At 50.6% G+C, this 115,343-nt stretch carries 88 protein-coding genes and 3 pseudogenes (2 of these 91 running past the window's edge); 11 read left to right on the plus strand and 80 right to left on the minus strand.

Annotated elements, in window-relative coordinates; genetic code table 11:
* The 5 genes in view from larB to WFK81_RS18520 are tightly spaced (at most 45 nt apart) and all read right to left on the minus strand, a layout consistent with a single transcriptional unit that may run on beyond the window.
* On the minus strand, positions 1-192 hold the beginning of the coding sequence (gene larB, locus WFK81_RS18500) for a nickel pincer cofactor biosynthesis protein LarB (RefSeq protein WP_336787872.1). The gene continues 567 nt to the left of window position 1, outside the view; 192 of the gene's 759 nt are visible here — the first part of the coding sequence; it begins with the start codon at positions 190-192; its stop codon lies off the left edge, out of view.
* Positions 193-221: 29 nt separating this feature from the next.
* Positions 222-1,691: a gluconokinase gene (locus tag WFK81_RS18505; protein ID WP_336787873.1), complete on the minus strand. Its 1,470-nt coding sequence runs from the start codon at positions 1,689-1,691 to the stop codon at positions 222-224.
* Between the two features lie 45 nt (positions 1,692-1,736).
* Positions 1,737-2,540, minus strand: coding sequence for an ATP-dependent sacrificial sulfur transferase LarE (larE, locus tag WFK81_RS18510; RefSeq protein ID WP_336787874.1), 804 nt, complete (start codon positions 2,538-2,540; stop codon positions 1,737-1,739).
* A gap of 14 nt (positions 2,541-2,554) precedes the next feature.
* Positions 2,555-3,328 carry an SDR family oxidoreductase gene (locus WFK81_RS18515; protein ID WP_336787875.1) on the minus strand — a complete coding sequence of 258 codons (774 nt, stop codon included), beginning with the start codon at positions 3,326-3,328 and terminating at the stop codon, positions 2,555-2,557.
* Between the two features lie 27 nt (positions 3,329-3,355).
* Positions 3,356-4,624, minus strand: a complete 1,269-nt coding sequence (locus WFK81_RS18520; protein ID WP_336787876.1) for a lactate racemase domain-containing protein — start codon at positions 4,622-4,624, stop codon at positions 3,356-3,358.
* A 125-nt stretch (positions 4,625-4,749) separates the two neighbouring features.
* Between WFK81_RS18520 and WFK81_RS18525 the strand changes: the two genes are divergently transcribed.
* Positions 4,750-5,913: an ROK family protein gene (locus tag WFK81_RS18525; RefSeq protein WP_336787877.1), complete on the plus strand. Its 1,164-nt coding sequence runs from the start codon at positions 4,750-4,752 to the stop codon at positions 5,911-5,913.
* A gap of 44 nt (positions 5,914-5,957) precedes the next feature.
* Here WFK81_RS18525 and cysI read toward each other — a convergent pair whose 3' ends face one another.
* From cysI to WFK81_RS18540, 3 genes are all read right to left on the minus strand, one after another.
* Positions 5,958-7,682, minus strand: coding sequence for an assimilatory sulfite reductase (NADPH) hemoprotein subunit (cysI, locus tag WFK81_RS18530; RefSeq protein WP_336787878.1), 1,725 nt, complete (start codon positions 7,680-7,682; stop codon positions 5,958-5,960).
* A 71-nt stretch (positions 7,683-7,753) separates the two neighbouring features.
* Positions 7,754-9,613, minus strand: coding sequence for an assimilatory sulfite reductase (NADPH) flavoprotein subunit (locus WFK81_RS18535; protein ID WP_336787879.1), 1,860 nt, complete (start codon positions 9,611-9,613; stop codon positions 7,754-7,756).
* A 402-nt stretch (positions 9,614-10,015) separates the two neighbouring features.
* Positions 10,016-10,957, minus strand: a complete 942-nt coding sequence (locus WFK81_RS18540) for a cell wall hydrolase (protein ID WP_336787880.1) — start codon at positions 10,955-10,957, stop codon at positions 10,016-10,018.
* A 356-nt stretch (positions 10,958-11,313) separates the two neighbouring features.
* Between WFK81_RS18540 and WFK81_RS18545 the strand changes: the two genes are divergently transcribed.
* Both WFK81_RS18545 and WFK81_RS18550 read left to right on the plus strand, forming a co-directional pair.
* Positions 11,314-11,964, plus strand: a complete 651-nt coding sequence (locus tag WFK81_RS18545; protein WP_336787881.1) for a transcriptional regulator — start codon at positions 11,314-11,316, stop codon at positions 11,962-11,964.
* Positions 11,915-12,139 (plus strand): hypothetical protein, encoded by a 225-nt coding sequence (locus tag WFK81_RS18550; RefSeq protein ID WP_336787882.1) that lies wholly within the window; start codon positions 11,915-11,917, stop codon positions 12,137-12,139. The genes WFK81_RS18545 and WFK81_RS18550 overlap by 50 nt, the downstream gene beginning before the upstream one ends.
* A 1,147-nt stretch (positions 12,140-13,286) precedes the next feature.
* Here the strand turns inward: WFK81_RS18550 and WFK81_RS18555 are convergent.
* From WFK81_RS18555 to WFK81_RS18635, 17 genes are all read right to left on the minus strand, one after another.
* Positions 13,287-15,341, minus strand: coding sequence for a GxGYxYP domain-containing protein (locus tag WFK81_RS18555; RefSeq protein ID WP_336787883.1), 2,055 nt, complete (start codon positions 15,339-15,341; stop codon positions 13,287-13,289).
* A gap of 331 nt (positions 15,342-15,672) precedes the next feature.
* The gene (locus tag WFK81_RS18560) at positions 15,673-17,424 is read right to left on the minus strand and encodes a glycoside hydrolase family 2 protein (protein WP_336787884.1); all 1,752 of its coding nucleotides are present in this window, start codon (positions 17,422-17,424) and stop codon (positions 15,673-15,675) included.
* A gap of 22 nt (positions 17,425-17,446) precedes the next feature.
* The gene (locus tag WFK81_RS18565; protein ID WP_336787885.1) at positions 17,447-18,346 is read right to left on the minus strand and encodes a carbohydrate ABC transporter permease; all 900 of its coding nucleotides are present in this window, start codon (positions 18,344-18,346) and stop codon (positions 17,447-17,449) included.
* Positions 18,347-18,364: 18 nt separating this feature from the next.
* Positions 18,365-19,279, minus strand: a complete 915-nt coding sequence (locus WFK81_RS18570) for an ABC transporter permease (protein WP_336787886.1) — start codon at positions 19,277-19,279, stop codon at positions 18,365-18,367.
* Positions 19,280-19,375: 96 nt separating this feature from the next.
* Positions 19,376-21,121, minus strand: a complete 1,746-nt coding sequence (locus WFK81_RS18575) for an ABC transporter substrate-binding protein (RefSeq protein ID WP_336787887.1) — start codon at positions 21,119-21,121, stop codon at positions 19,376-19,378.
* Between the two features lie 167 nt (positions 21,122-21,288).
* Positions 21,289-22,242 carry a glycoside hydrolase family 43 protein gene (locus tag WFK81_RS18580; protein ID WP_336787888.1) on the minus strand — a complete coding sequence of 318 codons (954 nt, stop codon included), beginning with the start codon at positions 22,240-22,242 and terminating at the stop codon, positions 21,289-21,291.
* Positions 22,243-22,417: 175 nt separating this feature from the next.
* A complete protein-coding gene (locus WFK81_RS18585; protein ID WP_336787889.1) occupies positions 22,418-23,257 on the minus strand; it encodes a helix-turn-helix transcriptional regulator in 840 nt (279 codons plus the stop codon).
* 130 nt (positions 23,258-23,387) lie between these two features.
* On the minus strand, positions 23,388-25,184 hold the full coding sequence (locus tag WFK81_RS18590) for a cache domain-containing sensor histidine kinase (protein ID WP_336787890.1): 1,797 nt from the start codon (positions 25,182-25,184) through the stop codon (positions 23,388-23,390).
* 30 nt (positions 25,185-25,214) lie between these two features.
* Positions 25,215-26,648 (minus strand): response regulator transcription factor, encoded by a 1,434-nt coding sequence (locus WFK81_RS18595; protein ID WP_336787891.1) that lies wholly within the window; start codon positions 26,646-26,648, stop codon positions 25,215-25,217.
* A 139-nt stretch (positions 26,649-26,787) separates the two neighbouring features.
* Positions 26,788-28,359, minus strand: a complete 1,572-nt coding sequence (locus WFK81_RS18600) for an extracellular solute-binding protein (protein ID WP_336787892.1) — start codon at positions 28,357-28,359, stop codon at positions 26,788-26,790.
* A 44-nt stretch (positions 28,360-28,403) separates the two neighbouring features.
* Positions 28,404-29,273, minus strand: a complete 870-nt coding sequence (locus WFK81_RS18605) for a carbohydrate ABC transporter permease (protein ID WP_336787893.1) — start codon at positions 29,271-29,273, stop codon at positions 28,404-28,406.
* Positions 29,274-29,287: 14 nt separating this feature from the next.
* A complete protein-coding gene (locus tag WFK81_RS18610) occupies positions 29,288-30,238 on the minus strand; it encodes an ABC transporter permease (RefSeq protein ID WP_336787894.1) in 951 nt (316 codons plus the stop codon).
* Positions 30,239-30,410: 172 nt separating this feature from the next.
* Positions 30,411-32,072: an ABC transporter substrate-binding protein gene (locus WFK81_RS18615; RefSeq protein WP_336787895.1), complete on the minus strand. Its 1,662-nt coding sequence runs from the start codon at positions 32,070-32,072 to the stop codon at positions 30,411-30,413.
* A gap of 37 nt (positions 32,073-32,109) precedes the next feature.
* Positions 32,110-33,009, minus strand: coding sequence for a carbohydrate ABC transporter permease (locus WFK81_RS18620; protein WP_336787896.1), 900 nt, complete (start codon positions 33,007-33,009; stop codon positions 32,110-32,112).
* Between the two features lie 72 nt (positions 33,010-33,081).
* Positions 33,082-34,047: an ABC transporter permease gene (locus WFK81_RS18625; protein WP_336787897.1), complete on the minus strand. Its 966-nt coding sequence runs from the start codon at positions 34,045-34,047 to the stop codon at positions 33,082-33,084.
* Positions 34,048-34,294: 247 nt separating this feature from the next.
* Positions 34,295-36,562, minus strand: coding sequence for an AraC family transcriptional regulator (locus WFK81_RS18630; RefSeq protein WP_336787898.1), 2,268 nt, complete (start codon positions 36,560-36,562; stop codon positions 34,295-34,297).
* 234 nt (positions 36,563-36,796) lie between these two features.
* Complete coding sequence (locus WFK81_RS18635; RefSeq protein WP_336787899.1) at positions 36,797-38,854, minus strand: beta-galactosidase; 2,058 nt, start codon at positions 38,852-38,854, stop codon at positions 36,797-36,799.
* A gap of 120 nt (positions 38,855-38,974) precedes the next feature.
* On the opposite strand from WFK81_RS18635, the gene WFK81_RS18640 reads away from it, so the two are divergent.
* Both WFK81_RS18640 and WFK81_RS18645 read left to right on the plus strand, forming a co-directional pair.
* Positions 38,975-39,799 (plus strand): AraC family transcriptional regulator, encoded by an 825-nt coding sequence (locus WFK81_RS18640; RefSeq protein WP_336787900.1) that lies wholly within the window; start codon positions 38,975-38,977, stop codon positions 39,797-39,799.
* Between the two features lie 18 nt (positions 39,800-39,817).
* Positions 39,818-40,687, plus strand: coding sequence for an AraC family transcriptional regulator (locus tag WFK81_RS18645; RefSeq protein WP_336787901.1), 870 nt, complete (start codon positions 39,818-39,820; stop codon positions 40,685-40,687).
* A gap of 45 nt (positions 40,688-40,732) precedes the next feature.
* Here the strand turns inward: WFK81_RS18645 and WFK81_RS18650 are convergent, their stop codons facing one another.
* The 13 genes and pseudogenes from WFK81_RS18650 to WFK81_RS18710 all read right to left on the minus strand — a co-directional run bounded on the left by WFK81_RS18650 (position 40,733) and on the right by WFK81_RS18710 (position 57,386).
* Positions 40,733-42,262, minus strand: a complete 1,530-nt coding sequence (locus tag WFK81_RS18650) for a glycoside hydrolase family 31 protein (protein ID WP_336787902.1) — start codon at positions 42,260-42,262, stop codon at positions 40,733-40,735.
* A 176-nt stretch (positions 42,263-42,438) separates the two neighbouring features.
* Positions 42,439-42,930 (minus strand): VanZ family protein, encoded by a 492-nt coding sequence (locus tag WFK81_RS18655; RefSeq protein ID WP_336787903.1) that lies wholly within the window; start codon positions 42,928-42,930, stop codon positions 42,439-42,441.
* A gap of 106 nt (positions 42,931-43,036) precedes the next feature.
* Positions 43,037-44,164: a Gfo/Idh/MocA family protein gene (locus tag WFK81_RS18660; RefSeq protein WP_336787904.1), complete on the minus strand. Its 1,128-nt coding sequence runs from the start codon at positions 44,162-44,164 to the stop codon at positions 43,037-43,039.
* A gap of 85 nt (positions 44,165-44,249) precedes the next feature.
* Entirely contained in the window at positions 44,250-45,281 is a 1,032-nt protein-coding gene (locus WFK81_RS18665; protein ID WP_336787905.1) for a LacI family DNA-binding transcriptional regulator, read from the minus strand.
* Between the two features lie 238 nt (positions 45,282-45,519).
* Positions 45,520-45,734, minus strand: a pseudogene (locus tag WFK81_RS18670) (MgtC/SapB family protein); the annotation flags it as partial.
* A gap of 35 nt (positions 45,735-45,769) precedes the next feature.
* A complete protein-coding gene (locus WFK81_RS18675) occupies positions 45,770-48,010 on the minus strand; it encodes a glycoside hydrolase family 88/105 protein (protein WP_336787906.1) in 2,241 nt (746 codons plus the stop codon).
* A complete protein-coding gene (locus WFK81_RS18680; RefSeq protein ID WP_336787907.1) occupies positions 48,007-49,773 on the minus strand; it encodes a hypothetical protein in 1,767 nt (588 codons plus the stop codon). Before WFK81_RS18680 ends, WFK81_RS18675 begins: the two co-directional genes overlap by 4 nt.
* Complete coding sequence (locus tag WFK81_RS18685; RefSeq protein WP_336787908.1) at positions 49,770-50,237, minus strand: hypothetical protein; 468 nt, start codon at positions 50,235-50,237, stop codon at positions 49,770-49,772. Before WFK81_RS18685 ends, WFK81_RS18680 begins: the two co-directional genes overlap by 4 nt.
* Positions 50,218-51,168, minus strand: coding sequence for a sugar phosphate isomerase/epimerase family protein (locus tag WFK81_RS18690; RefSeq protein WP_336787909.1), 951 nt, complete (start codon positions 51,166-51,168; stop codon positions 50,218-50,220). The genes WFK81_RS18685 and WFK81_RS18690 overlap by 20 nt, the downstream gene beginning before the upstream one ends.
* A gap of 45 nt (positions 51,169-51,213) precedes the next feature.
* Complete coding sequence (locus tag WFK81_RS18695) at positions 51,214-52,089, minus strand: carbohydrate ABC transporter permease (protein ID WP_336787910.1); 876 nt, start codon at positions 52,087-52,089, stop codon at positions 51,214-51,216.
* A 36-nt stretch (positions 52,090-52,125) separates the two neighbouring features.
* Entirely contained in the window at positions 52,126-53,028 is a 903-nt protein-coding gene (locus tag WFK81_RS18700) for an ABC transporter permease (RefSeq protein WP_336787911.1), read from the minus strand.
* Positions 53,029-53,112: 84 nt separating this feature from the next.
* A complete protein-coding gene (locus WFK81_RS18705; RefSeq protein ID WP_336787912.1) occupies positions 53,113-54,732 on the minus strand; it encodes an extracellular solute-binding protein in 1,620 nt (539 codons plus the stop codon).
* Positions 54,733-55,094: 362 nt separating this feature from the next.
* Positions 55,095-57,386, minus strand: a complete 2,292-nt coding sequence (locus WFK81_RS18710; RefSeq protein ID WP_336787913.1) for a helix-turn-helix domain-containing protein — start codon at positions 57,384-57,386, stop codon at positions 55,095-55,097.
* A gap of 362 nt (positions 57,387-57,748) precedes the next feature.
* Here WFK81_RS18710 and katG point away from each other — a divergent pair, with 362 nt between their 5' ends.
* Positions 57,749-59,935: a catalase/peroxidase HPI gene (gene katG / locus WFK81_RS18715; protein ID WP_336787914.1), complete on the plus strand. Its 2,187-nt coding sequence runs from the start codon at positions 57,749-57,751 to the stop codon at positions 59,933-59,935.
* Positions 59,936-59,987: 52 nt separating this feature from the next.
* Positions 59,988-60,764, plus strand: coding sequence for an endo alpha-1,4 polygalactosaminidase (locus WFK81_RS18720; RefSeq protein WP_336787915.1), 777 nt, complete (start codon positions 59,988-59,990; stop codon positions 60,762-60,764).
* A gap of 118 nt (positions 60,765-60,882) precedes the next feature.
* Here WFK81_RS18720 and WFK81_RS18725 read toward each other — a convergent pair whose 3' ends face one another.
* From WFK81_RS18725 to WFK81_RS18785, 13 genes are all read right to left on the minus strand, one after another.
* A complete protein-coding gene (locus WFK81_RS18725; protein ID WP_336787916.1) occupies positions 60,883-61,827 on the minus strand; it encodes an NAD-dependent epimerase/dehydratase family protein in 945 nt (314 codons plus the stop codon).
* Positions 61,828-61,833: 6 nt separating this feature from the next.
* Complete coding sequence (locus WFK81_RS18730; RefSeq protein WP_336787917.1) at positions 61,834-63,666, minus strand: HD-GYP domain-containing protein; 1,833 nt, start codon at positions 63,664-63,666, stop codon at positions 61,834-61,836.
* Positions 63,667-63,692: 26 nt separating this feature from the next.
* Positions 63,693-64,079, minus strand: a complete 387-nt coding sequence (locus WFK81_RS18735) for a DUF2304 domain-containing protein (protein ID WP_336787918.1) — start codon at positions 64,077-64,079, stop codon at positions 63,693-63,695.
* 4 nt (positions 64,080-64,083) lie between these two features.
* Complete coding sequence (locus WFK81_RS18740) at positions 64,084-64,812, minus strand: glycosyltransferase family 2 protein (RefSeq protein WP_336787919.1); 729 nt, start codon at positions 64,810-64,812, stop codon at positions 64,084-64,086.
* A 1-nt stretch (position 64,813) separates the two neighbouring features.
* Complete coding sequence (murJ, locus tag WFK81_RS18745) at positions 64,814-66,250, minus strand: murein biosynthesis integral membrane protein MurJ (protein WP_336787920.1); 1,437 nt, start codon at positions 66,248-66,250, stop codon at positions 64,814-64,816.
* Positions 66,247-67,125 (minus strand): DUF3473 domain-containing protein, encoded by an 879-nt coding sequence (locus WFK81_RS18750; RefSeq protein ID WP_336787921.1) that lies wholly within the window; start codon positions 67,123-67,125, stop codon positions 66,247-66,249. The genes murJ and WFK81_RS18750 overlap by 4 nt, the downstream gene beginning before the upstream one ends.
* 13 nt (positions 67,126-67,138) lie before the next feature.
* Complete coding sequence (locus WFK81_RS18755; RefSeq protein WP_336787922.1) at positions 67,139-68,311, minus strand: carboxylate--amine ligase; 1,173 nt, start codon at positions 68,309-68,311, stop codon at positions 67,139-67,141.
* Positions 68,308-70,302, minus strand: a complete 1,995-nt coding sequence (locus WFK81_RS18760) for a hypothetical protein (protein ID WP_336787923.1) — start codon at positions 70,300-70,302, stop codon at positions 68,308-68,310. The genes WFK81_RS18755 and WFK81_RS18760 overlap by 4 nt, the downstream gene beginning before the upstream one ends.
* 54 nt (positions 70,303-70,356) lie before the next feature.
* A complete protein-coding gene (locus WFK81_RS18765) occupies positions 70,357-71,991 on the minus strand; it encodes a hypothetical protein (RefSeq protein ID WP_336787924.1) in 1,635 nt (544 codons plus the stop codon).
* Positions 71,988-73,232, minus strand: coding sequence for a hypothetical protein (locus WFK81_RS18770; protein WP_336787925.1), 1,245 nt, complete (start codon positions 73,230-73,232; stop codon positions 71,988-71,990). Before WFK81_RS18770 ends, WFK81_RS18765 begins: the two co-directional genes overlap by 4 nt.
* The gene (locus WFK81_RS18775; protein WP_336787926.1) at positions 73,229-73,648 is read right to left on the minus strand and encodes a hypothetical protein; all 420 of its coding nucleotides are present in this window, start codon (positions 73,646-73,648) and stop codon (positions 73,229-73,231) included. Before WFK81_RS18775 ends, WFK81_RS18770 begins: the two co-directional genes overlap by 4 nt.
* Positions 73,649-73,672: 24 nt before the next feature.
* On the minus strand, positions 73,673-75,424 hold the full coding sequence (pelF, locus tag WFK81_RS18780; protein WP_336787927.1) for a GT4 family glycosyltransferase PelF: 1,752 nt from the start codon (positions 75,422-75,424) through the stop codon (positions 73,673-73,675).
* Between the two features lie 879 nt (positions 75,425-76,303).
* Positions 76,304-77,263 carry a helix-turn-helix transcriptional regulator gene (locus tag WFK81_RS18785; protein WP_336787928.1) on the minus strand — a complete coding sequence of 320 codons (960 nt, stop codon included), beginning with the start codon at positions 77,261-77,263 and terminating at the stop codon, positions 76,304-76,306.
* 140 nt (positions 77,264-77,403) lie between these two features.
* Here WFK81_RS18785 and WFK81_RS18790 point away from each other — a divergent pair, with 140 nt between their 5' ends.
* Positions 77,404-78,315: an SDR family oxidoreductase gene (locus WFK81_RS18790; protein WP_336787929.1), complete on the plus strand. Its 912-nt coding sequence runs from the start codon at positions 77,404-77,406 to the stop codon at positions 78,313-78,315.
* Positions 78,316-78,585: 270 nt separating this feature from the next.
* On the opposite strand, the gene WFK81_RS18795 is transcribed toward WFK81_RS18790, so the two are convergent.
* The 8 genes from WFK81_RS18795 to WFK81_RS18830 form a co-directional block, all read right to left on the minus strand.
* Complete coding sequence (locus tag WFK81_RS18795) at positions 78,586-79,929, minus strand: LLM class flavin-dependent oxidoreductase (RefSeq protein WP_336787930.1); 1,344 nt, start codon at positions 79,927-79,929, stop codon at positions 78,586-78,588.
* Positions 79,930-79,967: 38 nt separating this feature from the next.
* On the minus strand, positions 79,968-80,987 hold the full coding sequence (locus WFK81_RS18800; RefSeq protein WP_336787931.1) for an ABC transporter substrate-binding protein: 1,020 nt from the start codon (positions 80,985-80,987) through the stop codon (positions 79,968-79,970).
* A gap of 26 nt (positions 80,988-81,013) precedes the next feature.
* Positions 81,014-82,360, minus strand: a complete 1,347-nt coding sequence (locus WFK81_RS18805) for an LLM class flavin-dependent oxidoreductase (protein ID WP_336787932.1) — start codon at positions 82,358-82,360, stop codon at positions 81,014-81,016.
* Between the two features lie 64 nt (positions 82,361-82,424).
* A complete protein-coding gene (locus WFK81_RS18810; protein WP_336787933.1) occupies positions 82,425-83,243 on the minus strand; it encodes an ABC transporter permease in 819 nt (272 codons plus the stop codon).
* Between the two features lie 26 nt (positions 83,244-83,269).
* On the minus strand, positions 83,270-84,079 hold the full coding sequence (locus WFK81_RS18815) for an ABC transporter ATP-binding protein (protein ID WP_336787934.1): 810 nt from the start codon (positions 84,077-84,079) through the stop codon (positions 83,270-83,272).
* A 305-nt stretch (positions 84,080-84,384) separates the two neighbouring features.
* Positions 84,385-85,383, minus strand: coding sequence for a type I glyceraldehyde-3-phosphate dehydrogenase (locus tag WFK81_RS18820; RefSeq protein ID WP_336787935.1), 999 nt, complete (start codon positions 85,381-85,383; stop codon positions 84,385-84,387).
* A 65-nt stretch (positions 85,384-85,448) separates the two neighbouring features.
* Positions 85,449-86,405 carry an alpha/beta hydrolase gene (locus WFK81_RS18825; protein WP_336787936.1) on the minus strand — a complete coding sequence of 319 codons (957 nt, stop codon included), beginning with the start codon at positions 86,403-86,405 and terminating at the stop codon, positions 85,449-85,451.
* Positions 86,406-87,020: 615 nt separating this feature from the next.
* Positions 87,021-87,920 (minus strand): LysR family transcriptional regulator, encoded by a 900-nt coding sequence (locus WFK81_RS18830; RefSeq protein ID WP_336787937.1) that lies wholly within the window; start codon positions 87,918-87,920, stop codon positions 87,021-87,023.
* Positions 87,921-88,071: 151 nt separating this feature from the next.
* On the opposite strand from WFK81_RS18830, the gene gdhA reads away from it, so the two are divergent.
* The gene (gene gdhA, locus WFK81_RS18835) at positions 88,072-89,451 is read left to right on the plus strand and encodes an NADP-specific glutamate dehydrogenase (protein WP_336787938.1); all 1,380 of its coding nucleotides are present in this window, start codon (positions 88,072-88,074) and stop codon (positions 89,449-89,451) included.
* Between the two features lie 77 nt (positions 89,452-89,528).
* Here gdhA and WFK81_RS18840 read toward each other — a convergent pair whose 3' ends face one another.
* The 4 genes from WFK81_RS18840 to WFK81_RS18855 are packed head-to-tail and all read right to left on the minus strand — an operon-like array spanning position 89,529 to position 91,961.
* The gene (locus WFK81_RS18840) at positions 89,529-90,539 is read right to left on the minus strand and encodes a fatty acid desaturase (protein ID WP_336787939.1); all 1,011 of its coding nucleotides are present in this window, start codon (positions 90,537-90,539) and stop codon (positions 89,529-89,531) included.
* Between the two features lie 45 nt (positions 90,540-90,584).
* Positions 90,585-91,223 carry a hypothetical protein gene (locus WFK81_RS18845; protein WP_336787940.1) on the minus strand — a complete coding sequence of 213 codons (639 nt, stop codon included), beginning with the start codon at positions 91,221-91,223 and terminating at the stop codon, positions 90,585-90,587.
* Between the two features lie 13 nt (positions 91,224-91,236).
* The gene (locus tag WFK81_RS18850) at positions 91,237-91,635 is read right to left on the minus strand and encodes a permease prefix domain 1-containing protein (RefSeq protein WP_127496082.1); all 399 of its coding nucleotides are present in this window, start codon (positions 91,633-91,635) and stop codon (positions 91,237-91,239) included.
* Positions 91,632-91,961 (minus strand): PadR family transcriptional regulator, encoded by a 330-nt coding sequence (locus WFK81_RS18855; RefSeq protein WP_127496115.1) that lies wholly within the window; start codon positions 91,959-91,961, stop codon positions 91,632-91,634. The genes WFK81_RS18850 and WFK81_RS18855 overlap by 4 nt, the downstream gene beginning before the upstream one ends.
* Before the next feature lie 204 nt (positions 91,962-92,165).
* Between WFK81_RS18855 and WFK81_RS18860 the strand changes: the two genes are divergently transcribed.
* Together WFK81_RS18860 and WFK81_RS18865 are read left to right on the plus strand one after the other, a co-directional pair.
* Positions 92,166-92,858, plus strand: a complete 693-nt coding sequence (locus WFK81_RS18860; protein ID WP_336787941.1) for a response regulator transcription factor — start codon at positions 92,166-92,168, stop codon at positions 92,856-92,858.
* A gap of 145 nt (positions 92,859-93,003) precedes the next feature.
* Positions 93,004-95,079 (plus strand): sensor histidine kinase, encoded by a 2,076-nt coding sequence (locus WFK81_RS18865; protein WP_336787942.1) that lies wholly within the window; start codon positions 93,004-93,006, stop codon positions 95,077-95,079.
* A gap of 407 nt (positions 95,080-95,486) precedes the next feature.
* On the opposite strand, the gene WFK81_RS18870 is transcribed toward WFK81_RS18865, so the two are convergent.
* The 17 genes and pseudogenes from WFK81_RS18870 to WFK81_RS18955 all read right to left on the minus strand — a co-directional run.
* Positions 95,487-95,783 (minus strand): hypothetical protein, encoded by a 297-nt coding sequence (locus WFK81_RS18870; RefSeq protein WP_336787943.1) that lies wholly within the window; start codon positions 95,781-95,783, stop codon positions 95,487-95,489.
* A gap of 155 nt (positions 95,784-95,938) precedes the next feature.
* A complete protein-coding gene (locus WFK81_RS18875) occupies positions 95,939-97,234 on the minus strand; it encodes a VTT domain-containing protein (RefSeq protein WP_336788263.1) in 1,296 nt (431 codons plus the stop codon).
* Positions 97,235-97,273: 39 nt separating this feature from the next.
* Positions 97,274-98,268, minus strand: a pseudogene (locus WFK81_RS18885) (efflux RND transporter permease subunit).
* Between the two features lie 13 nt (positions 98,269-98,281).
* A pseudogene (locus WFK81_RS18890) lies at positions 98,282-98,413 on the minus strand (hypothetical protein); the annotation flags it as partial.
* A 322-nt stretch (positions 98,414-98,735) separates the two neighbouring features.
* Positions 98,736-99,263, minus strand: a complete 528-nt coding sequence (locus WFK81_RS18895) for a hypothetical protein (protein ID WP_336787945.1) — start codon at positions 99,261-99,263, stop codon at positions 98,736-98,738.
* Positions 99,260-99,874 carry a DedA family protein gene (locus WFK81_RS18900; RefSeq protein ID WP_336788265.1) on the minus strand — a complete coding sequence of 205 codons (615 nt, stop codon included), beginning with the start codon at positions 99,872-99,874 and terminating at the stop codon, positions 99,260-99,262. Before WFK81_RS18900 ends, WFK81_RS18895 begins: the two co-directional genes overlap by 4 nt.
* 37 nt (positions 99,875-99,911) lie before the next feature.
* Complete coding sequence (locus WFK81_RS18905; protein ID WP_336787946.1) at positions 99,912-100,745, minus strand: undecaprenyl-diphosphate phosphatase; 834 nt, start codon at positions 100,743-100,745, stop codon at positions 99,912-99,914.
* Positions 100,746-100,898: 153 nt separating this feature from the next.
* Entirely contained in the window at positions 100,899-101,588 is a 690-nt protein-coding gene (locus tag WFK81_RS18910) for a response regulator transcription factor (RefSeq protein WP_336787947.1), read from the minus strand.
* A complete protein-coding gene (locus WFK81_RS18915; protein ID WP_336787948.1) occupies positions 101,563-103,059 on the minus strand; it encodes a sensor histidine kinase in 1,497 nt (498 codons plus the stop codon). Before WFK81_RS18915 ends, WFK81_RS18910 begins: the two co-directional genes overlap by 26 nt.
* Positions 103,060-103,161: 102 nt before the next feature.
* Positions 103,162-103,788, minus strand: a complete 627-nt coding sequence (locus WFK81_RS18920) for an HAD family hydrolase (RefSeq protein ID WP_336787949.1) — start codon at positions 103,786-103,788, stop codon at positions 103,162-103,164.
* 77 nt (positions 103,789-103,865) lie between these two features.
* A complete protein-coding gene (locus tag WFK81_RS18925; RefSeq protein ID WP_336787950.1) occupies positions 103,866-104,816 on the minus strand; it encodes a LacI family DNA-binding transcriptional regulator in 951 nt (316 codons plus the stop codon).
* 128 nt (positions 104,817-104,944) lie between these two features.
* Positions 104,945-105,661 carry a 3-ketoacyl-ACP reductase gene (locus WFK81_RS18930; RefSeq protein ID WP_336787951.1) on the minus strand — a complete coding sequence of 239 codons (717 nt, stop codon included), beginning with the start codon at positions 105,659-105,661 and terminating at the stop codon, positions 104,945-104,947.
* A 527-nt stretch (positions 105,662-106,188) separates the two neighbouring features.
* A complete protein-coding gene (locus WFK81_RS18935) occupies positions 106,189-109,680 on the minus strand; it encodes an S-layer homology domain-containing protein (RefSeq protein ID WP_336787952.1) in 3,492 nt (1,163 codons plus the stop codon).
* Positions 109,681-109,876: 196 nt separating this feature from the next.
* Complete coding sequence (locus tag WFK81_RS18940) at positions 109,877-111,100, minus strand: MFS transporter (protein ID WP_336787953.1); 1,224 nt, start codon at positions 111,098-111,100, stop codon at positions 109,877-109,879.
* A 3-nt stretch (positions 111,101-111,103) separates the two neighbouring features.
* Positions 111,104-114,235: a glycoside hydrolase family 2 TIM barrel-domain containing protein gene (locus WFK81_RS18945; RefSeq protein ID WP_336787954.1), complete on the minus strand. Its 3,132-nt coding sequence runs from the start codon at positions 114,233-114,235 to the stop codon at positions 111,104-111,106.
* A gap of 34 nt (positions 114,236-114,269) precedes the next feature.
* Positions 114,270-115,079: a carbohydrate ABC transporter permease gene (locus tag WFK81_RS18950; protein WP_336787955.1), complete on the minus strand. Its 810-nt coding sequence runs from the start codon at positions 115,077-115,079 to the stop codon at positions 114,270-114,272.
* Positions 115,076-115,343 carry the end of a carbohydrate ABC transporter permease gene (locus WFK81_RS18955; protein WP_336787956.1) on the minus strand. The gene runs 722 nt beyond the window's last position, so the window shows 268 of its 990 coding nt (coding positions 723-990); the start codon falls outside the window, past its right edge — the gene reads right to left on this strand; it ends in the stop codon at positions 115,076-115,078. The genes WFK81_RS18950 and WFK81_RS18955 overlap by 4 nt, the downstream gene beginning before the upstream one ends.

Consider the following 115,343-nt stretch of genomic DNA (forward strand, 5'->3'; position numbering starts at 1 on the left):
AGCTTTCGCAATCCCGATGATTTGCTCGGCCGACTTGCCTTCCCCATATACGATTTCAGGGAAGCCCTGGCGTTTTTTCCGGTGATGGTCCACCTTCGCAAAGCCCAGATTCTCGAAGGTCGCCAGCTGACTGGCAGCATCCTCCACGCTAAGCCTGCCGTCCTGCACCTGTCTAAGCACGTCTTCAAGCATGTACTCACCTCTTAAGCCTTTTCAGATCTTTAGAACAATGCTGCAATACTGGCTGCCAATTTCTCGTAGCGATCATAGATGGCTTTATAAACCTTGCTGTTCCCGGGATTCGGATGCACGGCTTGCCCCATCGGAATATTAGACTTGATGGAAGCCAGATCCTTCTCTTCCCCGATTGCGACAAGCCCTATCCATGCGGCTCCCCAAGCTGCGCTGTGGTGGTTCTCCGAAACGTAGATCTCCGCTTCGAAAATATCCGCCATCATCTGCAGCCAGAACGGTGAACGCGCTAAACCGCCGTTGACGTAAATTTTGCGGGAAGGTCCGGCAAGCTGCTCCAAAGCCCGTCCAATCTGATACAGATTAAACGTAATGCCTTCCAGAACGGCACGGACATAATGCGCCTTCGTATGGGCAACGGTCATGCCGTAGAAATTGCCTCTTGCCCGCGGATTCCACAGCGGCGCTCTCTCCCCGTTAATATACGGAAGGAACAGCAAGCCTTCGGCTCCGGGAGCTGACTTGTCCGCCTCCGCGAGGAAACTCTCGTAGCTGCCTTGATCATTTAGAAGCTGTTTCAGCCATTGGAGCGCAATGCCGCCATTGTTCGTAGGTCCGCCGATAATATAGGAATCTTCGGTAAAAGAATAGCAGAACGTCTCGCCGCGGCTGCTGACCTTTGCCTCACGAGTGACTTGGCGGATTGCCCCGCTTGTCCCGACCGATACGGCAACCTCTCCGGGCAGCAGCGCGCCTATCCCCAGATTGGCCAGCTGGCCGTCTGCGGCACCAATCGCCACAGGCAGCTCCGGAGCGATTCCCATCTCTTCGGCAATCTCCCTGTTTATCGAACCAAGAAGGGTCGTAGGAGCAACAATTTCAGACAGCTGGCCCGCCTGAATACCGGCCAAATCCAGCATTTCCCCATCCCACTCCCGCGTATACGGGTTAAACAATCCTGTAGCCGATGCCATCGAATAGTCGATGACCCGCTTGCCAAACCAGCAATAGATCAAATATTCCTTGATCGACATGAAGTAGGCAGCATGATGATATGGCTCGTATCCGGCGTCCTTCATCCACAGCAACTTCAGGAAAGGCGACATCGGATGGATCGGCGTACCCGTTCTCTCGTAGTAACGCTGACGCTCTTCCTCTGTTAGACGATCCGCCTGATCCGTTCCTCTTCCGTCCGACCAGATCAAAGCAGGGGAAAACGGCTTGCCCTCTCCGCTTACCGGTACAAGAGAATGCATTGCCGCGGAAAACCCGAGGACGGCAACCTCATCCTTTCCGATCCCTGCTTTCTGAATCGCATTCCGAACGGCCAGAACAGCAGAGCGTTCTATCGCTGCCGCATCCTGCTGGACCCAGCCTACCTGCGGGTATTCGGAGTGAACAAGCTCCTCCGCTTCCGCAACGAGGTGGCCAACGCGGTTAAAGATACAGGCTTTGGCGCTGGTTGTGCCCAGATCAAGCCCAATCACGTAGTTTGACATTCGATAATCCTTCCTTTTTCCCCAAGTGTAAACGGCTTGCCCGAATTATAGATTAAGCGATCGATTCATGCTGCCGCTCTTGTATCCAAGCAGATCAAGGGTTACGTATTTATAACCAAAGTCTTGAAGCTGCCCCACGATTGCCTCGTGATGAGCGAGGATTAGCGGCATATCGCCAGGTTCTACTTCTATTCTAGCAATCTCGTCGTGGGTGCGCACGCGAACTTGGCGAATACGGAGCGATTTCAAGTAGGCTTCCGCTCGTTCCACCTTCAGCAGCTTCTCGTTCGTAATTTTCTCGCCATACGCAATCCTTGAGGACAAGCAAGCAAAGGAAGGTTTATCCCATGTCGGCAAATCAAAAACTTTCGACAGCTCCCGAATTTCCTGTTTATATAAATCCGCTTCCAGCAGCGGACCTCTCACGCCTCTTTCCTTGGCCGCCTGCATGCCGGGACGGTGTTCGTTCTTGTCATCCGCAATAACGCCATACACCAGATTGGCGAAAGACCGCTCTTCGAGCAGCGGGAACAAGTGATCAAACAAGCTGCTTTTGCAAAAATAACAACGGTTCTTATTGTTCTCCGCATACCCCGGAATGGCGAGCTCCGAAGTCGAGATCACTTCGTGCTGCACGCCAATTAGCTTCGCCAGCTTCTTGGCCTCTTCCAGCTCGCTCGTCGGATAGGTCTCCGAGTCGGCCGTGACGGCAAGCACATTGCCGGTTCCAAGCGTATCAACCGCCGCTTTTAACAGAAAGGTACTGTCCACCCCACCGGAGAAAGCAACCACTACCGAGCCCATCCTGCGAAGAATATCCTGCAGGGCAACATATTTTTCAGTCGGCACTTCCATTCCCCTCTCTAGATCGTCATGCTGCCGAAACCGCCGTCCACGCGGATCAAGGTTCCCGTTACGAAGCCCGATGCTTTCTCCGAAGCCAGCCATACCGCTGCGCCTTGAAGCTCCTCCGGCGTTCCGAACCGGTTCATCGGCGTATGACGCATGATGGAGGCAACGCGTTCCTCGCTTAATATTTTACGGTTCTGTTCAGCAGGGAAGAACCCCGGAATAATGGCATTCACCCGGATGCCTTGCTCGGCGAATTCGCGGGCGAGAAATTGCGTTACGCTGTTAAGACCGGCTTTGGATACCGAATAAGTAAATACTTTGGACAGCGGCGTTGTTGAAGATACGGACGAAATGTTAATAATGCTGCCCGTCCGCTGCTGCTCGATCATCCGCTTGGCGAAGATCTGGCAGGTGAGCACGATCCCTTTCAGGTTGACGTCCATAATGTCGTCGTACTCTTCCATTTCGAGCTCGAAGAATGGCGTTGCGCTGTTCTTTCCGGGAGCATTCAGCAGAATATCGCATCCGCCTCTCCATGCTTCGATCTCCGATTGCACCTTAAGCAGCGATTCCTTAGACAACACATCCGCCTGGAAAGCTTTTGCGCTGCCGCCATCACTGATAATAGCGTCTACGACGCCCTGTGCCTTTTCGAGATTCCGACCAACAATCGCAGCATGAGCGCCGTGAGCGGCAAGACCTGCTGCCATCGAAGAACCAAGCACGCTGTTGCCGCCGATTATAACCGCTGTTTTCCCCGTCAAATCAAATAAATTAGCCGTCATTTCTCTTCTCTCCCCATTCTCTCTGATCTAGAACAAGTTCCCGTCGTTATTGAATTCAAGCTCATACAAATCCTTCACGACTTCCATGCGCGGATGATGCTTCACGTATTCCAGGAGGGCTTCCGATACTTCAATCTCACCGATCTCCAGCGTGTTTTTGATCCTCACCATCTTCACCTGGTCAAAATGCAGAATATTGCAGGTCTTGATCGATGCCTGAATCGTCTCCCGGTCATTCGGAAGCGTAGTGGCAATCTTGGTTGGCGCCACAACCGTCGAAGTCAGACCGTTTGCGTACGTTTTCTCCAGATCCATCTTGTCTACGAGACGCTGCGTTGTAAAATCCGCCGTTCCAACGCCGTTCGCGTTGCCTTCCGTCTGATGCGTCAGGTCGAGCACCGCCATTTTGTTCACGTCCGGTCCGCCGTGGGCATAAGGCGTTGGATAACGGCCCGTAATGTTGGGATCCATTCCGTCGCCGCTGATGTTCTTGCCGATCTGATCAATAATAAGAACATCCAGCTGGTCGAAGAACAGCTTTGGCAGCAGCTCTTTCGATTGGGCAAGGAATTGCGGCTCCCGCTCTACGATTTCATCCGGAGTAAGCGTTTCGATGAACCGGACTTTATCGAAAGCGTTCTCGATCGACGCTACGCCAAACAACACCGGCTTCTGCTCCATAATAAGCTTTGCCATAGCCGGAACATTCTCCGCCATGTATTTGAAGCCAAGCTGGTGGCACGCCTCCGCGCCTCTTTGCTTGCCAAGACCAATGCTGATCATCTTCATGATACCGCTTTCCACATTGCCTCTAAATGCCGTATGCGGCTTCACGCGGTTAATGACCACAATGCCGTCCGCCGCGGCGGCGAATTTATCCAGATAGACGGGAAGGCCGTTCGGAAGCTCGCCAAGCTGCACAACTTCCATCGATGAGCGGATCTCGCATCCTGCCGTCTCTTCCGTTACGCCCAGATGAGCGAGCACTTCGCGTTGTCCTTCCGCCGTCGCCCCGCCATGGCTTCCCATGCTTGGCACGATGAAAGGCTTTGCTCCGGCATCCTTCAGGAACTTCACGGTAACCGCCGTAATCTCCACCAGACGGTCAAGTCCACGGCTGCCCACCGCGATTGCAATCTCCATGCCCGGTTTGACGCGGCTTGTAATTTGCTCCCGCTGAAGCTTCGGCAGCAGCTCGCTTGCGATATCCTCAATTTTTGTATCGTCGAAATTGACTTTCACCTTGGCCATGCGCGGAATCGGAATATCCTTGACCAGATCCTGCAAAATACCCATCCTGTCATCGCTCCTTTTATCGCTCCGATAATTTGTTTGTTTAATGAACAAATTAATTGTATTATTAATTTAACAAGCACTATCTCCATTGTCAATTCCGTATTTATGCTACTAGGAGGATAAAGATGATTACCGGCGACGCTTCTTATATAAAGAAAATGAATCGTTCTTTGATTCTGAAAGAGATTTTGAAGGAAGGCATGTTATCGAGAGCAGACGTCTCCAAAGTAACCGCCCTCACCCGGGCGACGGTATCGGGTCAGGTCTCGGATCTGCTTGACGAGGAATTGGTTATCGAGAAAGAAATCGAATACAGCCAGGTCGGCCGCAAACCGATTATGCTGTCCATTAACGCGGAGGCAGGTTACGCGATCGGCATCGATCTGGAATACGATCAAATTTCCTTCGCGATCTCGGATCTTCAAGGCTCTCTTGTCCTGTCCGACACCATTACACTGCAAAGCAACGCTTATGAGGATATCTTGTCCTTACTAATCGGGCAGATCAAGCATTATCAGGAGCGCTTTGCTGCCAGCCGTTACGGCATCATTGGCATTGTCATCGCCATTCACGGCCTTGTCTCAACGGATGAAGTCATTCACTATATCCCATCCTTTGACTGGCATGACGTACCGCTGAAGAGCGATCTGGAGAACGCGCTTGGGCTGCGGGTAAAGCTGGAGAACAATGCGAATCTCAGCGCTTTCGCAGAACGCGTTTTTTTCCACCACGAGACCGACGATTTGTTAAGCGTGACGCTCTATTCCGGCATCGGGATGGGCATGATGATTAATCACTCCTTCTTCCGGGGACGGGACGGTTTTGCAGGGGAGATTGGCCATATGATTGTTGTGCCTGGCGGCATTCCGTGCAATTGCGGCAATCAAGGCTGCTGGGAGAAATACGCTTCCGAGACAAGCGTGTTCCAGCTATTGCGCGCCAAAAAGCCGGGCGAGAACATTACCTACGCGCAAATCGGACGCTGGATTGAAGCGAAGGATCCGGATGTAACAGAGCTCATGGAGCAATTTATCCATTATCTGTCCATCGGACTAAATAACATGATCAATATTTACAATCCCGAGGTTGTTGTTCTGGACAGCGAATTGCTGAGGATTTATCCGGATTCCCTGCGATTTATTGAATCGAATTTAAACTCCAGAGTCAGCCACTACCGGGAAATCAAAATTTCTACCATCGGGAAAAAATCCTGCGTGCTTGGCGCATGCGCGATTGCGATCCAGAACTTCCTGCAGGTTCCCGTCTTGAATCTACCCTATAAAGGTTAACGCAAAAAAGCGGTGCAGAGTTTGTTCTCTGCACCGCTTTGCTGTTAGTCGTGGAAATTCGTTCCGTCCGTTACAGCCTTCACATAACCCGCACGGATGACAAAGTCGCCAAAATTCTCGCCTTTGTTGCGTTCAGCTGCATACCGGTTAATGATTGGCGTAAGGGTATCGATGATTTCGTCTTCGCCGATGTTTTCTTTGTACATCTTGCTGAGGCGGTCGCCCGCGAAGCCTGCACCCATGTACATGTTGTATTTGCCGGGCGATTTGCCGATAAACGAAATTTCGCCAAGCGCCGGACGCGCGCAGCCGTTCGGGCAGCCTGTCATCCGGATGTTGATCTCCTGATCCGCCAGTCCCGCGTTAGCAAGGATTGGCTCCAGACGGTCGATCAGCGACGGCAGATAACGCTCTGCTTCCGCCATGGCAAGACCGCAGGTCGGAAGGGCTACGCAGGCCAAAGCGCTGCGGCGGAGCGCCGAAAAGTTCGAGCCTTCCGCGATGCCGAATTCCTTCAGAATAGCAACGATTTTTGTCTTCTTCTGAGCCGTAACGTTAGCGATAACCAGATTCTGGTTAGCCGTTAAACGGAAATCTCCGGTATGGATCTTGGCGATTTCGCGAAGCGCCGATCTCAGCTTATTGCCTTCCGTATCGACCACACGGCCGGCTTGAACATACAAGTTCAAATTCCATTTGCCGTCTTTGCCTTTAATCCAGCCGTAACGGTCGCCCGTATGCTCGAAGCGGAATTCGCGGGCAGGCGCAAGCTCCCAGCCGAGACGTTCTTGCAGCTCGTCGATGAACCAAGGAAGGCCATGACGGTCGATCGTATATTTGAAACGAGCGTATTTGCGCACGGAACGGTTTCCGTAGTCGCGTTGGATCGTTACGACCTTTTCAGCCAAATCCAACACTTGATCAGGGGTTACGAAACCAATGACTTTAGCAAGCTGCGGGTAAGTTGCCGTATCGCCATGCGTCATGCCCATGCCGCCGCCAACGCTGACGTTAAAGCCGGCGAGCTTGCCGTCTTCGCCAATAATGGCAATAAAGCCAAGATCCTGCGAGTACACGTCTACGTCATTCGAAGGAGGTACGGCAATACCGATCTTGAACTTACGCGGCAGGTAGACCGGACCGTAAATCGGTTCAACTTCGCCTTGCTCCGCACCGTCTACAACCTTCTCGCCGTCCAGCCAGATTTCATGGTAAGCGGGCGTTTTTGGCGCCAGATGTTTGGTAAGCTGCTGCGACCAGTAGTACACTTCGCTATGAAGCTCCGATTGGTACGGGTTCGGGTTACACATGACGTTACGGCTAACGTCGCCGCAAGCGGCCAGTGTCGACAGCATTGCCGCATTGATTTCCTGAATCGTTTTCTTCAGGTTCCATTTCAATACGCCATGCAGCTGGAACGCTTGACGCGTAGTCAGCTTCAGGCTGCCTGTACCGTATTTGTCAGCCAGGCTGTCCATCAGAAGCCATTGCTCCGGAGTCGCTACACCACCCGGTGTAACGACGCGAAGCATAAATTGATAATACGGCTCGAGCTTTTGCTTCTCGCGCTCGTTGCGATAATCGCGGTCGTCCTGCATGTAGCTGCCGTGGAATTTCAGAAGTCGGTTATCCAGCTCGGGAAGGCCGCCTGTAATCCGGTTTGCCAGCGAGTCAGTCAACGAACCGCGCAAATAGTTACTTTCGAGTTTCAGATGTTCCACGTCGCTCGGCGGTCCGCCGACGGGCTCGACTTTATGGTTCTTTGCCATTGCTGTTAGCTCCTTTGCCCCATGTAATGGGTCCATACTTATCTATTTGCTATGCGCTGCCGATCGAGCGCCTAGTATACGTCGCGTTGGTAACGTCCTTGCTCTTGCAAAGCGGACAGGTAAGCTGCCGCATCCTCAGGGGATTTGCCGCCGTATTGGCCGATAATCGTCAGGAGCGCGGATTGAACGTCATGCGCCATGTGCTTCTCGTCGCCGCAGACATAAACATGAGCGCCGTTTTCCAGCCACTTGTACAGCTCGGCGCCATTTTCCAGCATGCGGTGTTGTACGTAGACCTTCTCTTCCGAATCGCGGGAGAATGCTACGTCGAGCTTCGACAATACGCCGTCTTTCAGCATGCGCTGCCAATCCGTCTGATACAGGAAGTCCGTGACGAAATGGCGATCCCCGTAGAACAGCCAGGTTTGGCCGTCAGCACCCGATTCCTCGCGCTCTTCCAGGAATGCGCGGAACGGAGCAACACCAGTACCCGGACCAACCATGATCACCGGCGTTTCCGGATTAACCGGCAGCTTGAAGTTCGGGTTCTGCTGAATAAAGATCGGCAGCTTGTCGCCAGGCTGCAGGCGTTCGGATACAAATACCGAGCATACGCCTTTGCGGTCGCGGCCATGCGCTTCATATTCCACCTTGCGGATAGTCAGATGCACTTCTTCCGGATGCGCTTCAATGCTGCTTGCGATCGAATAAAGACGCGGAGGCAGCTTGCGAAGCAAGCTTGCAACATCTGCTGCTTTCAGCGTCCAAGGCGCGTAATCACGGAGCAGGTCAAGCAGATCGCGTCCGTTCAGATACGCCTTCAGTTCTTCTTTATTTTCCGGTTTAACAAGCTCAGCCAGCTTGGCATTGCCCGAGAAAGCAACGGCTTTTTCCAGCAGCGGCTTTGTTAATACCGTAATTTCGTAATGATGGAGAAGAGCTTCACGGAGCGAGGATGTCTCGCCGGCTTTGCCGGTTACCACCTTCTCGTCCGCATTCCAATTAAGAAGCGTGATGATGTCTTCTACCAATGCCGGGTCGTTTTGCGCATACACGCCAACCGCATCGCCAGGCGCATAAGTCAAACCGGAGCCTTCGAGCGACAGTTCCAGATGGCGCGTCTCGCGGTCGGAGCCTCTGCCGTTCAGGTTCAAACTGTCCAGCACTTCGGCCATAAACGGATTCGAACGGGAGTATTCGGACTCGCCGGCTGCTGCCGGGGAAGCCGATACTGCTGCTCCTTGCGGAGCCGACGCTGCGGATGGCGCGGCGCTAACCGCGCTGCTTACTGCCGCAAGCCAGCCGGCTGCCGCATCTTCGAAATCAACGTCGCAATCCACGCGGTCAACGATACGTTCAGCGCCAAGCTCGGCGAGACGGACGTCAAAGTCTGCGCCTGTCTTGCAGAAGAATTCGTACGAGGTGTCGCCAAGAGCCAGAACGGAGAACTTCATGCCTTCCAGCTTAGGCGCACGTTTGCCATGCAGGTATTCGTAGAACGTTAACGCGTTATCCGGCGGATCTCCTTCGCCATGCGTGCTTGCGAGGATAAACAAATAGCCGACTTCTTTTAATTTGTTGGTCTTGAACTGGTTCATCGCCGACAACGTTACGTCAAAGCCTTGGGCTTTCAGCTTTTCAGCCAGACGGCCAGCAAGTCTTTGAGCGTTGCCCGTTTGCGATCCGAACAAAATCGTTGCGTCCTTAGGACCTTGCGCCACTGCAGGCACTGCAGCCAGCGCAGTCACAGGTGCGTCTGCAACGGCAGCTCCTGCGGCAACCGATGCCAGAGCCGTGTTATTACCCGCGCCGTAAAAAGCTAAATAACCGCTCAGCCATTGCATTTGGGATCCTGTTAAAGTTGGGAGCAGCTTGTTAAGCAGTTCTGCCTGCTCGCCCGTAAACGGACTATTCGTCACTTGAAGTTGCAAACAACATCCACCTCACATCAATCTATAAAATCCGACTTCGACACTCTGTTTTTACTATACTTAATACTAACGCAGCCTTTCGTTAGGTTCAATGCGTTCGTCGAAAAATGTCTATAAGATATTCTGTAATATTAATCACTTTTATTTATAAAGCTGCGAATACAGGGGTGCACGGCTTAATTTTTCCCTAATTATGGCTGCAAGATGCTTTTTCTCCTCTTCTGAAAGGCTTAAGCAGATAATTTGAGGGCAGTAACCGAATTGTTGAGAGGTTTAGAATTGATACATTTATGTGTAAAAATAATCATAGTAATTTACTTCCTCAATGGCAGCGAAAATAAAAAAATGCACCCCATTGTTATGAGATGCATCGATTATCTTTTCCCGCTATTTGTTTTCCTGCTATCTGGCGAAATTGTGTCCGCCAATTCTCGCTACAACCTCAAGGCTGTTCCAGAACGATCCTCTGGTCACGTTAGGATTGTAGAAATATACGGCGTCATAAACGTTATTTCTCCCGTTCAAGGCATCCTTTGCTGCGCGAAGCGCGCTGGCGTTCGGCTTGCTCTTGTCTAGCAGCCCGTTGTGGGCTGGCGGAAATTGCTTGCCGGAGTAGATAACATCGTGAATGGAATCCGGAAAACGGGAGTCCTTCACCCGGTTCAGGATAACATTCGCAATGGCAAGCTGTCCTTCGTAGGAGTCTCTGCCTGCTTCAATTTGGGAAATCTTCGCAAGAAGCGTTAAATCGCTTTGCGTAAAAGAGGGAGCCGGATTATCCAAGAATGAAGGGATAACGACTTTTAATTTTGTTCCGGGCTTTACCTCATCCTTGCTATTGAATCCGTTGCGCTTGAGCAAAGTTGCTGCGCTAATTCCGTATTCCTTGCTAATATCGGCAAGACCGTATTCATCGGTTACGACCGCACGATCCACATCAGTCAGCTTTGCCGTATTCGAATCGGTATCCCACGTCAGATCTGCGTGGAGCACGTCAGCCAACTGGCGGAGTGGCACATACATTCTGCCATCCTCCATGAACGGTACCGCATCCATCTTGTAACGGCTGTCGTTGAAATATACGACCGGTACGCCGTTGCCGAATACAATTTCATCATTATAGGCTGTATCTATTGTAAGTTCTTCATTATTGCTGTCCCAGCTGATCTCGGCGCCAAGCATCGCAGCAATGCGCGCTGCCGGTACATACATTCTGTTCTTTTGTGTAATAATGGAATCTGACAGCTTCGCGTTCTCGCCATTTACCCGAACCGTTGCCCCCGCTTCTGCCGCAGAAACGCTTGCAAGCGGTCCGGCACTAAGCCAGAGAAGCGCTAAAGCCATTACACAAGACATGATCTTCACAGATTTTTGCATGCTATGTATGATCATATATACCTCCTTAAATAAATGTAGGTATAAAGCCCTGAACCATTCATGCTCTGGGTAATTGTACCACATGCAAATATGAAGTTTGGATTAACATTTTCACAGAAAAGCTGAAATTCGCTGTAAATTCTTTCATTTTTCTCATAAAAGAACGATTTGTTTCTCATTAATTATTAATTTATACTATTAATAAATAATTGGTCGTGAAGCACACGCCGTTTTGATTTTCGTTTTATCTCCGTGATAAGACGATTTCGAAACGGCGTTTTTGTTTGTCTTCATGACCATTTTTAAAAAGGGATGTGATGGCAATGATTAAATTTGAACAAGCTTTTGACGAGTGGATGCAGGGCATGATTGTCAGTGAAGACAACCAGCGAAGACGCGAATTGCTGGAGAAAGGACTAGGACACGGCACGATCGAATTTCTGCGTTTGGTCTGGTTCCCGGCTGTCGGCAGCTTCAAACATCTGTATCCGGAATGGGAGGTGCAGGATTTCCATAACGGTTACCGCTATCTCGATTTGGCTTATATGCCTGGCGGAGACGCAAAAGGCGGCATCGAAATCCAAGGCTACGGGCCTCATGCGCGGGACCTGGATGTGCGGCGGTTTAAAGATCTGTGCTGGCGGCATTGTCTGTTAGCACTGGATAATTGGGTGTTTCTGCCGGTGGCTTACCTCTCCATCGTGGATGAACCAAAGCGTTGTCAGCAGCTTGTGCTTTCTTTTATAGGGAAATTCATAGCGACGGACGCACCGGAGTCGTTGGGCTGTCTTGAAGCGGAGACGATCCGATATGCCCGAAGGCTGCTGCGTCCTTTTATGCCGTCCGAGCTTGCTGCTCATCTGCGGATCTCGGACCAATACGCTCGCCGGATTCTAGCCAGACTGGTTGACCTCCGGCTCCTCATTGTCGCCAGCGGAAATCAGCGGTATCGTACCTACGCTCTACGAGTCTGATGACGGTCTGCTCACCGGCCGAATAACTGCTATTGCTACGGTTGCTACTGTTGCTACGGCTGCTACGGCTACTGCTACTGCTACCGCTACTGCTACTGCTATTGCTACTACTATTGCGGCTGCTACTGCTATTGCTACTGCTATTGCGGCTGCTACTGCAACTGGAGCAGGCTAACGAAACTACGTATCGCTATTCGCCCGATTTCAGGGCTTTTGGTAATCTAACGAAACTACAGATCGCTATTTGCTGCTTTTGTGCCTCATATAGCCTCTATCGAGCCAAATAACGATACTCAGTTTCGTTAGAATCCGAATGTAGCTGAATTCCGTCAAATAACGATACTACGTTTCGTTAGCGCGACGAGCTACGGAGAACATTCCAAGGTTCGGTTTGCGGCAGGATTGAGATGGAGCTGGTGCGATGACAAGGTCGAGGGAGGATTGTGATAGTGCGAATTTAGAATGGATCGCGTGCGATACTCAAGTAATGTGCATACCCACCAGCTGACGCGGCACCTCCCCCCTTGCAGCTAACGGCTAACGAAACTACGTATCGCTATTCGCCCGATTTCAGGGCTTTTGGAAATCTAACGAAACTACAGATCGCTATTTGCTGCTTTTGCGTCTCATATAGCCTCTATCGAGCCAAATAACGATACTCAGTTTCGTTAGAATCCGAATGGAGCTGAATTCCGGCAAATAACGATACTACGTTTCGTTAGCGCGACGAGCTACGGAGAACATTCCAAGGTTCGATTGCGGCAGGATTGAGGTGGAGCTGGTGCGATGATCGGGAACGAGCTACGGAGAACATACCAAGGTTCGATTGCGGCAGGATTGAGATGGATCTGGTGCGATGGACAAGGTCGAGGGAGGATTGTGATAGTGCGAATTTAAAATGGATCGCGTGCGATACTCAAGTAATGTGCATACCCACCAGCTGACGCGGCACCTCCCACCTTGCAGCTAACGGCTAACGAAACTACGTATCGCTATTCGCCGGATTTCAAGGCTTTTGGAAATCTAACGAAACTACAGAACGCTATTTGCTGCTTTTGCCTCTCATATAGCCTCTAATTCGCCAAATAACGATACTCAGTTTCGTTAGAATCAAAATGCGGCCGATTTCAGGCAAATAACGATACTACGTTTCGTTAGCGGACGAGCTACGGAGAACGATCCAAGGTTCGGTTGCGGCAGGATTGGAGTCGGGGCGGCTGGTGCGATGATCAGGTTCGAGTGATAGTGTGACACAATTTACGCAAACACGCGGACAACCCAAAGACCTCCGGATGCTCGGAGGTCTTTGGGTTGAATACATGTTACTTTTTCGCCGGCAGGCCGTTGGCTTCGCGGATCAGCGAGAAGTATTGGTCAGCGAGGACCACTTGGTACTCAGGACCAAGCTGAGCCGTTACGTTCGCCAGATCCGTTGGCGTCATGCCCCATGCCAGAATGCCGAGGGATACGAAGAGCGGCGATTTGCCGTCCCATTTCGCTTTGGCATCCGCGAGAGCTTTTTTCGTATCGTTGACGGAACCTACGCCTTGGATGTTGGACGTTGGAACACCGTCTACGATGTCTACCTTAGTGAAGTTATCCCAGCCGATGAAGAGGCCCGGCACATCGTATTGATCGCGGTACGCCGCATTGTTCGCTTTGCTGAGCGGCAGGTTTTCGCCATTCAGACGGTTAAGCACATACGGAATGGTCATGCCGGTTTTCTTCAAGTAGTCTTTCGTGTTGCTCAGATAATCGGTGAGAGCCTTCTCCGGCCAAGCAGCCGGGTAGAAGTAACCTGCTCCGGAAGGTCCGGCGATAATCTGATCGTTAGCCGTTGCCGTGCCATAGAAGTAGTTCAGCATGGCAGGTGCGGCATCGTAGAGCAGCGGGCTGGAGGTCCAGTTGATCGGCACCTGGCCGCGCTTAGGATCATCCCACAAATTCCGCAGTCTATGCTGGTTATATTGGAGGTTGTCGCCTTCGCTGAACGTATACGTTACGTAAATTTTGTTATCCAGCTTCACCGGCTTAGGAGCCTTTGGCTTCGAAAATTCCGGCTTCGTGCCGGAGAATACGGTCATGTTGCTGAACCAATCCGCCGCGAGCACGTATACGCCATGATTCGAAGCAACCTCAACGCCGCTGAACTCGCCTTGGAAATCGTTGCTGAACCATCCGAGGTACGGAGTTCCCGGCTTCACATCGGACATGATTTTCTCAAACAAATCCTTCTCCGCCGGATCATTGGAATCCAGCCAGAAGACCATTGCCTTGTTCGCTACCGCGTAATCACGAAGGAAACCGTATGGCTCCTTCGTCAAGGAAGAGAACGGCTGGTCGTTGGTCGCGCTCACCTTGTACTCATTCCACATCTCAACCGACATGGTCAGAGCTTTTGTGCCTGCAGGCGGCGTGAACTTGTACGTGAAATAATTGCCGCCATCCGCAAAGCGGTGGCCGCCGCTGCCCGAAGATACCTGGGAGCTTTGCGGATCATACAGGAAAGGCTTTTCCGAATCCGTGCCCGGCAAGAAGTGCGCAATCTCCACTCCGTCAGCCTTCACCGTAATTTCGTGAACGGCCGATCCCCAGCCGTCCTGCGTGAATGCATCGCCGAATTTCACGTACACATCAGGCTTTGCCAAGAACTGCGACAAGTCCAGATCATACACTTTACGGTTTTTCGCATCGCGCTCTTCCGTCTGCTCCTGCGCTACAACCTTATAAGTATCCGGCTGATTCGCAGGCGGGCGTGCCGATACTTCAGGGCTCAAACCAACCAGCATCCGGTGGGTTGTTTCCTTCCACAAGTTCTCGTACTCCCATGTATAAGCGTCTACGCGGTCTTTGAATTTGCCTTGAAGATCCTCGATTACTTTGAAGTTATACGGTGCTGCTTCCAGCTTTGCGGCCAGCTCTGGGCTTACAGCCACGCCGTCGCGAAGCCCCGCCAGCGTTGTAGCCACGTTTACGGAATCCGGTACATTAGGATCATAGATAATGATGCCTTTCACTTCTTTTTGGAACTTTTTCAAAAGGTCAAAATAATCGTCGCGCACTTTATAGTCGACGTCCAGATCGTTCAGCCATTTGAATTTGCCTTCTTCCTTGCTTTCCAGCAGGTAGATGCGGGGCTCCTTACGGTTGACGATCCCCTGCAGGGTAGACAGTAACAGCTTTACATCGCCCGGAGCATCATAGATGTCCGCAACTTCCAGCTGCTTTGGCTGCTTGAAGGTCGGAAGCTGTTGTTTATCCGGCCATGAAATGGTGGATCCTTGTGCCGCAGGCTGCGGATCGGCATACGATCCTGCCGCCGTGAAAGACAGCGTACTGACAATTGCTAGACTGATTGCCGTTAACTTTCGAATCATGTTCTCACACCTCTTATGGTTTAATTAGTGATGCTGCAAGTTCGAAAACGAAACGCTGGCTCCCCACCTCCTAGCGGTGTATCATAGCAGTTATTCATACCCAAGACATATTATATATATTGTATATGTCATTTCAATAACTTCGACAAAAATTACCAAATAAATAGTACTTTACGTCCACGTTAAGGACTTAAGAAGGAGAGTTTTACATCCTTTAAAAACAAAAAAAGGCTTCCGAAAATCCGGAAGCCTTAATCTATTAGATCTTTTTATTCTCCTTAATTACCTGTTCAGTCAGACTTGCCAAAGCTGCTTCGTCTAATTTGTTATATCAGTCTTCTATTTCCGCCTTGCGGCTGTTAATGCGGCGGATCAGCTCGGGGTCAAATTTCGGCCGTCTATCGTACGTATACAAGCCGTTTACTTCCTGTTCCACGTCGTACAGCTGCGTGTAACAGAAGCCAAACATCTTCGGATGGTCCAGCAGCGTATCCGTCAGCCCCGCATAACGGACAAGGAACGCCTCTTCCGACACCGGACGGTCGCCGTAGCCCCACGACTTCTCGTCCTTCTGATCCGGGTTCCACCAGATCCCGCCGTATTCGCTGACGAAATAAGGCTGGCCTTCATACTGCTGCCGCTTGGGGAACGTATTATATACTTCGCCGCCATCCTTCATTGGCTCGTATCTCGCCCGGAACGTCTCCGGATTCTGGTCATAATCGTGAACGTCAAATATATCGGTAACGACATGGAAGTTGCCGCTCGTATCGATAACCGGACGCGTCGGGTCCATCCGCTTCGTCACCTCATAGACGATGCGGAGCACCTCGTTATTTTGCTTTGTCCCGTCCTTATCCCAAGTCTCGTTAAACGGACACCAGCCAATAAGCGCGGGATGGTTGAAATCGCGTTCCATTCCTTCCAGCCATTCCGGCAAAAAGCCGGCCAGCCCCTCCGATGTCGTAATGTCCAGTCCCCAGTTGGCATGCTCGCCCCATACGAGGTAACCAAACTTATCCGCCCAATAGAGGAAACGGGGCTCGAATATTTTCTCATGCAGCCTTGCGCCATTAAACCCAAGCCCCATCGAGATCTCGATATCCTTGCGGAGATCCTCGTCGCTTGGAGCCGTATAGACGCCATCCGGGTAAAAGCCCTGATCCAGCACAAGCCGCTGGAACACCGATTTGCCGTTAATGCGGAAAGCCATACCGTCCAGCTTCACCGAGCGAAGCCCGAAATAAGACTGGACCGTATCAATCGTCTGCCCATCCCGAATCAGACTCAGCTCGAGATCATACAGCTCGGGACTGCCCGGCTGCCAGAGGTGAACCTCCGTCAACGGCAAAGTCAGCTTCGCCGAAGGACCGGATACGGCAATCGCCGCTTCGCCAGCCGGCGCGCCTTCATACAAGGCTTTTACAGCCAGCTTGGTACCGGCCTTAACCCCGCTTCCGCCCAGTTGCAGCTCCAGATGCGCGCATGCATTGTCCGGATCCGGGACAAGCTTCATCTTTGCCAAATAAGTCTCCGGAACCCGCTCCAGCCAAACTGTCTGCCAGATGCCCGTTGTACGGGTATAGTCGCAGCCCGAGGAGTAATACCCTCCGCACTGCTTGCCCCGAGGCTGACGGCCCGAGCGTTGATCGTCTAACGCATAGACGGTAATCACGTTGCTCCCCGCCGAGACCGCAGACGTGATATCAAAGCTGAAGGAGGAATAACCGCCGCGGTGCTTGCCCACTGCCGTACCGTTCACCCATACCTCCGCCTCGTAATCCACTGCGCCAAAGTGAAGCAGAACTCGCCCGTCGTTTGTCCAATCATCCGGAAGATTAATCTCTTTTTTGTACCAGACCGCCGCCATAAAGTCCTTGTATTCCACGCCCGAGAGCTTGCTCTCCGGGCAGAACGGCACGGTAATCGTCCCGGACAGCTCAAGGCCCGGTTCCTGGAAGCCTCGCTCCTTGCCGCTTTTGCCATGGTCGATCTCGAACTGCCACTGCCCGTTCAGGTTGATCCAATCAGGCCGAACCCACTGAGGACGCGGATATTCGGGACGGGGAATCGTAAGTTTCATAGGTTAGCAAGCTCCTTTGCAATTAGCCTTTAATTGAACCGACATAAACGCCCTTAACAAAATATTTCTGCAGGAACGGATACACCATAAGAATCGGCAACGTGGAGAAGACGATCGTGCAATACTTCACCAATTCCCGGAAAGCGGTCGCGCTGGATGCGCTGTCGATCACAACGCCGCCGGAGCTGCCCTGAGTCGTAGCCGTGGAATCGTTCGCGACCAGGATTTCCTTGAGCAACAGCTGCAGCGGAAATTGATCCCTGTCCTTCAGCAGCACCATCGCGTTAAACCAGGAGTTCCAGTTGCCCACGAGATAATAGAGGAAAATAACGGCGAGCGTCGCCTTGGACAGCGGAAGAATAACGTTCACGAGCAGCTTCAGCTGGCTTGCGCCGTCAATAATCGCCGCTTCCTCTAGCTCGGTTGGAATCGACTGGAAGCCGGTACGGAGCACGATCATATTCCAAGTATTCAGCGCCGTAGGCAGAATCATTGCCCACAGATTGTTGTACAGGCCGATATCCTTCATTAATAAGAACCACGGTATCAAGCCGCCGCCAAAAAACATCGTCACGGTAATGATGATCATGATATATTTTTTGAAATACAAATCGCGTCTGGACAGCACGAAAGCGCCCATAATCGTCATGAGCATGTTCACCAGCGTTCCAAGCCCTACATACAAGATTGTATTCTTGTAGCCGACCAATAGACTGTTATCCTTAAAAATCAGCTTGTAGCCGTCAATCGTAAGGCCAAGCGGCTTTAGCAGAACGCCTTTATGCGCAACCAGTCTCGCCGGATCGCTGACGGAAGCGAAGACGATATGGACGATCGGATACAGGCAGCACAATGTTAAAACCGTAAGCAGGACATAGATCGTGACATCAAATGCTCTGCTGCTGATCGAATGATATTTCATCGTAAAAGCCTCCCCTTTCTACCATAAGCTCACTTCGGATTTGCGGCTTGCTATTTTGTTCGTTACCCACAGCAGGGCAAAGTTGACTAACGAGCTGATAAGGCCTACGGCCGTCGAATAGCTCAAGCTCGCTTCGCGCAAGCCTCTCCGGTAGACATAGGAAGCAATAACATCGGCTCTATCATAGGTAAGCGGATTGTAGAGAAGGATAATCTTCTCATAGCTGGATGCCATAATGCCGCCTACGGCAAAGATAAACAAAATGATAATAACCGGGCTGATCTGCGGCAGCGTAATATGCCACATTTTTTTCAGTCTGCCGATCCCGTCCATATCCGCCGCTTCGTACAGCGTCGAATCGATCGAGCTCATGGCAGCGAGATAGATAATGCTGGACCAGCCGATCGTCTGCCAGATATCGGAGAACGTGTAGATCGGCCTGAAAAATTGGGAATACCCGAGCAAAGAGGTATAATCCTTGCCTGTGATGAGCTGAAGCAGCTGGGTAATAACCCCTTCATCCGCCGTAAAAATATGAATCATCCCGCAGACGACAACAAGAGAGATAAAATGCGGCATGTAAGTGATCGTCTGGACCAGCTTCTTGAACTTGCCGTCGCGTATTTCGTTAAGCAATAACGCCAATATAATCGGAGCGGTAAAGCCAAAGGCAAGGCCCCATACGTTCAGAAGCAGCGTATTTTTGACGACCCGCCAGAAATACGGACCCTCGAAGAAATCGATAAAATGCTTCAAGCCTACCCAGTCGCTGTTCGAGAAGCCCAGCAAAGGCTTAAAGTCTTTGAACGCGATTAACAGTCCCCACATCGGCCCATAACAGAAAATAACAAACCATGCGACGACAGGTACCGCCAATAAATAGACAAACCAGTTTTTTCTAACGTCCTTTTTGATGATTTGACTCGTTCTCATTCATCCACCGCCTTATTTCCCAGGTAGGGCATCGCGGCCTGCGGAATTCGCAAACAGCCATGCCCGTTTATCTCCTGTATGAACCTGAACTTGATGTTACCGCGCGTTATACCGGTCAAGCGCAGCCTGATGGATGCTGAGGAACTCGTCGAGGCCCATCTTCTTCGCTTCGCTCAGGAATTTGTCGTACGCGTCCACCGGCAGCTGGCCCTTAATAATCTTGGCAAAATATTCATTGCGCAGCGTAGACAGCTGGTTGCCAAGCTCCGCCTCGCGGGAGGCCTCTTCCGTCGTGAACGTAATCGGAGGCATCGCTACGCTTGTGTCCATATTTTCCGTCCACGTTTTCCGGATGTCGCCCGAGTAACTGCCTTCTGCCACGATCAGCGGGTTGGAGTTATGCTCGTCGCGGATATCCGGCCAGGAGTGCATGCGGTATTTGACGAGAGTAGTCGCTACCGGTTGACCGTCCGGATCTTTGTAAATATAGCTGTCCGGCTGGAAGTAAGGCTTGCCCGTCTCGTCAACCAGATGCACCTTGCCGTATTCGCCGTAGTTCAGAATTTCCCAGCCCTTCTTGCTGTAAGCAAAATCAAGCCATCTCATCGCCGCTTCCACGTCGTCAGCCTGCGTTGTAATTGCAGCGGATCGGCCTGTTCTTTTGAAGTTCTTGTAAGTAGTAGCCGCCTTGTCGCCCGCGTTCAGAACCGGGTTCAGTGCGCCAACGAAGTCAATATTGTTCTGCTGCTTCCAGTAGCTCCACATCGTATCCGGGGAATCCATCATAACGGCTGTTTTAGCCGAAATGGCGCTTGCCATCCGCTGATTGAAGTCCGCCGTCGCCCAGTCTTTGTTCAGCAGTCCCTCTTTGTTCCATTGCTGCATCGTAGCGAGGTAATCCTTCGCTTTAGGCTGCGCAGGGCCCCATTGCACCTTGCCGTCGGTATCCATAAACGTCCAATCCCATACGCCGTAAGCACCGTTGATGATGCCGGTAAAAATCTGGCCGTAAGTGGAACCGTAGTTAAGCGGCTCGCTGTAGCCCACTTCCTTCGCTTTGGTCAGGAACGTATGCCATTCGTCTATCGTATTCGGCACTTCGAGCCCCGTCTTCTCAAGCGCTTCCTTCTTGATCAGCATGCCGAACCACATCCATTCGGAATAAGGAGCGATGCCGTAGAAGCCCAGCAGCTTGCCGCTGTCCGTTACCGTCGTTTTTCTTCTGGTCTCATCGGAGTTGCGCCATTCGCTGTAGTTCGGAGCGTATTTATCCATGTAATCCGTCAAATCCAGATAAGCGCCGTCTTTAACGCCCGCTTCAAGTCCTCCAGGGTAACGTTCCGGCTCGATAATAATGTCCGGCAGCTCGCCCGAAGACATCATCAGCGTAAACGCGTCCGCTTCCTGCCCAACCGGAGGCGTAATGAAATTCACCTTGATCCCGGTTAATTTCTCAACCTGCTTCTGTACGGCCTGGTTGTTCATATCCGGAATTTGGGAATCGGCCGGCAGCCATACGTCCAGCGTGACGTCCTTTTTATAAGGATAAGCGTCATAATGGCTTGGAATTTTCTCATCGTACAGGTCGCCGAGATAAGTATCGTTTAACGTGTTGTTGACTTCATCCATTTGCTCTTGGGTTGGGGTTTTATTGCCGCGGATCGTTGGGCTGATATCCGAGAAAGCCGTCGTCTCTGCCGGCGCCTGCGAGCTGTCGGTTGTTGCAGCCGGATCTGCGGACTCCTTCGGATCATTATTGTTGTTGCTGCAGGCCGCCAACGCGGAACCGGTTAGTACGGATACAAGCAGCAGGTTAAGCAAACGTTTTTTCATCGTACCCATGTTTTTATCCCCCTTAATGTCAACGTTTTCATTTTTAAATATTGGAACTAATCATGCTAATTGACAGCGAATCCCGTATCCGCAACTATTTTTCTTCGTTTTCATTCTCAGAAAAACTATTTAGTTACAGAAATGATGTATCAATTGGCAAAAAAAATAGTTCTTGCTTATTCCCCCGATGGCACATTCAAGGCAGACGCATCCCCGTAAGGCACTCCGAAATCAGGCGTTCCGTCCGAATGCCAGCCAAACTTCTGAATACGGGTCGCACGATGCTTGGTCTCTACTCCCGGCGCAGGCAGCGCATGGAAAACAATCCAGTCCTCCTGATCATCGGGCGACTTGGTAAAGCTATTATGTCCGGTCGCGTAGACCCCGTTCTCCGCGCTCTTCCGGAATACCGGCTGCATCGTTTTCGTCCAGGAATCCGCAATCATCGGATCTGCCGAATCGTCCATGGCCAGCATCCCAAGCGAATAATCCTCGGACCAGGTCGTGCTGGCGGAATAAATCAGAAACACTTTTCCGTTGCGCTTCAGCATGACGGGGCCCTCATTAATCGCCATGCCGCCTTGCTTCTCCCATTCCAGGGTTGGAGCCGTCAGCAGGGTTTGCTCTCCGGTCAAAGTCCAAGGATTCGTCATCTTCATGATGTAAATCGCCGAACCGTAATCCGGAAAGTGGCCATATCCGGCGTATAGGAAGTACAGCTGCTCCCTCATCTCAAGAACGGTTCCGTCCAGACCGGGTACGGGAGTTTGCAACGCTCCTTTCCAGACCCACTCGCCCTCAAGCGGATCTGACTGCTCATTCTCCAGAACGCAAATACGTCGGGTATCATCCCCTCCTCCATCATTAGCGGTGTAGTAGACGTACCATTTGTTATTCAGGAAGTGAATTTCCGGCGCCCACAGATTGCTGCTGTACGGGCCTCCGGGCTCAGGTGTCCATATGGTTTGTTTGCGTCCCCCCACAAGCCCGGTCAAACTGGCCGATTGCGTCAATTCCAGACGGCTCCCCCGCGTACACATAAAGTAGTAATAACCGTCCGTATGCTTATACACCCATGGATCGGCAGCGTTTGCAACAATAGGGTTGCGGAATGTTTCAGAATGTGTCATCTACTCTCTCCTTTTCTTGCTCCTTCATTACTCCTTGCACCTCCTATTATCTAGGAGACTCCCCCTAACGAACAATTGCGAAAGCGCTTTAATTTTTGCTCAAAAAACGGAATAGCCAAATCGGTTTCGACGGTCGAAAAAAGGCCGTCTCGACGAGACGGCTTCATAAGGATCGTTATTTTATGTTTTGCTTGCGCCATTCATACGGTGTCATGCCAACCGCCTTAACAAAGAAATCATAGAACCGGCTGGAAGAGGTGAAGCCTACTTCCGAGGAAATCGATTCAATGGCCTTGTCGGTCTGCCGCAGCAGCCGCTTGGCTTCTTCCATTCTCAGATTAATCATATATTGCTTAGGCGATACGCCAATGATTTCCGTAAACTTCTTCCGCAGATTGCTCTCCGATACAAAATGCTTGGAAGCAAGCTCATGAACCGTAAGCTGGCTGTAGAACCTCGCGTGAATCTCCTTCAGCACATCCTGAATAATCGTCTGATCATTTCTGCTTCCGGCGGCATGGGCGGATACAGCCTGATATCGCTGAAACAGGACAACCGCCGTCTCAAAAGCAATTCTCGTAATATTGAAGGAATCAATGTCGATCCGTTCCTTCTTCCACTCTTTCTCCAGCTGGTTAAAGCTGATTTCCGCCCACTCCGTATCTTCGGCATCAAGCTGAATGCATTGGATTCGATTACATTCGTATCCCGCATGAAACAAGTACCTCGATTGCAGCGGAATCCGTTCATGGTTGAAATGAACGGATACCCCTCTCCAGGGTTTCGTGCATACGAAGCCGTGATGCAGCCCGGGTGGGATCAAGACCAGGCTGCCTGCGCTTACCTTTATGTTTTGTTCCGGTGAGCTGTAATAGCCTTCTCCATCCAGAACCAAAGTCAATTCATCATAATCGTGAGAATGCGAGATAAAGAGACCGTCTCCCTCTTCCATATTAAAAGTGTGCGGCTTGAAACGGTCGATGCTGATAATAAAGCCTTCCTTGCCTTGCCCCATCTTCCATCCCCCTTTAGCATTTGCATGCTGTAGCTCCTATGCTCCATTAGGAAATTATAGCAATAATTTCAAGAGATGCTCAAGGACAAGGATTAGTAGGAGGTGGACAAATAACTATCCCTTCTTGCTATTATTCTTCCAGTGCCGGGATTTTGACAATTATGGTCGTTCCGCATCCCAACCTGCTAATGATGTCTACCACGCCGTAGCTTTCTCCAAACAGCAGCTTTATCCGGTTATTGATATTCGGCAGACCGATGCTTTTCCCGGACCCTCTGTCCGAATGCTCCGTTTTCAGCTTCTCTCTTAGGTGCCTAAGCTTGTCCTCATCCATTCCTCTTCCCGAATCCGTTATCGTGAAGCATATGTCTCCATCGGCATCGAAATGGCCGCTGACCTTAAGCTCTCCTTCGGCATCCACTCTCTCAAGCCCGTGGTAAACGGCATTTTCCACAATGGGCTGCAAAATCATCTTTGGTGTTTGCAGGTTCAATAGCTTCTCGTCTATCCGCACTTCCATTGCAAATTTGTTCTCATATCGAATAGAAATAATATTCAAATAGGCCTTAATGCATTCGATTTCCTCGCTGATCCGTACCAGCTCATCCTCTTTCACGCTGTATCGGAAAATCTTGGACATACAAGAGGTAATTTGGGCGATTTCCTTGCTGCCGTATTCAAGCCCGATGCCGCTGATGCAATTTAAAGTATTATAGAGGAAATGCGGATTGATTTGGCTTTGCAGAGCAGAAAATTCCGCCTGCTTCTTGCTTAGCTCCGATTCGTATAATCGTGCTTGCGTGCTAATAACATGGCTCGACATATTCTCCATTTTGTCAATCATCCGATTGATATCGTAAGCGAGCACCCCAACTTCATTCGTCGAACGGACCTTTACCCTGAAGCCCTCCCGCTTGCCGATTTTCCTCATATCCGCTACAAGGCCCATAACCGGCCGCGTTAAGTTGTTCAAGAAGAAATAGCCCAGAATAAAGAGACTCAGAATGATTCCTATTCCGGCTATAATGCTGTTATGTTTAATGGGGTTCATGTCCGCCGTCAATTCATGAACCGGAATAATACTGACAATGCTCCATCCGTCCGCTTGTTCCAGACCTTTCTCCTGGACGATAACCTTCTCCCCGTTAATCTCCGTTTTCACTCCGCTTATCAAGCTGTCCCGGTCCGCCGACAGGATATCCTCGAAAAAAACGCCGCGGAAGCCTGCCTGGTTGGAAGCTATAACTTCGTTGCTGCTGTTCAGAATATAAAGGGCGGAATGAGGCGTAAGCTCCGTGTTTTCGATCAGCTCCTGCAGCTTTCCGATATTGACCATAATGGAACAAAAGCCGGTTCTTTGGGAAAAATGAACGCCGCCTATGGATTCGATAATAGGTGCCACATAAAAGAAATATTTATTTCCGGATTTGCCGTCTTTCAACAAATCCGTAAACCTTCCTTCTTTTAAGGCTTCGCTGTCGTTTTTGTACTTATGGATAAACGCTTTATACTGATTCAGGAAAAAGATATCGCCGGTTATCGAATCGACGCTGTAAACCTTTCTGCCTTCATTATCATTAATTACAATGCCGCTTACATAGGAATTGAAGGATCTCATGTACTCCATGAGGTCGATGACGTAATTGCCGATATCGATATCTCTCGTGTAATCGTTATTCGCCGTCGTAAATTCCTGAATTTTTCTATTATCTACTGCAATATTCGTACTGATCTTTATATCGTTGAACACCGAATCGATCTTTTGCCGCGTTTGCTCAATGATTTTGTTGCCGTAGTTAGCTGCCCTTGTCTGGGTGAGATTATAAAAGCTGAAATAGAAATAAGCCTCCATAAAGGTAAAGATGATGACGGTAAACAACACGATAAGGAAGATCTGATGCTTAAGCTTCAGTCTGCTGATCTTCAAGCTGCCCACTCCGATACGTTAATTTAAAAATCAGCATTTTCTGTACTTTGCGGGGGTTATTCCGCATTGCTTCTTGAATACTTTATTGAAATAATAATAATCCGTAATTCCGACCTTTAATGCTACTTCCTCAACGGACATTTCCGTATGCTTCAACAGCTCGCAGGCTTTGTTTATCCTGAGTTCCGTGACATATTCCGAGAAGGTTTTCCCCAAATTTTTCTTGAACAGCTGGCAGCAATACACCTGATTAAGAAAAAACTTTGCGGATAAATCCTTTAAATACAGCTTGGCTGAATAGTGATTATCGATATACTTCACCATCTGGGTGAAATAGGAGCCGATATCGCCTTCACTTTCGCATTTACGGTTCAACTGCCTGATATAGAGAAGGACATCATACAGAAAACCGCATAAGGACTCAAAGTTCTCGAAGCGCTCCTTGAGCTCGGAATGATTGAGGAAGCTCAGCTCCATGTCTTTCAGCTCCTCGTAAAAGGAAGCCAATAATACCCCGACCACCTGATTCCATAAATAAACAACCTCCCCCATTCCGGCATTATTTTTGCTGAAATCGTTTTTGAGCCTCCCCATGGCAGCTTCCAAAGCTTCGAATTGTTTCTCCTGGATAATGACAGAAATGCTATCTATAAAAGGCTTGACTGTATTCAGCTTTTGCTCGTATTCGAATAAACCCTTTTCATCCTCATTCAAAAAAACCTTCGAGGCCGCCAGATCGGATTCCTTGATCAGCTTGGCAAGATCCTTGTATCGATTCGAGATGCTGCTTATTCCCGCAGCTTTGATGTCCGATCCCGACAAACCGGCCAAATCAAGCCCCTTCAAATCCGCCAATTGACCGCTTTTTAGTATATATAACGTTTTCCTTGATCCCAGTTCTATTTCCAAGGTATGCTCGACCGCAAACTTCTTCTTACCGCAGATTCGATCGCGATTCGAATAAAGAATAAGCGCGCGATAATAGTCTTGTTCCGATAAAGGATCAAAAAAAGGAGTTAAACGGCTCAATTCATGTTCGTCCGCCGACATTAACGCCTCCAGGATAAGGTTATTACGATGGCCTCTTTTATTGGCAAAATAGACGGCCAGCTTATTAATTAAGGATTCCGCCATCTCAATATCAATGGGCTTCAAGAAATAATCCAGCGCACCGTATCTTATTGCCTCTTGCGCATAGGCAAATTCGGCGAAACCGCTTACAACCACAAAGTCGGCATGCTTGCCCTTTTCTCTCGTCATCCTCATCAGCTCAAGCCCGGAAATTTCAGGCATTCTAATGTCCGTAACGATCAGGTCGGGACTTTCCTCGCATATAAATTCAAATGCTTTATGAACGCTTGTGAACTGACCGGTTATTTCAAATCCGTGTTTGCTCCAGTCAAAGGCATTCCTTATCCCTTTAATCGCCCATGGCTCATCATCTACAATAATGACACTATACATAAGTACCTCCCGATAGGTTCTTCTCGTCATAATCGCGGAAACTCGGTAACCAGGAACGAATCGCAGCCATTCTCTTTATATGGACAAAGGCCTATGGACCCTAAAGTCCATAGGCTTGTCAGCAAGCCAACCTATTATATCACTTCTTGTTTGCCTGCATCGCTTCGTAAATTTTCATATTTTCTTCCATAACAGCTTTGCCGCCTGCCGCCATATACTCATCCACAAGCTTGTCGTATAAGCTGTCGAAGTCCGAAGGCTTGCAAACAATCAGCTTATCGGTCATTTGTTTGTTCAAATCCCCAAGCGTCTTGCCGTACTTAATGTTGGCATCATTTGGCGTATCATAGAAGAAGCTGGTGTAACCGTCCGTCGTATTGATTTTGTAGGACTGCTCTGCCTTCTCTTCTAATCCGGCATAAGAAGCGGAAAGAGCTTTAATATTCTTCTCTTGATCGCCAAGCTCAACGCCGTTTACCACCAGGGTATAGTCGAGGTTTTGAGGGCTCATTTGCATATTGTCTCCGGTCTGCGCAATCACCTGCGGGATTCCGTTAACCGTTTTGTGGTTTACGCCTTCCTCCCCGTATTGCAGGAAAAATAACACGTCGGGGTTTGCCATCCAGTTCAAGTACTTAATCGCCAGCTCCGCATTTTTACTGGACTTCGGAATAAACACATTTAAGCCATTTTCGTTGTAAATCATTTTTTTGTATTTGCCCTCATCGTTTTTAAACGTATCGATCGGAATAAAGTTAGCATCAGGCACATTGGTTTTTAACGGCTCGCTTATATTTTGTCTAAACGCGTAATCCCAGTTAGCGCTGAAAAATCCGACTTTCCCGTTCGTCACGTCAGCGTCCGCCTGCTTTGCCGTTTTGTCCAGCGCAAAATCGGGACTGATCAATTTTTCATTGTACAGCTTGTTGAGGAATTTCAGCGATTCCTTGTTTCCGGGCTTTATCCAGTTCGGAGAGGTTACAAAGTCCTTCTCCGACTGTTCGCCCCAGAAGGATTCGGCCAAATTGCCGGTGCCGTAATTCATGCCGGTCGCCGCCAATCCCCAAGGAATAACGCCGTCGACGCCTCCGGGATTTTTGTCTCGGAATGCAACAAGAGTATTATATAATTCATCTCTGTTCGTCGGAACCGGCAGCCCTAATTTATCGAGCCAATCCTTCCGAATGAAACTGCCAATCCAAGCAAGCGATGTTCGTTTTGCGGGGATCGCCATCTGTTTTCCGTTATATTGCCCATAAGCGAGAACGTTCTCGCCCAGATAATTTTTCAGATCCTTGCCGTACTTCTCAAGCAATTCTTCCAAAGGCATAATACCGTTGATCTTGGCGTACCGGGATACGGTTGGGCTGTCGTAAGTAAAGGAAATATCAGGCGCCTCGCCCGCTGCCATCATGACGTTAAGCTTATCGATCTCCTGCGATCTCGGTACCGGAACGAATTTTACGACCGCATTGTTCGGCTTGCCGAAATGTTCGTTAATATATCTCGTCCAGGTGTTGTTGTTCAGATCCGGCTGGCCTTGTATTCCTCTGTCAAACACCTCTACCGTAAGCGTAACCGGCGAGCCTGAAGGGGCTTTCGTCTCCGTAGAAGAGGATTCCTCTTTATTATTGTTATCGCCGCCGCAGCCTGCCAATCCGCCGGCTAACAACGTAAGAACGGGCAGTAAAACCAACATTTTTTTGTTCATGTTTTCAACCTCGCCTTTTCCTATAATTTAATTGAAGCATTTCTTTACCCTTTAATTGCTCCAGTCATCACGCCATCTACAAAATATTTCTGAAGTTTAGGGTAGACCAGCAAAATCGGAACGGTAGCGAACATCACGCTGGCAGCCTTTAAGGATTCAGGTACGATAAAAGCACCCGTGCTGCCTTCGCCTTGCTGCGCATCCAGCTGTTGATTGGCGGTAATGATCTGATAAAGCTTTAATTGCATCGGATACAGGTTCTTGTCCGTGATATAAAACAGCGCATCCTGGAAGCCGTTCCATCTGTCAACCGCGTAAAAGAGACTTAAGGTTGCTATAGAAGGCATGGACAACGGAAGAACAACCTTAACTAGAATGCCCCATTCGTTGCAGCCGTCGATCGCTGCCGCTTCCTCCAAGCTTTCCGGAAGAGACGAGAAGAACGTTTTCAGTATGATCATATTAAAAACGCTTAACGCGCCAGGCAAGATCAGGCTGCTCATCGTGTTCATCATGTCCAGGTTTTTCACCAGGATATAGCTCGGAATAAGTCCTCCGCTGAAATACATCGTAAATACCATAGCGGTCAACAAGAAATTTCTGCCCATCAGTCTTTTCTTCGTAAGCGGATATGCGGCGCATATGGTCAAAAACATGCAGCATGCGGTAAACAATATCGTAAGTACAATCGTATAGCCTAGAGTATAAAGCATGTCGACATCGCTTAAGATCGTTTTATAGGTTTCGAGCGTAAATTCTACCGGCCAAAGGGAAACCTTCTGCGAAATAATCGCATTATTCGAGCTTAGCGAAAGCGCTATCATATATAAGAACGGAACGAGACAGGTTATTGAGACCGCCGTGATGAATAAAATAATGAGAATGTCTACGAAATTCGTTTTTGACTTGTTCAACCCACTCACGCCCTTTACCAAATTCCTTGCTCGCCGATTTTTTTGGAAATATAGTTAGCCGACACGAGGAAGATCAGCCCTACAACCGATTGGAATAAGCCGACAGCCGTTGCCTGGGAAAAATCGCCGGACCCGATCCCGATCCGATACACATAGGTACTGATAACATCAGAGTAGTCGCTGACAAGAGAATTTCCCATGACGAATGGCCGGTCGAACCCGATGGAAACCATTCTTCCGATCTGCAGAATGAGCAGGATAATGATGGTCGGCTTGATGCCCGGCAAGGTGATATGCCAAATTTTCCGCAGCCTGCTGCATCCGTCCATATCCGCCGCTTCGTACAAATCCTTGTTTATTCCGATAATCGCGGCCAAATATAGGATAGTCCCCCAACCGGCGCTCTGCCAGATCCCAACGGCCACATACATGATCAGCCAGTTTGTTTTGTCGGAGAGAAACTCGATTTTGCCAAGACCAAGGCCGGATAATATCGTATTGGCCATGCCGCCGGACGAGAACATCAGGTACACCATGCCCCCGATAATGACCCAGGACAAAAAATGCGGCAGGTACAGAACGGTTTGCATCAGTTTTTTGAATCGCGTAAACCTGAGCTCATTTAACAAAACCGCCAGTATGATGGGGGCCGGGAACCCTGCCGCCAAATCCAGAAGGTTCAAAATAAGCGTATTTGTCAAAGCGCGGTAGAAGCTGTCTTGCTGGAAGATAAATTGGAAGACGTCCAGCCCAACCCACTCGCTGCCGCTAATGCCCTGAAAAATGTTGTAATCCTGGAATGCCATCAATACGCCGTAGATCGGCGCATATCTGAATATCGCGATATACGCCATTGGCAGCAGCAAGAGGGCATACAACAAATAATCTCTTTTGAAGTTTTGAACGATTCGGTTTTTTTTCCTTATTTCGATGCGCTTGCTATCGCTGCCTAAAACCGCTTTCAATTTTATCAATCCCTCTTTCCGTATAAAGTGAGCTCATGTAAAAAATTATACTCGCTGGGATTTTTAATAAAATGTAATTTATTAAGTGAGGTTTTGTAATATATTAAAATAACAAAAAGCACGCCATGAAAAGGCGTGCTTTTACTCTGCGGTTATATTGTTGTTTTAGAGATTACTTAAATTGGCCTGCGTCGATGGCTTTTTGCTTCTCATCCAAGATTTCCTGATAACCGGCATTCAGATAAGTCTTCTTCGCTTCTTCGTAGACTTTGTCGAACTGGTCCTCCGGCGCGAGAGCTACCTTCACATACAGTTCTTGGAATAACGAGTTCAGATCGGCTTTGTACTCGTTTACTTTCTCGAGAACTACGCTGAACAGCGCATCCGGCGTGCGGAATTCCGCTAACTTCTCAAAATTATTGAGCACATCCTCAGCCAGGTACTCGTAGCCTGGAGGCGACCAGTTTTGCAAGTAAGCTTTGCGCGTTACAGCAGGATCCGTGTACTGGACAACTTCGCTGACGAGTGCGAAATAGTCTTTATTGTTGTTCTGGGACAGTACGGAATCCCCTTTGTAATCCGGATTCTTAACGGCAAGGCCGTCCGCATCCAGCGTATAGTTCTGACCTTCAACACCGTTCTGGAGGTAGAACAGGTTCTTCGGCTGGCTCATCCATTCGAGGTACAGCCATACAGCGGCACGTTCCTCATCCGTCGATTCATAGTTGATCCCCATAATCAAGCCGAATGGCCAGTATGCACGGCCTTGCGGCTTGTTGCCTTCCGGAACTCCAGCCGTACCCGGAAGCACCGCAAATTGCGCATCCGGATTGTTCTTCAGTGTAGCGGTCAGCACGTCGGTATTGCTGGCGAGATAGAAACCGTAAGTGCCTGTTTTGCCTGCAACGAATTCCGCTTTCGTCTTCGCGTCGTCATTGCGCAGATAGAATTCTTTGTCGATCAGCCCATGATTGTACTGGTAGTTCAGGTTTTTCAGGTATTTCTCTGTTTCCTTCGTAGTCAGGTCCGCTACGCCAAGATCGGAATAAAGCGCGCGGTATTTCGGATCAATCGGCCAGTCGCGGAAGGCATAGTTAAAGGTATAGTTGTTCTGCAAGAGGGATGCGCCGGCAACGCCAAGTCCAGCCGCCTTCCATTTCTCCAGCATTTCGTTATACTTCTCAAGGGAGGTCAAATCCTCCACTTTCATTCCAACCTTTTCCACCCAGTCTTTGCGGATCAGCGTGGTAAAGTTATCGGCTGGCGGACGCTGTGCGAAGAAGAATACGTTTTTGCCGTCCACGACACCGTATTGCTTGATGGTCTCGCTCATATTTTTCCAGTAAGTAGGCGCGTAGTTGGCGATTTCATCGTAGTTCAGCTCCTGCATGACATCCTCGCCGTAGTAGGCAAGCGCTTGCGGCATATCGTAGTGAAAAATAATATCGGGAGCTTTGTGAGAAGCAAGCAGCTGCTCATAGTCCGTTACTTCGCTGTTTCTTGTGATCGGTATGAATTTGACGTCGATATTGTACTTATCGCCGAATTCCTTTTGAATCCAGCGCGTATAGTAGTTATCCGATACATTCCAGCCTTCGAAAGCGCGTTCATAAACCGGAATCTGAAGAGTAACTTTCTCCGGGAAGCCTTTCGAATAATCCGGATACTTGCCTGCCGGGCTTTCGCTTGGCGTATTGCTAGCCGTGTCGCTTGCGGAAGGAGAAGGTTCGGTAGAGCTCTTTGTATTCGAATTGTTGTTATTGGTGCAGCCAGACAAAATGCTGAATACCACAAACAAAGCCATAAACATGGATACCATATTTTTTTTGCTCATTGCTTGTTCCCCCAATCATTCATTTTCGTATTCGAGGTTATTCCTTCACGGCCCCAAGCATAACGCCTTGGACAAAATACTTCTGGATAAACGGGTACACGCAAATAATGGGAAGAGTCGCGAATACAACGCAGGATGCTTTCAGGACTTCGGGATTGCTGAGCGATACCTGAGTCGCTTCCAGCTGGAAGCTTTCGCTCGCTTGAATAACCAGGTAATACAGCTTCAGCTGCAGTGGCCGCATATCCACGTTTTGCTTGATGTAAAACAATGCGTCTTGGTACGTATTCCAGCGCCCAACCGCATAAAAGAGGGATAAGGTTGCAATGATTGGTTTGGACAGCGGCAGCACAATGCTGACAAGAATCCGGAAATGTCCGGCCCCGTCAATCCTTGCCGATTCTTCCAGACTGTCCGGTATGCTGCTCGACAGCGCCGTCTTCATGATCAGCAGGTTAAAGGCGCTGAAGGCCGGCGGCAGGATAATCGACCACATGGTATCCAGCAGCCCCAGGTTGTTAACGAGCAAATATTCGGGAATGATACCGCCGCTGAAGTACAGGGTGAAGATAAAGATAAACGTCAGCACGGTACGTCCCTTTAGTTGCTTGCGGGATAACGGATATGCGGCGCATATGGTTATAATCATTCCAATAATCGTGAACAGCACCGTTACCAGAACCGATACATACAAGGAACGCAAAATACTATGATCCGCGAAAATTTTCTTGTAGGCCTCGAATGTAAAACCCTCCGGCCAGATGAAAACTTTATTTGCGATAACAAATGCGTCTTCGCTTAAAGATTTGGATACGACATGCAGAAACGGCAGCAAACAGGCCAGCGAGGCAATGATGATAAAGAGGTGAATAAGCACATCCCAAATATCAAACCGCCTTCTGCGATGAACAGCAATCGTGCTGTTAGTTGCTTTCATGGTCACCTCTCCTATAAAGAATTGCCACGTGTCTTTGGTTTGGTGGAAATTGTTGCTTCGTAAGCATTAACTCTATAAAATTCCGTCCTCGCCAAGCTTCTTCGCAATCCGGTCCGCAGCAAGCACAAGCACAAGTCCGATGACAGCTTGGAATAATCCAAGCGCCGTTGCCCGGCTGAAGTTGCCGCTCTCAATCCCCCAACGGTACACCAATACGGGAATCGTAACCGTGTATTCCGTCGTAGCCTTGTTTTGCAGAGCAAATACGCGTTCGAACGAGCCTTCCATTACTTTGCCAAGATTCATGATGAGCAAAGTAACAATCGTCACGCGAATCGATGGCAGCGTCACGTTCCATACCTTCCTCCAGCGCCCCGCGCCGTCCACGATGGCTGCTTCGTACATTTCCGGGTTGATGCTGCTGATTGAGGCAAGGTAGATGATCGTTCCCCAGCCCATGCTCTGCCAGACGCCAATCGCCAGATAACTGACCAGCCAGTTGGTATCGTCCTGCAGGAACGGAATCCGGTCCCCGCCCATCATGGCAATGAGATTATTGATCGCGCCGTTACTCTCGCTAAGCAGCTGATAAGCAATCGCTCCGATAATAATCCAGGATAGAAAATGCGGCAGGTACAAGAGCGTCTGGTTCACCCGTTTAAACCTTACGCCTCTTACTTCGTTCAGCAGCAAGGCCAGCACAATCGGCATCGTAAAGCTGAACAACAGGTCAAGACTGTTAAGCAGGAGCGTATTGCGAACGGCGCGGCCAAAGTCATGCTTGGCGAAAATCTCCTGGAACACTTGGAAGCCTACCCAGTCGCTGCCCCAGAACCCTTTGGCAATCTTATAGTTTTTAAAGGCAAGAATGAGGCCTGACATCGGTGCATACTTGAAGGTCAGTACAAAAGCCAGCGGAATCATTAACAATGCGTAGAGCTGCCAATCCCGCCGAAAATAATACGTCATTCCGCGTCTGTTTAATCCGAGATTTTTTAAAGCGGTTTCATTTTGTTGTGAAGCGCTTTCGATTTTCACATTCTCACCCCCTCAGCTTTTAGCTCCCCCCGGCCCTTGTGCTCGCTTCAGACATCGTCCGCGGCTGACCTCATCATACCCCCGATTTTTCCAAGCGGTAAATCTTGAGTATTGATTCTCCCTGTCATTTTTGATTGCGAAGGCCTCATTTCTGCTTATTGAGCGCGGTTTTTGATCAAATCTGATAGGCATGAGCAAAAATAAAAGCTGTCCTGCAGGCGGCATGACAGCTCTCATTCTATTTCGCTTACGATGTCTTGGATCTCGACGTCTTATAGCTGCTTGGCGGCATCCCTTCATACTTGCGGAAGAACCGGTTAAAGCTTTGCACGTTATAGTAGCCTACTTCGGAAGCAATTTGTGTGATCGTCATTTTGGATTCGATAAGCAGCTGCTTTGCTTTTTCGATTCGCAATTGATTCATGTAATCAATGAGGCTTTTGCCGGTTAATTCATACACGATCTTCCGCATATAGGAATAGCTGATGCCAATCTCCTTCGCCATCTCCTCGAACACAATTTCCCTGCGGAAATGTTCCTCCAGATAACGAACAATTCGTTCGCCGTAATTCGCTTCTCCCGTACTCCGGTTCAGATGCTGAACAATTTCGGTAAAAAAATCGCGAAGATAGTTCTGCAGCTCGTCAAGCGTGTCGTTAGAAGCAATCGCCGAATAAATATTTCCCCCTCCGGAGAAAATCCGCGAGGTGCTGATGTTATTTTCCCGCAGGTGACGAATGGTAACGCCAATCAGCTGGTTGTAGATAAACAGGATATTGTCATAGGAAACGTGGGTATCGGAATGAATATCGGCCCGGATATTCTCCAGCTCGTTCAGAATGCTGTCCAGATCGGCACGTTCCAGGAAATTCACGATACGCCGCTCGCTGTTTGTCGGGTACATATATTTCTTGCCGCGGTCATCATCCGGCTTCCAATAAAAAATGCAGCCGCTCCCTTTGATCATGCGTTGTTTGATGGCATCCGTTGCCTCCGCAACCCGCTCGGGGATCGACTCGCTGATTTCGGTCTGGCCGCTGACCCCGGTCGTTACCGAATGCCCAAGCAGATCAAGCGCCGTATCCCGGATTTGAACAAGCGTTTCTTTTATTCCTTGAAGCCCGTTCTCCATCTCTTCCCGTCCGTAGTTGATCACAATTACGAAGCAGCCGTCGCCTTGATATATCCCGCGGGCATACAAGCCTTCCGGGAACAAGCTCTCGCATTTCGAGAGCAGAAGATAACGGTGGAAGCTGCGGGTCTCCGGGTTGTTCTTGCTGACGTATCTTCTGTACCGGTCGATGGAGACAACCGCAACGGTGTAATAAGGAGCAGGGAATATCTCCGTGATCTGTTTCTTTACTTCGCCGCGCAGCAACTGATGAATCGATAAGCTTCGGGTATCCTGCTCCCGCTCCTGAAGCAGCGAATGCAAGCCTTCCTCCTCTTCCTGCATCCGCCTGAACGCCGACTCCAGGAAGGCCAGCTCGTTTTTGTTCGTGCCGCCTAGATTACTGCGCTCGCGCATAGCCCGGACAAGCTTCCGGACCGGCAGGGATAACCAGCTGGCAAGCAATACGGCAAGAATTGTGCCTGCGATGATGATGATCCCCGTAATAAAAATAATGCTCTTCTGCAGGTTATACGTCTTCTTCATTAACTGATCCATGGAATAAATATTAACGTTCCACCAGCCGAGCTGCTCCGAGCGGGACCACGTATACAGCAGCCGTTCGCCGTTTAATACATGGTAGGCATAGCCTTCCCTTGTGCCGTTACTAAAGATTTGCTTGATAAAAGGCTGCTTATTGCCGTCCGTCAGCAGCAAAGACTTGTCATTATGCGAAATAATCGTGCCGTCGGATTTTAGAAGCATAAAGCCTTCCGAACCCGGCTCGGAGGATTTCAAATAGCCGGCAATCTGGCTCTCCTTCAAATTCACGACAATCGTTCCCCGCGTAGTCGTTGACAGGCGGTTTAACGGCAAAACATAAGATACAACCTGCAAGCCCGATTGCAACTGGCGGGGGTACCAGACGCCGCCGATTCCTCTCCGGCCGGCAAGCGCGTTCTCCATCCAATCTACCGGTTCGTAACGGTCCAGCGTTGTAATTCCCCGGTCGGTCGAGACTACGTAATCCGCTTCATCAAGCAGGAAATAGGTAGAGTATACGCCATCCACGCGGTGGTTCAGACTCGCCAGCTCATTTAGTATTCTTAGCGCGCTGGACACATCGCTATAGTCCGAATTCAGCGCCGAATATGTCTTGAAGCTGCGGATCCGGTCAAATATATTCGTGCCGGCCAGCTGGACCGCATCCTGCGCCAGATTGCTCAGCGCGTTCTCGTTAAGCTCCCTGTTCGCGATGAGCCCTTCAAGCGAGGTTTCCGCAATCGCGCCTTCCGAATAACCCACGATTTGCGTGCCGCTGTACCAGGTCAGAATGGCAGTCGGAATAGCCATGACACAGATCAGAATCAGCATCAGCTGAAGCATCATGGGAAATCGTTTCATCCGCCCGTCCTCCTATCGTTTCTAGTATTAGCCATGGAGTCCCTCTAAGCTGGATTTTTGTAAGCGCTTTAAATTTGTTATAAAAAAACACCGGCCAACTATCAATCTTGGATAATTATACACTATACAGAAGTTCTGGGTCTATTTCCCTATTTGGATTTTTACTATAAAAATAAGCCAGCCGCTCTTTCTACGGCTGGCTTATTATGGAACCGGGGCCCTTAAGCCCCTATTTTATTTTTGATTAAGCTTAATGATCCGCACGTCATAGCCTTTAAGCTCGGTTGTGCCGCCTTGGACGCTGGCGCCTGTAAGCAGATCAATTCCGGTTTGCTCTCCGAGCGCAACCGTAACGGCGTCCGCATTGTGATTAAGCACAAACAGGAAATCCTGGCCGTCTTTGGAGCGGATCGTAGTCTCCACGCCTTCCGGCGTGCAGGATACCAGCGGTTTGATGCCGCGGGAAGCGCAAAGCTGAGGCAGCCACTCCTGCAAGAAGGCTTCTTCGGGACTGGTTGCGAGATACCAAGCTTCGCCTTCGCCAAACTTGTTAACCGTAAGGGCTGGCATGCCGCGGTAGAAATCATCCCCGTATACGGCCTTTACTTCGGCGCCTTCCGAATGAATCAGATCGCAGAGCATGCCGCACTCGTATTCCGCCTTAGAGCCAAGCGTGTTGTCGCGCATAACAATCCGGTTGCGCTGCGGAGGAAGCAGGGCATCAATCTCTTCCGCCCAGATGCCAAGCAATTTGCGCAGCTTGCCCGGGTAACCGCCGAGCGTTACCAGGTCGGTCTCGTTTACGATACCGCTGAAATAGGTTGTAATCACCGCGCCGCCGGCAGCCGTATAGGCTTCCAGCTTCTCCGCCACTCCCTCCTTCACCATGTACATGACCGGCGCGATAACCAAGTCGTAGCCGCCGAGGTCCGCTTCTACGCTGACCACATCAGCCGCAATGCCGGCACGGTACAGCGCATCATAGAATTTATGGGCTTGATTCACGTATTTAAGCGCAATGGACGGGCCGCTGGACATTTCAATCGCCCACCAGTTTTCCCAATCGAACAGGATGGCGACCTTTGCTTTCACTCTCGCATCCAGCAAAGTTTCTCCGAGCTTCCCAAGCTCTGCGCCAAGCTCCGCGCATTCGCGGAATACGCGGGTATGCTCATGTCCGGCATGCTCGATAACCGCGCCGTGATATTTCTCGCATGCCCCGATTGAGCGGCGCAGCTGGAAGAACAGGATCGTATCCGCTCCGCGCGCAACGGCCTGATAGCTCCATAAGCGCATAACGCCCGGACGCTTAAGCGAGTTGTACGGCTGCCAGTTCTGCTGGCTTGGCGTCTGTTCCATCAGCATAAACGGCTGTCCGTCCTTCAGGCCGCGCATCAGATCATGCATCATGCCGGTATAGCTGTGCGGCGTATCAAAGCTCGGGTAGTTATCCCAAGATACAACGTCCATGTGCTTCGCCCATTTATGGTAATCCAGCTTTTTGAACGCGCCCATCAGGTTGGTTGTAACCGGAATATCCGGCGTAACCTTCTTAACCGCTTCATACTCCAGCTTGTAGCACTCGAGCAGGCTGTCTGAATGGAAACGCATGTAATCAAGCGACAGCCCTTGGAAGTTTGTCTCCGTCCGGCCGTTCGCGCCGTACCATTCCTCGCTGCGGCCGCTTGGCAGAACGATATCCTCAAAGTCGTAGAAAATATGACCCCAGAAAGCCGTATTCCAAGCTTTGTTCACTTCTTCAATCGTTCCGTAACGATTCTTCAGCCATACCCGGAATGCCGCTTCGCAATTGTCGCAGTAGCAGTTGCCCGCTCCGCCGTATTCATTGTTGATATGCCAAATGAGCAGGGCCGGATGATCTTTGTACCGCTCGGCAAGCTTCTCGGCCATACGCACCGAATACTTCCGGAATGTCGGGCTGTTCGGACAGGAATTATGGCGTCCGCCAAACTTGCGTTTGTTGCCGTTGAAATCGACTTGCAGCACATCCGGATATTTACGGGCCATCCACTCGGGATGCGCCGCCGTGCTAGTTGCCAGACAGACGCCAATGCCGTCCGCATGAAGCTTGTCCATCATCTCATCTAGCCAGCCGAAATCGTAGGTATCCTCGTCAGGCTGGTTTTTCGCCCAAGCAAATACGTTAAGCGTTGCCACATCGATTCCCGCAAGCTTGAACATTCGTAAATCCTCGTCCCAGACTTCCTTCTCCCATTGGTCCGGATTATAGTCCCCGCCGTACCAAATCTTCGGTTTTTTCGCATTTATCATCTTGTCACACCTCTTTGTATATGATAAAACTGCATTATCTTCTTCTATTGTAAGCCTTAACATTTACGTAACCCATATAAAATTAACGATTTCGCATATAAAAATATGGAGGTTCCTATGATGCGACGAGTCGTACCCGCCTTCCCCTCGGAGCCGCTGCCCCTGCAGCTCGAAACGATTGGCTTCAACCCCGATCAGGAAACCTTGGACAGACCGGAAGGCTATCCCTATTTCCACTGGCTCCAGACCTTGGAAGGCGAAGGCGAATTAACGGTTAGCGGTCAAACCTGGAAAATGAATGAGCGATCCGGCGTCCTACTTGCCCCGGGTACACCGCACCGGTACGAGGCCAGAAACGGCCGGTGGCAGACGGGTTATATTACGTTTCGCGGAGGTATGGCCGCCAGTATCGTGCAGTCCATCGGCTGGGGAAGCGCCGAACGCTTCCAATGGGAGGCCGGCAACGACCGAATGAGCGATCAACTATTCAAGATGCTGACATTCGCCGAATACGGAAACGATCCATCCGGCTGGCAGTCATCGGCCGATCTGTACCAATTCCTGACGCTCCTTCGGACCAACGCCCGCACGGACAACCGCCCGTCCATGTCCAAACGGCTGGAGCGGATTCAGGTGCTGCTTGCCTGGCTGGAGCAGCATTTCGCCAACCCGGAGATCGGATTGGCCGACATGGCGGCGCAGCTTGGAATCGGCGAGAGGCAGCTGAACGAAAGGTTCCGCGAGCTGTTTGGCCAAACCGCTTACTCGTATCTCATTCAGCTTCGGATCCGGAAAGCGAAGGAATGGCTGCCTTCCAGGCCGGATTGGACCGTGCGCCGCATCGGCGAAGCGGTAGGCTTTCGCGACGCGAGCCATTTTGTCTCCACCTTTCGCCAAAGGGAGGGCATGACGCCGGAGACTTACAGAAGGCTGTATGGACGTTAATATTTGGGAGGGATCAGCATGAACGAACAGGCATCTTTTGCATTTCGAAATGACGACCCGTCCATTCTGACGCTGGACTCTATCGGCTGGCAGAGCATTCAGAACCCCGAGTACAGCTTTACGGGCGATGAACGGCCGGACTTTGGACATGTCATTTTCCAATATACCCTAAGCGGTCAAGGCTACATCGAATACGAGCAGCAATGCATGCCGCTGCCGAAAGGAACCGGATTTCTCGTCAAGGTTCCAAGTAAACACCGGTACTTTTATAAGAGCGCAGACGAACCCTGGGAGGTTATTTGGCTTAATCTGAGCGGCGATGAGGCTAGCCGGATCTGGGATCTTGTTATCGCGCAGGAAGGACCGATTATCCGGCGAGATCCGAACTCCCCGCTCATTCACGCATTCTGGAAGCTCCTCCGGTCGATTGCCGAAGAAAAGATAACTGATAAATATCAGTTGTCCGCAAAGGTCTATGAATGGATGATCGCCTTGGTGCAGACGAGCAGGGAAGTCAGCCGGGAGATTAGCACAAGCTCCAGCAGCCTTATTCAACGAGCGAAGGATTTTATGAAGCAGCGCTATGCGCAGCCGTTAACCCTCGACCAGCTGGCCGGGCATTGCGGGGTAAACAAGTATCATTTATGCCGGTTGTTCCAGAAGTCGGACCAGACCTCGCCGCTGTCTTATTTGCAGGATCGGAGAATGGAGGCGGCTGTCGCCTTGCTAAGAACAACCGAGCTTCCCGTCCAGACGATTGGCCAGCTGTGCGGCTTCGAAAGTCCCAGCTACTTCGGCAAGGTATTTCGGGAATATATGTCGATGACTCCCAAGGATTACCGGATGAAGAAGATCGAGTTCCCTTATGACGCCATCTATTATGAATGAAAAAAGGTACAAGCTGTGATCACTCACATGCTTGTACCTTTATGGTTATTGACGACGGTACCAGGGCAGTCTGGACAGCGGCGCTTCAACCCGCGCTTCGCATGGTCCAATGACCTCGCTGCCGTCATCGCCAAGCCAGGTTCCCTCCGGAAATAAGATACTGCGCGATACCGCGCCTTTCTCCAATACCGGAGCAACCAGAATATGATCCCCGAGCAAAAACTGATCGCTCACCTGTTCGAATCCGCCCTCCGGGAATACATACGCCATATGACGCATGATCGGCTCTCCGGTCACGGCAGCATGCCGGACCAGTTCTTCAATCTCAGTCCCCATTCGGGAATGCAGCTCCGCTGCTTCGATGCAGTACTTCAAATGAGTCTCGTCAAGCACTCTCCACGGTGCCGTGGAGAACTGCATCATTGGAAACAGCGCGGAGCACTGCGCATAACGCACGAACAATTCGCCGTCCACCTTCGAATCGGGCCGGATCAGATCCTCGTATTGTCCGCCGCCAACCATGTCCGGACAATTGAAAGCATAACCGCTTAATCCTTGCGCAAGACCGTTCGGAATTAACGAAGCCAGGCCGCCCTTGTCCCAGCTGTGGTTCTTGTCGCTAAGACGCTGGACAAGCGGCTGACCCGCCAGCTTCCAGCAAGCTCGATATTCGTTAAACGAATAGTGAAGACCAAGACGGGCCCATAATTCACACTGTTCATTTGGCGATGCCGGCCGCGAGCCTACATCCGTCTTTTTATAATATTGAGGGTCGCCGGCATCCAGCTTAAACCCGTCTATCCCGTATGCTTCCGTCAGCTGATCCAAATGCTGCTTAAACCATCTCATGGCGTCTTCATTGGTGCCGTCCAGAATGGCGCTATAGCCGTTCCACCACTGCCGGATTACCGGACTTCCGTCAGCTTCCCGAAGCAAATAGCGCTGCTTGCGCAAATAACGGAATACTTCTCCATCCGGACTAATGAACGGGCACACCCACAGCATGACGCGGAAGCCAAGCGATTGCAGCCTGTCGACCATCGCTTTGGGATCGGGAAATCGTCCAGGGTGAAACGCAAGCGTACCGTAATCCTCATGCCAATTATCGTCAATCATCATAATGCCCGGCGGGAAACCGTTCGCAACAATGGCCTCGGCATAGGCAAGCACCTTGTCCTGCGTAGGATGATAGCTCATCTCCATCCAGGTGTTGTATTGAGGAACCTGAAAGAACAACAAATCCGGATAAGTGCCGGAAGGAGGAAAATAAGACCTGGAGGCATGCTGAAACGCATCCCGCAAATGCTTGCCGCCTTCCTCGACTTTAATCGTCCCCTCTATTCCTTCGATAATAAGCTCGTTCCCTTCCAAGGCAAATCGGAAAGGCTCCTCCGACCAGACGGACCTCCCCTTGCTGGAAACAAGCAGAGAATTCGCCTGATTATAACCGGCATCGCCATATAGGTCGCGCTCATAGTCCATATGGCCGAAGGGCATCCGTATACCGTCGGCAACGGCACCGCCCCACCAATATTCTTCGTTCAACAAAGGAATTTTGATTAATGCAGAATACATTTCACAGCCTCCTGTATGTAACCCAATGTATTTCTATAACTACATTGATCTTACATCCAGCCATACAGGACAACAATCTTAAACTATTGCAGCAAACTATAACGATATTGACTGTTCTGATACACGAACCCTAACTGTCGTCCCTCGTCCAAAACAAACGAAAAGCCCCGCGCAAGTTAAACTTGCGCAAGGGCTTTTTCTCTGCGTACAACAAACAGGATCCACCATCCCAGGAGTCCGCCAAAGCCATTAAGAATAAGATCATCGACGTCAAAGCTGCCCATCGCGAAAACAAGCTGCGAGCATTCCAAGGCCAGGCTTAAACCAAACGAAAGCGTGGCTGCGCCAAAAAAGGAAAGTGAGGTATGCTTCGTCCATAGACCAACAAGAATTCCGCAGGGCAGAAATATCGCAATATTGCCAAACAGATTGACCTGTTCATGAGGATCCGACAGCCCGTGAAGATTTTGCGTGATCGATTTGAACGGGGTAAAATTAGCCCGCTCCAGACCGTACCGCATATATTCCGGGTATTCTAACGTCCAATGAAGCTTTTGCCATAGAAACGCTATATTAACCGAGCTGAACTTAAACAAGATCACCTTAAGCAAAATATAAAGATAGAATAAAAAAAGTACGGATAGAATGCTGCCTTTTGTGTATTTCATCATAAATGTCCCTGCCCTTCTGCTAAGCCAATTACCGCGTTGCGTTGACTTCATCAGAATAAGACCCATTGTTTAAAAATTAAGCAGGGCAAATCTAAAGTTTTTCTTAATTATTCTCCGCCCAGCACTGGGTTTCGGTCGTAACCGTTTCGCCCGTTTGCAAGGATTGCTTCATCATAAGCGCCAGATAATGATCCTGGCAGGCTTCGGCCAGGCTATAAAAATCTTCGCCTCCGGCAGCGTATACGGCCATCTTCTCCAGGCAGGCCGCCACCGCGATTTCGTCGTCGGTCAGGCGCGCCGGCGCCGTGCCATTCTTATAGACAACCTGTTCGCCCAAGTGGAGGCTCTTCAGATAGTATCCTTCCAAATTGCCGTCCAATCCCGCCTGCTGGCGGGTCATCTGCAAATGAACCGGCGTCAAATAATCAAGCAAGTATCGGACATCGAAATTGTTGATTTCGCCGCGTTCCCCTCTCACAAGCACGCGCGGCGAGCGAATCCAGGAGAAATACTGGTCGCCCGTAAAATCGTAAACGCCGTATTTCCCGCCAAAATCAAATGACGCCATAACCTGCTCCGATTGCTTTAATCCGCTCTCTTTCGGAGGACCGGAACGGCCCGGACCTTCCATAAGCGGCGAAGCGAAAGCCGCGGCGCGAATGGCGGCGTTCTCGAAGCCAATGCCAAGATAACGGCGCATCAGGCTGATGCCGTGATAATCATGCGCTGCCGATACCTGCGCCTGCGTCACCTGGCCAAGCTTGCCGGAGCGGACGATAGCCAGCCTCCCGGCGTGATTCGGCTGAAACGCGTATTGCTCGGCTACCTGAATACGTCCTTTGCTGCCGACTTGCCGGTATAATGCGATGAGATCCTCCAGCTTCTCGGCGGGCGGCGTCTCGCATAACACCGCAACATCGCGGCCCGTCAATTCGAGGATTACGTCCGGAGCAGCCTTCCTCGGTACGCTGACGACAACAAACGCAAGCGAACCGGCATCCAGCATGGCGGCAGCCGTGCGGAACGTCGGCACTCCCCATGCTTGCTCGAATGCTCTGCCTTTCTCCTGATCGCGCACAACTACGCCTGCAACCTCAAATCGTTCGGGCAGCGCTTTAGCAATGCGCAAAAAAAACTCGCTGCGCCAGCCGCCCCCTACAATGCCAAACCGTACAATGCTCATATATCCTCCCGTTACCCCCGCGAATTTTCGAATACGTTCTTTCTTCATCCAGTATACCAGCTACGGACGGGCAGCAAAAAGCCCGCAGTCCGAAAGGTTTCCGGACTACGGACCGCTGAGACAAGCCGAACAATCAGCCTGAGTTCTTTTCGCGATAAATAGAAGCATTGTCCGGCACTGCCGCAGACTGCCGGATGGAAAGAGAAGGAGAAAGCACGATCCGTTCCGTCTCTTCTCCCGGCTGACTGATATGGCGGACAAGCAGCTGTACCGCACTCTGCCCCATCTGTTCAATCGGCTGGGCAACGGTCGTCAGCGGCGGATCGGTGACGGAGGCAAGCACCGTATCGTCAAATCCGATAATCGAGCAATCCTGCGGAATCCGCAGTCCCAGCTCCTTAGCCGCGCGGAGTGCTCCAATAGCCAGGAGATCATTGCAGCAAAAAATCGCCGTCGGGCGGTCCTTCATCTGAAGCAGCTCCCATGCCCTGTCCTTGCCATCCTTATGGCCGCAGCTGACGACAAATAACGGATCCAGCATAAGTCCCGCCGCTTCGGCGGTCTGCCTGAACCCCCGTACCCGCTCCCTGCTGCTGCTGATCGAGCCTTGTTCGGCGAGAACGGCAAGCCGGGTATGCCCAAGCGAGATCAGATGCCCGGCAGCGGCAGCACCTCCCGCATAATCGTCCACAACAACCGTCGGAACCTCAACATTAGGAAACTCCCTCGCCAGCAGGGCAACCGGAACTCCTCCCAGAAGCAGCGGGTTTAATACGGACTGCTCCTTCAAGCCGGTGCTGATAATAACGCCATCGACGTTTTTCTGCTGCAGCAAAGCGGCATAATGCTCAACCTTCTCGTCCTTGTTGTCCGTGCTGCATATAAAGACGCTGTAGCCATGCCGCTGCCCTTCATCCTCGACCGCCCTTGCGATTTCAGCGAAGAAAGGGTTAGAGATGTCCGGTACAAGCAAGCCTAATGCGTACGTTTTTTTTCCGGTGAGCGCAGATGCGATCATGCTTGGCTTATAGCCCATGCGCAGCATGATTTGCCTGATCTCTTCCCGGCGCTCCTCGCTGATCTTCCCCTTGCCGTTAATGACAAGGGATACGGTAGCAATGGATACGCCGGCTTCTTTAGCTACATCATATATGGTCGCTTTCATCATTGACGATTCTCCAATCGCACGAAACATATTTATTTCCATTATGCGCGCAAAGGAGAGCGCTTTCAACGTTTATCTGGAATATTTGGAAATTGCTTTTAGGGGCTCAAGCTTTCTACTTAGACCGACAGTTAACCAGCGCATTTCTTCATAGATCGAGGTCGTTGGGTACAGCTCTCCGGATGATAAGACAAGCCGGATTTGCATCCGGCCGTCCCCAATGTCTTTAATCGTTGTAGCTTACGATTTGCGCTGCGAGGCGCATCGGATCCATACTGGTCATTCCCGGGCGGGCAAGCGCGGATGCCGCTTCGATGGACACCTTCGTAATGAGGCAGCTGGCAACCGAGATGACCATGCTTGTCTTAATGCCAAGGGCTTATGCCGAAGCTGACGGTCTACCCCAATGAGCAGACCAAGGGCTAATGTCGCCCCAAGCTTAATCGCAAACAGCGGTAATCCCCTCCTTGTTAAGCCGCACGAACTCGTTAGACAGCTCTCCCTGAACGGTTAAGCTTGCTGACTTCAACGCCGGCAAGCATCATAATGCCAATGCCGTGATTGTCGTTAACAACGGTCCGCAGGTCGTACATATAGTAATCCGGCGAGAAGGAGTAACGCGAGCCGCTGCATACGCCGTGCACGCTGCCCGAACGGTCGATGGCATTCTCGGTCAGACCTTTCCATGCTTTTCTTGCCGCGGCAGCGTAATCGCGGTCTTCGCTATTGTTCAGCCAGCCGAAACGGATCCCACGCGAGAAGGCATAAGCGAACATCGCGGTACAAGAGGCTTCCTCATAAGCTTCCGGTTCGTTCAGCACTTGTCTCCAGAGGCCCGAGCCGCTCTGCAGGCCGGCAACTCCGGAGCACATCGTACGGAAGAAATCAAGCAGTGCCTCGCGGTCCGAATGGTTCTCCGGCAGACGCTCAAGCAGCTCGGAAAGCGAGAACAGCACCCATCCGTTCCCCCGTCCCCAAGGCACTCTCGTTGCCTGGCCGTATTTGAAATCATAGACATGCGACATGATCCGTTCTTCTTCTATAAAAAGGTAACGGCGGAACAGCAAAAACTGCCGGGCAGCCTCGTTCAGCACTTCCCGGTCTCCGGTAATAACCGCGTAACGGGTCAGGAACGGCGCGCTCATGTACAGATCATCCGCCCACATGGTGTTGTCGAAATATTCCCCTTCGCTCAGCCGGAAGAATGCTCCGTCTTCTCTCCGCTCCAGCCGCTTCAGCATAAAGTCGACGATGGAATCGGCAATGCGGCGGAACGCGTCGTCTCCTTCCTGAAGGTAGGCTTCCAGCATCGCCGATCCAAACGAGCCGCAATTATCCAGCATCTTCATCAGCACCAGCTGATGATTGACGCTCGGGAATCCGTACTCCTGCCGGTCCCATAAGGAATAATCGTACATATCCGTACAGGTGCGGATATGCGACAAGGCATAACGGGACCAGTCCTCCCGGTTCAATTCCCGCGCCGTGCGCAGCAAACCGTACATCGTAACGCCAAGCGGATAGTCCCACCGCCCGTAATTGGTAGCCGTGCCTACCGTCCACTTATTGCTCAGCATCGCATTTTCATAATAAGGACGAAGCCGGGTTTTAGGCATATCCAGCTCCCAATACGTTGTGCCCGCGGCTTGCCCGTCTAAAGAAACGGCAGGCAGAAGAGCCGACAGCCGGCCAACCGCCGAAACATCCAGCTCCTCATTTGCCGCGATTGGCCCGGCATAAATCCACTCTCCGTCATAGCCATGAATGTGTACGGGCTGCTGAAGACCCAGCGGCTTGCCGCCTGTCGAAGCTTTCAGCTCAAAGCCCCAGCCATGAGCCCCGCTTTCCGTGCGGATCAGCAGATGACCGCTGCCGGCTTCCACCTTCAGACTTTCGCGGAAAACACCCGCTCCCGCCAGACTCAGCACCTGCTTGCCGTCCAGCCATACCGAAGCCGGTCCAAACACCCGTCCTTCGAGCACTAGCGATTCTGTACCCGTCAGATATGGAAGCTTGGTCCAGCCGTAACCGGCCACTGTTGTCTCCGGAGTACCGAAGAGGCGTTCCAGGTTCGGCTGCGAAGCTTCATCCTCCTGCCATTTCGTACGGGGAAACCAGCGGATGCCGGTGTCCTCTTCCGGTAAACGTTCGCCCGGGAAACCTTTTTCCCCGTACAAAGACTTCTTCACCGGCTCGGAGAATACCCATCCCGCGCTTCCGTCCCGTCCGGCGAATGGAGCAAGCACGTTCAGAATGCGCACCTTCGCTTCGTCAGCTCCAAACCGGCAGCCAAAGCCGGCCGGAGTCCGTCTTGCTTCGATCAGAATCCGGTTCCAGCCTTGCGCCAGCAGCATCGGAACAACGACGCGGGCATCCGGCTTCATCTCCTCCACGGCGGAAGTACGGAACAGCAGCTGATCGTTCATGTATAGGCGAATGGGGCCAATCGGCTCCAGATTGCAATCAATCGAGCGTTCATTGTCGCTCCATACAAGCCCGTACACGTAAGCGTAATCGCCGGTGACCGCCTGCGGCCATCTCGAGCCAAGCTCCATGTCGTACAGACCTTCTTCATTTTGCAAAATACCCAGTTTTGAGAATGAGCGATACGCAAACGGAATTGGGGGATTTGCGCCGACATAACGGCTCGCCAGCAGCTCCAAAATGCGGTGTTCATCATCGCCAAACGCGGATCTTGCACTATCCCGAGGCTCTATATATACGGTCATTTTCCGTTCCTCCCACTCCCATTTGAAGGCGACAACCGGATATCAAAGGTCCGGTCATATGGCGTCAGCACATTCACCACAAGCGTCTGGCAGTCGGCCGGATAGGCCGCTCCCCGAATCGACTTCATCCGATGCTCGTGGGCGCCGCCGTCCAGCTCAATCCAGTCGTCGCCCGCCGTAAAGGTCACGGTGCCTTCTTTCCAAAATTCGGTTCCTGTCTCGGCAGGCGCCCGATCTCCTCCGCTAAACTCTCCGTCTTTCCCGAAGATAAAGGAAATTTGGGTCAACAGCACATCCGGCTTGTCGCAGCTTACGCGAAGTCTCCAGCCGTCCCCGGTTTCGGTCAGCTCTACCCGCACCTGATGCTGCTGCAGATGAGTGACCTCGCGCAGCTGATGCGGCAGCAGATACCATGGGCTTACCTGTTCTGACGCCGATTCAGGCAGTTTGCCGGCGGCAATCGGGCCATAATAGCCCTTTGACTCCGATCCGGACAGCATATAGCCGTTCTCGAGCTGCTCCAGCTCGTTCATCTTGATATAGCCCGGCTCAAACGAGCTGCTTACTTGCACCCCAAGCAGCTGAGCCTTTCCGTGGCGCAGAGCAAAGAAGGAATTGGTCTCCGCCATTACCGTCACGCTGGTTTGTCCCTCCCGCTGCCGGGCAACAGGCGCGCCAAATTCCGGATGTAGCCGGCTGTGATAGATCTTCCCGCCATGTCCGGCCGTCTCCATCCGGCCTAAATAATGCTTCCTGTCGAATTGCCCGTTAATGACAACCTTGTAGGACTCCGGCAAACGGCCTGCCTCAACCGAAGAGCTGCGCAGCTCCGGATTCAGCAAGAAGCCCAGCAAAGCGTTGTTGGGAATCGCGCCCGGATGGGTAGAGGACTCTGCGCCCAGCTTGGCAAGCGCGGCGAACAACGGATCCTTGTCGTATTCGGCCATCAGGCAGGATACGAACAAATAACCGGACATGTCGTATTTATGGCCAAAGTCCTGCCGGCCGGAATAATCCGTTACAACTTCCCCGTCCGGATGAATCAGGTAAGCCATCATCCGCAAATTGCGGCGAACCGGCTCCAGCAGCTCGGGATGGCCAAGCAGCTCGGCGGTATGGTACAGCATCACGTCGCTGACGCCGTTATAAATCCCGTTGCTGCGCTCGGTCCATTCGCCGTCCTCCGTACAATCGATCCCTTCCGCGAGCCATGCTTCGGCGCGGGCAATCAAAGCCTCATTGCCGGTCAAAGCGTACAGGAAGCCAAGGGCAGCCGTAAGCACCCAGCGGTGATTAGGGGTATGGCAGCCGCCGGTAAGCATCGCCGGAACCGATTGCTCCAGGAAACGCCTAATCTTTTGGCATACGGGTTCCAAAGCCTTCCATTCGTGATGGTCCAACAGCTCATACAGCTGGGCAAGCCCAACAACGGCAAACGCCGTGTCCGGCGGCGAATGCATATTCGTCCAGCCCGGGGAGATTGTGCCGTCTGCATGCTGCTGGCGGACAATAAAAGCCGCCGCAAGATCCAAGCTGGCGAGCAGCTTCTCGTCATGATAATATCGTGAATCCGAATTAACGAGCGCGCAGCCCCAAATAGCCATTACGGCTAATGTGCCGGTATGGGTAGGAAACGGAATCCCGCTGTCCGGATCCGCTACACCGCCATAAAAGCGGCTCTGACTGTCGTTTATTTGACTCTCCAAGCCTCGCGTAACCCAATCATCGTTAACGGCTACAAGCTTCTCGTACATCGTAATCATCCTTCCGAAGGCTTCTTCAAGCCGGCAAGTGTATGTCTGATCGTTGCCAATTCCGCTTCGATCCTATCCGGTATTTCCTCGTACAGCGATTTCCATGAAACAAACAGATTTTCCTGCTCCGCAAGCTCGTAAGGGACAAATTCGAAGGACGGCGTAAAGCGGTGATATCTCTGCTGATAAGCCCGGACCATTTCATTTGTCTTGTGATCGTATTGTCCCTTGGCCTTATACCATTCCGGCAGCGTCAAGCCGTCTGAGCCAGCCCCTTGCTCCGTCGCCGTTCTTGCGCTTGGCAGCAGTTCGAATAATACGGGCAGCGGCGAGAAAGCATGCTTACCCTCCCCGATGAAGAACAGAAACCCCAACCCGTGCCGGGTAAAAGGGTTCCTGTTGATCGAAATATAACCGCGGAGCGTATGCTGCCAATTGGCGGATATCCATTTGCTAGCCTCCGAATGCCGCAAGCTTCCCGAGCAGCCGGTCATGGCTAAGCTCGATTTCTTCCGGCATGCATGCCGCTTTCAGCTCGTACACCTTGACGGGAGCGGCAGCGATAATCGGGAGAAAGCGGTCAAAATAATTCATGTCGCCGCTGTGCACGTAAGGGCACCAATGATCCGACAGGCCAACCGTCTCGTGAATATGAATGCCAACGACATGATCCTTAATCGCTTCCATGTCGCGGGCGTTATCGTACAGCCCCATCCGTTCCATCATCATGCCATGACCAAAATCGTACCACAGCCCGACCCGTGCTCCCTTCAACCGGTCGAAGACCGCCTTCGCTTCCCTTAACGTCGGCATTTGATAGCAGCGCGAGCGCGTTTCGATGCCGATGGATACGTTTAAGCCTTTTGCCTCGAGCCGGTCGCATACCTCCTCGAGACTGTCTCCAATCCGGTTAAGGTAATGGCCGGCTGCCGATTCCCTGCGTTCGATCATTTCGCTCCACAGCTTGCCATAAGCTGCGGATTCGGGGCCTTCCTCGTTATAGATCTTTTTGAGCTCCTGATCGATGTTGTAATCGAACGGAACCTCTCCCGGATGGACCACAACCGCCTTCGCGCCATAACGGTTCGCGTATTTCGCAGAGCGGATCAGCAGCTCAATCGACCGCTGGCGCTTCTCTTCGTCGTCAAAGCCAAGCAGGACCGAATCGGTTCCGTAATCGGGATCCGCCACATGCGGGAACGTATTATGCACGCTCGACACCCCGATTTCTCCCCGTTCAATCATCGGTTCAATCGTTGACAGCAGCTCGCTCGTCACATTGTAGTTCAGCTCGACATAACGGAAGCCAAGCTCCCGGATTTCCTCGATCATGCCGCTGCCCGTTTGATGCCTTTTAATATTCCAGCAGGTCGAGAACGAATATTGTCCTTTGTCCTTGCCCATTTCTTTAATCCTCCAGATACACAGCGGCGATTGCCGCCTCTTTGGTTAACCCTTAACCGCGCCAAGCATAACGCCGTTAACGAAATAACGCTGCAGCCACGGATACACAATCAGGATGGGTACGGTTGCGAAAATAACGCTTGCCGCTTTCAGGCTTTCCGGCTGCAGCAATTGACGTCCGCTGGCGCCTTCCGCCGCGATTAAATCGGTGACCATGTTATTTTGAACGAGCTGATACAGCTTTAATTGGAGCGGATACATCTCCGGGCTTGTAATATACATCAGCGTATCGGTGAACCCGTTCCAACGGCCAACCGCATAGAACAGGCTTAGCGTAGCGATAACCGGCATCGACAGCGGCACGATAATGCTCACTAACGTACGGAAATAAGAGCTGCCGTCGATCTCCGCCGACTCTTCAAGCGAATCGGGAATATTTTGAATAAACGTAATCAGAATAATCAGATAAAACGGACTGATAAGTCCCGGCAGCACAAGCGCCCAAATCGAATCCAGCAGATGCAGGTTTCGAACGAGCATATATTCCGGAATAATGCCGCCGCTGAAAAACATCGTAATGATGATAATAAACATCACAACCTTGCGGCCTTTCAGCTTGGTTTTGGCCAACGGGTAAGCCGCCGCAATGGACATTAGCATACATAAAACGGTGAACAGCACGGTAAGCATAACCGTGAAGCCTAACGAACGGATCATGGACATGTCCGTCAGGACCTGCTTGTAAGCCCCCCAATTGATTTCCACCGGAATAACGCTGACCTCTCCGGACATAATAGCGCGCGCCGAGCTGAGGGAAATGGAAATTATATGAATAAACGGAGCCAGACATAGCAGCACGAAAAATAGAATGGCGATGGTATTAATCGCGTCAAATGACCGGCTGGCGTGTCGTTCTCTCATGTCTTACCGCTCCTTTCTCATTTTCGATGGTATCTATTACAGAATGCTTTGATCCGCGAGTTTCTTGGAAGTATAGTTCGCGCCAAGCACGAAGACTAATCCCACAACAGCCTGGAATAAGCCGACCACGGTAGCAATGGTATATTGTCCGGATTCAATGCCGATACGGTAGACGAACGTACTAAGCACATCCGCGTAATCACGGACCGCCGTATTGCCGATAATGAAAGGACGCTCAAAGCCAATGGCAATCATATTCCCCATATTGATAATGAGGAGAGTAACAATCGTTGGCTTCAGCGATGGAAGCGTAATGCTCCAAATTTTTCTGAGACGGCCTGCGCCATCCACATCCGCAGCTTCGAACAGCTCCCTATTGATTCCCGTAAGAGCCGCCAAATAAATAATCGTACCCCATCCGGCGCTTTGCCAGACGCCAACTGCCAAGTAAGTAATCAGCCAATCCTTCTTATCGGTCAGAAACGGAATGGCATCAAAGCCAAGCGACGTAATGATGTTGTTGATCATGCCCGACTGCGTGCCAAATACCTGGTAGACGATCCCGCCGATTATGACCCAGGAAATAAAATGCGGAATATACAGGATGGTCTGCGACAGCTTTTTAAACCAAACAGTCTTCAACTCGTAAAGCATAATGGCCAAAAACAGCGGGGCCGGGAATGATACGATCAAATCCAGAAAATTAAGCATCAAGGTATTGCGAAGCGTCTTGTAAAAATCAGGCATGGCAAACACTTCTCTAAATCCGTCAAAGCCGATCCATTCACTGCCGTTAATGCCTTGGAAAAAGTTGAAATCTTTAAACGCGATCAGAATGCCGTACATCGGACCGTATTTAAATATAAGAAAGTAACTTACCGGTAACACCAGCAGCGCATATAGCTGCCAATACCTGCGAAGATACGTGGTTCCCTTCAAAGCTATCCACTCCTGTCCACTTACGATCATGCCCGGGGACGAGGGCAAATGATAGCTGTCCCCAGGCTGCTCGGAGCTTTTTATTTATTTTTTCATTTCCGCGTAAGCTTTTGTGCGTTCATCCAAGATTGCTTGACCGCCGTTTGCCATGTAATCCTTCATCACGGAATCATAAGTGCTCTCGAATTGGTCCGGTTTAGCCATTGTTGTCTTAACGATGATTTCATTGAGCTTATCACGGAGAGCCGTGCCGTATTTCGCCTGCGCTTCAATCGGATGATCGAACAGAACAGGCTTGATTGTGTCGGATCTGGAAATGGTCAGCGCTTTGCGCGTTTCATCCTGGTAAGCCTCAGGCATACCGTATACGTAAGCCTCTACGTTCTTGTCCGCATCGCCAAGCTGCTTGCCGTTTGAGATAATCGCCATATCGCCCCAGTTGTAGATGCGGTTCTTCACATCGTCCGATGCATCGGTCTTTACAATCGGAACACCGTTCTGAAGAGTGTAATTCTCGCCTTCAACACCGTTTTGCATGTCAAACAGGTTATTCCCTGATGCCATCCAGTCAAGGTACTTTACTGCTTCCACCGCATTCTTGCTGCTCTTAGGAATCATTAAATACATGCCGATTGGCGCATATTCCGGTTTCGGATGCTTGCCTTCCGAGTTGGTATAAACATCAATTGCCGACAGCTTTGCATCGGGAATATTTTTCTGAAGCATTGCGTACGTGCCGTCCGCATAGAAAGGATTCATGTCATCCTCGCTGTAGAAACCGATTAAACCTTTTGCGGCATCTTCGCCAAGCTTCTTCTTATCCTCGTCAAGACTGAAATCGGCGCTCATAAGCCCTTCGTTGTAGAGCTTGTTCATGAATTGCAGCGCATCCTTGAAGCCTGGCAGCAGCACCGGATAATCATTGGAACCAAGCTGCTGCGTTAAGGTGTATCTCTGCTCCTCCGTCACCGGCTTGATGAACGACCAAATCAATGGTTCGAATTGGGCCGGTGCAAGCGCCATGCCAAGCGGAATCACTTTGCCGCCGGTTTGACCCGGATCTTTTTCCTTAAACGCTTTCAAGGTATTGTAAAGCTCATCTGTTGTTGTAGGAACCGGGAGATTCAGCTTATCGAGCCAATCCTGACGGATAAACGACGAATATTTGCCAAGATGCGAACGTTTCGCCGGAAGAGCAAATTGCTTGCCTTGATATTGTCCGTAAGCAAGGGTTTCCTCGCCAAGGAATTTCTTCAAGTTAGGACCGTATTGATCAAGCAGCTCGCCCAGATCCGTCAGACCGCCTTGCTGAGCATAACGATAGAACGTTCCCGAATCATACGTAAACACGATATCCGGAACATCGCTGCCGCTAGCCATGAGCACGTTCAGCTTCTGAACCTCTTCCGAGCGCGGAATCGGTACGAATTGTACATTGATGTTGTTTGGAGTACCGAATTTGTCCTGTACAAGCTTCGTCAAGTAGTTGTTCGTAATGGTAGAGCCTGCAGGAGAATTGCCCCGGTCGAATACTTCAACCTTTAATGTCGAGGCTTTGCCGCTGGAAGCTTTGTCGCCTCCGGTTGATTCATTGGCTTTCTCGCTGCCGCCGCTATTGCTGCATGCGCTGAGCAGCATCGTGCCTACGAGCGTAGCCGTTAATAGAGTGCCGGCTGTCTTTCTTCCTTTTCTGCTTTGTTTCATTCGAATCCAACCCCTCTTTCATCCCTTTTCGATTTGCTTCCTGCACCCGGAATAATGTATTGAACACGCTTACATGCATCGCTGCCGGCCCGTGCTTGGGAAGTGCCCTCAGTATGGCACGGACTGCGGAAGAGTGACAATAAACCAGTTTCGGCGATGCAAACTATTCCGCCAATGCCTTGCCCTACAAGGCTTTTGACGCTTAGAATAAATCATTTTCCCGATATAAACCGTATAGCAAAAAGCCCGTAATAAAGCCGTTTCCCGCGATAAACTTTGCCGTTCCGCTATGAAAAATATAAAAAGAAGACAACGGCCCTCCGAATAGATCTCTTTATCCGGAACGCCGCTGTCTTCATCATTTAATCGTTCGCCTCATCATTCGCGATGGTCTCATCACGACTGCCCTGTGCGCTGTTAAGAGTTGTGGAAGGGCGCATCTTCAGCTTGCGGAATTCGCCCGGCGTTACGCCGGTCAACCGTTTGAACACCCGTCCGAACGTTATAGAGTTAGCGTAACCAACCTTAAGGGCAATATTTTGTACCGTTTCGTCCGTTTCGTAGAGCAGTCGCTCCGCCTGCTGCATCCGGAGCCGTACGAGAAAATCGACAAATTTCATATCATATTCCAGCTTGAACAAATGGCTGGCGTATTTGCCGGATATTTCGAACTTGTCGCTTAAATGCTTAAGGGATAAATCCGGATCCGCAAAGTTCTCTTGAATATAAGCTCTAATCTCGGTGATCATCGTCTTATAGCCTTTGGTCTGGCTCATCGCAACATACGTATCATAGACTTGTACCAAATAATCGCATAGTTGATCCTTCATCTCGCTAAGCGTTGCCGCCCCTCTTAGACTTGCCAACACCTCCGAAATCCGGGTCTCGTCCAGGCATTCGTTCAGCGTATCCGACAGCTCCTTCAGCTCGCGGCTGAGCATCTGCAGGAAAAGCTGGATTAACGATAAAATATCTTCATCCTTCATCGCATCGGTCTCGAAATGCTTGAACAGCTGATCGAACGTATCCCGCCAGCTTTCATGGGTCAGACGGAACTCCTGTACGCAATTGGTGCATTGCTGCGTGTAATTAAACATGCCGCGCGGCTGATCCTGCGGGATATCCCCGCTGAAAGTTATCGCATTACGGCCAATAGCGAATTGATATTCCATGCCGTTCAGCGCATCGCGATAGGAGCGGCCAATCCCGTTCCAGTCTTTCATGATGGAACCTATGCCCAAGGAGAGGTTAAAGCGCAAATGCCCCTCTACCCATTCCCTTGCTACGGCGGCCGTCTTGCGAAGCTGATTCAGCACCTCTGGCTCGGCGGCTTCTTCGCCGGATGCGAATACGAAAGTAATCCGGTCGGATGCCGACCATTCTCCCCAGCCCTGAAGGCCTTCGTTATTCGCCAGCTCCTGCATCACATTGCCAAGCGCGAACTTTAATACATTTTGCTCATGCAGCGTGTTATCCGCCTGGAACTCCTCGTATTTGTTCAGCCTGACGACCATAACCGCGAATCGTCCCTTTTCCGGCAAAAGATTCAGCTTGCGAAGCCGTTCCAGCATCTGATCGCTGCGCTGTCCGCTAATAAGCTCGTTAAACAGCTGCCTGCGCTGAAGCACAACGCTTTCGCGCTGTTCCTTTTCATGATCCCGCGATTGGACGATAAGATTCTCGAGCGCGCGGTCAATCATCGTCAGGTCATCCAGCTTAACCGCCGTGCCGTCGCTCCCGCGCAGGTGCAGCGCTTGAATCCGGTTCATCATTAGCCTGATCGGTTTATAGTTTCGCCGGGTAACCCAAATAATATAGACAATGGCAACGCCAAAGGTCAGTACAGCGATAATGACCCATACATACGATACAACCGATACCCAGCTCAGCAAATGCCCGGCCTGGATACCGCTCTCGAAGGTCCAGCCTAGCTGCTCCGAAGTAATCGTAGTCAATACGTTTCCGCCGGAAGCCGAGCCGTCATTCCCCGGATATACGGACTGCTTGGCCGCATCGGTAATCCGCATGAACGATACCTGATGGTTGGTCATGCTTCCAATCATCTGTTCGACATTGTAAAGATTGATGTTTATGACAAGAATGCCGTCCTTTCCGAAAGGAAGCGGAGTCTCCTTGTACATCGTAATGACCCTTACCGGCTTCAAGCCGTCGTATTCCTTAAATTCGCGGCTTGCCGACCAGCCCTTGTAATCGCGGGACTTCTCTGCCTTGCTCAGGAAATCCCGGTCGCCAAACTCGGACAAATCGGTCTCGCCGCTGGACGTCAGCACAACATCATCCGACTTCCTGTACAAATAGATCGATTCGACCAGGTCGTTATCCTCAATCAGCGACCGCAAGCTATGAACCACATTATATTTGATCGTTGTAGATTCCGACGAGCCGTTCAAATAAGCCGCATAGCTCTTGTTCGACTCGACTTCCCCCAGCACATTAAATTCCACTTCATGGATTGCCCGTTCCACGCTGTCTACGACATATCCTGTCGTAATTCTGTCCGCCTTGGCCGTCTCGGACCGGGATATTTCATTAACCGCGATAAACGACAAGAAAATGATCATGGATACAGTCAGCACCAGGATCGGAAAATAGGAAACGAGCAGTCGTATATACCAATTGTTCAGCTTGAGCATGTTTTTCCCCCTGCCGCGCCCAACTCTGCATGTAAGCGTTATCACAATCATTAGCCTAAATGAGTAAAGCGGTTTACTTGCCTACATTGTAGCATGGCTCACCACGATTCGAAACCGCTTCGACAGCAAAAGTTTAAGTAATTTCAAGATTTCATTTCGAGATTCTATTTTTCATGCGGCGCTCATATCCTCTATTTGTCCCTCTAATCCCGTTAATCCCATTAAATTTTCAGATTTGCGTGAAGATTGGATGAATTTTTGCTTCTTGGATTGATTTCGGTTTGATAACGTTTTATAAAGAGGATAAGTGCAAATTTTTTCTATCATTTGCTACTTTAATAAAACTAATAGGAGTTGATCGGATGGACGCTACAGTTCCTAACGCAGGTAAATGCCCGGTGATGCATGGAAGCGCTACAAGCTTCAAATCTAGTGGTACTTCAAATAGAGATTGGTGGCCCAATCAGCTGAACCTCAGCATTCTGCACCAGCATGACAGAAAATCGAATCCTATGGGTGAAGATTTTGATTATGCGGAAGAATTCAAGAAGCTGGACTACCAGGCTCTTAAACAGGATCTTCGCAATTTAATGACAGACAGTCAGGAATGGTGGCCGGCCGACTACGGACATTACGGCCCTTTCTTTATCCGCATGGCTTGGCACTCCGCGGGTACATATCGGACAGGCGACGGCCGCGGCGGTGCCGGCAGCGGCACGCAGCGATTTGCACCTCTTAACAGCTGGCCGGATAACGGCAACCTGGATAAAGCCCGCCGTCTGCTCTGGCCAATCAAGCAAAAGTACGGCAACAAAATTTCATGGGCCGACCTGATGATTCTGACAGGCAATGTCGCGATTGAATCCATGGGCGGCAAGACGTTTGGATTTGGCGGCGGACGCGCGGACGTCTGGCATCCGGAAGAAGATATCTACTGGGGTAATGAAAAGGAATGGCTGGGCGACAATCGTTACACCGGCGAACGGGATCTGGAAAATCCGCTTGCCGCCGTGCAAATGGGTCTCATTTACGTCAATCCGGAAGGCCCCAACGGTAAACCGGATCCTGCCGGAAGCGCCCGCGACATTCGCGAAACGTTCGGCCGCATGGGCATGAACGACGAAGAAACCGTCGCGCTTGTTGCCGGCGGACATACCTTTGGCAAGGCGCACGGCGCAGGCGACGCTTCTCTTGTTGGCCCTGACCCTGAGGCAGCTCCTCTCGAAGCGCAAGGTCTTGGCTGGCTGAGCTCGCATGGCTCCGGCAAAGGCCGCGACGCAATCACTAGCGGCGTTGAGGGCGCATGGACGCCAAATCCGACTCAGTGGGATAACGGATTTTTCGATATGCTGTTCGGTTATGAATGGGAGCTGTCAAAGAGCCCTGCCGGCGCGCATATCTGGGTAGCGATTAATTCTGACGAGAACCACCTTGCGCCAGACGCGGAAGACGCATCCGTCCGCGTTCGAACGATGATGACTACGGCCGACATGGCTTTGCGCGTTGATCCAGAATACGAAAAAATCTCCCGCCGCTACCACCAGAATCCGGAAGAGTTCGCGGATGCTTTCGCCCGCGCCTGGTTCAAGCTGACTCACCGCGACATGGGACCTCGCGCCAGATATCTGGGACCTGAAGTTCCAGCTGAAGAGCTGATCTGGCAGGATGTAGTTCCAGCGGTTGATTATACCTTGTCCGATGAAGAGATTGCCGAGCTGAAAACAAAAATTCTGGACTCCGGCCTTACCATCAGCGAGCTGGTCACTACGGCATGGGCGTCGGCCAGCACCTTCCGTATTTCGGATATGCGCGGCGGTGCCAACGGAGCCCGTATCCGTCTTGCTCCGCAGAACGATTGGGAAGTCAATCAGCCGCAGCAGCTTACCAAGGTCCTTACGATCCTTGAAGGCATTCAGGAGGACTTGGACAAAAAGGTCAGCATCGCCGACCTGATCGTGCTGGGCGGCAGCGCCGCAGTCGAAAAAGCCGCGCAGGAAGCAGGCTTTAACGTTACGGTTCCATTCTCCCCCGGACGCGGCGATGCTAACCAGGAGCAAACCGATGAAGAGAGCTTCGCGGTGCTCGAGCCGGTTGCGGACGGCTTCCGCAACTATCTGAAGAAGACTTACAGCGTATCTGCCGAAGAACTTCTGGTAGACAAAGCCCAGCTGCTGAACCTGACTGCTCCGGAGATGACCGTTCTTGTTGGCGGTCTTCGCGTTCTTGGCGCCAACCACGGCGGCACCCAGCATGGCGTATTCACCGATCGCGTCGGCACTCTTACTAACGACTTCTTCGTGAAGCTGCTCGACATGAACATTGCCTGGGAACCTCGGGATGGCGGCGTATATTACGGCCGCAACCGGACGACAGGCCGGGTTGACCGCACGGCAACGCGGGTGGATCTCGTATTCGGCTCGAACTCCATCCTTCGCGCGATTGCGGAAGTATATGCGCAAGACGACAACCAAGAGAAGTTTGTACGCGACTTTGTTGCCGCTTGGGTAAAAGTGATGAACGCGGATCGTTACGATCTTTTGGTAAACTAAATGCATATATTTTACGGCTTCCAATGATTGCAGCAAGGAGAACTCATCACTTATGTTTGGTTTCGGAAGAAATAAAAAACCCGGGCGGCTTGGCTCCGTCCGGTCGTTCGCTATTTTTTACGGGCTACCCAGCGAGACCATTATCGATTGGCTGGCTCAGACGGATCTTGTCGTTCTCGAGCCAAGTCAATGGCAGTACGATAAGCTTGCGCGGCTGCGTGCCTCGGGTACGGCTATCTACGGCTATTTGTCGGTTATGGAGACGCCCTCTTGGAACGAAAGGCGTATCTCATGCATCAAAGAAGAAGACAAGCTGACCGTTGATGGCCGTCCGGTACACTTTCCTATGTGGGACTCGTTTTTGATGGACCTGCGTTCGCCCGGCTACCGGTCGCTGCTGCTGCAGGAGATCGGTGCGATGGCTGAAACGCTTCCGCTAGACGGTATATTCCTCGATACAGTCGGCGATATCGAGGAATATGTCCCGTTGTCTAAGCGGGAAGAGATGGGGCGAGCTTATATGACTCTTCTCTCTGTCGCTGCCGGACGTTACCCCCATCTGAAATGGATTCAGAATCGCGGCTTTGACCAGCTCAAACGCTGTGCATCCGTGCTCGACGGCTTGCTCTGGGAAGGATGGCGCGGTGACGAGGCCGATACGGAATGGACAAAAGCACGGCTGCAGCTGGTTGAACAACTTCGCAAGGATGGACTAACGATATTGTCTGTCTCGGCGGACAGTTCGGAGATCCATCGGAAAACAGCCGAGAAGCTTGGCTTTATCCATTGGACAAGCCCGGAAAGCGGGGGGTATAACCAAGGAAGGTGATTCCACCATCTTCCCTATAAATCGTTTGGCTGAGCTCGCATTGCCTTTTTCCATATTCAGCATAAACAACAACCCAGTACCGCATCGGTACTGGGCTGTTTATGCTGTATTCATTTTGCTAGCTGACACCTTTTTCCACCTTTGTTCTGCTCTGTTTCTCAAAGTCAAGCGTTTCCAGAAGCCCGTCATGCAGCGTGTATTCAGGACTCCAGCCAAGCTCTTTAACCGCCAGGCGGTTATCTAACACGCTGTCCTTGATATCTCCTGTCCGCGGCGCCATATATACAGGCGCAAACCGCTTGCCTGTGATGTCGCACATCGTTCGCAGCAGCTGATTAATGCTTGTTGCGCTGCCTCCGCTAATGTTCATGATTTTTCCGCTGCCTCTCGTCAGCGCCGATATATTCGCGCTGACGATATCTTTAACGTAAATAAAATCACGCGTCTGTTCGCCGTCTCCGAAGATGGCGCATCTTTCGTTATTAAGCAGCTTAGAAGCGAAGATGGAAACAACGCCGCCCTCGCCCTTGGCATCTTGACGTCCGCCGTACACGTTCGCATACCGCAAAATCGTAAAGTCGAGGCCGATCAGTCTGGCATATGTCTCGATGTAATGCTCGGGCGTATGTTTCGAGATTCCGTAGAACGACAGCGGCTTAATAGCGTGTGTCTCCTTGAGCATATCGCTCTCCGGCAGGCCGTATACCGCGGCGGATGAAGCGTAGATCAGCTTGCGTACACCCGATTTGTGGCAAGCCTCCAGTACGTTTAATGTGCCCATAATGTTTACGCGGGCATCGTACAGCGGATGACGGATCGAGTGTGTCACCGCGACTTGGGCCGCATGATGGATAACGACCTCGGGTCCGAAACGGTTGAACGTATCGGCCAGCGCATCGTCTTGAATATCTAGCTTCACGAATTCCGCCGACGGGTTCAGATTGATGCGGTGTCCCGTGCTCAGATTATCGACGACGAGCACCTGATGACCCTCTTTAACAAGTCTGTCCACAATATGGGATCCGATAAATCCAGCCCCTCCAGTAACCAATACTTTGATCATGAACATTCAACTCCTCGATAATGTTTCTGTATAAACAAAGCAGGTACTGCATGACTTCCCGTGCTCGTGGCAATTATTCCCCTGCACGTCCCAACAATTCACATCTTCTCGATTATACGCCGGGCAGACGCGACACACGTTTGACGGGCTGCAGGACATATCCCAACAGGCGCCAAGAGCACGGCCGCCAAGCTGCGGTCCGCGCCGCTTCTCCTCGAACCACCGGATAAACACCCGTACAACTTCACTGTCTAGCTGCGAGCCGGCCAATGATTCGACCAGCTTCATAGCTTTATCGAACGGCAGAGGATCCCGGTATTTACGTCCGTTAATCTTCGCCAAAAACGTCTGTACGACCGAAATGATTCTAGCGCCAATCGGAATTTCTTCTCCCTTGAGACCAGACGGGTAGCCATTCCCATCCATCCGTTCATGATGATAACGAATGCTTTCGGCGATTTCCTTATTGCCAATCGTCATCTCAACGATAGAGGCCCCAACCTCGGTGTGAAGCTTCATCTTCTCAAACTCCACTTCGGTGAATTTACCTTCTTTCAAGTACAATGATTCCGGCAAACCAAGGACGCCAATGTTGCTTAAATAAGCGGCAGTACCGATAGCGCGAATTTGCTGGGCGGGAAGCCCCATCTCCTTGGCAATGGCTACCGAATAACGGCTCATCATTTCTGAATACCCGACCGTATACGGATTCAATTCGTCAATCGTACGGGCAAGCAGCTTAAGAAATTCGGAATACGTATGGCTGAACGTCTTCATTTGTTCTTGAATTCCCATCAGTTGCGACAGATGCTGGGTCATCATGGATACGGTTCTCTTCATCTGCTCAGCCGTCAGCTCCGAGATGCGCGGGAAGCCGCATATGAACCAGGCTCGCTTGCCTGGCATCGGCAGCTGGCCTGCGACGTACAGACTGTCTGCAGACGTTCCGAGAATATCCCGCATTCGTTCGAACAGCTCATTGTTCTGATCCCACATCACCAGCTCATGCGGGCTGATCAGCTGAATAAGCAGCGACAGATTCTGCGTATCAGCAAGCCGATGCGCGGTCTGCCTGGACCATCCGAAAAAGACCGGCATCGTCACCGTACCGTGGTCCGAGACGAGTACGCACCCTCCGGACATCCCCAGCGCGATGGCGGACATGCTAAACGCCTTCTGTACGACTGCCTCAGGGTCCTTGGCCATGGAGCTGACCGCCTGAAGTGCGGCGCTTGACGACTCGACGACATCAGCTTTCATATTTAGCCTGTCCGATTCAGCCAATATATCGAGCAGACTTGGCAGCAGTTCACCGATCTGGCGCAGCAGCGCCGTCTGGCTGCTGCTTGTCCGCTCGATTGGACCGATTCGCACAAGTCCACGGTCGCCGACCGGCAGATTGAACAGAGGTACTTCCCCTTCGTGGACAATTCCAACCTCGGCGACAGCCTGGATACTCATTGGCAGCAAGTATACTTCCTTCTTGTATGGCGCAAGCCCGCTATAGGAAGGAGCGACCTGCCCTAGCTCAGCTACGCGATGACGCACCGCCTTCAGCACAAAAGTGCTGCTTCTCGGATCGCGGATATAAAAGGCATATCCATCTGCGTCCACTATCTGCCCAATCGTCTCAAGGAACAAATTCAAATTGTTCTCTAGGCCGGCTTCAGGTTGAACAAGCTTAACGATTCGCTCGGCAAAAACAGCCCGGGCCAGCTTGACACGATAATGTCTATATGTAATGAAAAGTGCGGTCAACGCTGTTAATAAAAGTGCTAGCAAAACGATATACGCGTATGGCGGCAGCTGCCTAATCAAGCTGTAAGCATCCTCCAGCATCACATGACCTCCTTCGCGCTTTCCTATTAAGCCTCATGCTGCGCGGCATGATTGCTTTCTGTCCGTGTTTCAGCGCTGCGTTCCTGATCGGTAAGAGCGACGTGCTGGGCGAGCTGACGCATTTTTTCGTTCAGGATCGATATTTGAATGGATTGATATAATACGACAACGAGCAGGACCAAGGTAGAGAGTAAAAACAGCAGAGTCGGCGGATATGCGATACCGAGCAAGTCGGCCAACCTATCAATCCAATCCGGGTTGGCGGATATGATCAGAATCGCCGTTGTGCCAAGCAGCCAAGAGACCGAATTTCTTGTGTTGATCCGTTGTCTGAGCAGCAAACGGATGACAACCGCCGCGAACGCAATACCGCACAACAGGATGAACCATCGCAGGATGTCATGATTATGCATAGAATCAGGCCACCTTTTTCGTCATTTTATGACGGAGCATCACGATAAGAATACTCAGCAGGATTTGCATCATATAGAAGACGGGTCTTAGACCGGCGTGCATAGACATGCCCGCTTCACGCTGCTTCATGCGGGCCGGCACTTCCTTGATTTCGAATTTCATCAGAATTTGCTGGATGAGAATGTCCGCATCCGGGAAGTCGGCGGGGAACCGATCGCGAATCGAATAGTATTGAAACACGCTGCTGGATACTCCGCGAAGTCCCGAAGTCGGATCGGAAATACGTTTACCTGTCAGCCTGTGGATCAAGAGACGAAAGAAACGGATGCCGGCACCTTTGACAATTCCTGTTGCAAAGCTGCTGCTTTCATCCAAAAAACGCGAGCCCATTACGATATCCGCTTTGCCCTCCTGCAGTTCGCGCATAATTGCCGGCAGATCAGCCGGATCGTGCTGACCATCGGAATCGAATTGAATAATATACGGATATCCATTCTTGGTCGCGTATTTGTATCCCGTCTGCAGAGCAGCTCCATAACCAAGATTACATGGATGCGACATCACTTTAACCGCGTACGCTTTGGCCACTGCCTCGGTCTGATCCTTGGAGCCGTCGTTAATAACCAAAATATCTGCAGGAAGGGCAGCATCCAGCAAATGCTGAAGAACCGTTCCGATATTCTCTTCCTCGTTATAAGCTGGAATGACGATTAAAAACCGATTGTTTGACATATTATCCACTCCGACCTTTTCGTACTTGAACTAAGAGCTTTGCTTCGCGGTAGCGAAAGCTTCGCTGCACCCACACCGACATCAGTATCGCATTCGCCCACCAGCCGATCATCGAACCATAGCCGATCGCAGACGGACCAAGATGAGGCACCGCCAACCAGTCGAATAGCAAGGTAATCAATGAGGTTGCACCGTAGATTATCGCTGGAATAAGCATCCTTCCTTCCGCGATAAAATAACGTAAACTTACGGCTGATATCGCTTGTCCCACAACGCTAAGCGAATAGCCGGCCAGCAATTCCGACGTGATCGATACCGACTGGGCGTCGAAGGCGCCGCGTCCGAATAACAACTCGATGATCATCCCCCGGAACGTATAAAGCAAGACGGCCGCCGGAAGCATGACCGCAATTGTCCCCTTGAGTGCACGAAGCAGCTCCCGCCTTGCTTCATTACCGTCGAAACCCGATTGCGCGTAACTCTTGCGCGAGAGCGATGGCAGGAGCACGGACGTAACCGCAGCGACGAATACCCAGTTTGGGAATTGTGAGACGCGGTATGCATAAGTCAAGCCGGCGAGTATGCCTGGTCCCAGATTGGAGGCCAGCATCCGTTCCACGGCGTAAACGGCCTGCAGGCAGAGCGTGAGAAGCAGAAATGGGAAGAAATCCTTATACATTCGGCCAAGTTCATGGCCAAAGGCTTCATTCCCTTTGGATCCGCGCAGGCTTCCTTGATGAAGCGAAATGCCCATCCTCCTCAGCTTCCGCCACCAAACCGTCCATACCATGACAGTCATCAATGCGGCACCGCCCACGATCGACCAGGCGAACCAGACAGCGCCTGTCTCTTCAATTGCCGACGTCCAGCCGCTCCACGCCGAAGCGACAAGCATGAGTCCGTTCAGCAGCAGCGGCCCGGCGGCAGCTGCGTAAAAGGAGCCGGACGCCTGTAGAGCCGCACCGCCGATTGCGAACAGCGGGAATAACGGGAGGGATGCCAGCAGCAATGTGTACAGCTTCTTCAGCTCCGGCAGCACTTCATGACTGTCATGATAGCCGCTAAGCGCCAGAACTGGTTCCCGCAGCATCAACAGCATAAAGGCCAGCAGCAGCATAAACACGGAAGCATGCAGTGCCATCCTGAGCGTCGTCCTTACATAAGCATCGGTCTGTTTACCGGACCAAAGCCGCGAGAGCGTTGGCACAGCGGCTACCGATATGACAGCGGCTACGAGATTGTAGCCGATCGATTCAGGCAGCAGGAACGCTGTGTTTACCAGATCGGCCGAGCGCGAAGTGCCGAAATAGGCTGCGAAAGATAAATCCTTCAGGAATGAAACCGCCGCGAGCAGCAAATTGACGGCGGTGACGCTGCCGACGAGATAAAGTCCCGCTGAAGGGCGTTTCAACTGCTGGACCAGCTTCACCCGGTTCATCTTGCGGCCTGCTTATATCCGGGCGTATAAAGCCGATGCTTCGGATAATTTGTATGGCTGCGGATAACCTCGCCGAGCGGCTGGAAGGAGAAGTCGTTCAGCAATTGCTCAAGCTTGCTCACGGTTCCGTTTAAGCCGTAATACTGGATAAGCTTGATAAACGCCGAAGTCTGTACGCGAGGCTGGCCGGGATCGATTTCCCAGGGATGAATATAGATCATACCCGGTCTTGTTTTGTTCACGCGGCTGAGCGCCCACTTGACAAAGGCATACGGAATTGCCCGCAAATAAAACCCGCCCGAGAACGGCACCGTCATGCCGGCTACCTCCGTCACGGAAGGCGGAAATTCGATGACCCCTGTCTCCATGTCGTTCAGGAGCGGCGTAAACGGTTGATGCGGCGCGCCAGCTATGCCGGAGAGCGGCGTGCGGAACGGCTGCATGCTCGAATCGCAGACGAAGCCTTGCTCGGCCAAAATGTTCAGTGCCTCGTAACGCTCCGGTTCCATGGACCATGACGGCGCCCGGTACAAGGTAACCGTTCTGCCCGTAATCCTCTCCAGTATTTCTTTAGAGTCTCGCACATCCTCGCGGAACGCTTCCAGCGATTGCGAGGTAACGAGCTGATGCCAATAGCCGTGAGAAGCGATCTCGTGCCCGCGACGCGCAATATCCTCAATCAATCCGGGGTGCCGCTGCGCGACGCTGCCCAGAATAAAGAACGTCCCTTTCACCTTATAACGGTCAAACAGATCGAGAAGCCCGGTCGTGCTGCCAACGACGCGGTCATCGTAACGATGCCATTCGGATGGCGGAATGTTCAATCCGTTGGTCATATACCAATCTTCGACGTCGACCGTTAACGCGTTTCTCATTGCTTATTTCCTCCTAACGGCTAAACAGCGCCTTCCACATTTGTATATCGAATGCATATCTGGCACAGGCGGCTGCGAAGCCGACCGTTGCCATCGGGTCCTGCCAGGATAAAATATCGTCCTCAACCGGCCGGCCGGCTGTGCCAATCAGCGGCGGATTCAGCGAGCGGAGCCGGCGTGTTGACATCGCATGGAGAAGATCGCCCGGCAGCAAATTCCGCGCCATCTGACCGACCGCATATGTACTTACCGGATGAACGCGCTCGCCCAGAATGAGTCGGTAATGCATGGATGGGAAATCAATCCCCGACTGTATAGCCAGGTGCAGAGAATTCCAATATCTCGGATTGATTTCCATTAGCTTTAATCGTCCGTCACGAGGGTCTCTCATCCACTCTACTTCCGCGATGCCGCGCCAGTTCAGCTTGCGCAGCAGCGTCTCTGCCGCCTCCGCGAGTTCAGGCATCCAGACGCTCTCTTGAACCGTGCTAGGACCAATATCCGCCGGATAATGGCGCAGCTCCTTTTGTACGAAGGAAGCCGTCAGCCGGCCTTCCGTATCGAACAACAGCGCGGCATCGAACCGCTCGCCCGGCGGAATATACTGCTGAATCATCGGCAGCTTAGCCCCTTCTGCCGCATGTCCAAAAGCTTGCTGCAGATCGGCGAGATTATGGACAATTCGGATGCCGCGGGAGCCGGAGCTTGATCTTGGCTTCACGACGAGCGGGAAGCCGGCTTCCGCGGCAATTGCCGGAAGCTCCTCTGTGCCCGCAGGCAGCCAGGTTCCCGGGCAATCCATACCGAGAGATTGCGCGAGACGAGTCGTTTCATACTTGTCGGATGCAAGATCAAACGACTCTCTTTCGGCAATCAGGAACCGGCAGTCTCTTTGCTCCAATGCGGCTGCGTGATCAAGCGTTACGCTGACCGAAGCATCATCCATGGGCAGCAGTACTAATCCTTTGAACCGGCCCGCTGTTTCAATCAGCCACTCCGCGAACGCTTCGGGCTCGCTGGCGGGTGCGGGACTGCGCAATGACCCGGTGCAGTAGCGCGAAAAGCCGGCCGGGGTCAATCGGGTCGCTTCCGCCGCATAAACGGGTATCCCCTTCCGGCCAATCGATCTGACTGCCGCGAGGGATTTGCGCAGCAGCGCGTCTGTCACCAGAACAGGCTTCATCATGATCCCCCCCATATTCTGCGGTTCTCTTTATCGCTCGCCTCGGGTCGCTCCAGATACCATATGCGAATATGCTCATCCTCATAGAAGATCTGCGGCTTGCCGTGAACCGCGGTATACTTCGCAAGCCATTCCTTCAGCAGCATCTGGTCCTCCTCATGCTTGACATAGCGTTCCTGCTGCAGCTTATCGTAAATGGAGAGCGACTTGGACACTTTATACACCTGCTTCTCTTCGATAATGTACAAATGGCTTGTTGTATCCGGATCGTATTCATCTTGTCCGTTGCGCGTAATAGGCGTACCGGTCGGATCGTATTCCGTGACGAGCGTGCGGATATATTGGTGCCAGCCTTTGCCGTAAATGAGGGAATAGCCTTCTTCCTGCGAGAAAATCGTCCAGGTGCCCGGTGCATACATACCGGCAATCCTCAAATATTGTCTGAATACGCTGTCCCACTCCATCTTGTAGGTGACAATCGGGGAAAGATGGACATAGACGGCGAAGGCCACAGCCACTCCGCCGGCAGCGGCCCGTTCAAGCAGCTGTCTGCTACGGAACAAGCGGACATGCCGCCAAAGCGACCACCATGCGAAACCGATAACGAATGATATGCCCAGTCCCCACAAGCTTTGCGTCCTCACCGCAAGCACGGTGCTCTTCGTTACATACGGGACGATATAGTACAACAGGAACGAAGCTGTTCCCATCCCCACCGCGAACCATTCCGCCATCCTTCGACGGTTGTCCCGAAAGCCGATTAGCGCACTTAGCGCGGTAAGTCCGATTGAACCAAGTCCGACCCAATCGAGCATCTTCAGCCCAGGAATGACGACCTCGGTTGTATCCAGCAGGAATTCTTCGGCGCTCGAATTAAGCGATACGCCCGACCAGATCGCAATTTGGATCGGAGCGTAGGAGACAATCACTGTAGCTAGGCCGGCTGCGCTGGCGACGATTATTCTCTTCCAGGATCGTGCCGACGGCGTCATAGCGGATGCGATCAGCAGAACCGCAAGGCCCATCCCCGCATAAGCGTAACCGACCGTATGCGCTAGACCAGCTACGGTAAGCCCGGCTGAACCGGCCCAGAGTGCGGAGCGTTGTCCCTTTTCCAAGTACCTGAGCATAAAATACAGCGACGGAAAGACGAACAGGTAGGCAAACTCCTGTGAGTTCGTCGCCGCCTGGCGTTCCCAGTCTCCGCCGAACAAAAATATGCCGCCCATACCGTAGAAAGCTGCGGAAGCAATACCCGCCACCTTGCTGCCGGTGAGCCTCGATAGGACGAAATAGAAGCCGGCAGCGGTTAACACGCCGATAAGCGGCCCGGAATACTTAAGAATATAAAGCGGATCGATCGCGGCGAATTTGCTGATCAGCGACAATGTAATATGAAATCCTTGCGGATAGATGCCGTCATGGAACAAGATCCGATTATTGATATATTTCATCCAGGCCAGCGTCACTGAACCGTCGGAGAGCGCTGGCGCCGCGTATTTCACCGCATCGTAGAAACGGACATAAGCGCTTGCCATTAATACAACGGCGAGCAGAATGACGGAAAGCCATTCTTCGCCGACGACGGTTTTGAGCTTAATCTGCTTAAAAGGCATCGTCAGCTTGCCTCTCATCTGCTGCCAGCGATTCCGCAGAAGAAACCCGGTCTCCAGCAGCCCGTAGAAGGCGACGGATATCGCGCTCACCTTCTCTGTCCGTGTTTCGGTTGAGCCTTTGCGCCAATATCGCCAGGTAGAAAGAAGCAGCAGAATAAAGGAGACCGACATAACCTCGTATAACTGCAGAACGACCAGCACATAACCCAACAGGATGTAAAGACAGGCAGATTTCAAGGCGGTTGCGATTCTCGCCTCCAGCCGGTCATCCGAATTTGCCGGGAAAAAGAACTTCGGCCACCAAACATACAGCAATACGATTGCGAACGCGTAGTGCAGTATGGCATACAGATGATTCGCCGGAGACCAATAATCCATGACACTCACGCTCCTTTCTTAAGCCAAACTCGGGCGAGCGCACCAGTTGTTTGCTTACGACATCGCGTACAAATAATAATCCAGCTTGCGCAGCACCGTCCGCACCGACCTGAGACTTAACACCAAGAACACAACCGCTCCGGCGAGCAGACCAAAGACGGCATAGGAGTGATCCACCCATCTGCTGAGCAGAAAACCAACGACGAGATTGGTGCCGAATGCCGGAATAATGGCCCGATTGACAAATTTCGGCTGCGATAGCGAGAACAACGTAACTGCGTTCATCAGACCGACGGCAAGCAAGGCGTAGGCGGCCAATGCGATAATGAAGACAAACATGGTAGTGTCCGACGCTATAAGCGGTTTTCCTCTAGCATTCAAATAGAGTTGATTGAAAACGCCTATCATGTAATACATAAGTACAGCGCTGAGTGCAGATACAATCGAGATGATGAAGATAGCCTTGTGATAAATGTTTAGGAAGCGGCGATTCATTTTCTCTGCTTCGAATCCCCAATAGCGCTTGTAGCTCGCCTCCATCTCCATCATCAACTTGTTCACGATGACTTCGCACACGCCAAGCGGAAGCATAAGCGCCAGGAGCGCGAAGTCGAGACCAAGCTCATATTCGCCGCGGAACCAAATAAAATAAGGCATGTAAATATCATTGGCCGACCAGGCCATGACGCGGTCGATGAACAGAAAGGCAAAATACAACATTCCGTACGTGAAATAAGGCATGATCGAGTAAACCGAAATAGACAGGCGCGTCATTCTTGGTGCGATCCCCTTCTCTTCCCGCCTCTCAGCTTGCTTGAAATAATAGAGCACAAGCACCATGCCGACGATTGATACGATGCAGATCGAGACAAGCTGGGAAAAAATAATATCCCACTTCAACACCCGGAACATGACATAGACGATCGCGATACCGGAAATAATCAGACCGGTGAACGTCAGCTCCCGCCTTAAGATATACATGACCGTAACGGACAGCCAGATGGAATTTAGAAAAAAGAAGTAAAGCGCGATAATCAAAAACATACCTGTTGGGAAAATATTGAATAATAAATTAAATACGTAAATAAGTGCCGAGACCGCCAAGCAGGTCAGATAGCCGTACCGGATAAACTGGAACGTTACCTTTCGCGCCATGTTGAAATAACCTTGCAAAATATAGAAGAATCCACGCCTAGCAATCGCCTGCGTGTAGCCGCCGACAACGACGAAGCTGAGAATCGTTCCGATTGCGATACAAGTTGCCAACTCCACCGATAAATTCTCGTAAGACCAAAACGAGAACTTCAGCGTCAACATCGATATAACCGAGATCGCCATAGGCAAAGCAAAGATCAGACCGCGCAAAAAGCTTTTAAACAGCTCGTAGAATGTTTTGACTGCCCCGGTCTCTTCATTGATTACGAATGCCGTCGTGATGACCTTCTGACGGATTGTCTCCCAAACTTCCGAAGCAAGCTCGAAAACATCTGCCACACCGAACACTTCCGAAGCACGATCGTCATTCCAGCCCATCGACTCCAGCATGGCGGCGATTTCATAGCGATCTTCAGGCATCATGTTCTTGCTGGTAATGCTTTCGACCAGTTGCTCCAACCTTTCGGTTCTATCAGTAGGATCGATTCCGCCGATACCGGTTTTGCGTCTTGATGCGATTGTTATAACATTCATTGGACATCCGCTCCGAAACCGGGAATAATCATATGAACGATTAAATCCGGCATTTTGCCGGCTTTCTCGGCTCTTTGCACGATATCAAACGTGATCGTCTCGCCTTTTGCTACGACCAGTTTGCCAGCCTCGTCATACAAGCTTTCTCCCGCGATTTTGCCGACGATATACCGCTGCTGGACGAATCGTATATCCTGCGCAAGCGCCGGGCTTTCAAGCTCGTTCTCTTGAACGCGAAGCGATTCTTCCGCTGTCGGAGTCTTAACGGGGACGTCACCGGCCTCTAGCTGCCCCCTTGCTGAAGCAGCAGCGACATGTGAACTGACGTTTAATGCTTCTTCAGGATCGGCCGGCTGCATCGCAGGTGTGTATATTTGTGGCTGTACATGCTCGAAAATATTTTCCGGTTCCAGGTAAGGGTCCAGATCGCCCCAGAATGCCGAAGATTCGCTTGGGGTTGGCGGGTTGACTTTACGCGTCACAATACGAGGCATTTGCGGCGGCGAAGACGTCGGCTGATCCTGATTAACTGCCGTCATTTGCGGAGCTTGCGCCTCGTTCAAAGAAGCGGCAGCTTCCACCGTCGCCAAGATCGAATGGAGACGGAACTGGATGACTTTCGCGCTGCGGATAGACTCATAAACAGCCTCACTGAATTTCTGTTCCGCCTCATGCTTGACGGATATGTAAGATCGAGCCATGGAGGGAGAGCCGCTGATTTCTTCCCCTTCCTCCGCCTCAACCGGCTTCTGCAGCTCGGAGCGAAGCTTCTCGACTAGGTTGTCCGCCTCTTCGCCGGGGATTTTTGCCTTTAGCCTCTTCATCCAGTCCGCTGCCTCTTGAAGCAGACGTTCGAGCGTCTCCTCATATTCGGCAAACTGCTCATCCATCTCCACCAGCCTCCGGACATGTTCCTCCTCCTTTTCTTTAATCATCAGCTCGATGCTTGCAAGCTCTTTATCGCCTTGCAACCGCACCGCAGCAACCGAACGGTCGAGGCGCTCGATAAACATGGCGGTATAATGATCGTCATCGGAAGGTACCGGGACGGGATTATGCCCGCCCAGCAGCTCAAGCTCAAGGCGAAGCTCTTGATTCAGCCTTCTATCTTGTCTAATCGCCGCTTCCAGCTCATCCGCCTCTCGATTCTGAAGGGCAACGAGCCTCCTCAGGTAGTCTTCGGTATCTCCCATGTTCCAACCGAACCATGCCTTCGGCAGCTCTTTCCTCCATTTGCTCATTTCGATTCCTCCCCTCCCCGGAACTCATCAAATGCCGCCTTAATTCTCTGTTCGATTTGCGAAAGCAGTGCGGTTCGTTTTCCGTTCTTTTCGGCAATTTCCCGTTCCTGCTGCTCCTGCAGCGCTTGCAGCCGATACATCGCATCAACAATTGCCTTGGTACGGTCCTTATGCGTAAGGACCAACTCTTCCGAGGCTGCCTCCTCATGCGGTGGCATGGCCGTTTTAGATTTAGTATTGTCCTGCAAGACAGCCTGCTCGATTTCCGCGCGAAGACGCTTATTATCCAGCTTCAGCAAAGCCAGCTCTTCCTCGAGCCCGATCAAACGCTCGGCATGCTGCTGGTTCAAACGATCTACGGTGAGCTGAACATCAGCAATTGCATAACCGCGAAGCGATCTCCGTCTGATCTTCATGGGCAGTACCTCCTTTTCGTGCGATTATCCGGTCAACTGAGTGCTGATATAAGCCTCGCAGCGGGCCAACTCCAGCATCGCTTTGTCATATTCCCCGATCTTGTTATAAAGATTAGCGACTTCTGTCAGTATATAAGGAACCCGTACCGAGTTCGGCAGCGCTTTAAGCGCCTCACGGTACTGAGTGATCGCTTCTCTCGATTGTCCAGCCTTGGCAAGCGCACTTGCCTTCTCGATAGCAAGCAGCTGCTGCTTCTCGGGCCAAATCGGCTGCGCCTCGCCCGACGCGGCGGCAGGCGTACGCTCAATAGCGCGTGACGCAAGCTTGATATAGCTCTTCAGATGAAGCTCCAGCACACGGTCCAGCGTAAAATAATTAAGGGCCCGCTCGCGTGCTTCTTTGCCGATCTCAATGCGGAGCTCGGGATTTCTCAGGTAAGTCATAATGCCTTCTGCGAGCGCCTCGGGATTACGGGGCTCAACGATTTGTCCGGTCTCCCCAAGCGCCTCCTTGATACCTCCGACATCGGTAGCGACAACCGGCTTTCCCGTCATCATCGCCTCTATGATTGAATACGGGAACGCCTCGGAGACGCTCGATACTACGATTATATCTCCGCTGTGATAGGCAGCCGTCATTTGCGTCGCATGGCCTGCGAAGATAAACGAATCTCCCATCTCGAGCTGTTCCTTCAGCTCGAGACATTCCTCATAATAGGACTGTACGCTTACGGAGCCGTATACGACAAATTTCGCATCAGGCTGCTTATTCAGCACAATTCTCGCAGCCCGAATGAAGGTCATAATATCCTTGATTGGATCGATTCTAGCTACCATTACCATTGTAGGCGGCCCTGGCTGACGCGGCGGCGCTTCGGTAAACACATTCTTGTCGATCCCGTTATATATAACGTCGATACGCCGGTTGGAGACGCCAAATTGATTCTCCCAGCGCATGTTGTACTGGCACACCGGGGATATCTGATCGGCAAACGTGTAGTTCAGGCTCGTGACGGAATGCACCATCCGAATGAGAAACTTGCTAAGAAACGACGAATAGCCTCTTTTCGACAAGGACAAATACTGCTCTCTCAAATAAATGCCGTGCTCGGTTAGCAGAAACGGTGTCTTGTTCAGCTTCTTCGAGATGACGCACGGGATACCGCAGAAGGCAGCAGCCGACGAGTGAGTGACGTGAACCTCAGGCACCGGCGTATTGACAATATTAAAAAAACGGTATAACCATCCCAAGCTCTGGACAAGGCCATAAATATCCGGCTGGCTGAATCCCGTTGTCTGGTCCGCGGCCGCTGCAAGGATGATCCTCTTATATTCTTCCCAGACGATCTCGTGTTTGAAGGTAGACTTATATTCGTAAGTTTGGAAATAGAGATATAAGTTTAGCAGCGTGTCGGCGAATCGATGCGGGTTCTTCACCTCGGTAATAATCTCGTCGACCAGTTCCCGAAACAGCGGCAGGAAATGCTCACGGATTTCCTTCTCTCCCGTCTGCTTCTTCATCATATAAATGTGCGGAAAAGGCGTCGACAGATGCTCGCTGGGCTCTTCCGTCCCCCACAGCGGCACGCTGTACAATGACGCCCCCTCCGGCAGCCTAAACTTCTGTGTGACGAAGGGGTTCATGATGACGCTGTATACAACATATTCGACAGGCTCAAGCTTGTTGATCAGAATGTCGCACCAAGTGCTTACTCCGCCCTGATGAAAAGGGTACGTGCCTTCTGTGGTCAACAGCACTTTCATTTTATCGTTCATGGTTCTCACTAACCTTTTAGGTATAAAGTATCGCTATCACCGTGCAACTAGATCTATAGACCCATTATAGAGGTATTGGAATTTTAAGACAATGAATTATTTAATCGTTGGGCAATTTGCATAATTCTACTATTAAAAAAATATAAGCTGTACAATTTCCGATCTCGTACACTAGCTTTTTAGCTTTATCGGCTTTATTTGCAAGCTTGTAGTCTATGTACCAACAATTGTGGTCTACTATATCAAAAAAAGTAGGGTATTCTCGGGATTGCGAAGTCACCAAGAAAGGACCCTACTCATGACTAGTATATTCGAAAAGTTAAAGGCAACGATGGCGGTTCTTCATCCAAGAAAATTTCATTATAGCTAATCCCTAGTTCGCATAACTTCCTAAGCAATCAAAAAATAGCCGTGCAGGAGTGATATGCTATTTTTTTATATAGAGTTTCCTTCTATTAATTGCTAATAGACCGATTTCCATTCCGCTTTCCCCAAATTTGCCGGCTGCTTATCTCCGACTTTGCCCGTGATCGTGTTTTTGATGAGCGCGTCAGCAACGTAACCCGATGTCGCTGAATACGAACCATTTCAAATTGATTAGTGGTAAATGTGGACGTCATGAGGATGCTGATGCAAGAAAAAACACACAAGTTTTCCGTTACAGGCAATTTTCGGAAGCAAGGCGAACAAGGCAATAACGATCCAAGCAACCAAGCTGTATACAAAGACAGTCAATCCTTTCACCTTCCATCTTTTGTCCTTTTCTCGTTTGTCTGATTCAGTATGAAGCAGATTCAGGAAAAATATGTGTTATCGTCCACGCTTGCCGCCTGCGTGGCGCACCAAAAAAAGCAACCAAATCATATTGGTTGCTTTTTTCTATTCGTATAAGGAAATGACGGCTTTCGCTTGTTTTACGACTTGTTCGATCAAATATTCCGGCTGCACCAACTTAATGGCGCCTCCAAAGCCAAGGACATATTCCATGGCTTCCTGCTCCGTATTAAAGCGTAGCGTTACCGGAACCTTCCCGTCTACGGCAGGTGAAGCCGTGTCGACCTTCTCTACAAACCGGTCCGTGAAGGTAAGACGTCCGATAATCGATGGATGCACAAGAACCTTCACCTCAAACGTAGGAAGCGATCCGGCAAAATCCAGCTTGCTTTGCTTCCAGTATTCGGCGAGGTCAAATTCGGCAGGCCGGGTAAATAACTCCTCCGTAGCTTCCGCCCTCGTAATCCTCGATACCCTGAAGCTCCGTAAATCTCCGTCTTCATTCATGGCAACCAAATACCAGGAGCTGCCCTTGGCCACCAGCCCCAAAGGACTTACCGTTCTTTCCGAGCTGGTTCCATCGGCTTTCCGATAAACCATGTTGAGCCTGGCATCCTCCCATAACGCTTTTTGAATCGTTAACAAAGCATTATTCTTGTCCGCGGCTGGCTTCCACGTTCCCGTATCCATATAGATTTTCTCCATATAATGCAAAGCTTCGCTCTTGGAGGAGTCGGGCAAGGAGGCCAGCAGCTTCTGACGGATATCGAGTCCCTTTAACTCGACGCCTAGATCCTTCAGCATTTGTTCGGCGGGAAGAATAAACAAGGCCTTCGTGTCCTCCAGCTTCAGACCGCTTAAGTAACTCCGGAAATGGTCCATCAGCCTCCATCCGCCCGTTTTCCCACGGTCGGCAACCACCGGTATGCCGGAAAGGCTAAGCGCATCCATGTCGCGAAGGATTGTCCGGTCCGAAACCTCGAGTCTTTTGGCAAGCTCCCTGGTCGTCATTATTTCATGATTCTGGAGCAAAATCATAATACTAAGCAGACGGTCTGCCCTCATTGCTATCCACCTTCGCTCGTTTATTTTATATATGACAAAAGATGTCGTCATTATAGTTTACAATGATCACAGAATCAACCAATAAGTAAATGCTTACGAAGCAAGCATTGCTTTACCATTCTTTTTAGGAGGCAGCCAATATGAAACCTTTACATGGAAAAATCGCTCTGGTAGCAGGAGGAACGCGGGGAGCCGGACGCGGCATTGCGATTGAACTGGGAGCGGCAGGCGCAACGGTGTATGTCACGGGGCGCACGACGCGGGGTCAAGTATCCGAATACAACCGCCCGGAAACGATTGAGGAAACGGCGGAGCTTGTTACGAAAGCAGGCGGGCAAGGAATTGCCGTACAGGTGGATCATCTGGTCCCCGAACAAGTGCAGGCTCTGGCGAATCGCATTGAGCAGGAACAAGGACGGCTTGATATTCTGGTCAACGATATATGGGGCGGCGAAAATCTCGTAGAATGGAATATTCCGGTATGGGAGCATTCGCTGGAGAAGGGGCTGCGTATGCTAAGGCTCGCTATTGACACCCATCTGATTACGAGCCATTTCGTTCTCCCACTCCTCATTAAGAACAAGAACGGGCTGATTGTCGAGATGACGGACGGAACTGCCGAGTACAATCGGGATCATTACAGATTGTCGATGTATTACGATTTGGTTAAAAACTCCATCAATCGCATGGCTTGGGCGCTGGCTCAAGAAGTGAAGCCCCACGAATGCACGGCTGTTTCCTTGACGCCCGGCTGGCTTCGTTCCGAACTCATGCTGGAGATTTTTAAAGTTACGGAAGAGAACTGGCGGGATGCCGCAGCCGAAGAACCCCATTTTATTATTTCCGAATCAACCCGCTATGTTGGACGTGCCGTCGCTGCTCTTGCGGGAGACCCGGAAGTAAGCCGCTGGAATGGACAATCCCTGTCTAGCGGCCAGCTTGCTCAGGTGTATGGTTTCACGGATGTGGACGGCTCACAGCCTAATTGCATGCCTTATTTGGTTGAAGTTATCGAGGCGGGCAAGCCGGCGGATACTACCGGTTACAGATAATAGAAACGAAAAATACGGCTATGACGGGCTTTTTGCAGCCCCTTAAAGTCCCTCAGGGACCTTAAGGGCTTTCTTTTTACCCGGACGAGACGGGTTAAGGTCCCTAAGGGACCTTAAACTAGTGAATTCTGCCCTGTATAAGGCGATGCCGGGCTTTTCGCGGACCCTTAAAGTCCCTCAGGGACCTTAAGGGATTTCTTTTGGCCCGGGCGAGGCGGGTTAAGGTCCCTTAGGGATCTTAACCTCGGACGGTGAGGACTTTCACGCCGCTTAGCGGCTAACTGCCGCTTTATCCTTCTCTGCCCTCGTCCCGGGAAGCGGCAGACCCAGATTCCCGCGCAGCGTGCTGCTCTCGTATTCGGTACGGAAAAGTCCACGCCGCTGCAGCTCGGGAACGACAAGCTCGATAATATCTTCGAATCCGCCAGGGAAATGCGGCGACATAATATTGAAGCCGTCCGCTCCCTCATTCAGGAACCATTCCTCCAGCTGATCGGCAATTTGCACAGGCGTTCCGACGATTTCGCGGTGTCCGCGGGCGCCGGCTATCCGTTCGTACACGGCTCGGATCGAAGCTAAATTTTCGCGCCTTGCAATATCCCGGATAATATTGTACCGGATGCGCGGATTGGTCTTGTCTTCAATCGAGCTGATATCCGGCAGCGGCTCATCCACATCGTAACCGGATAAATCGATATTGGTGAAGCCCGACAGATAAGCCAGACCTACCTCCGGCAGAATATAGCTGTTCAGCTCCTTTTGCTTCGCCAGCGCTTCCTCTTCGGTCTTGGCGACCGTAATGAAGACGCCCGGCATAATTTTCAGCTCATCCCTTTCCCGTCCGTATTTGGCCAGCCGTCCCTTCACGTCCCGATAGAAAGCTTGCGCCTCCTCCAGCGTCTGCCAAGCCGTAAATATAACCTCGGCCGTCTTGGCCGCCAGCTCCTTGCCGGACTCGGATGAGCCGGCTTGCACGATAACCGGGTTGCCATGCGGGCTAGCCGGATTATCGAGCGTACCCGTTACTTTGAACCATTTTCCGTCATGGTCGACAGGATGCACTTTATCAACATCTAAGAAGCGTCCCTCTTCCTTATTGATAATAAGCGCATCCGCCTCAATGGATTGCCACAGCTTTTGGACAAGCTCAACAAATTCCTCGGCCCGCTCGTACCGGCTCGCATGCTCCAGATGCTTATCCTTGCCAAACAGGAACGATTCCTTGTCATTCGCGGAGGTTACGACATTCCAGGCTGCGCGGCCGCCCGACAAGTGGTTGATCGAACCAAACTTGCGCGCGACATGGAAAGGTTCGTTGTAAGTGGTCGTTAAGGTTGCGGCTAATCCGATCTTCTCCGTTACGGCTGCAAGCGCGGAGATCAGAATAACCGGATCCAGCTTAAGCGCGGAGCCGGAATGCTCATTCAGATTGGAGCCAAAGCCGTCCGCGAAAAAGATCATATCAAACTTGGCCCTCTCCGCCGTCTTGGCGATCTCCGTCAAATAGGCCAAATCAAAAGTACGGTCTGCTCCGGAATCCGGATGTCTCCAGCTCGCCACATGATGTCCGGGCAGCATGATAAAAGCACCAAGCTTCATTTGTCTTGCCGTCATCTTCACCACTCCATCTCTTCTTATATAATGAGGTTTCCTTATTTCTTGGCGTAGGGATTAAACTCGTTGGTGTACAAATCTTCCGCCTTAATCTGGCCTTTCTTCAAACCGCCGTTAGCAACCAGCCAGTCTATCCAGACCTGATATTCTCCCGGCGTAATGACGCCTCCGGTCTGCGCGATCCCGGTACTCTTCCAATATTTCAGGTTTTCGGTTGGTTCGTTGGGGTCACGCTTCTTGATAATGGCTTCGAACCGCTGGATGACTTCTTCCCGCGGAGTCGTGCGCGCCCATTCAATCGCCTTGGACACTCCTTCAACAAACTGCCTTACCGTGTCCGGGTTCTTCTTGATATACTCCTCCCGGAAGAAATAATCGCCTGCCGTAAACTCCGTCTTGTAAACGTCCGTATCCTTAAAGAGCTCAACGATGCCCCCTTTGTCCAGGGCCCGGTCTCTTGCGATACCGCTCATGAGCACAACGTCAATCTGCTTGCTGCGGAGAATTTGCTCGGCATTGGCGGAAGGGATCGTCACAAGCGTCACCTGTTCGATCTCCTTCTCGGTCAAGCCGCCTTTCCTTAAATAGTCTTTCGTTACAAATTCCAAATGGGCTCCCAGCGTATTGACGCCAACCTTTTTGCCGATAAAATCTTTCGGCGATTTAATCGGGCTGTCGGCCAGCACATAAGCGCCGATGTAAGTATTCTTATCGCTGCCGTATGAGCCGATAACGGATTTGATCTTTACGTTTTGCGAGATGGATTTGATTATCGCCCCGTTAAAGGCCGAACCAAAATCAATCTGTTTGGTTGCCGTTAATTGAATGCTTTCCGGTCCGCCCGTCGTGCTCCCGATCGATTCCAGCTCCAAATCGCCCAGATACCCCAAATCCTTCGCCAGCTCCGGGAACGATACGCTTCCCGGCGCCGAATTATACTGAAGCACCTTGTCTTCTTCCCCCGACTTTGCCTTGCTCTCCGAGCAGCCTGCAAGCAGCGCGCTAACTAAGCCCATCGTTAACAAAAAGGCATGAACATGAGTAAATCGTTTTTTCATAAGACCCTCTCCCTACCCATTCATATTTATTGATGCGATTGCTGCGGCTGCTTTCTATATGGATTAACTGGAATAGACAAACCCAAATTTCCACGCAACGTATGGCTTTCGTATTCCGTACGGAACAATCCGCGGCGCTGCAGCTCCGGTATAACAAGCTCTACAATGTCGTTAAAACCTTCGGGGAACGTAGGCGGCATAATATTAAAGCCGTCAGCACCTTCATTTAAAAACCATTCTTCTAACTGATCGGCGATTTGTGCCGGCGTGCCTACAATTTCCCGGTGTCCCCGCGCGCCTGCGATAAATTCGTACACCTCCCGCAGCGTGCTTAAGCCTTCCCGCTCCGCAAGAGCGCGTATGATATTCGTGCGGGTCTGCGGATTGGTCTTATCCTCGTTCTCCCCGCTTGCCGGCAGCGGCGCATCCACGTCGTAACCGCTCAAATCGACGCCGATAAAATTCGATAAGTACTCCAGACCAACCTCTGGCGAAATATAGCTGTTTAACTCCTTGCGCTTCGCAATCGCTTCGGCTTCGGTGCGGGCAACCGTGATAAACACGCCCGGCATAATTTTCAGATCATCCGGTCGGCGTCCGTATTTGGCAAGGCGTCCTTTCACGTCCCGGTAGAAAGCCTGCGCCTCCTCCAGCGTCTGCCAGGCGGTAAATATCACCTCGGCCGTCTTCGCGGCCAGCTCTTTCCCGGCTTCCGAAGATCCTGCCTGCACAATGACGGGATAACCTTGAGGCGATGACGGAGCATCCAGCAGACCCTGCACTTTAAACCATTCCCCTTGGTGATCAACGGGGTGAACCTTGTCAACGTCCAAGAACCTGCCATTCTCCTTGTCGATAACAAGCGCTTCCTCTTCGATGGAGAACCACAGCTTCTTCGTCAGCTCGACGAACTCTTCCGCCCTTTCGTAGCGCCGCGCATGCTCGAGATGCTTTTCCTTGCCGAACAGCTGCGCTTCCTTCTCGTTGCCTGAGGTCACTACATTCCAGCCCGCACGCCCTCCGGATAAATGGTCGATAGCCGCGAACTTGCGCGCTACCTGGAACGGCTCGTTATAAGTAGTCGTAAGAGTTGCCGTCAGGCCGATATTCCGGGTAACTGCCGCAAGCGCCGCGATAATAATAAGCGGATCAAGCTTGATAGTTGAAGTGGCGAAATTGCCCAGACGCTTGAGACCAAGGATATCCGCGAAAAAAATCATGTCGAACTTGCCCCGCTCCGCCGTCAGCGCCAGCTCTTTTAAATACTCCAGATCCAAGGTCCGGCGAGGATCCGTGGACGGATAACGCCAGCTGGCCACATGATGGCCCGGCAGGTTGAAGAAGGCTCCCAGCTTCATTTGTTTTTTGGTCATAACCCAAACTCCTAGTATTCCTATATTTTTAATCAACTTTAATGTAAAAAAATATCCGCTTCGTTTATACTTGCTGCTTCCACTTAGACAATTTGCGTTCCAGCACGCTTAGTCCCTGATTAATCAACAAGCCAAGCAAAGCGATCGTGAGGATACCGGCGAACATTTCGGGGATTTGAAAGTTATATTGGGAATACGTGATGAGGTAGCCGAGGCCTTCCTTGGCGCCTACCATCTCGGCGGCGATAAGCACAAGAATCGCTCCGGTTCCCGCCATTCGGATTCCGGTAAAGATCGTAGGCACCGATGCCGGCAGGATAACTTTGAGGAACAGCTTATAAGACGATAGATTCATGGACCGGGCTGATTTGATCAGCAGCGGATCTACGTTGCCGACGGCCGCGATCGTGTTCAGAAGAATCGGCCATGTGCAGGCGAACAATACAATGGCGATTTTGGACGTCTCTCCGATGCCGAGGATAAGCATAAACACGGGAAGCAAAGCGAGCGCCGCCGTGTTGCGGAACAGTTCCATAACCGGATTAAGCAGCTCCCTGGCAAGAGGATACCAGCCTATCGCAAGCCCTAACGGAATGGCGATAACAAGAGCTAAAGCAAATCCGCTTAACGAACGAATCATACTCGCCTCGAAATGATGGAACAGCTCGCCGGACAATATCAAATTCCACAATGCCTGAACGACATCGGAGAACGGGGGCAGGAAAGCCGGATCCGCGAATCCCGCAAGGGGAGCAAACTGCCAGACCAGAGCCAATAAGATCAGGACGATAGACTGCTTGAACAGCTTGCGGATATTAAGCGAAATGCCCAGTTTGATCTTTCTGCCCTGCAAGGGTCTAGGAACCGCTTTTACATTTTCCATCTCGACACGCTCCTTTCTTTAATCCGTTATATATACGCGCCTTGGTACTCCAGCTCATGCAGCAGGCTCCATACCTCATGCCGCGCCTTTACAAACTCCGGATTGGAGCGGATATCCACATCATCCAGCCGGTGCTTCAAAGGAATATCGACGATCTTCTTCACCGTACCCGGACCGGGAGTCAGAACAACAACGCGTTCTCCCAGGTATACCGCTTCGTCAATGCCATGCGTGATGAAAATAATCGTTTTTTTCGTTTTCTGCCAGATCCGAAGCAGCTCGCTTTGCAAGGTTTCCCGCGTCTGCGCATCAAGCGCCGCAAACGGCTCATCCATTAACAGAACATCCGGGTTAAAAGCAAGGCTTCTGGCAATCGCTACGCGCTGCTTCATGCCTCCGGACAACTCATGGGGATACCGGTTAGCGAAGGCGCTCAGCCCGACTAACGACAGAAAATGCTCCGCTAATTCCCTCCGTTCATGCTTTGGAATACCTTTTGCCTCCAGTCCGAACTCAATATTCCCTCTTGCCGTCTTCCAAGGAAATAAAGCATATTGCTGAAAAACAATGCCTCTGTCGAGGCCGGGACCGGTAATTTCCTTCCCGTCCATGTAAATCCGTCCGCTTGTTGGGAGCGATAATCCGCTAATAAGGTCAAGAAGAGTTGATTTTCCGCAGCCGCTTGGACCCACTAAGGTAATAAACTCGCCTTCCTTGACGGTAAAGCTTAAATCCTTAACCGCCGTAAATGGCTGCGTCGCCCCTTTTTGTTTCGGATCGCGCACGATAAAGCTTTTTGCCACATTCTCGAATCGAAGCTTTTCTGTTGCCGGCATTTCTCTCACCCTTTCTCTTTAGTCCGGTAAAAACAAAAAAGCGCAGCCGACCGCAACAAGTGCTGGTCTTCTGCGCTTCCAGTTGCCCGGTCAGCGGTTCGTTTGGTTGGATGATTCATCCAATAGGTGACATTTAATACCAAGTAAAACCATGAGATTAATATAGCATAAACCTTTTGGTTGTCAATATAGGACATTTAGGCCAATTTTAAAGCCCCAAGCAAGTTGCCCGACCTCTGCAACAATTTTCCGAAATCGCAAAAACCCCGCCTTCTCCAAGGCGGGGCTGACGTTCCTATATGCAATTATTGACGGCTTAAAAATGCCGCAACTTCGGCGAGGCGCGAGGCGTAGCCCCACTCGTTATCATACCAGGCTGCAACGGATAAAAGTCCGCCCTGTACATGGGTCAGCGGCAGATCGATAATCGAAGAATGGGAATCGCCTACGATACGCGAGGAAGCCCACTCCCCTTCCAGCACATCAAGAACTCCGTTAAGCGGTCCTTCCTGCGCGGCTTTGCGGAACATATCGTTAATTTCCTGGGCGGTACACGGCTTTTCCGTAACCAGATTCAGCTCCGCGATACTTCCGGTACGTGTCGGAATCCGGTAAGCTTTACCCGTAATTTGCAGATCCGGCCAAATAAACTTAAGCGCCTTTGCCGCGCCCGAAGAAGATGGAATAATATTTTCCGCGGCTGCCCAGGAATCCCTGCGGTCTCTCATCGGCTGATCCGTCAGCGACTGGGTATTCGTATAGGAATGTACCGTCGAGAATAAGCCGTATTGAATGCCGAAGTTTTCCCGGACCAGCTTAACAACGGGAGCGAGGGCATTAGTCGTGCAGCTCGCCATGCTGATGATTTTGTGCTTCTCCGGATCAAAGCTGTCGAGATTGATTCCTTTCAGCAATACCGCATCGCAATCGTCAAGGGTTTTGCTTGGTCCGCTGACGAGAACGCGTTTCGCGCCGCGCTCCAGATGAAGCTCCGCTACCTGTCTTGTCACCGCGCGTCCCGTACAGTCGATAACAAGCCCAACGCCAAGCTCGCTCCAGTTCGGAATTTCCTGAGACGAGTTCAAATAAAGAATGGAACGGCCGCCGATTTTGATCGTTCCCTCTGTGCCTGCGACTGTCTCCGGCCAACGCTTGTAGTTCGTATCGACTTCAAATAGAGCCGCAAGCGTCGCTTCGTCTTTAATATCCGAGATGGATACCGGTACAAACAGCTGGTTCTCCAAAGCTACGCGAAGAAGTTGTCTTCCGATCCGTCCAAAGCCAAAAATAGCAATATTGTTCATGTTCTGCTCCTGCCTGCGCATCGTGGGCGCAATCAATTTTTTTACCGTTAAAAAAAATTTAATGGCTATTCCTTCAGCCAAGCGTTTGCCAGCAGCATCGCTCCGCGGGCGGCCGCCGTGTCTGCCAGGGCATTAAGCATAACAAAATCGTGAATCGTTCCCTGAAAGCGCGCCTGCGTAACCCGCACGCCAGCCTCGCGAAGCTTATTGGCGTAAGCCTCGCCTTCATCGCGAAGGACGTCCGCTTCCCCCGTAATGATTAGAGCTTGCGGCAAGCCTGCAAGCTGCTCGGTTGTGGCGCGCAGCGGAGAGGCATAGATCTCCTCCCGTTCTTCGCGGTTTGTCGTATACTGATCCCAGAACCAAGTCATAGCGTCCCGGCGAAGGAAATAACCCGTCGCGAATTCCTTGTAGGATTCGGTCTCGTTACCCGCATCCGTTACCGGATAGAACAGCAGCTGCTTATGAATCTGAGGTCCTTTGCGTTCTTTGGCCATAAGCGTTATGGCCGCCGTCATGTTGCCGCCAACGCTGTCTCCGGCCACGTAAAGACGGCTCGTATCGAGGCCATGCTCTTCCCCGTTCTCCGCTATCCACTGAAGGGTTGCATAAATCTCTTCGATCGCGGTCGGGTATTTGGCTTCCGGCGACAAGCTGTAATTCGGGAAAACAACGGCAGCCTCCGCCCCAACCGCCAGCTCGCGGATAAGCCGGTCATGCGTATGGGCGTTGCCAAACACCCAGCCGGCGCCATGGATATAAAGAATGGCAGGGAGCTTCTTAGTCGTATCGGGAGTGCGGAGAATGCGGATAGACACTTGCCCGCTTGGTCCTCCCTCAATCGTCAGATCGGTGATGTCGACAGGCGGCTTCGCAATATCTCCGGCTTGAACGTCATCTACCGTTTCCCGGCCCTTTTCCGGACCAAGGTCGAACAAATAAGGCGGATTAGCCGTATCCTGAGCAAATTTTAATGCCTCCGGCTCCAGCACGACTTTGTTGCTTGCGGTTTTTTCTGTCATCTCTACCTCTCCTCACATGATTGGATTGCATCCGATATGCACTTCTTCCTATATTTAATCACCGCTATGCGAGGAATTGAATCCGGTGATGTTCTCATATAGGGAAAGGTTTGTCATCAATAGTGTAGGATAAGATGTCGTCAGAATATAGTGATAATTTTACTATTTTATGGTTAGGAAAAGTCCTATGATTTGTAAAATTTATATAAATAAAAAAACCGGTACGACTGAACATATCATCAGCGGACCGGTTTTATTGATTTTGCTGGAACTTAGCCAAACGGATGAGCCGGATCTCCTGTAAACAGAAGGACAACCGCGGCCTTTGTTTACGACGTTGTCCCAATCAAAATACTTTCACGACCAGGTTAGGAATGTTAACCTGGGACCGCAGTAATCCGATATTCGTATCCCTGCAGTCCAATGTTATTCTCCCTTTGCAAAACCGTGCATTGGATTCGGATATCGAACGTCTTGAAGATTACTTGAATCGTTTTGCAGTCGTTGGATTAAGATATCTTTTCCATAACAGCTCTCTTTCATTCTTGAAAATCTTGAGACCGAAACAACGAAAACTCCTTGATTATCAAGGAGTTTTCGCTGCATGGTCCGGAGTTATAGCTTGTATTCCGGCGTATAAAACTCGGTAAGAAAGCGGTAAAACAATTGCTCCGTCGGAAGCAATTTGCGCTGCGTCGGACAGATGATCCCTATGCTTCGAGTAACCGTGGGATCTGCCAGCGGAATTTTAACCGTCGATTGCGGGATATTCTCGACCAAGGTAACCTCAGGCATAAGGGCAATCCCGAGTCCAGCCGATACCAGCCCTTTCAGCGCATCGATGTCATCCCCTTCAAAGGCGATATGGGGCGTAAAGCCAATTTCGTTGCAGGCATTCAGAACGATTTTACGGAAAATCGTCCCTTCAGGGAGCGTGACAAAGGACTCGTCCTTGATCTCCGACAGTTGTATGCTGGACCGATTGGCAAGCGGATGATGGACGGGCAGCAGCGCCACAATCCGTTCCGTAAAAAGCAGCTTTTGCTGAATATGCTTATCCTCTTCAGGCAGCGGGGCAATCATGGCCAAATTAAACTCGCCGTTGATTACACCGTCAATCAAATCGCCGTAAAGGGCTTGTCTCATCTGAAACTTGGCTTCCGGGTACTGTTTGCGAAAGGCATAAATCGCCTTTGGCAGGACATGCGCGGCTAAGCTGATCGGGAATGCGATACGCACGACCCCTTTTTCCGGATCCAAATATTCCTTTACTTCCCGCTCCGCCTCGTTCATCATGTGCAGCATTTGTTCCACTCGTTGCAGCAGAATCTTCCCTATTGGCGTCAGCTTTACTCTCCGGCCGTTCCGGATAAATAAATCGACCCCTAATTCGCTTTCCAATTGGGCCAGCTGCCTGCTGACAGAGGATTGCGCAACATGCAGGACGTTGGCGGCATCAGTCACATGCTCTCTCTTTGCAACTTCCATAAAATATCGCATTTGTCTAATTTCCACTAAACTCACCCTATCCTTCATGCGCAAAACGCATCAACTTTATCCTATCTGAATATTGTTGCGATTAAATATTTAATATTAATATTAAACTACTAAATTAAAAAAGAGAAATGAATATGTTTTCCTAAAACCTTGAGGGAGTGTTGTCGCGATGAGTATCGTAAAAGAAGTGGAACAAGCGAACACGGAAGCTGCTCACAGCTATATTGATGATCTGTTTGAAACGGTGCAAAAACGCAATCCGGGAGAAGTTGAATTTCACCAGGCCGTGAAGGAAGTATTCCTGTCCCTGATTCCCGTACTCGCCAAACAGCCGAAATATATCGAGCATGCGGTCCTCGACCGCCTGGTTGAGCCGGACCGGATCATTTCGTTCCGCGTACCTTGGACGGATGACAATGGCAAAGTACAAGTAAACCGCGGTTTCCGCGTTCAATTCAGCAATGCAATCGGCCCTTACAAAGGCGGCTTGCGCTTCCATCCATCCGTAAACGCCAGCATTATCAAGTTCCTCGGGTTTGAGCAAATCTTCAAAAACTCGTTGACCGGCCAAGCGATCGGCGGCGGCAAAGGCGGCTCCGACTTTGATCCTAAAGGTAAATCGGATCTGGAAATTATGCGCTTCTGCCAAAGCTTCATGATGGAGCTCAGCAAGCATATCGGTCCGGATACGGACGTACCGGCAGGCGATATCGGTGTTGGCGCAAGAGAAATCGGCTATATGTTCGGCCAATACAAGAAGCTGGTCGGCGCTTACGAAGCCGGGGTTCTGACAGGTAAAGGGCTTGGTTACGGCGGAAGCCTTGGCCGCAAAGAAGCAACGGGTTACGGAGCCGTATACTTCGTTGAAGAAATGATGAAGAGCGTAGGCCTTGGCTTTAACGGAAGCACGGTAGTCGTGTCCGGATCGGGCAACGTATCCATCTATGCTATCGAAAAGGCTATTCAGCTCGGCGCAAAAGTGGTAGCCTGCAGCGATTCCAGCGGTTATATCTATCATGAAGCTGGCATTAACCTGGATACCCTCAAACGCCTGAAAGAAGTCGAAAACCGCAGATGCAAAGACTATGTTCTCGAGCATCCGGACGCAATCTACGTGGAAGGTTGCTCCGGCATCTGGTCGATTGCCTGCGATATCGCGCTTCCATGCGCAACGCAAAACGAGATTGACAAGGCTTCGGCTGAGCTGCTTGTCAATAATGGCGTAAAAGCGGTTGGCGAAGGTGCCAACATGCCTTCCACGCTAGAAGCTATCGATGTCTTCCTGGACAACAAAGTGCTGTTCGCTCCAGCGAAAGCGGCAAATGCAGGCGGCGTGTCCGTATCGGCTCTGGAAATGGCGCAAAATAGCGCAAGACTGTCCTGGACGCTTGAAGAGGTAGATACCAAGCTCCAGCAAATCATGCACAACATCTATACGGCGAGCATGAAAGCATCCGAAGCTTACGGCGTGCCAGGCAACCTGGTTATCGGCGCTAACATCGCCGGCTTTGTAAAAGTTGCCGACGCGATGATCGCACAAGGCGTATAGGATTTAGCAAATCAAGAATAAAAGCAGCAAAAAACCTCTTCTCCTTTGTGGGGAAGAGGTTTTATTTTTCATCCGAGCTATTGTTTAACGACTTGTTTCATTAGACGAATTTCCTTGAATCCCACAAATCTCTTGTTTGCCTCATCCCATAGGCGAAAACGTATCGCTTGCAGGCTGGAGGCTATCGTTATCGTAGTCACCTTATGCAAGGCAGGCGTCTTCTCATGCGCTTTTTCCAAGTAATAATTCGGTACTCTTGGACTGAGGTGATGGACATGATGAAAACCGATATTCCCTGTCAGCCACTGAAGCAGCTTGGGCAGCTTGTAATAAGAGCTTCCGTCTACCGCTGCCTTCACATAGTCCCAATCCTCTTCCTTCTCGAAGTAGCTATCTTCGAATTGGTGCTGGACATAAAACAACCAGATCCCGGCTGCGCCGGAGAGATAGAAGATCGGAATTTGAACCAGCAGGAAGGCTTGCCATCCAATCGCCCAACACAGCAGCGCGGATAATCCCGCAAGAGCCAGATTCGTCAAATACGTATTGAGTCGTTCTTTTGTTTTGGCATTTTTCCGGTTGAACCTGTTCTCGATGAGCATCGTGTAGAAAGGCCCAAGAACAAACATTACGAAAGGATTCCTGTACAGTCTGTACCCCAAACGCTTCCAGAAGGAAGAAGTTAAATACTCCTCTACCGTTAGAATCCATACATCACCGGTTCCCCGTTTATTTAAATTGCTGCTCGTAGCATGATGAATCGAGTGCGCATGCTTCCATTGATGAAAAGGATGAAAGGTAAGAATGCCCGTAATGGTTCCAACGATTTCGTTTAGTCTCTTGCTTTTGAACAGCGACTGATGACAGCAATCGTGAAAAAGGATGAAGATCCGAATAACGAATCCGGCGGCCACAACAGAAATAGCAAGCGTAAGCCAATAAGAGACATCAAGCGCCCAATAGGCCAAATACCAAAGCAGCACAAACGGCAAAATGGTATTCAAGATCTGTAGTATGCTGGTCCTGGCATGCGATTTTTCATAAGGAGCCATGTCCTTTTTTAGTTGACGTACAGTTGGAGTAGGCATAATGTTCCCCTCTGTCCCCATGGACTTCGTATATTTGTTGGTACATCAACTCTTTATTCTTTTGACCCCAAAGTAGTACATGCTAAGCGGCCACCATAGAATGGCGAAGATCGGATAGATCGCCCATATGGCATCCGGCGAAGAAACCATGTTAACCGTAATAAAAAAGGCAATCATCAACGCGCTGGCAGAGATCGAAAACGGGTAGTACTGCTTTTTCCGGACATAATACAAAGCGAGCGGCCACCAGATTACGGCAAAGGCAGGATAAATCGCCCAAGGATATTCAGGTGACATTACAGCATTCAGGATCGCATAATAAATCGTCACGCTTATGCCCGAAATTATGGCGAATGTTAACGTCTTTGCTTTGGATCCGCTATATATCGTTACCGGCCACCAGACGAATGGAAATATGGCGTAAACGAACCACGGAAACTCGGGAGATTCCATGTAATTGATTGTAAGCAGAAAGACGATGACAAGCAGACTTCCGAGCAAAGAGTACAGCCTGTAATAGCCCTTTCTTACGGATGCCAGACTAAGCGGCCAGAATAACAACACAAATGCCGGGTAAATAAACCAAATTTCACTCGGAGATGTTAAGAAATTTACGATCAAAAAGAACAAGATACTCATCAAGCTGCCTACTACGGCAAATCCAACTTGCTGCTTATCTATCATTAGGTCGACCTCCTCACCTTAAGCGCAACCAATTAAACACCATGGACAACGGCCACCAAAGCACGGCAAATGTCGGGTAAACGAACCAAATCACATCCGGTGTATAGTAGAAATTCACGAATACAACAAGCGCGATAATCAGAAGGCTGCCCCAGATCGAGAAGCCAAGATTTAATTTGGCATTGTTCCTTCTAGTAGGAAGCTTGTGTCCAAGCTGCTGCTTAATCTCCTCGATGTCTCCGAACTCGACAATCGCTTTATTGATGGCATCCTCTTCTTCCTTCCCCTGCTCCATCAGATCGAATACCTTCTCCTGGAGATTGGCCACAATTTCCTGTTTGATCACTTTCTTCTTCTCGCTCTCCGGAATTCCCTTAAACAATTCGTCTACATGCTGCTTTATCGATTTCAATTCAATCCCTCCATGAACACGTCGATAATTCCCTTGATTTCTTCCCATTCTTTAACCATTTCCCGTAAGTAAGCCTTGCCAAGCGTTGTTATTCGGTAATATTTCCTCTGTCCTCCGTGAGAAACATCACCGTAATAAGACTCGATAAGGTCTTTGTTCTCCAGTCTTTGAAATACCGCATACAAGGTCGCTTCTTTAATCTGGAATCTGTCCTTCGTCCGCAGGCTGATCTCTTTAGAAATTTCATATCCGTACCGATCCTTCTCCAGGATCAGGCGCAGGATGATGGGATCCAAATGCCCGCGAATAATGTCGCTCCTAATGATACTGAGCCCTCCTTGACCTAACTATTCTATCTGATAGAGTAATACTAACCGAAATTACTCTATGTGTCAAAGTAATTAAGGATTATTGAACTTGGGCTATCTGCGCTGACCGAGAAATTAAGAAGTTCTTCATAAATTTGAACACCGGATATTAAGATTTTCCAATTATAATGAGTGAAAAGGTAAATAGAGGGGGTGAGTGCGATGGAGCAAAGCGTGGTGCTGGTAGTTGATGACGATAAGGAAATACGCGATGCGATTGAAATTTATTTGAAGCAGGAAGGCATCGCCGTGTTAAAGGCGAAGGACGGCCTGGAAGCATTGGAGATGCTGGAAGCCAATTCGGTGCATCTTATCATATTGGACATAATGATGCCACGATTGGACGGTATAAAGGCAACCTACAAAATCCGCGAGCAGCGCAATCTTCCGATTCTCATCTTAAGTGCCAAAAGCGAGGACAGCGACAAAATACTGGGACTCCATGTAGGCGCGGACGATTATATGACCAAACCTTTTAACCCCATGGAGCTTGTTGCGCGGGTGAAATCCCAGCTTAGGAGATACGTTACCTTCGGCTCCTATGAAGGGGCAAAAAAAACCATTAACCTTCGGGGTCTCACGCTCAACCAGGAAGCCAAGGAAGTGACGGTGAACGGTGATGCCGTAAAGCTGACACCCATCGAGTACAAAATCGTGGAGCTGCTGATGACAAATGCCGGACGAGTCCTCTCAATCCATGACATATATGAGCGAGTCTGGAAGGAGCCGGGCTATAACGCGGAAAATACGGTAGCCGTCCATATCAGAAAAATCCGAGAAAAAATCGAGATTGACCCAAAAAATCCAAGATATCTGAAAGTGGTGTGGGGTATTGGATACAAAATGGAGAAATAGGACACATGTTGTCCTCTATGCACTCTTGCTGGTTATTGGCCTAAGCGGGCCTTTAACCTTACTGGATCAAGGCAGTCGCTACCTTCACCGTGATTATTTCCATACGCAAGAGTTCCGAGCGCAACTGGATCAATTCACTGCCACGTTGAACTTATTTGAGCTTAATTCGATCTCGAAGCAGGAAGCTAAATCCGCCATCACGGTGGAAAGAGAAGAAATCGCGGATTACCGCAATCAACTTGGTCCTCTTACCGAACAGCTTAATGCATTCCGGGACGAATACGAACCCCTCATTCAAGACGCGCTTGCTGTCGACAACAACACGGCCGCCGATTATTACAAAGCGGAAAGAGAACGCAAGACAGCCGATCTTATAAAGTTGTTCCAGGATGACGACCGGGTCACCGCTCTCGTAAGAGAAAACAAAGAGCAGCGTATAGACAGCTACTACAGGCTACGGGAAGCCTACCGTTCGGAATTCAACCATTTCTATGACCAGTTCGACTATTACTTATGGAATTCGTCTACAGGTGTTGTCCATTCCAGCCTAAACGCTCAAAATGAACAGGCTGCGCGGAATGAACTATATTCCGGTGGTCATGTATATGTGACGGACTATACCGTAGATATTACAAATTCGCTGCATGACTTGATCGGAGCACATGAGCTGCTGGATTCCTCCCTCCTGCCATATCAGGGCTGGATCGCGGTTCCGAGAAACAGTCCCCAGCAGGAATTGGCCAAGCAATATCGATGGGAGCAGTTCTCCCTGTTCGCCTATGTCCTGGTTGGCGGTATTTTGCTTATTGTAGGCGCAGCCCGATTGAAACGCGGTTTGTCTATCCGTGTTGAGACAGGCACTGGGTCTAACATCTATAACAAGCTGCCAATAGATATAAGGAGCGCATTGTTCATCGGAACCTCCGCGCTTGTTGCAGGTGTACTTGTGAATTCGGCGGGCTATTATCCTTCCCTGTTTCAATCGCCGTTGCTCTATTCCGGCAAGCTGCTTATTGCATTCGTAGTTGCGGCGATTGGCCTGGCCTTGACCATTCAGCAGGGGAAGCTTCTAGCTAACGGAATGCGGAGCTGGAACGAGGTGAAAACTGAGTGGGCGCGCTCCCTATTGAATCGAGCATTTACTCGTGCAAAAGCTGGCGTCGCCCAAATAACGACACAAGTAAAGAACTCCTTCCTATACAAAAGCACCGGAGTAAGGCTCTTCTTATTCGCTTTTATATTTGCCGGAATGGGTTTTGCCGGAGGATGGGCGGCTGTCGCTTACTTCTACTACAGCGATTCCTTCTACTTCCTGCTGGCTCTAATTATGGCGGTTGCTGGAGTTGCCGCGTTTATGCTGTCCATCAGACAGCTCGGATATTTGAACTTGCTTGCCCTCGCTGCAGATGAGCTGGCCGCCGGCCGGATGCCGGAGGCGGTTCCCCCATCTGGAAGCGGCGTGCTTGCTTCATTGGCAGACAATATTAACGCGCTTAGGCAAGGCGTCCGCATCATGCAAAACGAACAAGCAAAAAGCGAGAGGCTGAAGACGGAGCTCATAACCAATGTCAGTCATGATCTGCGGACTCCCCTTACCTCCATTATTACGTATGCGGGACTTCTCAAGTCAGGGGAAGCAACCATGGAGGAACGGGCAGCTTACGCCGAGATTATTGACCAGAAATCGAAGCGGCTAAAGACGATGATTGACGATCTGTTCGAAGTATCGACCATGACTAGCGGCAATGCGAAGCTGCTGCTGGAACGGACGGATCTGGTTCAGCTCATGCAGCAGGCGCTGGCAGAATATAAAGAAGGAATGGACAGCTCCGATATTCAGTTCCGTTTCTCTCTGCCGAAGGAACCGGTCTATGTCTCGGCAGACGGGCAAAAGCTGTGGCGGGTATTCGATAACCTGATCGGGAATATGTTAAAGTATTCTCTTGCCCATACGCGTGCTTATATCTCGATGCAGCTGATAGATCATGAAGAGGTTGCGATTATTTTCAAGAACGTATCGAAGTTCGAAATCAACGATAATGCAGACGAACTCTTCGAGCGCTTCAAACGAGGAGATACTTCACGCCATACGGAAGGATCAGGCCTTGGGCTGGCGATCGCGAAATCGATTATCGACCTTCACGGGGGCCGCCTGACGCTCGAGACCGATGGTGATTTATTTAAAGCTACGGTTATGTTAAAGGTTGCGTTTTATTCTTAAGCCCGTTTCCTTGCCATAACAAGGACATGCGGATGCTGGTACGACGGATTTTTTCCCTTCTCGTCTCGTCGGAATCCGTAAAAAAGCAAGCATCGACGGCAATGCTGAGCAATGCCTCTTTCGCTGCTTGGGATGCATATGGCTCTTGCTGGATAAGATAGTGGCAAATCTGATAGCAATAGCTCTCATACCGCCGCAAGATACCGATTTTTACATGCCGGTCCATAGAGAAATGTTCTCCCTTCTCCTCCTGTACAATCTAATCTATAGGATAAGAAAAACTATTTAATAAAACCTGAGGAAAAACCTTAAGTTTTTCTTAAGAAGATACTGGAAGAAAAAAGCTCCCCGCACAGGAACAGGTTTATTCGCCTGATTGCCCGCAGGGAGCTTCTTTAACTTCTTTATTAATCGCAGCTTGAGCCCGAATCCGACCCCGATGAGGAATCGCTGGAAGGCGAATGGCTGCTTCCATGATCATGATGGTGATGATGGCCGTGATGATGGCCGTGATTGTGATGGCGATGGATATCCTCATCCGAATGGTTGTTAATCAGGTGAGAATTCAAATTCGAATCTACCGTGGAATGTCCCGATCTTCTATATACCCCGGAGCGGTTTCCTCTTTGATTGGAGGTTCCCGTCACGTTCGAAATGATGATGAAGGAAGCCGCTACAATAACGATGACTATCACAATGGACAAAATAATTTCCCTCCTCATTTTATATCCATATTTTACCTGTAACTTACTCATAAGATCAATGCTTTTTTTGCAAAAAAATACGACAGCCGGTCATCGTGACCGGCTGCCGCCGAGTTAGATACAGTTTCTAAAACTACATAAAACTGAGCCATAACTTAAGCTATACTTACTCTGCTTCGCTGCAGTTTCCGCCTCACTTCCAGCATGAGAACGTTTAGGCTTACCCAAACGCCGCCAAATACGTAACCTGCGGCTACATCGCTTGGATATTGCAAGTTGAAATAGATGAGGCTGATTCCTAACAAGAAGCATAGAAGCGCCGCGGCAGCAATCAGGACGAAATGAATGATTTCCTGGCCGTAATGCCGCACAATCAGAAAGACGCAAAATCCCAATACGGTAACGGCCGTAAAGGTATCCTCGCTTGGAAAGGTGTTCATGATTGGAATGCCGGAAGAGACGGGACCCGTCCGATGAAAGACCATGCGAAGCCCTTCGTTTAGAACGACGCCTCCGGCAATCGTCCAGCACAAAAATAATATTTCCAGCAGCTTGTTATTCCCCTTGAATCGAATAACGATCAGGGTAAGGGCAATCACCGGGGCAAAGAGATAAATGCTGCCTATCTGAAGGAAATCCTCCATCAGGTCATGCCAGCCGGAGCCGATAATCATCAAGATCAGATAATAAGTCACCTCGTCAAACTTCCCGAACTCCTGCGCAGCATAATCTTGAATCATTCCGAACATTAGCGAGAGAGATAATACGAACGCAGCAAAGGCAGCGATCACCAGATATTTTGCTTTCCCCAATGACCTTACCTGGCGAACACCTCCGCCGACCATATCCAGCAGAAACGAGATGATCCGGTACTTATACTTCTTCAAGAGATTGTAGATCACAAACAGCAGACCCGAAGCAATTGCAAAGATAATCAAATAACGGTTCACCGTGGAGTGGTACGCTTCCCATTTGGGCCCTAGCACTTTTCCGAGCGAGATAAATAAGCTGACCCAAAAGACAGCCCCGGAATAAGCGTAAATCGCATACCGCCGAAACGGCATTCGGGTTACTCCGCAGAAGTAACCCGTAATATGTCTGACGCCCGGTAGGAAATAAGCGATAAACAACAGCTTATCGCCATATTTCTCAAACCAGACCGTTAAGCGCTCCATTTGTTCCTCGCCCATATGGAACCGATGCCCGTATTTCTTAATAAACGGTTTGCCCAACCAATAACCTATCCAGTAGGAGAGCGTTATTCCGGCGGTTACGCCTGCCGATGCGGTCAGAATGCTAAGAAGCCAGCTCAGTTTTTTCTCAAACACCAGCATTCCCGCATAGCTCATCATAATCTCACCAGGAAGAGGCAAGGCCAGCATTTCAAGGCATAATGCGATAAAAATAATTCCGTAACCATACTGTTCAAGCCATGCTGCGATATCGATGATGTATACCCCCTTGCTTCTTCCATTATTGTAAACCGGATATCAGCTGTTCATCCTGATAAAGGATTCCGATTTTCGCACGGCTCTGCCCTGCATCCATTCGTAAATATTCGGAATCATGAAGAAGCTGTTTAATGTGGAGGTAACCATACCTCCAATAACCACAATGCCAAGCACCTGAGATATAACCGTATCCGCGCTATGCGAGAGCGCCAGAGGAATCAAGATCAAGATCGTGGTGCCCGCCGTCATAAAGATTGGACGAACTCTGGACAAGCTGCCCTGCATAACCCGTCCCGGAGCTCCATTCCTTCTTTTTGGTTCCGCTCGATCTTATCGATAAGCACAATACCGTTCGTAACAACAATCCCCGTAAGCATTAACACGCCGATAAATGCCGCAAGATTCCACTGGCCATGAATCGCATACAAAGAGATGACGATGCCGGACAAAGCAAGCGGTATGCTCAGCAATACGGCAATCGGCGCCTTCCAGCCTTTAAATACCATGCTGGTGATAAGCAGCACAAGCAAGATGGAAACCGCAACGGCGATAGCAATCTCGATAATCATCTGCGTGACCTGCTGGGTAATTCCGCCAAGCGAATAGCTGACTCCTGCCGGAAGATGTATATCCTTTAAGGTTTTTTCCACATCTTTGGATACCTTGCTCATATCGCTCGAAGTAATCTGAGCTTGAACGACAGACACCGGCTCGCCGGCTCGCTCCTGAATGGAAGATAATGCGTTACTTTTTTGCATCGTTACAAACGAATCGAGCCGGTAAGCTTTTCCGCCGCTGCCTTTAACGGTCTCTGCCGCCAAGGAGGCAAGTACCTGTTCCGGGGAATACACCGGTACGGATTGGCCGGTCGCTGCTCCCTCTTTGACCGAATCGATATACACATCCACCGGAATCGTACCCGTTCCCGTTGATGTCGAGATATCAAAGTCCTTTGCTTTGGACGTATATCTGAGCAGCAGCTTATTTACCTGATCCGGATCGATTCCGGCAGCAAGCGCCTTATCTTTATCTATCGAGAGTTCGTATTTAGCCCATTGCTTTCAATACCGCCGTTGTTGCGAGCAGGGAGATTGGCAGCGTAACGGCAATCAACAAGGTAGAACGCACATTCCGGAAGAAGAATAAGACGCAAAGCATGGAGAACACGCAGCCTAATAACCCTTCCCGGACAAGGACACCATTAAGGTTGTGTTATTAATGCCGGGAAGATAGTCCCTCTGCATTTGTAACGCCGATACGGCCCCCCACGCCAAGATTAATACGACGCTAATTTAAATAATGGCTGATCTTTGCATAATGGCTTCTATGATTCGCTTCATTAAGAACTCTCCTCTCCTGTCTATATAGGGAAAGACTCCGGTATGGGCGGAATTGTTCATTCGCGAAATAAAATATTTTCGCTTCCAATATACGGGTTGTACAATAACTAACAAAAACGGCTGCCGTGGTACATGATGCCCGGCAGCCGTGTTGCATTTTTCTATCGATTTCCGTTCGTTCTTCCCACTCTCCGTACAACGAATCCCCCTGTTATTAACACCAGAAAAAGAAGAAGGATGAACCCGTACTTCCTTATACGATTGTTACCTAAAGGCAAACCGCTTGAATGCTCTTGCTTCGGACTTGGTTGTCCGAGATCTGACCGGATGACCATGAAATCCAGTTGATCTTCTTTGGATTCCTTTAGATGCCGGAACAAAATTTCCGCCCTATAATCACCGGTTCTCAATCTTGGGGCATTCCGGATTTCAACGCTTTGTTCCTTTTCAGGTCCAAGAGTAACCTTCTCCAAAGCGACGGCACGGCCGACACGTTTATACCGATATTCATCCTGACTGCCGTTATAAGCACGATTCACCTGTACGGAAAAATCGCCCGTTAAGGCTTCCTTGCTTTTATTCCGTACTTTTATATAAATAACAGGCTGACCATCGGACGTAAGACCGTAATCATAATGCTCGATTACCATGTCCGAGACGGATGCATGAGCGGCGGCCGGTTCAATCATAATCGTATCCGCTTCTTAAGGAACAGCCAATACACCAGCCACCCTGCGACGAGGAGCGCAATCACGTAGCTGACCGGATGCATGTACTTCTCCAGCAAGTCGGCATTGGCTCCCCCTTTGTATCCGGCATAAGCCAAGGCTACATTCCACGGAATGCAGCCTAAGAAGGTGAACAACAAAAACTTGGAGAACTTCATCTCGGCGATTCCGGCCGGCAACGAAATGAAAGTGCGGATAAAGGGCAGGTTTCTCGCAAAAAACACACTGCTTACTCCATACCGGGCGAACCACCGCTCGGCTTGGATAAGATGGGAGTTTCTAAAGAAAACATATTTGCCATACTTATTAAGAACTTTTCTCCCGCCAAGCGCGCCGACATAATAGGCGATTACTGAACCCGCCACATTGCCAAGCACGCCCGCAATAACGACCGCCTGCCACGATATCGTACCGTTTGCCGCCGCCAAGCCTCCGCTTAGCAAAATAACTTCGCTTGGTATCGGTATACAGGCGCTCTCCAGCACCATTCCGATAAATATACCGTAAATGCCTACCGCATCAATAAGTTGAACCGCTATATTCGATATCCAATCGATAACGCTGTGCATTATCCTGCCACTCCCCTTTCGAGACCATGAAATAGAGCGATTAGTTGCCCGTCACCAGCAGGTAAACAAGGAAAACGGCCGCAAGCACAAAGCGGTAATAAGCAAAAGGCGCAAGCTTGAAGCGCTCAAGGAGCTTCAAGAACGAGATCACCGCAACCAAGGCCACCACAAAAGCGACCAGGAAGCCGGTAATAAAAAATACGGCATCCGACGCGTTTAAGGTGTTATAGCTTTTTAACAACTCGTATCCGCTGGCGGCTACCATCATCGGAATCGCAATCAGGAACGAGAAGTTTGTTGCCGCTCTATAGCCAACGCCGGATAACAATCCCCCCGCGATTGTCGCACCCGAGCGCGAGAAGCCGGGCCAGAGCGCCAGACATTGGAATAATCCAATATAAATGGCCTGCTTGTAGGTAATCTGATCAACCCCGCTGGCTTGGGAAGAAGTCTTGCTGCTCTCGCCGAACAGCATAAAGATTCCCCCGAAAACCAAACCTATAAGCACGGTGTAAGCGGAGAATAAATACGAAGTAATAAACGAGTGCAGAACCAGTCCCAGCACCATCGCAGGCAAGCAGGCTAGAATAATATGAAGAAGATTAAGCCTGCCCGGCTGCTGCTCTTGTTGATCTCCAGCCAAGTCGGGCGACAGTCGCCCTATTCCCAGCAGGTTTAATATTCTCCGCCAGTAAATAACCGCAACGGCAAGAATGGCTCCAAGCTGTATAATAATTTCAAAGGTGTCCGCCTTGTCTCCGGTAAAGTTCAACAGCTTTCCCGCCAATATTAAATGGCCCGTTGAAGACACCGGAAGAAATTCGGTTAATCCTTCTATGATGCCTTGAACAACCGCCGTAAGAATGTTGTGCATAACAGAATAATTACTCCTCTCGTTAATCATGCCTGAATCAAGCTTCTCCTACTGTAAGGCGAAGATCTCAACGAGCCGTGAATATCCTATTAAATTTTTATTAACAATTATAAAGAAAAATAAAAAAGCCTGATCCTCCGATCAGACTTCCCTTTAATCTCTGCAACGGTAGCCGGCCCCCCATACCGTTTCGATATAAACAGGGTTTGCAGAGTCCTTTTCGATTTTTTCGCGAATTTTCCGGATGTGCACGGTAACCGTCTGCATATCCCCAAGCGCGTCAACTCCCCATATCCGTTCAAAAAGATGCTCTTTGCTAAATACTTTATTGGGGTGACTGGCCAGAAAATACAGCAGATCAAATTCTTTCGTTGTTAATACGGTTTCCTCTTCATTCACATACACCTTGCGTGTATCGGGATCGATACACAAATCACGAATTTGAATGATGTTTTTAACGTCTTTTTTGCCCACCAGCCGCTCATATCTTGCCATATGGGCCTTTACTCTCGCAACCAGCTCCGCGGGTTTGAACGGTTTCGTAATATAATCGTCAGCTCCAAGGCCTAGTCCCCGAATCACGTCGATGTCATCCTGGAGAGAAGTAACGATAAGAATCGGAATGTCCTGCTTCTCCCTTATTTTCTTGCAAACCTCAAAGCCGTTCATCTTGGGAATCATCAGATCCAGAATGACAAGGTCATAAAGGCCGGACAAGGTCATTGCCAGACCCGTCTCTCCATCCGCGGCAACCTGCACTTCAAATCCGTTAATCTCCAAATAATCCCGTTGAAGCTCCGCAATCGCTGCATCGTCTTCAATTAACAACACGGATTTCATCATGTCCCTCCCCTTCCTTTGATTGAATGGGCAAATACAAGCTGATGGTAGTACCGGCTGTCCACTTGCTTGCTGCCGTTATTTCTCCGTTATGGCTCTCCATGATTTGCTTTGCGATCGCAAGCCCTAGACCGCTGCCGCCCGTCTTATTGCTCCGCGATTCGTCGGCCCGAAAGAAGCGTTCGAATATGTGTTCCAGGTCTTTGTCCTTCATGCCGATCCCGTTATCCGAGATTTCCATGACCGCTTGGTCATCCTTCAGATACGCCTTCATCCGGATAAGCGGCAATGGTTTGTCCATGTACCTGACGCTATTGGAGATAATATTATTGAGCACGCGTTTGAATTGGTCTCTGTCCATGCGTACAAATTGTCCGGCAGGCACATTCATATCGATCTCGAATCCAATTGATTTTTTCTCAAGCTCGAATTGAAGCTCCTCGGTCAAATCGCTCAGAAAAGGCAAGAGCTCCACCGCTTCAAACAGGAACGGCTGGCGGTTAAGATCAAGCTTGGAGTACAAAAAGAGTTCGTTGATCAGATGCTCCAGCTCCGCGGCCTTGGCATCGATTGTTTTCATATACCTCGCGCTTTTCTCCGGCGTATCCGCCACGCCTTCCATCACACCGTCAATATAACCCCGGATGGCGGTAAGCGGCGTTCTCAAATCATGCGATATGCTTGCAATCAATTCCTTGCGATTCTCTTCGTATTGCGCTTGGATCTGAATTGACTTCTGCATGCGGGAGCGCATATCCTCAAAGGCCATGCCCAATTGGCCAATCTCGTCCTTGCCCTGAACCTGAAGCTTGAAGTCCAGGTTTCCGTTCTTCATCTCCCGCGCCGCTGTCCGCAAGGTCTGTAGTCGGCGGATAATGTTTTTGGACATATAAGTCGTCAAGAGGACATGAGTAATGATGAGAATCAACAAGGAACACACAACTAAGGTGGGGAAATACTTGCGGATGAAATAGGTAAGCGGATCCTCCTTCGATATAATAAACAGGCTTACCGGTTCGTCCTTGAACATAACGTCAAACTGCAAAAAAACATAATTCGTATTTCCCTCTTTTTTCTCCGTATAAAGGTTTGAGGAATTCGGCCGCGCATATCCCGGCAAATCAGCTTCCAGCCGAGGGCTTCGCCCCATATTATCCGAGCGGAAGTAGATGGCGTCGCCTCTTCTTACGATGATGCCGGAATCGTTCTTTTCCAAATCAACGGACATATCATTCAAATACGTAGAGTCCAGCAATAAATCGGGATGCCGGACCGATGTACGTTTGATTTCTTTGACCGCATGCTCGACGGCTTCATGGCCAAACCTGTTTTCCGTCGTTTCGTAAACTCCTTTTAGGTTTTTTACATCCCCTTGATAGAAAATAACCAGGAGCAGACTGATAACCAGGATCGAAATGAGCGGTATGACCAGCATAGCCGCATAAGATAACAACAGTTTAAAGCGTATGGACATGCAAGGGAAATCTCCTTAGGACAACAAGAATAAGGTGCAGCTTGCGTTAATGGTTGTTTCTCTATTATTGTCAATGTGCTTGGAAAGGTCAATCTCCCCCCATTAAGGTCGATTCATAAGAGTCAGTATATCTTTCGGATGTTCAAATTTATACTTCGCGGGAATAATGTCAGGCTGCCTGCATCCCCACAGAGCTAACCCAAAATCTACTCCGGCATCTCTTGCGCATTCGTAGTCGTAGACGGTGTCGCCGATATAAATGGTTGAGTCCGCCCGAGCGCCCGAGATCTCAAGAAAGGTAAGCAAAGGCTCCGGATGAGGCTTATGCCGATTCGTATCATCCGCACATAAAGCAAAGGGCAGATCGCGAACGAGACCAAAGGGGACAAAGTCATCCAGATACTCTTGACTCGTCTTCGAGGTAACCACTCCTTTTAGAACCGGATAATCCCTAAGTTCAGCAAGCAGCTCCCCGATTCCGTCAAAAACATGAATCGTATGCCGGTAGTCCCTCATGAGTTCATTCCAGCATTTATTCGCATGCTCCACGTCTTCAATACCGAGTTGGCGCAACGATACAGCGCCGGGAATCCCCAGCGCAAAAGCGAGATCCGCTAGGTCCATCTCCCGGTTATAGCTCGCTTTCAGCATCTTCCGCAAAGATCCTAACACCGCTTGCTCCGTGTTGATTAAAGTGCCGTCAATGTCAAAAATAAAGGCCGTATACATACATATCTTCCTCCTACAGCTTTAGAATTAATCTCTTATCTGTAGGCTAAAGTATGAAATCCTTTTCAGGTCAATAGCTAAACGGACTGCCGCATAAGGATGCGATAAGGGATCTCGATCTTATCCCTGGATTTTTCAACAATTAGATCAAAGGCCTGTTCACCAACCTTCACCAACTGATGATCAACCGTAGATAAGCCTAATCCGATTCCGACCGGCTGATTTTCTTGGCCCATGATCGCCAAGTCTTCCGGAACCTCCAGCTGGATGCTCCTTGCATACTGGTAAATCCCTGCTGCAACCTCATCGCCGTTCGCATAAATCGCGGTTGGCCTCAGTGAGGCATGAAGCAGCTGCTTTGCCGCTCTTACCCCGTCCTCCATGCTATAGCAATCGTTGATATGAAAAGCAGGCGGATGTTCGCCAAAAATATGACGATAAGCTTTAAGCGTCAATCGGGTACTATTGCTCTCTTCTCCTCTTGCCGTCGTAAAAGCGACACGGGTATGCCCCTTGTCCTTTAATAATCGGAAGGCGTCTACGAAAGAGGCATACCGGTCCATGTAGGCGCAGCCAATCTCCGGAAGATCCGTATATTCGCAAGCCACAATGGCCCCGTATTTGGAATACGGGACAATGGCGTCCCATGCATTCGAACGGGACGTAAGGATAATCCCGTCCAGCTGTTTATTTTTCAGCCTGTCCAGAGAGCTAAGCTCTTTAGCCGGATCGTACTTGGTAGGCAGAACCATAACGGAGTAATCGCGTTCAACCGAGCGATTAAGCACGCCATGAAGCAGCTGATCAAAGGCCTGATTGTTGTTATACGGCATGATGACCCCGATGGTTCTTGTTTCTTGACGGATTAAATCAACGGCCAAGCGGTTGGGCGTATAATCCAATTCGTCAATCACGCGCTGAACGGCTGCCCGCTTCTCTTCCGACACATACGGATTGTGATTCAGCACCCTGGATACCGTTGATACGGATACGCCTGCGCGCTTTGCAATCTCATTAATATTTGCCATTGTCACCTCTCCGCTTATGAAGAGTTATAAATAATATCGAATATATAACACTATTCCAAATACAACAAGCAAAAAGACTGACGATATACCGGCAGTCTTTTGCTTGTTTCTTATTTCGTATTACGCCCTTATGGGTTGGTCGACCAAAGTCCCGCCTGCTTCAATACGACACGGCGGTGAAGCTTCAGCTGCGCGACAATCAAATCAGCCAAGTCTTCAGGCTGCATAACCTTCTCCGGGTTGCCGTCGGTCAGCTTAAGCTCCACAGCCATATCCGTTGCAACCGTGCTCGGAGTCAAGGTGATTACCCGAATATTGTTCTTGCGGACCTCAAGCATCAAGGATTCGCTGAGACCGATAACGGCAGCTTTCGATGCCGTATAGGCGCTTGTAAGAGGCGCTCCCCTCTGGCCAGCCGTGGACGCAATGTTTACAATATCGCCGGTATTGCGTTCAATCATCTCAGGCAATACCGCGCGTGTCGTATAATACACGCCTTTGACGTTAACATCGATGACGTTCGTCCACTCTTCCGGCGTCAGATCCATGAAACCGCCGAATTTGCCTATGCCGGCGTTGTTGATTAGAATATCGATTGCTCCTAATTCGGAGCGAATGCTCTCAACCGCTGCGGTAATCGAAGCCAGATCGGCCACGTCAGCAGATGCAAGGGCTACCTTCACTCCATACGGCTTAAGCTCTTCCGCTACTTTATGTAAGTTCTCAAGCGTACGTCCAACAAGACCGACATGAATGCCCTCTTGCGCGAATGCAATGGCTACGGCCCTTCCGATACCGCGCCCTGCTCCTGTAATTAATGCGACTTTTCCTGCTACGGATTGCATTTCTGTTCTCTCTCCTTTAGTTTGTAGTCAAGTTAAGTTTGATACAATGTTCAAGAACAATCAAGTCCATTGTAGCCTATTATTCGCTCAGAATGGCTAAAGGGCTAAAGGATTCATAATGAATATGCTCCTGCTCCACTCCCTATTGCGTTAGAATCGATTAATCGCCTAACCATTCCAAGTCAAGCATTTCAATTAACGAATCCTTCTTGTTTGGAGTGAACGGTAAAAGTATTGCCTCCTTGAGGAGGGTTAAACTTCATGTTCAAAGATTATACAATGGGATATAAATGAATTTGAAAAGCTATTATCTATACTTGAAGAATAAACTCAGCTTCGTGAAACACAAAAACACGCCATAAGCTGGCGTGTTTTTGTGTTTCATTCAACCTTCAATAATCCGCGTTACAAACCAATAAAGTCCGATTACCGCAACAAACGAGGAGGCGGCGTAATTCGCGTACTTGTAGGCTTTGTAGCGGCCGATCCAACTAAGCAGCGATGAGACCAAAGACCAAAGCGTCGTCTTAACTAAGGAGATCTGAAATAACCGGATCTTTTTTTAACACGCGCAGGATAACCGTTAAAGCTTCCGCCCTTGTAAGATTATCGTCCGGCGCGAACTGGTTCTGGCCTTTGCCTTGAATAATTCCGGCTGCCGCAGCTTCTTCAATCATTTTTTTAGCCCAGTGCTGCGGTGCAACATCAAGAAAAGTATTGGCTTCGCCGGAATGGCTTTGAAGCACTATGATTTTCGATAGAATAGCAGCCATCTCGGCACGCGTAATCTTTTGAGCAGGGTGGAAGGTTCCATCGGGATAACCGCTGATCACGCCGTAGTAGGCAAGAATTCCAATCGACTCTCGTGCCCAGGAGGTCTGTGTATCTTCAAACTCTTTCCCGCCGTTATCCGCGCGTAAAGCAAAGGCGTTAACGACAAGCGTGCTAAACTCGGCTCTCGTAACAGAGGCATTTGGTCTAAAGCTGCCATCCGGATAACCGTTAATTATGCCTAACTTCGCACCGAGCGAAATGTCTTTAGAGGCCCAATGGGACGCCGTATCTTGGAACGATGCGGGATTCCCGGCCTTTAAGGCGCTTTGTATAGAAGCTTTAAGCCGGTCCGTAGACACGAATTCGTAGAAGGTCTTTGTAACCGGGGTCGTTCCTGGACCCGGAATGAAGACGCTTGTTACTGTCACGTTGATGTCTATGGATTGCGTTCCGTAGATGGCAGTAACGACAGTGCTGCCTGCCTGGAGGCCAGTAATCGTCCCGGCGGAAACGCTGGCAATTGCCGGATTACGAACAGTCCAAGATACCGCTGAAGTGACATCAGCTTCGGTCGAATCCGAATACTTGGCCGTAATGGCTGCAGTCGCCGTTTGCCCTGCCAGAACGCTTAATGCGTTCGGATTGGCGCTTAAGCTGTTTAATGCGATCAAGGCAATATTCTTCGTCGCGACGCTGCTGGTTTTTGTACCATCGTTAACGGATAAGCTGACCGTGCGGGTTGCCGTATCCGGGTTTGCAGCCGTATTCATATAGGTGACCGCGCGCAATGCGTTTTGCCACTGTGACAAGGTTGCTGTAGCTCCCGCGGACGTCAGCGTCAGCTGGCCGCTAGCGCTTGAATAACTGGCCGTAATATTGCCGTATGTCGCGGCATTGTCGTTGGTGAATGCCAAAACATCCTCTTGGGCGCTGAAGTTGCCCGAAACGATAATTGTTGCGCTTGCAAGCGTCGTGTTGTCCAAGTCGTTTATCGTCAAACCGCTGTCAATAACAACAGCGGTTGGGGTTGCTTGATTTCCGGACCTAAAAATGGTCGAGCCGCTGCTCGTGGTTACGATAGGCGTCTGGTCTGTCGCAGACATCGTGACGGTTCTTGCCGCGGTATTGCTGGTATTTCCCGCGCCGTCAATGGCTTCGAAGGAGATTGTTCGCGTTGCCGTATACGGCGTTATGGCTGTATTGGTGTATGTAACGGAACGAAGGGCACTTTGCCACTGGGCCAACGTAGCTGTCGCACCCGCAGAGATCAGTGTCAGCACACCCGTTGCCGCATCGTAACTGGCCGCAATATTACCCATCGTCGCTCCATTGTTGATAAAAGCCAATACGTCTTCCCCCGAATGGAAGTTGCCCGTGATCGCCACGGTTGCGCTTGCAAGCGTAGCGCTGGCTCCATCCGCGACCGTTAAACCGGAGTCGATAACTACCGGAGTCGATGCCGTGTTATCTCCGGCTGCGAATGACGCCGAACCGCCGCTTGCGGTCAAGTTCGGAGGCCCGATAACATTGACGGTTTTCGCAGCGTTGGCGCTGTTTTTCATGCCGTCACTTACTACGTAGCTAATGCTGCGGTAACCTGTCGTAACACTCGTTGACGAAAACGTAACCGAGCTTAAAGCATTTGCCCATTGCGCCACAGTGGCCGTTGCGCCTAACGACGCCAGAGTCAGCACGCCCGTCGCTGTATTAAAACTCGCAACAATATTGCCGTAAATGGCCGAGCTGGTATTGATAAAACTTAGCGTATCTCCCGATTGAAAACCGTTGGTAATGGATACCGTCGCGCTGGACAACGTCGTGTTGTCCAGATCGGATACCGTCACCCCGGAGTCAATTGTAACTTCCGATGTTCTGGATATGTAGTCGGTTGTCCCGCCTGTCGTCGTTACGATTGGAGTCTGATCCGTCGCCGTCACCGTAACCGTCCTCGTTGTTGTGTTGCTGGTATTGCCCGCCCCGTCAATTGCGCCGAAGCTGATTGTACGCGTTGCCGTATTTGGCGTTATGGCCGTATCCGTATAGGTAACGGAACGAAGGGCACTCTGCCACTGGGCCAACGTAGCTGTCGCACCCGCAGAGATCAGTGTCAGCACACCCGTTGCCGTATCATAACTGGCCGCAATATTCCCCATGGTCGCACCATTGTTGATGAAAGCCAATACGTCTTCCCCTGAATGGAAGTTGCCCGTGATGGCCACTGTCGCGCTTGCAAGCGTAGCGCTGACTCCATCCGCGACCGTTAAACCGGAGTCGATAACTACCGGAGTCGATGCCGTGTTATCTCCGGCTGCGAATGACGCCGAACCGCCGCTTGCGGTCAAGTTCGGAGGCCCAATAACATTGACGGTCTTCGCAGCGTTGGCGCTGTTTTTCATGCCGTCACTTACTATGTAGCTAATGCTGCGGTAACCTGTCGTAACACTCGTTGACGAAAACGTAACCGAGCTTAAAGCATTTGCCCATTGCGCCACAGTGGCCGTTGCGCCTGACGACGTCAGAGTCAGCACGCCCGTCGCTGCATTATAACTTGCAACAATATTGCCGTAAATGGCCGAGCTGGTATTGATAAAACTTAGCGTATCTCCCGATTGGAAACCGTTGGTAATGGATACCGTCGCGCTGGACAATGTCGTGTTGTCCAGATCGGAAACCGTCACCCCGGAGTCAATTGTAACTTCCGATGTTCTGGATATGTAGTCGGTTGTCCCGCCTGTCGTCGTTACGATTGGAGTCTGGTCTATCGCGGACACTGTAACGATCCTCGTTGTTGTATTACTGGTATTTCCTGCGCCGTCAACAGCAATGAAGCTGATTGTACGCGTTGCCGTATTTGGCGTTATGGCCGTATCCGTATAGGTAACAGAACGCAAGGCGCTTTGCCACTGGGCTAAGGCAGCCGTTGCGCCCGCAGACGTCAGTGTCATTACGCCCGTGGCTGCATTGTAACTGGCCGTAATATTACCCATCGTTGCTCCATTGTTGATAAAAGCCAATACGTCTTCCCCCGAATGGAAGTTGCCCGTGATCGCCACGGTTGCGCTTGCAAGCGTAGCGCTGACTCCATCCGTGACCGTTATACCCGGGTCGATAATAACCGGTGTTGAGATGGCGTTATCTCCAGTCACGAATGAAGACGAACCCGGAGTAGCGGTTAAGTAAGGATCCGCAGCAGCGAACGTTGTCGGCGTAATGTAATTTCCCAGCCCTAGCTGAAAGATCAACACAAAGATAACCAAAAAAATCAATTTTCGTGATATGTTCCTCATGACGGCCTCTGTCCCATTCCTATGAATTTTGAATATACGATATTAAAAATAACTATATTAATTATAGCTCTAAATATCTATATGAATAGGACTAATCTATTTTAAAAAAAAGAAAAACCTTCGATATCAAAGGTTTTTCTTCGTGACTTATTATTTAATCCAACAGCGGACGAATCCACCGAGTATAACATATCAACCCTACGCCTAGCGCTGCCGCCGTAATTAGGAAGGGCATCCGATAGTCTGCTCCGGCCAAAATCAATCCCGCCACATAAGCGGCAATAGAAGAACCTACGCTTCGGAAGACAGAGCGCATGCCGGCAAAGAGGTTCCTCTCTTTTTCTTTAAGCGCGGACATTAATTTACTGTCTGCTAGATTGGAGAGCATGGTCACCCCGCCTCCGCGAATAAGGAACAGGACCGTGAACAGCCACACCGGCATGGACCAGAAAAGAGCGGTGAATATCACGATGTTAATTAGAAAAACAGAAATAATAGCCGTATGCGGACCAAACCGCTCCATAATATAAGGAGTAAGCAAAGAACTTACGAAGAGAACAACCCCGGCTATGGCGAGCAGCAGGGATACGTTATCGTCCTGCCAGTCCAGCCGGTACTTAACGATTACATTCAAGAAGGACCCTGTTATGGCAAGCGCCCCGCCTAGCAAAGCCATAAATACGGAGAACAGCCACAGCTTGGAGCTTGGCAGCTTTTTTGTCCAACCGGACATCATTTCGCGGGTTCTCTCCTCATCCGGTCTACTCGCCTTCGGAGGAATGACGCCGCTCTCTGCAGGAAGGATCAGGCCGCGGACAATCCCATGAATGACAAACACCAAGCCGGCTAGAAGCAGGGCTGTCCGATAGCCTTCTCCAGTTGTTGCTCCGCTAGGCAAATAACCCGCGATTAAAGTTCCTGCACCAGTGAAAGCGGTGAATACAGCAAACATAAGGGAAAATGCGCGCATCTCATCCCTGCGCGACGTGCAATAATGAAAGAGCAGCTGTACCTCTGTGGTCTCGACCAGCGTTAATCCGATCGAGACGAGAGCCTGAGCCAGGTAGAAATAAGCAAGTTCGCCAGTGAATGCATACAGGATATTGCCCGCCGCAATAAACAAAATGCCGGCAACGAGCAGCTTTTTGCGGCCGTACCGATTGGCAAGCAAGGATACGGGGATAGCCAGTATCCCCATAATCAAGATGCCAACGGATACCAAAGCGCCAACCTGATCTTCCTTTAGCCCTTTGGACAATAAATGCAAATTAAGCACAAGTGAATACAATCCGATTCCGATCCCATACAAAGATTCGGTCATCAGGAACCGGCGAACACCCGATGGCAAATGCAGTAATCCCCGGAAATAGTCGGACATCCCCTACTCCTTTCCGAGAGTGGAGAGGCCGCGCTTCGCTTCCAATCTCATCTGATGACTGAGTCGCTCCGGAGCGGAATCCTCGGAAAGGTAAGGCTTTAATAGTATCCGGAAACGGAATTCGTCAGGTGTAACGGCGTGTTCAGGCGATTGAGCCGGTCCGCAGCTGTTGCTGCCAAGACCATTCTGCCGGTAATCCAGGTTCAGCGTAATGAAGTCCCGCGGAACAAGATCGCTGGCATGCTTTGCCGCTTCCAGATCGGCATCCGCATATCTTCGGGCGCTGAATTCAAGCGTTGGCTCGCCTACGGCAAGCAGCCCGATACCGCCGCCGTCCGTCACCGACACCCAGCGGACATCCGTGCGGTTGCCGTTTTCCTGCGGATAAATATAAGGGGTAAACAGCTCGTCTACCGTTTTGCTATACACGCCGAAACGTCCCGCTTCCTTGCTGTCGGAATAACTTTCTCCCGGTCCGCGGCCATACCATATGACGTTCTCCATAGACGGTGGGAGCTCCATTTGGAGTCCAATCTTAGGCAGCATAACTGGCGGCTTGCCTTCCGGAACCCCGTGAATATCAATCATTATTAATCCGGAGCCCGTTACGGTATAGACGGTTTCGCAGCGGAAGCCCCAATCATGCACGGGCGGCGCTATGCGGGAGATCCAGCTAATCCGAACAGTCCCTTCATCAAGCCGTTCCCACTGGCATCCATCGATACGCTCCGACAGCTTATCCAGGTGTGCCTTGCGCCAATCGGGCAGGACATACATGTCGTTATCAATCGGCGCCCTCCAGAAGTTAAGGCGCGGCCCTTTGTTCACAAGCTCTTGTCCGTTCATTCGAAGCGAGCGGATGCCGGATTGGCGGGAGTCGAAGGCTATTTGGAATAAATCATTTTCAAAAATAATTTCTCGTCCTTCCTCCGAGCAGGATAAGCTTCGAGTAGGCAGATTTGCAGCTGCCGCCGAGGTGTCCGTTTCTACAGCTTCAAGCGCAAGCTGCGCCCAGGCGATCTCATGCCCCCGCTCTCCCCAAATACAATCGGCAGCAAGCGAGAAACCGATGTTCATCCACCGCTCTGCGTCCGTCTCCAATCGAGTATGCTGTACGTCCATCCGAACAGGAACGTCCAGCTCCGCGCTTTCTCCAGGCCCAATCGGAGGCAGCGCCAGAACACCGCTTTGAACCGTACGTCCGTCTGCAATCACGCTCCAATCTGCATGGAGGTGATCAAGCGATATAAAATCGTACCGGTTAGTAACGCGTATACGATGGTTCGATAAATATTCGACCCTTACAGGCTCGATAATCTTCTTGTATTCGATAAGTCCCGGTGAAGGCGTCCGGTCTGGACGAACAAGACCGTCAATGACGAAATTGCTGTTATTCGGTTCATCGCCGTAGTCTCCGCCATAGGCATAATCGTCTTTTCCGTCAGCCGTCTTGCGGCTGATGCCGTGGTCAATCCATTCCCATACGAAGCCGCCCTGCAGTCTTCGATAAGCATCAAAGGTATCGAAATACGGCTTAAGCCCCCCTGGACCATTGCCCATCGCATGAGCGAATTCGCAGAGGATATGCGGTTTGGGGTGATCAACCAGCTGTCCGAAGCCTTCCATCTTCTCCACGGAGGAATACATCGTGCTCACCACGTCGCATACTTCCGCTTCCCGGTCTTCTTCATAATGGATGAGACGGGTAGGATCAGCCTGCTTGCACCATTCCGACATCGCCTTGAAATTGCAGCCAAAGCCGGACTCGTTGCCAAGCGACCAGAACAAGATGGACGGATGGTTCTTATCGCGCTCGACCATGCGGCGGATCCGGTCGACATACGCGTCCTGCCAGGCAGGATCATCGCTTAAACGCGAGATGTTGCCAAGCGGCTCGAAGCCATGCGTCTCCAAGTCCGTTTCTTCCATAACATACAGACCATATTCATCGCAAACATCGTAGAATCGGGGGTCATTCGGATAATGCGCCGTTCTGACCGCATTAATGTTATGCTGTTTCATCATAATGACATCTTGAATCATCGTGGACAGCGTAACCGTACGTCCCGTATCCGGGTGATGGTCATGCCGGTTTACGCCCTTGAGCAGGATGGCTTTGCCATTCACCAAAAACTGTCCGGCCTTCACTTCAATCTTGCGGAAGCCTACCCGCTGGGCAACCGTCTCCACCACATGGTTATGCCGGTCGGCTACGCTAATCGCCAAATGATACAGTGCTGGTGCTTCGGCGCTCCATAGCGCAGGCTTTGTTACGGGAATCGCGAATTCGGTAGAAGCTTGATTCTGGCTTTCCGAACCGATCGGATTCACCGCGGAAGCAACCGTCTTGCCTTCCCGATCCAGCAGGTTCAATCTGACTTCCCCCTGCGGATCTTCTCCGCTCAACTCTACTTTTACGGACAAGATAGCATCGCAATACTGTGCGTCCAGCTCGGTCACGATCCGGTAGTCTGCAATACGGATAGAGGATGGCTCGGAAACTAGATACACATCCCGGAAAATACCGCTCATATACCACATATCCTGATCTTCCAGGTAGGAGCCGTCCGACCATTGATACACCCGGACAGCCATGCGGTTCATCCCGACTTTCGCATAAGGCGTCAAATCAAACTCCGACGTTAAGCGGCTTCCTTGGCTGTAGCCGACGAACTCGCCGTTGACCCATATATGGAAGGCGCTGTCCACGCCGTCAAACTTGACCGCCAGCTTTCTTCCGTCCCAATACGGAGGAAGCTCAAACTCCCGCACATAGCTGCCTGTCGGATTATCGTTAGGCACATGGGGAGGATCGACCGGAAACGGATAATACAGATCCGTATAATGCGGATGGCCGTAGCCCTTCAGCTGCCAGTGACCTGGAACCTGTATTTCGTCCCAGCCGGACACATCATAGCTCTCTTCGAAAAATCCTTCCGGTGCCCACTCAGGCCCTTGCGCATAGTGAAACTTCCAATTGCCGTTTAAGGATTTGAACCAAGGGGAGCTTCCCCTATCATAGCTTAAAGCGCCTTCTATATCAGAAAAAGGGATGAAATACGCCCGGCTTTCCGCGCGGTTGCGCTCCAGCACCGCCAGATTGTCCCAATCCCGTTCTATTGTCTTGTTTCGCATGATGCTTCTCCTCCCGAATCACAAATCTCTCTAGTTATTTAATCCCCGTATTTGCGATTCCGCCGACAATATAACGCTGCGCGAAGAAAAATACGGCAAGCGGCGGAATCGAGATCAGACAAGTAATCGCCATAATGGACTGCATATCGACGCCAAACATGCCCTTAAACTGCGACAAGCCAAGCGTAAGCGTATATTTCGACTGATCATTAAGGAAAATAAGCGGTCCCAAATAGTCGTTCCAGCAGTTCATCACTTGGAACACTCCGACCAGAATAAGCGGCGGCCCCATTAGCGGCACGATAATCCGCGCAAGAATGCCAAACTTGTTCGCTCCGTCGATCGTTGCTGCTTCATCCAATTCACGCGGAAGCGTCAGAATAAATTGTCTAAGCAGGAAGATGAAGTAGGCCGATCCGAACCACGATGGAACAATAAGAGGCTTAAGCGTATTGATCCAGCCCAGGTAGTTAAACTCCATATATTGCGGAATCATCGTAACTTCCCAAGGAATCATCATTGTCGCCAGCACGACCAGAAACAACAGATTGCGTCCCTTGAATTCGAATCTTGCGAATCCGTAAGCCACAAGCGTACAGGATACCAGTTGGCCAATCGTCGACAAAAGCGTTACGATAACCGTGTTTTTCAGAAATAAGCTGAAGGGCTGTATCGTCCAAGCATCCGAGAAGTTGCTGAATTTCCACGCGGAAGGAATCCATTTTGGCGGAAAGAGGTACAACTCGGATTGTGACTTCAGCGCCGTGGTCACTGCCCAGAACAGCGGCGCAGCGAACAGCAGCGAGCAGCAGATCAATAACGTATAAATGAAGAGCTTTTTCATGCTGTTTTCCCCTTTCCGCCAGCTTTCATTTTCTTAAGCGGCTTGCGCTTCATTTCGCCTTCATAGAACACCCATGCCTCGGAAGACTTAAAGACAAGGAAGGTCAACGTAAGCACAATAAGGAACATAAACCATGCGTTCGCTGCGGAATAACCCATTTTGTAATATTTGAAGGCATTCTCGTACATGTACATCGCATAGAAGTAAGTGGCTTTCATTGGCCCGCCGCCCGTCAGCAATAGGGCGAGCGTCAGCTGCTGGAAC

Source organism: Paenibacillus sp. MMO-177 (assembly GCF_037147795.1).
Taxonomy (GTDB): Bacteria; Bacillota; Bacilli; order Paenibacillales; family Paenibacillaceae; genus Pristimantibacillus.

Bases quoted from the DNA above. Each gene is read 5' to 3' on its own strand.
- WFK81_RS18505 (WP_336787873.1), bottom strand. From the start codon at position 1,691: ATGTCAAACTACGTGATTGGGCTTGATCTGGGCACAACCAGCGCCAAA.
- WFK81_RS18515 (WP_336787875.1), bottom strand. From the start codon at position 3,328: ATGACGGCTAATTTATTTGATTTGACGGGGAAAACAGCGGTTATAATC.
- WFK81_RS18520 (WP_336787876.1), bottom strand. From the start codon at position 4,624: ATGGGTATTTTGCAGGATCTGGTCAAGGATATTCCGATTCCGCGCATG.
- WFK81_RS18525 (WP_336787877.1), top strand. From the start codon at position 4,750: ATGATTACCGGCGACGCTTCTTATATAAAGAAAATGAATCGTTCTTTG.
- cysI (WP_336787878.1), bottom strand. From the start codon at position 7,682: ATGGCAAAGAACCATAAAGTCGAGCCCGTCGGCGGACCGCCGAGCGAC.
- WFK81_RS18540 (WP_336787880.1), bottom strand. From the start codon at position 10,957: ATGGCTTTAGCGCTTCTCTGGCTTAGTGCCGGACCGCTTGCAAGCGTT.
- WFK81_RS18545 (WP_336787881.1), top strand. From the start codon at position 11,314: ATGATTAAATTTGAACAAGCTTTTGACGAGTGGATGCAGGGCATGATT.
- WFK81_RS18555 (WP_336787883.1), bottom strand. From the start codon at position 15,341: ATGATTCGAAAGTTAACGGCAATCAGTCTAGCAATTGTCAGTACGCTG.
- WFK81_RS18560 (WP_336787884.1), bottom strand. From the start codon at position 17,424: ATGAAACTTACGATTCCCCGTCCCGAATATCCGCGTCCTCAGTGGGTT.
- WFK81_RS18565 (WP_336787885.1), bottom strand. From the start codon at position 18,346: ATGAAATATCATTCGATCAGCAGCAGAGCATTTGATGTCACGATCTAT.
- WFK81_RS18570 (WP_336787886.1), bottom strand. From the start codon at position 19,279: ATGAGAACGAGTCAAATCATCAAAAAGGACGTTAGAAAAAACTGGTTT.
- WFK81_RS18575 (WP_336787887.1), bottom strand. From the start codon at position 21,121: ATGGGTACGATGAAAAAACGTTTGCTTAACCTGCTGCTTGTATCCGTA.
- WFK81_RS18580 (WP_336787888.1), bottom strand. From the start codon at position 22,242: ATGACACATTCTGAAACATTCCGCAACCCTATTGTTGCAAACGCTGCC.
- WFK81_RS18585 (WP_336787889.1), bottom strand. From the start codon at position 23,257: ATGGGGCAAGGCAAGGAAGGCTTTATTATCAGCATCGACCGTTTCAAG.
- WFK81_RS18595 (WP_336787891.1), bottom strand. From the start codon at position 26,648: ATGTATAGTGTCATTATTGTAGATGATGAGCCATGGGCGATTAAAGGG.
- WFK81_RS18600 (WP_336787892.1), bottom strand. From the start codon at position 28,359: ATGAACAAAAAAATGTTGGTTTTACTGCCCGTTCTTACGTTGTTAGCC.
- WFK81_RS18615 (WP_336787895.1), bottom strand. From the start codon at position 32,072: ATGAGCAAAAAAAATATGGTATCCATGTTTATGGCTTTGTTTGTGGTA.
- WFK81_RS18620 (WP_336787896.1), bottom strand. From the start codon at position 33,009: ATGAAAGCAACTAACAGCACGATTGCTGTTCATCGCAGAAGGCGGTTT.
- WFK81_RS18630 (WP_336787898.1), bottom strand. From the start codon at position 36,562: ATGAAACGATTTCCCATGATGCTTCAGCTGATGCTGATTCTGATCTGT.
- WFK81_RS18635 (WP_336787899.1), bottom strand. From the start codon at position 38,854: ATGATAAATGCGAAAAAACCGAAGATTTGGTACGGCGGGGACTATAAT.
- WFK81_RS18640 (WP_336787900.1), top strand. From the start codon at position 38,975: ATGCGACGAGTCGTACCCGCCTTCCCCTCGGAGCCGCTGCCCCTGCAG.
- WFK81_RS18645 (WP_336787901.1), top strand. From the start codon at position 39,818: ATGAACGAACAGGCATCTTTTGCATTTCGAAATGACGACCCGTCCATT.
- WFK81_RS18650 (WP_336787902.1), bottom strand. From the start codon at position 42,262: ATGTATTCTGCATTAATCAAAATTCCTTTGTTGAACGAAGAATATTGG.
- WFK81_RS18655 (WP_336787903.1), bottom strand. From the start codon at position 42,930: ATGAAATACACAAAAGGCAGCATTCTATCCGTACTTTTTTTATTCTAT.
- WFK81_RS18660 (WP_336787904.1), bottom strand. From the start codon at position 44,164: ATGAAGAAAGAACGTATTCGAAAATTCGCGGGGGTAACGGGAGGATAT.
- WFK81_RS18665 (WP_336787905.1), bottom strand. From the start codon at position 45,281: ATGAAAGCGACCATATATGATGTAGCTAAAGAAGCCGGCGTATCCATT.
- WFK81_RS18675 (WP_336787906.1), bottom strand. From the start codon at position 48,010: ATGACCGTATATATAGAGCCTCGGGATAGTGCAAGATCCGCGTTTGGC.
- WFK81_RS18680 (WP_336787907.1), bottom strand. From the start codon at position 49,773: ATGATTACGATGTACGAGAAGCTTGTAGCCGTTAACGATGATTGGGTT.
- WFK81_RS18690 (WP_336787909.1), bottom strand. From the start codon at position 51,168: ATGGGCAAGGACAAAGGACAATATTCGTTCTCGACCTGCTGGAATATT.
- WFK81_RS18695 (WP_336787910.1), bottom strand. From the start codon at position 52,089: ATGAGAGAACGACACGCCAGCCGGTCATTTGACGCGATTAATACCATC.
- WFK81_RS18705 (WP_336787912.1), bottom strand. From the start codon at position 54,732: ATGAAACAAAGCAGAAAAGGAAGAAAGACAGCCGGCACTCTATTAACG.
- WFK81_RS18710 (WP_336787913.1), bottom strand. From the start codon at position 57,386: ATGCTCAAGCTGAACAATTGGTATATACGACTGCTCGTTTCCTATTTT.
- katG (WP_336787914.1), top strand. From the start codon at position 57,749: ATGGACGCTACAGTTCCTAACGCAGGTAAATGCCCGGTGATGCATGGA.
- WFK81_RS18720 (WP_336787915.1), top strand. From the start codon at position 59,988: ATGTTTGGTTTCGGAAGAAATAAAAAACCCGGGCGGCTTGGCTCCGTC.
- WFK81_RS18725 (WP_336787916.1), bottom strand. From the start codon at position 61,827: ATGATCAAAGTATTGGTTACTGGAGGGGCTGGATTTATCGGATCCCAT.
- WFK81_RS18730 (WP_336787917.1), bottom strand. From the start codon at position 63,666: ATGCTGGAGGATGCTTACAGCTTGATTAGGCAGCTGCCGCCATACGCG.
- WFK81_RS18735 (WP_336787918.1), bottom strand. From the start codon at position 64,079: ATGCATAATCATGACATCCTGCGATGGTTCATCCTGTTGTGCGGTATT.
- WFK81_RS18740 (WP_336787919.1), bottom strand. From the start codon at position 64,812: ATGTCAAACAATCGGTTTTTAATCGTCATTCCAGCTTATAACGAGGAA.
- murJ (WP_336787920.1), bottom strand. From the start codon at position 66,250: ATGAACCGGGTGAAGCTGGTCCAGCAGTTGAAACGCCCTTCAGCGGGA.
- WFK81_RS18750 (WP_336787921.1), bottom strand. From the start codon at position 67,125: ATGAGAAACGCGTTAACGGTCGACGTCGAAGATTGGTATATGACCAAC.
- WFK81_RS18755 (WP_336787922.1), bottom strand. From the start codon at position 68,311: ATGATGAAGCCTGTTCTGGTGACAGACGCGCTGCTGCGCAAATCCCTC.
- WFK81_RS18760 (WP_336787923.1), bottom strand. From the start codon at position 70,302: ATGGATTATTGGTCTCCGGCGAATCATCTGTATGCCATACTGCACTAC.
- WFK81_RS18765 (WP_336787924.1), bottom strand. From the start codon at position 71,991: ATGAATGTTATAACAATCGCATCAAGACGCAAAACCGGTATCGGCGGA.
- WFK81_RS18770 (WP_336787925.1), bottom strand. From the start codon at position 73,232: ATGAGCAAATGGAGGAAAGAGCTGCCGAAGGCATGGTTCGGTTGGAAC.
- WFK81_RS18775 (WP_336787926.1), bottom strand. From the start codon at position 73,648: ATGAAGATCAGACGGAGATCGCTTCGCGGTTATGCAATTGCTGATGTT.
- pelF (WP_336787927.1), bottom strand. From the start codon at position 75,424: ATGAACGATAAAATGAAAGTGCTGTTGACCACAGAAGGCACGTACCCT.
- WFK81_RS18785 (WP_336787928.1), bottom strand. From the start codon at position 77,263: ATGAGGGCAGACCGTCTGCTTAGTATTATGATTTTGCTCCAGAATCAT.
- WFK81_RS18790 (WP_336787929.1), top strand. From the start codon at position 77,404: ATGAAACCTTTACATGGAAAAATCGCTCTGGTAGCAGGAGGAACGCGG.
- WFK81_RS18795 (WP_336787930.1), bottom strand. From the start codon at position 79,929: ATGACGGCAAGACAAATGAAGCTTGGTGCTTTTATCATGCTGCCCGGA.
- WFK81_RS18800 (WP_336787931.1), bottom strand. From the start codon at position 80,987: ATGAAAAAACGATTTACTCATGTTCATGCCTTTTTGTTAACGATGGGC.
- WFK81_RS18805 (WP_336787932.1), bottom strand. From the start codon at position 82,360: ATGACCAAAAAACAAATGAAGCTGGGAGCCTTCTTCAACCTGCCGGGC.
- WFK81_RS18810 (WP_336787933.1), bottom strand. From the start codon at position 83,243: ATGGAAAATGTAAAAGCGGTTCCTAGACCCTTGCAGGGCAGAAAGATC.
- WFK81_RS18815 (WP_336787934.1), bottom strand. From the start codon at position 84,079: ATGCCGGCAACAGAAAAGCTTCGATTCGAGAATGTGGCAAAAAGCTTT.
- WFK81_RS18820 (WP_336787935.1), bottom strand. From the start codon at position 85,383: ATGAACAATATTGCTATTTTTGGCTTTGGACGGATCGGAAGACAACTT.
- WFK81_RS18825 (WP_336787936.1), bottom strand. From the start codon at position 86,405: ATGACAGAAAAAACCGCAAGCAACAAAGTCGTGCTGGAGCCGGAGGCA.
- gdhA (WP_336787938.1), top strand. From the start codon at position 88,072: ATGAGTATCGTAAAAGAAGTGGAACAAGCGAACACGGAAGCTGCTCAC.
- WFK81_RS18840 (WP_336787939.1), bottom strand. From the start codon at position 90,539: ATGCCTACTCCAACTGTACGTCAACTAAAAAAGGACATGGCTCCTTAT.
- WFK81_RS18845 (WP_336787940.1), bottom strand. From the start codon at position 91,223: ATGATAGATAAGCAGCAAGTTGGATTTGCCGTAGTAGGCAGCTTGATG.
- WFK81_RS18860 (WP_336787941.1), top strand. From the start codon at position 92,166: ATGGAGCAAAGCGTGGTGCTGGTAGTTGATGACGATAAGGAAATACGC.
- WFK81_RS18895 (WP_336787945.1), bottom strand. From the start codon at position 99,263: ATGATTGAACCGGCCGCCGCTCATGCATCCGTCTCGGACATGGTAATC.
- WFK81_RS18905 (WP_336787946.1), bottom strand. From the start codon at position 100,745: ATGCACAACATTCTTACGGCGGTTGTTCAAGGCATCATAGAAGGATTA.
- WFK81_RS18910 (WP_336787947.1), bottom strand. From the start codon at position 101,588: ATGATGAAATCCGTGTTGTTAATTGAAGACGATGCAGCGATTGCGGAG.
- WFK81_RS18915 (WP_336787948.1), bottom strand. From the start codon at position 103,059: ATGTCCATACGCTTTAAACTGTTGTTATCTTATGCGGCTATGCTGGTC.
- WFK81_RS18920 (WP_336787949.1), bottom strand. From the start codon at position 103,788: ATGTATACGGCCTTTATTTTTGACATTGACGGCACTTTAATCAACACG.
- WFK81_RS18925 (WP_336787950.1), bottom strand. From the start codon at position 104,816: ATGGCAAATATTAATGAGATTGCAAAGCGCGCAGGCGTATCCGTATCA.
- WFK81_RS18930 (WP_336787951.1), bottom strand. From the start codon at position 105,661: ATGCAATCCGTAGCAGGAAAAGTCGCATTAATTACAGGAGCAGGGCGC.
- WFK81_RS18940 (WP_336787953.1), bottom strand. From the start codon at position 111,100: ATGTCCGACTATTTCCGGGGATTACTGCATTTGCCATCGGGTGTTCGC.
- WFK81_RS18945 (WP_336787954.1), bottom strand. From the start codon at position 114,235: ATGCGAAACAAGACAATAGAACGGGATTGGGACAATCTGGCGGTGCTG.
- WFK81_RS18950 (WP_336787955.1), bottom strand. From the start codon at position 115,079: ATGAAAAAGCTCTTCATTTATACGTTATTGATCTGCTGCTCGCTGCTG.